The sequence below is a fragment of the Clostridium beijerinckii genome (assembly GCF_036699995.1).
Taxonomy (GTDB): Bacteria; Bacillota; Clostridia; order Clostridiales; family Clostridiaceae; genus Clostridium; species Clostridium helianthi.
The window spans coordinates 5,145,412-5,260,754 of the sequence record NZ_CP144906.1 but is presented as its reverse complement, the minus strand read 5'-3'; the positions used below and the strand labels follow the sequence as shown (position 1 = coordinate 5,260,754).

The 115,343-nt window shown below is 30.1% G+C and carries 83 protein-coding genes and 1 riboswitch (2 of these 84 only partly in view); of the genes, 73 read left to right on the top strand and 10 right to left on the bottom strand.

Features of this window, described 5'->3' with window-relative positions; translation table 11 throughout:
* The 28 genes from PZA12_RS23580 to PZA12_RS23445 form a co-directional block, all read left to right on the top strand.
* On the top strand, window positions 1-1,013 hold the 3' portion of the coding sequence (locus PZA12_RS23580; RefSeq protein ID WP_103698071.1) for an FtsW/RodA/SpoVE family cell cycle protein. The gene continues 208 nt to the left of window position 1, outside the view; only the last 1,013 of its 1,221 coding nucleotides appear in the window; the start codon falls outside the window, past its left edge; it ends in the stop codon at window positions 1,011-1,013.
* Window positions 1,014-1,016: 3 nt separating this feature from the next.
* Window positions 1,017-2,486, top strand: coding sequence for a peptidoglycan D,D-transpeptidase FtsI family protein (locus PZA12_RS23575; RefSeq protein ID WP_077837798.1), 1,470 nt, complete (start codon window positions 1,017-1,019; stop codon window positions 2,484-2,486).
* A 141-nt stretch (window positions 2,487-2,627) separates the two neighbouring features.
* The gene (gene uvrC / locus PZA12_RS23570; protein WP_077842491.1) at window positions 2,628-4,493 is read left to right on the top strand and encodes an excinuclease ABC subunit UvrC; all 1,866 of its coding nucleotides are present in this window, start codon (window positions 2,628-2,630) and stop codon (window positions 4,491-4,493) included.
* Between the two features lie 237 nt (window positions 4,494-4,730).
* The gene (murB, locus tag PZA12_RS23565; RefSeq protein WP_103698070.1) at window positions 4,731-5,645 is read left to right on the top strand and encodes a UDP-N-acetylmuramate dehydrogenase; all 915 of its coding nucleotides are present in this window, start codon (window positions 4,731-4,733) and stop codon (window positions 5,643-5,645) included.
* 226 nt (window positions 5,646-5,871) lie between these two features.
* Window positions 5,872-6,756: an RNase adapter RapZ gene (rapZ, locus tag PZA12_RS23560; protein ID WP_023975317.1), complete on the top strand. Its 885-nt coding sequence runs from the start codon at window positions 5,872-5,874 to the stop codon at window positions 6,754-6,756.
* Entirely contained in the window at window positions 6,753-8,105 is a 1,353-nt protein-coding gene (locus tag PZA12_RS23555) for a gluconeogenesis factor YvcK family protein (RefSeq protein WP_103698069.1), read from the top strand. The genes rapZ and PZA12_RS23555 overlap by 4 nt, the downstream gene beginning before the upstream one ends.
* A gap of 40 nt (window positions 8,106-8,145) precedes the next feature.
* Window positions 8,146-9,093 (top strand): DNA-binding protein WhiA, encoded by a 948-nt coding sequence (whiA, locus tag PZA12_RS23550; protein WP_017212227.1) that lies wholly within the window; start codon window positions 8,146-8,148, stop codon window positions 9,091-9,093.
* Between the two features lie 23 nt (window positions 9,094-9,116).
* Window positions 9,117-9,401: a Dabb family protein gene (locus PZA12_RS23545; RefSeq protein ID WP_077837794.1), complete on the top strand. Its 285-nt coding sequence runs from the start codon at window positions 9,117-9,119 to the stop codon at window positions 9,399-9,401.
* A gap of 102 nt (window positions 9,402-9,503) precedes the next feature.
* Entirely contained in the window at window positions 9,504-13,079 is a 3,576-nt protein-coding gene (locus PZA12_RS23540; protein ID WP_103698068.1) for a DNA polymerase III subunit alpha, read from the top strand.
* A 456-nt stretch (window positions 13,080-13,535) separates the two neighbouring features.
* Window positions 13,536-14,492 carry a 6-phosphofructokinase gene (gene pfkA / locus PZA12_RS23535; RefSeq protein WP_012061003.1) on the top strand — a complete coding sequence of 319 codons (957 nt, stop codon included), beginning with the start codon at window positions 13,536-13,538 and terminating at the stop codon, window positions 14,490-14,492.
* 144 nt (window positions 14,493-14,636) lie between these two features.
* A complete protein-coding gene (gene pyk / locus PZA12_RS23530) occupies window positions 14,637-16,058 on the top strand; it encodes a pyruvate kinase (protein ID WP_017212224.1) in 1,422 nt (473 codons plus the stop codon).
* Between the two features lie 899 nt (window positions 16,059-16,957).
* Window positions 16,958-18,322 (top strand): 23S rRNA (uracil(1939)-C(5))-methyltransferase RlmD, encoded by a 1,365-nt coding sequence (rlmD, locus tag PZA12_RS23525; protein ID WP_103698067.1) that lies wholly within the window; start codon window positions 16,958-16,960, stop codon window positions 18,320-18,322.
* Between the two features lie 383 nt (window positions 18,323-18,705).
* On the top strand, window positions 18,706-18,831 hold the full coding sequence (locus PZA12_RS23520) for a hypothetical protein (RefSeq protein WP_278286269.1): 126 nt from the start codon (window positions 18,706-18,708) through the stop codon (window positions 18,829-18,831).
* 225 nt (window positions 18,832-19,056) lie between these two features.
* Window positions 19,057-20,157, top strand: a complete 1,101-nt coding sequence (locus tag PZA12_RS23515) for a Gfo/Idh/MocA family protein (RefSeq protein ID WP_077867694.1) — start codon at window positions 19,057-19,059, stop codon at window positions 20,155-20,157.
* A gap of 34 nt (window positions 20,158-20,191) precedes the next feature.
* Window positions 20,192-21,163 (top strand): sugar phosphate isomerase/epimerase family protein, encoded by a 972-nt coding sequence (locus tag PZA12_RS23510; protein ID WP_023975986.1) that lies wholly within the window; start codon window positions 20,192-20,194, stop codon window positions 21,161-21,163.
* A 31-nt stretch (window positions 21,164-21,194) separates the two neighbouring features.
* The gene (locus PZA12_RS23505) at window positions 21,195-22,244 is read left to right on the top strand and encodes a Gfo/Idh/MocA family protein (RefSeq protein WP_023975985.1); all 1,050 of its coding nucleotides are present in this window, start codon (window positions 21,195-21,197) and stop codon (window positions 22,242-22,244) included.
* 46 nt (window positions 22,245-22,290) lie between these two features.
* Entirely contained in the window at window positions 22,291-23,142 is an 852-nt protein-coding gene (locus PZA12_RS23500; protein ID WP_023975984.1) for an AraC family transcriptional regulator, read from the top strand.
* A gap of 25 nt (window positions 23,143-23,167) precedes the next feature.
* Window positions 23,168-23,959, top strand: coding sequence for an aminoglycoside N(3)-acetyltransferase (locus tag PZA12_RS23495; protein ID WP_023975983.1), 792 nt, complete (start codon window positions 23,168-23,170; stop codon window positions 23,957-23,959).
* Between the two features lie 304 nt (window positions 23,960-24,263).
* Window positions 24,264-25,370, top strand: a complete 1,107-nt coding sequence (locus tag PZA12_RS23490; RefSeq protein WP_077842005.1) for a DUF362 domain-containing protein — start codon at window positions 24,264-24,266, stop codon at window positions 25,368-25,370.
* 321 nt (window positions 25,371-25,691) lie between these two features.
* Complete coding sequence (locus tag PZA12_RS23485; protein WP_077838580.1) at window positions 25,692-26,387, top strand: manganese catalase family protein; 696 nt, start codon at window positions 25,692-25,694, stop codon at window positions 26,385-26,387.
* A gap of 433 nt (window positions 26,388-26,820) precedes the next feature.
* The gene (locus PZA12_RS23480; protein WP_078114248.1) at window positions 26,821-28,263 is read left to right on the top strand and encodes a glycoside hydrolase family 1 protein; all 1,443 of its coding nucleotides are present in this window, start codon (window positions 26,821-26,823) and stop codon (window positions 28,261-28,263) included.
* Window positions 28,264-28,550: 287 nt separating this feature from the next.
* Window positions 28,551-30,275, top strand: coding sequence for a methyl-accepting chemotaxis protein (locus PZA12_RS23475; protein ID WP_103698066.1), 1,725 nt, complete (start codon window positions 28,551-28,553; stop codon window positions 30,273-30,275).
* Between the two features lie 575 nt (window positions 30,276-30,850).
* On the top strand, window positions 30,851-31,636 hold the full coding sequence (motA, locus tag PZA12_RS23470) for a flagellar motor stator protein MotA (protein ID WP_039773013.1): 786 nt from the start codon (window positions 30,851-30,853) through the stop codon (window positions 31,634-31,636).
* 17 nt (window positions 31,637-31,653) lie between these two features.
* Window positions 31,654-32,388: a flagellar motor protein MotB gene (locus tag PZA12_RS23465; RefSeq protein WP_039773011.1), complete on the top strand. Its 735-nt coding sequence runs from the start codon at window positions 31,654-31,656 to the stop codon at window positions 32,386-32,388.
* Between the two features lie 258 nt (window positions 32,389-32,646).
* A complete protein-coding gene (locus tag PZA12_RS23460) occupies window positions 32,647-34,716 on the top strand; it encodes a chemotaxis protein CheA (protein ID WP_103698065.1) in 2,070 nt (689 codons plus the stop codon).
* 52 nt (window positions 34,717-34,768) lie between these two features.
* Window positions 34,769-36,490: a methyl-accepting chemotaxis protein gene (locus tag PZA12_RS23455; protein ID WP_078114252.1), complete on the top strand. Its 1,722-nt coding sequence runs from the start codon at window positions 34,769-34,771 to the stop codon at window positions 36,488-36,490.
* A 15-nt stretch (window positions 36,491-36,505) separates the two neighbouring features.
* Window positions 36,506-37,321 carry a CheR family methyltransferase gene (locus PZA12_RS23450; protein WP_078114253.1) on the top strand — a complete coding sequence of 272 codons (816 nt, stop codon included), beginning with the start codon at window positions 36,506-36,508 and terminating at the stop codon, window positions 37,319-37,321.
* Window positions 37,322-37,363: 42 nt separating this feature from the next.
* Window positions 37,364-38,389: a protein-glutamate methylesterase/protein-glutamine glutaminase gene (locus PZA12_RS23445; RefSeq protein ID WP_103698064.1), complete on the top strand. Its 1,026-nt coding sequence runs from the start codon at window positions 37,364-37,366 to the stop codon at window positions 38,387-38,389.
* Window positions 38,390-38,400: 11 nt separating this feature from the next.
* On the opposite strand, the gene PZA12_RS23440 is transcribed toward PZA12_RS23445, so the two are convergent.
* Window positions 38,401-39,057 carry a response regulator gene (locus PZA12_RS23440; protein ID WP_103698063.1) on the bottom strand — a complete coding sequence of 219 codons (657 nt, stop codon included), beginning with the start codon at window positions 39,055-39,057 and terminating at the stop codon, window positions 38,401-38,403.
* 443 nt (window positions 39,058-39,500) lie between these two features.
* Here PZA12_RS23440 and PZA12_RS23435 point away from each other — a divergent pair, with 443 nt between their 5' ends.
* The 9 genes from PZA12_RS23435 to PZA12_RS23395 all read left to right on the top strand — a co-directional run bounded on the left by PZA12_RS23435 (window position 39,501) and on the right by PZA12_RS23395 (window position 48,131).
* Window positions 39,501-39,872, top strand: coding sequence for a response regulator (locus tag PZA12_RS23435; RefSeq protein ID WP_023975972.1), 372 nt, complete (start codon window positions 39,501-39,503; stop codon window positions 39,870-39,872).
* 98 nt (window positions 39,873-39,970) lie between these two features.
* Complete coding sequence (locus PZA12_RS23430) at window positions 39,971-42,595, top strand: methyl-accepting chemotaxis protein (protein WP_103698062.1); 2,625 nt, start codon at window positions 39,971-39,973, stop codon at window positions 42,593-42,595.
* Window positions 42,596-42,629: 34 nt separating this feature from the next.
* Window positions 42,630-43,127, top strand: a complete 498-nt coding sequence (locus tag PZA12_RS23425; RefSeq protein ID WP_103698061.1) for a chemotaxis protein CheW — start codon at window positions 42,630-42,632, stop codon at window positions 43,125-43,127.
* Window positions 43,128-43,142: 15 nt separating this feature from the next.
* Window positions 43,143-44,759 (top strand): methyl-accepting chemotaxis protein, encoded by a 1,617-nt coding sequence (locus tag PZA12_RS23420; protein WP_077842015.1) that lies wholly within the window; start codon window positions 43,143-43,145, stop codon window positions 44,757-44,759.
* A 29-nt stretch (window positions 44,760-44,788) separates the two neighbouring features.
* The gene (locus tag PZA12_RS23415; protein WP_103698060.1) at window positions 44,789-46,261 is read left to right on the top strand and encodes an ATP-binding response regulator; all 1,473 of its coding nucleotides are present in this window, start codon (window positions 44,789-44,791) and stop codon (window positions 46,259-46,261) included.
* A 26-nt stretch (window positions 46,262-46,287) separates the two neighbouring features.
* Complete coding sequence (locus tag PZA12_RS23410) at window positions 46,288-46,695, top strand: response regulator (RefSeq protein WP_023975967.1); 408 nt, start codon at window positions 46,288-46,290, stop codon at window positions 46,693-46,695.
* A 118-nt stretch (window positions 46,696-46,813) separates the two neighbouring features.
* Entirely contained in the window at window positions 46,814-47,227 is a 414-nt protein-coding gene (locus tag PZA12_RS23405; RefSeq protein WP_077842018.1) for a bacteriohemerythrin, read from the top strand.
* A gap of 27 nt (window positions 47,228-47,254) precedes the next feature.
* Window positions 47,255-47,482, top strand: a complete 228-nt coding sequence (locus tag PZA12_RS23400; RefSeq protein ID WP_077838595.1) for a hypothetical protein — start codon at window positions 47,255-47,257, stop codon at window positions 47,480-47,482.
* A gap of 91 nt (window positions 47,483-47,573) precedes the next feature.
* Window positions 47,574-48,131 (top strand): bacteriohemerythrin, encoded by a 558-nt coding sequence (locus PZA12_RS23395; protein ID WP_241394424.1) that lies wholly within the window; start codon window positions 47,574-47,576, stop codon window positions 48,129-48,131.
* A 126-nt stretch (window positions 48,132-48,257) separates the two neighbouring features.
* Here PZA12_RS23395 and PZA12_RS23390 read toward each other — a convergent pair whose 3' ends face one another.
* From PZA12_RS23390 to PZA12_RS23380, 3 genes are read right to left on the bottom strand one after another with little or no spacing between them, the layout of a single operon-like run.
* Complete coding sequence (locus PZA12_RS23390; RefSeq protein WP_103698059.1) at window positions 48,258-48,620, bottom strand: Hpt domain-containing protein; 363 nt, start codon at window positions 48,618-48,620, stop codon at window positions 48,258-48,260.
* A 43-nt stretch (window positions 48,621-48,663) separates the two neighbouring features.
* On the bottom strand, window positions 48,664-51,603 hold the full coding sequence (locus PZA12_RS23385; protein WP_103698058.1) for an ATP-binding protein: 2,940 nt from the start codon (window positions 51,601-51,603) through the stop codon (window positions 48,664-48,666).
* Between the two features lie 29 nt (window positions 51,604-51,632).
* Entirely contained in the window at window positions 51,633-52,022 is a 390-nt protein-coding gene (locus tag PZA12_RS23380) for a response regulator (RefSeq protein WP_077838597.1), read from the bottom strand.
* A gap of 547 nt (window positions 52,023-52,569) precedes the next feature.
* Between PZA12_RS23380 and PZA12_RS23375 the strand changes: the two genes are divergently transcribed.
* The 18 genes from PZA12_RS23375 (at window position 52,570) to PZA12_RS23290 (ending at window position 72,352) form a co-directional block, all read left to right on the top strand.
* On the top strand, window positions 52,570-52,914 hold the full coding sequence (locus tag PZA12_RS23375) for a phenylpyruvate tautomerase MIF-related protein (RefSeq protein ID WP_077842021.1): 345 nt from the start codon (window positions 52,570-52,572) through the stop codon (window positions 52,912-52,914).
* Between the two features lie 101 nt (window positions 52,915-53,015).
* Window positions 53,016-53,813 (top strand): carbon-nitrogen family hydrolase, encoded by a 798-nt coding sequence (locus PZA12_RS23370; protein WP_103698057.1) that lies wholly within the window; start codon window positions 53,016-53,018, stop codon window positions 53,811-53,813.
* 23 nt (window positions 53,814-53,836) lie between these two features.
* Window positions 53,837-54,865 (top strand): CPBP family intramembrane glutamic endopeptidase, encoded by a 1,029-nt coding sequence (locus PZA12_RS23365; RefSeq protein ID WP_242984818.1) that lies wholly within the window; start codon window positions 53,837-53,839, stop codon window positions 54,863-54,865.
* 50 nt (window positions 54,866-54,915) lie between these two features.
* Entirely contained in the window at window positions 54,916-56,103 is a 1,188-nt protein-coding gene (locus PZA12_RS23360; RefSeq protein WP_023977003.1) for an amidohydrolase, read from the top strand.
* A 300-nt stretch (window positions 56,104-56,403) separates the two neighbouring features.
* Window positions 56,404-58,167, top strand: a complete 1,764-nt coding sequence (locus PZA12_RS23355) for a sensor domain-containing diguanylate cyclase/phosphohydrolase (RefSeq protein ID WP_023977002.1) — start codon at window positions 56,404-56,406, stop codon at window positions 58,165-58,167.
* Window positions 58,168-58,352: 185 nt separating this feature from the next.
* Entirely contained in the window at window positions 58,353-59,078 is a 726-nt protein-coding gene (locus PZA12_RS23350; RefSeq protein ID WP_031276441.1) for a MurR/RpiR family transcriptional regulator, read from the top strand.
* A 240-nt stretch (window positions 59,079-59,318) separates the two neighbouring features.
* A complete protein-coding gene (locus PZA12_RS23345; protein ID WP_103698055.1) occupies window positions 59,319-60,914 on the top strand; it encodes a PTS transporter subunit EIIC in 1,596 nt (531 codons plus the stop codon).
* A gap of 21 nt (window positions 60,915-60,935) precedes the next feature.
* A complete protein-coding gene (locus PZA12_RS23340; protein ID WP_103698054.1) occupies window positions 60,936-62,264 on the top strand; it encodes a 6-phospho-alpha-glucosidase in 1,329 nt (442 codons plus the stop codon).
* A gap of 8 nt (window positions 62,265-62,272) precedes the next feature.
* On the top strand, window positions 62,273-62,758 hold the full coding sequence (locus tag PZA12_RS23335) for a PTS sugar transporter subunit IIA (protein WP_103698053.1): 486 nt from the start codon (window positions 62,273-62,275) through the stop codon (window positions 62,756-62,758).
* 267 nt (window positions 62,759-63,025) lie between these two features.
* Window positions 63,026-63,292: a metal-sensing transcriptional repressor gene (locus tag PZA12_RS23330; protein ID WP_012060955.1), complete on the top strand. Its 267-nt coding sequence runs from the start codon at window positions 63,026-63,028 to the stop codon at window positions 63,290-63,292.
* 153 nt (window positions 63,293-63,445) lie between these two features.
* The gene (locus PZA12_RS23325; RefSeq protein ID WP_103698052.1) at window positions 63,446-65,875 is read left to right on the top strand and encodes a heavy metal translocating P-type ATPase; all 2,430 of its coding nucleotides are present in this window, start codon (window positions 63,446-63,448) and stop codon (window positions 65,873-65,875) included.
* 149 nt (window positions 65,876-66,024) lie between these two features.
* The gene (locus tag PZA12_RS23320; protein ID WP_103698051.1) at window positions 66,025-66,231 is read left to right on the top strand and encodes a heavy-metal-associated domain-containing protein; all 207 of its coding nucleotides are present in this window, start codon (window positions 66,025-66,027) and stop codon (window positions 66,229-66,231) included.
* Between the two features lie 402 nt (window positions 66,232-66,633).
* The gene (locus PZA12_RS23315) at window positions 66,634-67,578 is read left to right on the top strand and encodes an IS110 family transposase (RefSeq protein ID WP_245160066.1); all 945 of its coding nucleotides are present in this window, start codon (window positions 66,634-66,636) and stop codon (window positions 67,576-67,578) included.
* Window positions 67,575-67,874 carry a hypothetical protein gene (locus tag PZA12_RS23310; RefSeq protein WP_103699435.1) on the top strand — a complete coding sequence of 100 codons (300 nt, stop codon included), beginning with the start codon at window positions 67,575-67,577 and terminating at the stop codon, window positions 67,872-67,874. Before PZA12_RS23315 ends, PZA12_RS23310 begins: the two co-directional genes overlap by 4 nt.
* Before the next feature lie 397 nt (window positions 67,875-68,271).
* Entirely contained in the window at window positions 68,272-69,105 is an 834-nt protein-coding gene (locus tag PZA12_RS23305) for a transporter substrate-binding domain-containing protein (RefSeq protein WP_077838608.1), read from the top strand.
* Between the two features lie 499 nt (window positions 69,106-69,604).
* Entirely contained in the window at window positions 69,605-70,573 is a 969-nt protein-coding gene (locus tag PZA12_RS23300; protein WP_103698788.1) for an SIS domain-containing protein, read from the top strand.
* On the top strand, window positions 70,567-71,442 hold the full coding sequence (locus PZA12_RS23295; RefSeq protein ID WP_338481396.1) for a fructoselysine 6-kinase: 876 nt from the start codon (window positions 70,567-70,569) through the stop codon (window positions 71,440-71,442). Before PZA12_RS23300 ends, PZA12_RS23295 begins: the two co-directional genes overlap by 7 nt.
* Before the next feature lie 178 nt (window positions 71,443-71,620).
* On the top strand, window positions 71,621-72,352 hold the full coding sequence (locus PZA12_RS23290; RefSeq protein WP_103698790.1) for a GntR family transcriptional regulator: 732 nt from the start codon (window positions 71,621-71,623) through the stop codon (window positions 72,350-72,352).
* Between the two features lie 538 nt (window positions 72,353-72,890).
* Here PZA12_RS23290 and PZA12_RS23285 read toward each other — a convergent pair.
* Window positions 72,891-74,102, bottom strand: a complete 1,212-nt coding sequence (locus PZA12_RS23285; RefSeq protein ID WP_103698791.1) for an alanyl-tRNA editing protein — start codon at window positions 74,100-74,102, stop codon at window positions 72,891-72,893.
* 300 nt (window positions 74,103-74,402) lie between these two features.
* On the opposite strand from PZA12_RS23285, the gene PZA12_RS23280 reads away from it, so the two are divergent.
* Window positions 74,403-74,924, top strand: coding sequence for a putative ABC transporter permease (locus tag PZA12_RS23280; protein WP_103698792.1), 522 nt, complete (start codon window positions 74,403-74,405; stop codon window positions 74,922-74,924).
* A gap of 105 nt (window positions 74,925-75,029) precedes the next feature.
* Here PZA12_RS23280 and PZA12_RS23275 read toward each other — a convergent pair whose 3' ends face one another.
* On the bottom strand, window positions 75,030-76,220 hold the full coding sequence (locus PZA12_RS23275; RefSeq protein ID WP_103698793.1) for a pyridoxal phosphate-dependent aminotransferase: 1,191 nt from the start codon (window positions 76,218-76,220) through the stop codon (window positions 75,030-75,032).
* 685 nt (window positions 76,221-76,905) lie between these two features.
* Between PZA12_RS23275 and PZA12_RS23270 the strand changes: the two genes are divergently transcribed.
* Window positions 76,906-78,168 (top strand): methyl-accepting chemotaxis protein, encoded by a 1,263-nt coding sequence (locus PZA12_RS23270; protein WP_103698794.1) that lies wholly within the window; start codon window positions 76,906-76,908, stop codon window positions 78,166-78,168.
* A 60-nt stretch (window positions 78,169-78,228) separates the two neighbouring features.
* Here PZA12_RS23270 and PZA12_RS23265 read toward each other — a convergent pair whose 3' ends face one another.
* Together PZA12_RS23265 and PZA12_RS23260 are read right to left on the bottom strand one after the other, a co-directional pair.
* Complete coding sequence (locus tag PZA12_RS23265; RefSeq protein WP_039770798.1) at window positions 78,229-79,155, bottom strand: DUF4097 family beta strand repeat-containing protein; 927 nt, start codon at window positions 79,153-79,155, stop codon at window positions 78,229-78,231.
* A complete protein-coding gene (locus PZA12_RS23260; protein WP_103698795.1) occupies window positions 79,152-80,147 on the bottom strand; it encodes an HAAS domain-containing protein in 996 nt (331 codons plus the stop codon). Before PZA12_RS23260 ends, PZA12_RS23265 begins: the two co-directional genes overlap by 4 nt.
* An 847-nt stretch (window positions 80,148-80,994) precedes the next feature.
* Here PZA12_RS23260 and PZA12_RS23255 point away from each other — a divergent pair.
* The 10 genes from PZA12_RS23255 to PZA12_RS23210 all read left to right on the top strand — a co-directional run bounded on the left by PZA12_RS23255 (window position 80,995) and on the right by PZA12_RS23210 (window position 94,009).
* On the top strand, window positions 80,995-81,669 hold the full coding sequence (locus PZA12_RS23255; protein ID WP_017212147.1) for a hydrolase: 675 nt from the start codon (window positions 80,995-80,997) through the stop codon (window positions 81,667-81,669).
* A 178-nt stretch (window positions 81,670-81,847) separates the two neighbouring features.
* Window positions 81,848-82,018: riboswitch (Lysine riboswitch) on the top strand.
* Between the two features lie 315 nt (window positions 82,019-82,333).
* Window positions 82,334-83,629, top strand: coding sequence for a diaminopimelate decarboxylase (gene lysA, locus PZA12_RS23250; RefSeq protein WP_103698796.1), 1,296 nt, complete (start codon window positions 82,334-82,336; stop codon window positions 83,627-83,629).
* A 265-nt stretch (window positions 83,630-83,894) separates the two neighbouring features.
* Window positions 83,895-84,479: a signal peptidase I gene (lepB, locus tag PZA12_RS23245; RefSeq protein WP_103698797.1), complete on the top strand. Its 585-nt coding sequence runs from the start codon at window positions 83,895-83,897 to the stop codon at window positions 84,477-84,479.
* 207 nt (window positions 84,480-84,686) lie between these two features.
* The gene (gene lepB, locus PZA12_RS23240) at window positions 84,687-85,229 is read left to right on the top strand and encodes a signal peptidase I (RefSeq protein WP_077867720.1); all 543 of its coding nucleotides are present in this window, start codon (window positions 84,687-84,689) and stop codon (window positions 85,227-85,229) included.
* A 207-nt stretch (window positions 85,230-85,436) separates the two neighbouring features.
* Complete coding sequence (locus tag PZA12_RS23235; RefSeq protein WP_065418510.1) at window positions 85,437-85,661, top strand: DUF3006 domain-containing protein; 225 nt, start codon at window positions 85,437-85,439, stop codon at window positions 85,659-85,661.
* A gap of 209 nt (window positions 85,662-85,870) precedes the next feature.
* A complete protein-coding gene (gene ftsH, locus PZA12_RS23230; protein ID WP_103698798.1) occupies window positions 85,871-88,003 on the top strand; it encodes an ATP-dependent zinc metalloprotease FtsH in 2,133 nt (710 codons plus the stop codon).
* Window positions 88,004-88,359: 356 nt separating this feature from the next.
* On the top strand, window positions 88,360-90,534 hold the full coding sequence (helD, locus tag PZA12_RS23225; protein ID WP_077853720.1) for an RNA polymerase recycling motor HelD: 2,175 nt from the start codon (window positions 88,360-88,362) through the stop codon (window positions 90,532-90,534).
* 538 nt (window positions 90,535-91,072) lie between these two features.
* Window positions 91,073-91,909 carry an ABC transporter substrate-binding protein gene (locus PZA12_RS23220; protein WP_103698799.1) on the top strand — a complete coding sequence of 279 codons (837 nt, stop codon included), beginning with the start codon at window positions 91,073-91,075 and terminating at the stop codon, window positions 91,907-91,909.
* Between the two features lie 731 nt (window positions 91,910-92,640).
* Window positions 92,641-93,300 carry an amino acid ABC transporter permease gene (locus PZA12_RS23215; RefSeq protein WP_077840295.1) on the top strand — a complete coding sequence of 220 codons (660 nt, stop codon included), beginning with the start codon at window positions 92,641-92,643 and terminating at the stop codon, window positions 93,298-93,300.
* Complete coding sequence (locus PZA12_RS23210; RefSeq protein ID WP_012060932.1) at window positions 93,287-94,009, top strand: amino acid ABC transporter ATP-binding protein; 723 nt, start codon at window positions 93,287-93,289, stop codon at window positions 94,007-94,009. The genes PZA12_RS23215 and PZA12_RS23210 overlap by 14 nt, the downstream gene beginning before the upstream one ends.
* A gap of 600 nt (window positions 94,010-94,609) precedes the next feature.
* Here PZA12_RS23210 and PZA12_RS23205 read toward each other — a convergent pair.
* Together PZA12_RS23205 and PZA12_RS23200 are read right to left on the bottom strand one after the other, a co-directional pair.
* Complete coding sequence (locus tag PZA12_RS23205) at window positions 94,610-95,416, bottom strand: DUF2628 domain-containing protein (protein ID WP_103698800.1); 807 nt, start codon at window positions 95,414-95,416, stop codon at window positions 94,610-94,612.
* A 252-nt stretch (window positions 95,417-95,668) separates the two neighbouring features.
* The gene (locus PZA12_RS23200) at window positions 95,669-96,844 is read right to left on the bottom strand and encodes a cation diffusion facilitator family transporter (protein ID WP_103698801.1); all 1,176 of its coding nucleotides are present in this window, start codon (window positions 96,842-96,844) and stop codon (window positions 95,669-95,671) included.
* Window positions 96,845-97,048: 204 nt separating this feature from the next.
* Here PZA12_RS23200 and dapA point away from each other — a divergent pair, with 204 nt between their 5' ends.
* From dapA to PZA12_RS23170, 6 genes are all read left to right on the top strand, one after another.
* Window positions 97,049-97,933, top strand: coding sequence for a 4-hydroxy-tetrahydrodipicolinate synthase (dapA, locus tag PZA12_RS23195; RefSeq protein WP_103698802.1), 885 nt, complete (start codon window positions 97,049-97,051; stop codon window positions 97,931-97,933).
* 414 nt (window positions 97,934-98,347) lie between these two features.
* Complete coding sequence (locus PZA12_RS23190) at window positions 98,348-99,418, top strand: phage replisome organizer N-terminal domain-containing protein (protein ID WP_206490861.1); 1,071 nt, start codon at window positions 98,348-98,350, stop codon at window positions 99,416-99,418.
* A gap of 148 nt (window positions 99,419-99,566) precedes the next feature.
* Window positions 99,567-100,853 (top strand): M18 family aminopeptidase, encoded by a 1,287-nt coding sequence (locus PZA12_RS23185; RefSeq protein WP_103698803.1) that lies wholly within the window; start codon window positions 99,567-99,569, stop codon window positions 100,851-100,853.
* 423 nt (window positions 100,854-101,276) lie between these two features.
* Window positions 101,277-110,558, top strand: coding sequence for a GH36-type glycosyl hydrolase domain-containing protein (locus PZA12_RS23180; RefSeq protein ID WP_103698804.1), 9,282 nt, complete (start codon window positions 101,277-101,279; stop codon window positions 110,556-110,558).
* Window positions 110,559-110,966: 408 nt separating this feature from the next.
* Complete coding sequence (locus PZA12_RS23175; protein ID WP_077868301.1) at window positions 110,967-112,964, top strand: methyl-accepting chemotaxis protein; 1,998 nt, start codon at window positions 110,967-110,969, stop codon at window positions 112,962-112,964.
* A 278-nt stretch (window positions 112,965-113,242) separates the two neighbouring features.
* Window positions 113,243-115,343: the 5' portion of a methyl-accepting chemotaxis protein gene (locus tag PZA12_RS23170; protein WP_103698805.1), read on the top strand. The gene runs 17 nt beyond the window's last position; 2,101 of the gene's 2,118 nt are visible here — the first part of the coding sequence; its start codon is at window positions 113,243-113,245; its stop codon lies off the right edge, out of view.

Below are 115,343 nucleotides of genomic sequence, written 5' to 3'. Positions count from 1 at the left end.
GTATATTGTCAGTAATAGGTATAGCTGTACTATATAGATTGGATACTGACATTGCTATTAAACAGTTAATGTATTTTGCAGCTGGAATAGTAATATTTATTGCTCTAGTAGTGATAATTCCAGATATAAGAGATTTTGTTAAGTACAAGAAGGTATATCTGATAGCAACTTTGATTATAATGCCTTTAGCATTGTTCGCGCATCAAGAGGTTTATGGTGCAACTAACTGGATTAGAATTGGTGGATTTAGCATTCAACCATCGGAATTTGGTAAGATAACATTTGCTATATACTTAGCGGCAGCTTTACATGATTATGAAGACAAAAATAATATAATAGAAGATTTTAAACAGCTTTGGCAACCTGCACTGGTTGTTTTATACTCATTAGGATGCTTGGTCGGGCAAAAGGATTTGGGATCTGCATTAATATTTTTTGGTATTTCATTAACAATGTTGTATGTTGCAACTGGAAAGAAAAAGTATGTAGTAATAACGTTTGTATTATTTGCGTTGGGATCTATCTTAGCATATAAGTTGTTTCCGCACGTACAGCAAAGAGTATTAATATGGAGGGATCCGTGGAAGTATAAAGATACCACGGGATATCAGATAGTTCAAGGATTATATTCGATTTCTTCTGGAGGAATGTTTGGAAGTGGACTTGGTCAAGGCTACCCAGGATTTATGCCAGTAAATACCTCAGACTTAATTTTTGCAGTAATTTGTGAGGAATTGGGAATGGTATTTGGGCTTGGAATCATGATAATATATTTCTTGTTTTTCTATAGGGGAATGAGAGCTTCGTTTAGAATCAAAGATAGATTTTCACAACTTAATGCCATAGGCCTTAGTGCTATGATAGCATGTCAGGTTCTAGTTATAATAGGAGGAGTGTTTGCGGTAATACCTTTGACAGGGATTACATTGCCTCTTATCAGTGCTGGAGGTTCCTCAATAATAACTATGTTTTTTGCACTAGCAATACTTCAAAAGATATCGGAGGAGGGCTAAAAATTGAAAAATGTTTCTAATAGTATAAAACAGGTAATGGTAGTTTTTTTGTTTTGCTTTGTAGCTCTTATCTCGTATATTGCATATTTTCAAGTTTTTTCGGCGCCTACTATAGCTGAAAGTGAAGGTAATCAAAGGCTTTGGGCAAGAAGAAATGAAGTTTTGAGGGGAACCATATATGATAGAAATAAAAATCCGCTTACAACAAGTGCAAGGGTAGATGCTTTAACACAAAAAAGAACTTATGTTAACGGAGATTTATATGTTCACGCTCTAGGATATGTAGATCCAAGATATGGATTGACAGGATTAGAGGCAAACTATGATAGTGAGTTAACCACATACAACAAACTTACTAACAATATTTTAAATCTAACTAAAGATTTTAGTATGGATAAGTTAAAATCAATGTTTAAGAATAGAAAAGAAGATGAGGTTAAAGTTGGGAATGGTGTTATAACTACATTAGATCCAACACTTCAAAAAATAGCATACGATGCACTTGGAAGTAATAAGGGTGCGGTGGTAGCCTTAAATCCAAAAACAGGAGAAGTATTAGCTATGGTTTCTAAGCCAACATATAATCCAAATGATTTGGAAGGCTCAATGAAAGCTTCTAATGAAGATAGCCCGTTTATAAATAGGGCAGTATCAGGAAAATATCCGCCAGGATCAACATTTAAAACAGTAACTCTTAGTAGCGCATTAGAAAATATGCCTGGAATTACAAATAGAACTTTTAATGATACAGGTAAAATAGTATTTAATGATAAACAATCATTAAGTAATGATAATGGAGAAGTTAATGGCGAAATAGATTTAAAAGATGCGTATAGATTATCAAGTAACTTTGTATTTGGTACATTGGCAATGGAATTAGGAAATGATAAGCTAAAAGCTACTGCAGAGAAGTTTGGTTTTAATAATACAGTAGAATCTGATGGATTTAAAATAGATCAGAGTCAATTTCCAAAGTTATCTAAAGCTGAAATTGGTAGCATAGCTCAATCTGGAATTGGCCAAAGTAGTATTTTAGCTACGCCTATGGAGATGGCTTTGGTTGCAAGTACAGTGGCTGATGATGGTAAGATGATGGAACCAAGACTAGTTAGTCAAGTAGTGGATAAGGATGGTAATGTAGTTAAGACAGTTGAACCCAAAGTGAATAAACAAGTCATAAGTTCAGCTAATGCTGCAATTATAAAAGACTATATGAAAAATTTAGTTGATTCAAGAATCGACTCTACTTGGAGTTACTTCCAAGGAACTGATGCAGCAGGTAAGACTGGTACAGCTGATTATAATCTTGCTAATGGAGAAAGCGCTAAACCTCATTCATGGTTTATTGGTCTTGCACCAGCAAGTAATCCTAAGATTGCAGTCGCTGTAATAGTTGAAAATGGAGGATACGGAGCGAGTGCAGCGGCACCGATAGCAGGAAAATTAATTAGGCAAGCAGTTATTGGAAATTAAAATTAAATATGGTAGATAAAAAGTGAATAGTTATTGGAGAACCGTTGAAATTTCTTAAAATTACTGAATTTGAAATAATAAAAGGATTTTCCTTAAACTCTTCACTTTTTTATATTTGAATTTATAGGAAGGAGTGTTGGAATGTTTGATTTTAAAGCCCAATTAAAAATTCTACCAAATGAACCAGGGGTTTATTTAATGAAAAACTCACTTGGAGAGATTATCTATGTGGGAAAAGCAAAAATATTGAAAAATAGAGTGCGCCAATACTTTCAAAATTCTAAAAATCATTCGGAAAAAGTAAAGGCAATGGTTAAAAATATTGCTGAGTTTGAATACATAGTTACAGATTCTGAAATGGAAGCTTTAATATTAGAATGCAATCTAATAAAAAAGTATAGCCCTAAATATAATATTTCACTAAAAGATGATAAATTTTATCCATTCATAAAAGTGACTACTAATGAAGATTTTCCTAGAGTTTTTATAACAAGAAATTATGCGAAGGATGGAAATAAATATTTTGGGCCGTATCCGAATGCAGGAGACGTACACGAAACAATAAATTTGATTAGAAGAATTTTTCCATTAAGAACTTGTAAAAAATCTATTATAGAAGGCGAAAAGCCGACAAGAGCATGCTTGAACTATCATATAAAAAAATGTAATGCACCCTGTGAAGGGCGTATTTCTAAAATTGAATACAAAAAAATGATAGATGAAATAATGGAAGTTTTAAGTGGGAAAGATAGGAGCCTTTTAAATAAGTTAAAAGAAGAAATGCAAGGTGCATCAGGAAATTTAGAATTTGAGAAAGCTGCATCCTTAAGAGATAAAATAATTGCTATAGAAAATATAGCAGAGAAACAAAAGGTGTTTAAATCTCAAGAGAATGATGAAGACTTTATTAATATCTATAAAGATGAGAAAGATTGCTGTATTCAAGTATTCTTTTTAAGGGATGGAAAAATAACTGGAAGAGAACATTTTATGATTGAAAATAGTTCCCATGAGGAAGATACAACAATAATTTCGCAATTTATAATTTCATTTTATGGAGGAACACCAAAAGTTCCAAAGAATATATACATTCCGGAAAGTGATGAAATTGAAGCGTTGGAAGAATTTTTAAGCATAAAGCGTGGCTCAAGGGTCTTCGTCAAGGTGCCAATAAAAGGCGAGAAAAAAGAGATGTTGGAGCTAGTTAAAAATAATGCGAAAGTCACTTTAGATCAATTTAAGGACAAGATTTTGAGAGATAAAGAGATAAATATGATTTCGTTAAAGGAAATTCAAGAATTATTAGAACTTGATACTATACCGCTTAGAATTGAAGCTTACGATATATCCAACATACAAGGGGTAGATTCTGTTGGGTCAATGATTGTATTTGAGAATGGTAAAGCTAAGAATAGTGATTATAGAAGATTTCGTATAAAAACTGTAAAAAGTGCTAATGATTATGATAGTATGAGAGAAATCTTAGAACGAAGATTCACTCATGGATTAAAAGAGATTAAAGAGATTCAAAATAAAGAAATTAAATTTTCTAGTGGAAAGTTTTCAAATTTTCCAGATTTGATTATGATGGATGGTGGAAAAGGTCAGGTAAATATAGCTCTTGAAGTATTAGATAAATTAGGAATAGATATACCTGTATGTGGGTTGGTTAAAGATGATTATCACGCAACTAGAGGGATTATTTATAATAATAATGAATTAATAATAAATAGAAATTCTAATTTGATGCAAATGATAAGAAGAATTCAGGATGAAGTTCATAGATTCGCGATAACTTACCACAGAAGCTTAAGGGATAAGAGAACACTACATTCAATATTAGATGATATACCTAATATTGGACAGAAGAGAAGAATGTCTCTTTTAATGAAGTTTGGAAGTATCGATAATATTAAAAAAGCTACATTAGACGAACTTCTTGAGGCAGAATCAATTGATACGAAAGCAGCTAATAGTATATTAGAGTATTTCAAAAATACAAAATAAGAGAAATTAGGTTGGGGTATCTCAACCTAATTTTTAGCCTTAGATTATTGTACCAATGCTGTATAATTAAAATACATTATGTTATTTTTTGAATATATATTAAAAACATGAACAAAATAAATAAATTATGCTATAATAGTACGGAATAAAAATTTACTTGTCTTAGATTAATATTTAAATTATTCTATATCATGTAAACAAAAAGCAGATTAATATAAATGTTTGAGGAGTTTTGGCATGAAGCACTATGGAGAATATAAGAATTTGTTCAGCAAATTATACGAAGAGTCACAAATTCAATTAGATGCGAAAATGAGTGAACATATATACTTTAAAGTTGGAGGACCAGTAGACATACTTCTAACTCCAAACAGTATACAACAGGTAAAAGAAACTATCACTATTTGTAAAGAAAATAATATACCATTTTATGTAATAGGAAATGGGTCTAATATCTTAGTTAAAGATGGTGGTATTAGAGGTGTTGTTATAAAGTTATGCGAGCTCAATAAAATAGAATGTATAGGTAACAAGATTATTGCAGAATGTGGAGCATTACTTAAAGATGTTTCGAAGGCAGCTACAGAAGGATCACTAGCAGGATTTCAATTTGCTTGTGGTATTCCGGGTAGCGTAGGTGGAGCTGTATTTATGAATGCAGGAGCTTATGACGGAGAAATTTCATTTGTTATTGAAAGTGCAGAAGTACTTGATGACAATCAAGAAATTAGAATAATTCATAAGTCAGAGTTGAATTTAGGATATAGACAGTCTGTAGTTATGCAAAAGGGATATATAGTATTACGCGCAACTTTTAATTTAGTTAATGGTGATAAAGAAAAAATTCAAGCTAGAGTTGATGAATTAACTAAAAGGAGAGAAGAAAGACAGCCGTTAGAGTATCCTTCAGCAGGTAGTACATTTAAAAGACCAGAGGGCTATTTCGCAGGAAAATTAATTGAGGATGCAGGATTAAAGGGATTTGCTATCGGTGGAGCGTGTGTTTCAGAGAAGCATGCTGGATTTGTTATTAATTATAAGAACGGAACAGCTAAGGATGTATTAGATGTAATATGTCATGTTAGAGATGAAGTGAAAAAACAATTTGGAGTAGATTTATATCCTGAAGTTAGAATTTGGGGTGAAGATTAAGCATTTTAGTGACTACATTAGTTTTGAAACTATGAATAAAAATAGAAGTTGAAGATGTTAAATATATCTATAAAATAAACACTAAATTATATAAAACTCAAGAGTTTAGAGACTTTTGGGTTTTTTATGATTTAATTATAATAGTATGATATAATTTTGATGTTAAGATAAATTAGAAGTAATAGTTGTGCCTAGAAAACGTCTTTGGCAAAAGGGAGTGTGTAGTATGAGATTTGTTATTGTTACAGGATTATCAGGAGCAGGAAAGACACAAGCAACAAGAACATTGGAGGATTTGGGATATTTTTGTGTTGATAACCTTCCACCAAAGTTAATCTCTAAGTTTGCAGAAGTATGCACGCAAAGTGGCGGAAATATTGAAAAAGTAGCATTAGTTATAGATATTAGAGGCGGAATTTTCTTTGATGATTTTTTTGAAGCCCTAAATTACTTAAAGAAAAATGAATTTAAATACGAAATATTATTTCTAGAAGCAACTGATGAAGTGCTTATTAAGAGATTTAAGGAGACAAGGAGAAGTCATCCATTATCTCCAGATGGAAGAGTTTTGACTGGGATTACTCAGGAAAGAGAAAAATTAAGAGAAGTTAAAAATATAGCTGATATTATCATTGATACATCTAAATACGAAATAAGGCATTTGAGAGAAAAAATAAACAAGAATTATGGAGATCATACTTATCCCGAAAAGCAATTATCAATTACTGTATTAAGCTTTGGGTTTAAATATGGAATACCAGTGGATTCAGATTTGGTTTTTGATGTTAGATTTATACCAAATCCATTTTATATACCTGAATTAAAGCAGTATTCTGGTAATGATGAACCAGTTAAAGATTATGTCTTAAAACAAGAGGAGACTGTGAATTTTATAGAAAAGTTAGTAGATATGCTAAAGTACTTAATACCTAATTATATAAAAGAAGGAAAGAGTCAATTAATTATATCTATAGGATGTACAGGTGGAAGACATCGTTCAGTTGCAATAGCAAATGAAGTTTATGAAAGATTAAATAAAGAAAACTATAATTCTAAAATAGAGCATAGAGATGTAGCTGAAGATCTTCATAAAGGAGAAAAGAAGCTATGAGGATAAAAGATTGGCTTAAGGCTGGAATTAAAGTGAAACGATGGCTAGCGTTCGGTATTTTCGGAATATTATTAATATCGTTTGGATTTACAGAACTAGTTAACCATAGGGTTTACAATTTATATTACCAAGTTTTTTATGTGTTCTTAAATATTACAGGAATATTTGTTTTATATATATCAATTACTGAAACGATGAAATCAATAATTGCATTAGTAAATAGAGGTTATATCAAAGTGTCCCTAGATAGTAGAAAAATTGAAAGCCTAATATATGAAAAAAGATTATTAGTAAAAGGGCCTAAGATAGTTGTAATTGGTGGAGGAACCGGTTTATCTACAATGCTTCGAGGGTTGAAGTACTATACATCAAATATAACTGCAATAGTTACGGTTGGAGATGATGGCGGCGGATCTGGAGATTTAAGAGAAGATTTGGGAATGTTACCTCCGGGAGATATAAGAAACTGTATTTTGGCATTAGCTGATACAGAGCCAATAATGGAGGATCTACTTCAGTATAGATTTGCTGATGGAAGATTAAAGAATCAAAGTTTTGGAAATTTATTCTTAGCAGCTATGGCTGGAATATCTGATAACTTTGAGGAAGCAGTTCAGAAAATGAGTTCTGTATTAGCTGTAACAGGTAAAGTTATACCTGTTACTTTGGATAATATGCAATTGGTTGCAAAATTACAAAATGGTAACATAGTAAAAGGTGAATCACAAATTCCCGAAGAGGCTATTGAACAAAGATCTAGAATAGAAGAATTGAAAATAGTTCCTGAGAATGCAAAAGCCCTTCCGGAGGCATTAGAAGCCATAAAGGAAGCAGATGCTATAGTTATGGGGCCGGGTAGCCTATATACAAGTATAACTTCTAATTTGCTTGTTAAAGATATTGCAAAAGAAGTTAGGAAGAGTAGTGCTATCAAAATATATATTTCAAATATAATGACTCAACCTGGAGAGACTACAGGTTTTAAAGTATCAGACCACTTAAAGGTTTTATTCAAATATGGTGGGAAAGATATTGTTGATTATGTAATTGCTAATACAGGAGAAATAACAGAGGAACTAAAAGAAAAATATCAAAAAGATGGTGCAGATCTTGTTAAATTAGATAGAGAAGATATTAATAGTCTAGGTGTAAAAATAGTCGGTGATGATTTAGTAAAAGTTAAAAATGGATTAGTTAAGCATGATTCAGATAAATTGGCAGAAATATTAGTAGATACAATAATGGAAAAGAAACTTTTATATGATAAGAAAAAGATAATAGAATATATGTATTTATCGCAACGTATTAAAGAAAGAGTCAGAGAAGAAAAAGGAAAAGTAATTGATTAATTAAACTATAAGAAAATTTATAGATAAGGAAGGAAACAGAATGTCATTTTCATCTAAAGTTAAAGGAGAGATATGCAGATATATAGATATTTCGAAGGAAGAGGCGTTAGCAGAAATATCGGCTATTATGAAGGTTAGTGGTACATTAGCTTTTAGTGGAAGTGGACTTAGTTTTAAAATGACCACAGAAAACCCAGCTAGTGCTAGATTAATTTTTACACTTTTAAAGGATCATTTTAATATACATTCGAAGTTAATGGTAAAAAAGAGTAACTCTTTAAAGAAGAATAATATCTATATGGTAGTAATTTCTGAAGAAATGGGTGTTAGAGGATTATTAAGCGATACTGGAATACTCAAAGAAATTGATGGAATAATGAGCTTGGACTATAGAATAGAGGAGTATATTTTTAAAGATGAAGATATAAAAAGAGCATATATAAGAGGAGCGTTTATCGGCGGAGGAAGCATAAGTAATCCAGAAAAAACTTATCATCTGGAATTTGTAACGCACAGTGAAGAATATGCAAAAGATTTATCGAATTTAATCAATACTTTCAGTTTAAATTCTAAGGTTATACAAAGAAAAAATAGTTTTATAGTATATATCAAAGAAGGAGAACAAATAGTAGATTTGCTTAATGTAATAGGAGCTCATTCATCGCTTTTAGAGATCGAAAATATAAGAATAATGAAGGAAATGAGAAATAATGTAAATAGACTTGTGAATTGTGAGACAGCAAATCTTTCTAAAACTGTAAATGCAGCAGTAAGACAGGTTGAAAGCATAAAACTTATCCAATCACAGATTGGGTTGCAAAGATTGCCAGATAATTTAAGAGAAATTGCAGAGCTTAGGTTGAATTATCCAGATGAATCACTGAAGGAATTAGGAGAAATGCTAGATCCTCCAGTAGGAAAATCGGGAATAAATCATAGATTAAGAAAAATAGAAAAGATAGCAGAGGAATTACGAACAAGCAAATAATAAAATTAAAGGGAGAGGATGTTATGTTTACACACATTGTATTATTTAAATTGAAAGAGCCAACAACAGAAAATTTAAAGTTTGTAGAAAAAACTTTATTATCTATGACTGGAATGATCAAGGAATTAAAGCAGTTAGAAGTAGGGGTAGACGTAATAAAAAGTGATAGAAGTTATGATGTTGGAATCATAACAAGGTTTGATAATAAGGAAGATTATTTATCGTATGACGTGAATGAATTTCATGTTGAAAAAGTTAAAAAGGTTATAGGGCCATATATGGAAGGCAGTAAAACTTTAGATTTCTAAATAACATATGGTTTAAGATTTATAGTTTGGTTAGAAAAATTCTAAATAAACTGTAAATTTTAAACTTTAAATTAACTGTAATTTAAAGAGGAGGTGAGGATAATGGAAGAAAAACAATTTTGTCATTTACATTTGCATACAGAATATAGTTTACTTGATGGATCAGGGAAAATAGGAAAGCTCATGAAGAAGGCAAAAGAATTAGGTATGAAGAGTATTGCTATTACTGATCATGGAGTTTTATATGGGCTTGTAGATTTCTATAAGGCAGCAAAGGAAAATGATATAAAACCTATTTTAGGATGTGAAGTTTATGTCGTACCAAAATCTAGACATATAAAGCAGCCAGACAAAGAAAATTCAACTTACCATTTGGTTTTATTAGTAAAGAATCAAATTGGATATGAAAATCTAATGAAAATAGTATCAGTTGCATCTATTGAAGGATTTTATTATAAGCCAAGAATAGATTATGAATATTTAAGAAAACATAGTGAAGGGTTAATTGCTTTGAGTGCTTGTTTAGGTGGTGAAGTACAATCTTACCATCTTAAAGGTAATTATGAAAAAGCAAAAGAGACAGCCTTAACATACAAAGAAATTTTTAACGGTGACTTTTATATTGAGTTACAAAATCATGGAATGGAAGAACAAAAGAGAGTAAATGAAGAAAATATAAAATTATCTAATGAAACTGGTATACCACTAGTTGCTACCAACGATGTTCACTACATAAGTAAGGAAGATTCTAAATCACATGATGTACTAATGTGTATACAAACAGCTAAAACCATTGATGATCCTCATAGAAGAAGATATCCTTCAGATCAGTTTTATTTAAAATCAGCAGATGAAATGTGGGATATGTTTTCCTATGTTCCTGAGGCTTTGGAGAACACCATTAAGATAGCCGATGAGTGTAGTTATGAATATAAGTTTCACGAATCTAAGCTTCCAAAATTTCCGCTAGAAGAAGGTCAAGATCCTTATGACTATCTTAGGGATACTTGCTATAAAGGTCTGATAGATAGATATAGTGTATTTGAAAATCTTAGAAATCAGAGTTTGAACTATAGTAAAATTGAAGAGGTTGTAGCAAATTATGAAGAAGCTAAAGAATATGTTGATAGATTAGAATATGAGCTTCAAGTAATAAAGCAAATGGGATATATTGATTACTTTTTGATTGTATGGGATTTTGTTAGATTTTCTTATGAAAGTGGAATACCTACAGGGCCAGGTAGAGGATCTGCAGCAGGTTCAATAGTTGCATATACGTTAGGAATTACAAAAATAGATCCGATTAAGTATAGTTTAATCTTTGAGCGTTTCTTAAATCCAGAGAGAGTATCAATGCCTGATATAGATAGTGATTTTTGCTATGAAAGAAGACAAGAAGTTATTGATTATGTAGTTGAGAAGTATGGAGCAAGTAATGTTTCTCAGATAATAACGTTTGGTACAATGGCAGCTAGACTATGTATACGGGATGTTGGAAGAGCTATGAATTATAGCTATGCAGAGGTTGATAGAATAGCTAAGATGATACCAACAATGCTTGGAATAACTATAGAGAAGGCATTAGACTTAAATCCAGAGCTTAAATTAGCCTATGATACAGATGAAAGAGTAAAGGCTTTAATAGATGTTTCAAAGGATTTAGAGGGACTTCCAAGGCATTCTTCTACTCATGCTGCTGGTGTTGTTATAGCATCAAAGCCATTAGTTGAATATGTTCCACTACAGAAGAATGAAGAAATGATAGTAACCCAATTTGGAATGACAACATTGGAAGAGCTTGGGCTGCTTAAGATGGATTTCTTAGGACTTAGAACATTGACGGTTATGAATGATGCTATAAATATGATTAGAGAAAATAGAAGGATAGATATTGATTTAGATAAAATAGACTTTGAAGATAAAGAAGTATATAAAATGATAGGGGAAGGCAAGACAGCCGGAGTATTCCAGCTTGAATCGCCAGGAATGACTTCATTCATGAAGGAATTAAAACCTGATTCATTAGAAGATATTATTGCGGGAATATCGCTCTATAGACCAGGACCTATGGCTGAAATTCCTAGATACATAGAAGGAAAGAAAAATCCAGAAAAAGTTACGTATTTAACTAAAGAATTAGAGCCTATATTAAGTGTTACGTATGGATGTTTAGTATATCAGGAGCAAGTAATGCAGGCTGTTAGAGATTTAGCTGGATACTCCATGGGACGTAGTGATATGGTTAGAAGAGCTATGTCAAAGAAAAAACATAAGGTTATGGAAGAAGAAAGAAAAAATTTCATTCATGGTATTGTTGAAAATGATGAAGTAATAGTACCAGGATGCGTGAGAAATGGAATTTCAGAGGAAATAGCTAATAAAATTTTCGATTCTATGATGGACTTTGCTTCGTATGCATTTAATAAATCCCATGCAGCGGCATATGCAGTTGTTGGATATCAAACAGCATATCTTATGAAGTACTATCCAGTAGAGATGATTGCAGCAATGCTTAATTCAATCATGGGAATCAGTGAAAAGGTAGCATACTATATCGGCATAGCAGAAGAACTTGGAATACAAGTTTTACCACCTAATATAAACGAAAGTTTTTCTAAATTCACTGTTAAAGAGAACAAGATTAGATTTGGATTAGCAGCTATAAAGAATGTTGGAACTAATGTTGTTGCAAGCATAGTGAAAGCAAGAGAAGAAAAGGGTAAATTTGAATCGTTGGTCGATTTTATAAATAAAATGGATCCATCATCAATAAATAAGCGTGCAGTTGAATGTTTAATAAAGGCTGGGGCTCTAGATGATTTTGATGTTTTTAGATCTAAGATGTTAGCTGTTCATGAAAAATTAATTGATAATATATCTAGTGATAAGAGAAGAAATATTGATGGGCAAATAAGCCTATTTGCAAGTGAAGAATTAAAAAATCCAGAAGTAAACTATCCTAATATTAAGGAATTTACTAAGCGTAATTTATTAGCTATGGAAAAGGAGATGACGGGACTTTATATTACTGGGCATCCTCTAGATGACTATGCTCAAAGTCTGAAAATGCAGACCACAAATGAGATTTCGAAAATATTTTTAGTACAGGAAACTTTAGATGATTCTCTAGAGAGCGATATGGGTGAAATTAATATGTTTAACAGGCAGGATGCATTACAAGATAATGATAGAGTAATCCTTGGAGGAATACTTGCTAATGTTAATCAGAAGGTAACAAGAAATAATTCTATAATGGCATTCCTAAAACTTGAAGACTTAACTGGAACGATTGAAGTAATAGTGTTCCCTAAAACTTTGGAGAAAGTAAAAGAATTATGCGTAACAGATAGTTTGGTAATAGTTAAAGGAAGATTAAGTTTGAAAGAAGATGAGCCACCAAAACTTATTTGTGAAAGTATAGAACCTTTAGAGAAGGTCAATACTTCAAAGGTATATTTAAGAGTTGATGATAAGGTGGCAGCTACTGTTCTAAGTAAAAAATTAAAAGAATTATTGATAAAGGAATATATTGGAGATACGCCTATTTATATATTTGAGAGCCAAGGAAAACAAAAGTTCAGGGTGCCAAGAGATAGATGGATTTCCCTAGATAGTGATGTTATGAATTTATTGAGACAAACTTTAGGAGATGAGAATGTTAAGGTATTAGATTCATAATTAGAAACGAGATGCGATTAAAAATTTAGTAAATATACAAATGAAAAATATTACAAAAATTAATATCACAAAAATTATATTATTTTATATAAATTTATCGATTATTGGTTATAATAGAGAAGACAAATTACGTTCATTGCTTTATAACACTAAAACTATTATAAAAATGCAGTTACTATCCTTGTTATAAATGAAGATAGCTTATATGAAAAAATATGATATTTAGCGGTGTATAGTCATAAATTCAGTAAAATAATTTTCAAATTATTTGTATTGTGAAATTTTTCATAAAATTTAGACATTTATTTTAGAATAATATCAGAAAATGGTTAAATATCATTGATAATTGGTTCAAATTTATGTACAATAATTCTTGATTAATAAATTATGGTTATATTATGTACACAAGGGTCATTTAAGGTCCCTTTGCGGTATTTTAAGGAGGAAATATATATTATGAAAAAGATAGCTGTGTTAACAAGTGGTGGAGATGCACCAGGCATGAATGCTGCAATTAGAGCAGTAGTAAGAACTGCGCTTCATAACGGAATTGAAGTTATGGGAGTACAAAGAGGTTATAGTGGACTTATCAATGGAGAATTATTCAGCATGGATAGAAATTCAGTATCTGATATAATCCAAAGAGGTGGAACAATTTTAAGGACTGCTAGATGTCCTGAATTCAAGAATGAAGAAGTAAGAAAAAAGGCTGCAAAAATATTACAAGCTTATGGTGTTGAAGCTCTAGTAGTTATAGGTGGAGACGGTTCATTTATGGGTGCAAAATTATTATCAAAGCTTGGAATTAAAACAATAGGTTTACCAGGAACAATTGATAATGACTTAGCTTACACAGACTTTACTTTAGGGTTTGATACAGCCTTAAATACCGTTGTAGATGCTATAAATAAAATTAGAGATACTTCAACTTCACATGAAAGAGTTTCAATTGTAGAAGTTATGGGTAGAGACTGCGGAGATTTATCTTTATATGCAGGTATCTGCGGAGGCGCAGAAGCAATTATAATTCCTGAAATGGAATTTGATAAAGATGCACTTTGTAGAACTATCTTAGAAGGTAAAAATAAAGGAAAAATGCATAATCTAATAATGCTTGCAGAAGGAATTGGAGGAGCATTTGAACTTGCAAAGTACGTTGAAGAAGTAACTGGAATTGAAACAAGAGCAACAATCTTAGGTCATATTCAAAGAGGAGGAAGTCCTACTGCTACAGATAGAGTTTTAGCTTCAAGAATGGGAGCAAAGGCTATAGAAGTATTATTAAAAGGTGGAACTTCAAGAGTAATAGGAATTAGAGATAATAAAATAATAGACCAAGATATAGATGAAGCTCTTGATATGGAAAGTAAATTTGATAAAGAACTTTATGATATTGCTCAAGTATTATCATAATAATTTAGCTTATAGTTTATTTATATAAATTTTATAAATAAGGTACAATCAAAAAATAATGAATCAACATGCTTGCTTATTTTGCATATTTGTAACATTATTTTATTTTATGTGCCTAATCGAAGAAAGAGGAGTGTTAGTTTAATGAGAAAAACTAAAATGATTTGTACTATTGGCCCTGCAAGTGAAGATATGGAAATATTAGAAAAGGTTGTTCTTTCAGGAATGAATGCTTCAAGACATAACTTTTCACATGGAGACCATGAAGAACACGGTGGAAGAATTAAGAAAGTTAAAGAACTATCAAAGAAGTTAAATAGAGAAATTGCAATAATTCTTGATACAAAAGGACCAGAAATAAGAACTGGTAAATTTGAACCAAAGAAAGTTGAATTAGCTAAGGGTTCTGAATTTACAGTATATGCTGGAGATATGGATGTAGTTGGTGATACTACTAAATGTTCAGTTACATATGCAGGACTAGCAAATGATGTTAAGCCAGGAAATACAATTTTAATAGATGATGGTTTAGTAGGATTAACTGTTAAATCTGTTGAAGGTAACGCTATTAAGTGTGAAGTTCAAAACACTGGATTCGTTGGAACTCATAAAGGAGTTAACGTACCAGGAGTATCAATCCAATTACCAGCTCTTACTGAAAAAGATAAATCAGATTTAATCTTCGGTTGTGAAGTTGGAGTTACTATGATAGCTGCTTCATTCATAAGAAAAGCATCTGATGTAAAGACTATCAGAGAAATACTTGATGCAAATGGTGGAGAAAGAATCCTTATCTGTTCAAAGATAGAAAACCAAGAAGGTGTTGATAACTTAGATGAAATCTTAGAAGCTTCAGACCTTATAATGGTAGCTAGAGGAGATCTTGGTGTTGAAATTCCAATAGAACAAGTTCCAGCAGTTCAAAAGATGATCATCAAAAAATGTAAAGCAGCTGGTAAACCAGTTGTAACTGCAACTCAAATGTTAGATTCTATGATGAGAAATCCAAGACCAACAAGAGCAGAAGTTTCAGACGTTGCTAATGCTATCTTAGATGGTACTGATGCAATCATGTTATCAGGAGAAAGTGCTAATGGAGATTATCCAGTAGAAGCTGTAGCTACAATGGCTAAGATTGCTGAAGAAACTGAAAAATCTTTAGAATATAAAGTAGCAGTTTCTCAAGCTAAAACACATATTCCAGCTATAGCAGGAGTTATTTCAAGAGCAGCTAGTAATGCAGCTAATGAATTAGAAGCAGCAGCAGTAATTACTTCAACTCAAACTGGTGCAACTGCTAAGAGAATTTCTCAATGTAGACCAGAATGCCCAATTATAGCTGTTACTCCAGATCCAATAGTTGCTAGACAATTAGCATTCTCATGGGGAGTATATCCAGTAGTTGCTGATAAAATGGAATCTACTGATGAAATGTTAGAAAGATCAGTTGAAATAGCTAAAAATAATGAATTTGTTAAATCAGGAGATATAGTTGTGTTAGCAGCTGGAGTTCCTGTAGACCAAGTTGGTGCAACAAATCTTTTAAAGATTAGCGAAGTAAAATAATATTTGAAACATAATTTTTTAATATATATAAAGGGACTTTGGTAAGAATCTTACCAAAGTCCTTTTTTATTCTTTAGGAATTTATATTCAAGTAAAATCTGTGGATAACATAAAAAAGGTTGATTAAATAGTTTTGGTATTTTAAAAAGAATAAAAAAAGAAATCTTATTCGTCTGCATAAAATGTTCTTATATGCAGCAGAGCTGCTATTTCTGATGTGCAGATTTTTCTCACATGCGTTCGAAAAGGCAGATGCGTGAAAAAAATCTACACATATGAAAAGAGTGCGAAGTACAATACGGAACTTAACCACAGTCGCCTGCGATTTTTTTACATGGAAGGTTTTAAATGCTCCTTAAGCATAAAATCCAATATATACATGCACTTAAGATGATAAATATGTAATCAAATTTTAAGAAATATATAAAGTTAACAAAAAATTAACATTTAAAGATAGGATATTTAATATATAATGTATATTATTGCTCTAAAAGAGAAATAATAATTTAATGATTATGGAATTAAATGGCAACTGATTCTGTATTAGCACCGCAAGGTGCTCTTTTTTTATTTTAGGAAAATTATATAATTTAATGGTACTAAGATGTTGATTAAATCTAGATATCATAATTATAATTACTTATTTATTACCCGATAAAATAAATTGTAGCATAAGTAAATTATTTGATTTTTATAGGAGATTATTGAAATGTCAAGTCTAAATATAATATCCATTAAGTGGAAATTTAATAGTTAAGAGTTTGTTCTTAATTGGATATAAGAATTTATAAATATCTTAAATAAATGAATAAGATATGATAAAATGTAGAAAGTATTTTTAAATATTGATTTGAAAATTATAGTTAAGAAATGATACTAACAATGAAGGATGTGTACATGTGTTAGAGAGAAATAAAGAGTATATTGTAAAAATAGATTCCTTGGGATATGAAGGTGAGGGTGTCGCAAAGATAGATGGATATCCAATATTTATACCAGGAGCTTTGATAGGGGAAACTGTAAAGATAGAAATAATCAAGAATAAAAAGAATTATTCTTATGGAAAGCTTATAGATATAGTAGAAAAATGTGACGAAAGAACTGTACCTGAATGTAATTATTATGAAAAATGCGGTGGTTGTACTCTAATGCATTCTAATTACGATTCGCAATTAAAATTCAAATACAATAGAGTTAAGGATTGCATAGAAAGAATTGGTGGATTATCGGGGGATATAGTTCAAAATACTGTAGGGATGAAATTTCCATACAGATATAGAAATAAAGGAATATATTCAATTGCATTGACAGACAATGAACTTTCAATGGGCTTTTTTAGTGAAAAAACACATGAAGTAGTTGATATGGATAAGTGTCTAATTCAAGATGAAGAAACTGATAAAATCATAAAAATAATAAGAAATTGGATGAAAAAGCATTCTATATTACCTGCTAGGAAAGATAATTTATTTTTTAGTGAAGGACTAATTAGAAATGTAATGGTGAGAAAGGGATTTAAAACCAATGAAATTATGGTTGTTCTGATTACCAACGATAAAGAAATTCCTAAGAAAGAAGAACTAATAGAGAATATTAGGTTAGAGGTTGAAAATTTAAAGGGAATAATTCAGAATATAAATACTAAAAATAATAGTTTAGTTCTCGGTGACAAGTGTATAACTTTGTGGGGACAGGATTATATCTCTGATTATATAGGTAAGTATAAATTTAATATTTCGCCATTATCTTTCTTTCAAATAAATCCTATTCAAACAGAAGCGCTTTATAATAAAGCTTTAGAATATGCAGATTTAAGTGGAAATGAGATTGTTTTTGATGCATATTGCGGTGCTGGTACAATAACATTATTCTTATCTCAGAAGGCAAGAAAAGTCTATGGAGTTGAAATGGTAGAACAGGCGATAGATAATGCGGTAGATAATGCAAAAATAAATGGAATAGACAACTCGGAATTTTATGTAGGAAAATCTGAAGAAGTGATTCCGGAGTTAATAAAAAATGGAATCAAACCAGACATAATAGTTGTGGATCCCCCAAGAAAGGGATGTGATATCAATTTGCTAAATGCTATAGGAGAAGCTAAGCCTAAAAGAGTAGTGTATGTATCATGTGACCCTAGCACTTTAGCAAGGGACTTAAAACATTTAGAAGGTTTGGGATTTAAAACAATAGAAGTGCAGCCTGTAGACATGTTTCCAAATACAAAGCATGTGGAAACTGTCGCTAAATTAATTAGGGAATAGCTTTAGTTGTGAGGATTTCATAAGATTATGTGGAAGCAATTCCACCCATTTGCCACCGATAATAAGTAGTCGGTGGCAATTAAAATAATAGTTTATTAATAAGCATTTCCTTTGTTATTAGTGCCCTTTAGAGAATATCTAAATATATCAACTGTATTATTTATTCATTGTAGCGAAAGTAGAGTTAAGAGTTGATTGGGTATTTAAGGTATAGCAGGGGGACAAGAGGATTTTAGTAGGATCAGGGTAAAGCCTAATTATCAATTAAGAGTTGCTGGATAAGAAAAAAATAAGATATAAGAGGAATAGAAAGACTTTATTTTAATAAAATAAGGTTTTTCTTTTTATGGTTTTTAAATAATGGATTAGGAGAAGGAAAAATTATGTTTGAATTGGTGGCGGAAAAAGGCTGGGGTGAGGAGGGAGGAAAGATTTTTTTTGAAATTAACAAGTCTATTAATAATTATAATATAGATAATGAATATTTTGTTTTAAATCTAAAGTGGTAAATTAATGTATCATAACATTCAAAGAATATGCGCAAAACAATATTTGAGAATAACTAAGCAATTAATGGCGAGTAAATAGACGAATTTAAGTATAGAATTATTTATGAAAGACAATGATACGTATCATTCATAAGAGTAATAAATTATGATAATTTACTATGAAAGGAAGTGAAAAACTGACTTCAAACTTTAAGGTTTAATAAGCTATGAAAGTCGGGAATTGTTATGGAGAATACATGCAATGAAAAGAAATTAAAGGTTGCTATTATAGGATGTGGAGGTATTGCAAACGGAAAGCATTTACCAGCAATAAAAAAGAATCAAAATATAGAAATAGAAGCATTTTGTGATTTGATAGAGGAAAAGGCTATAGAAGCAAAAGCTAAATATGGCAAAGAAGAAAGTAGGATTTATACTGACTACAAACTTCTTTTAGCAAAAGAAAAAGATATTAAGGCCGTTTACGTCTTAACTCCAAATAAATCACACAGCTATATATCTATTGAAGCAATGAAAGCTGATAAGCATGTTATGTGTGAAAAACCAATGGCTAAAACATACGCTGAAGCTAAGGCTATGCTTGAAGTAGCGCAAGAAACTGGCAAAATCCTAACTATAGGTTATCAAAATAGATACAGAGCAGATTCAAAATATTTAAAAGCTGCATGCGAAAATGGTGATTTAGGTGAGATCTATTATGCAAAAGGACATGCAATAAGACGTAGAGCTGTTCCAACTTGGGGAGTATTTTTAAATGAAGATGAACAAGGTGGAGGTCCATTAATCGATATAGGTACTCACGCTCTTGATTTAACACTTTGGATGATGGATAATTATGAACCAGAGTGTGTACTAGGATCTGTATACTACAAGTTAGGGGATCAAACATGTACAGGAAATGCTTGGGGCGATTGGGATAAAGAGATGTTTACAGTAGAGGATTCAGCTTTCGGATTTATTAAGATGAAAAATGGCGCTACAATAAATCTAGAATCAAGCTGGGCACTAAATAGTCTTGATGTTGATGAAGCTAAAACTTCTTTATGTGGTACAAAAGCTGGTGCTGATATGAAAGATGGTTTGAGGATAAATTCTGTTAAGTATAATAAACAATGTATAGAAAAGCCGGCACTAGATGCTACTGGGGTTGCTTTTTATGATGGAGAAGAAGATAATGCTCCTGATATAGAACAAAGTACGTTCTATAATGCAATCATTAATGGTGATGAATTAGTGGTTAGGCCTGAACAAGCTTTAATAGTTACTCAAATATTAGAAGCAATATATGAGTCTGCTAAAACTGGTAAGGCTGTATATTTTAAATAATTAATAATATTATATTTTATGGAGATGAATTTATATGAAATTAGGTGTGTTTAATCCAGTTTTACAAGATAGATCTTTTGAAGATGCTTGTTCTTTTTTGGCAAGTAAAGGTGTACAAACAATTGAAATCGGTTGCGGAGGTTATCCAGGGAAACACCATTGTGACCCAGCAATTTTATTAAAAGATGAAGAAAAGTTTGTCGAATTTAAATCTATTTTAGAAAGAAGCGGTTTAGAAATCAGTGGATTTAGTTGTCATGGCAATCCAATTCATCCAAATAAGGAAATAGCAAAAAGATTCGATGATGATTTGACTAATGCAATTTTAATGTGCGAAAAAATGGGAGTAAGAATATTAAACTGTTTCTCTGGCTGTCCTGGTGACAGTGAAACTTCCCAAAAACCAAATTGGGTTACTTGCCCATGGCCAGAGGATTTTATTGAAATATTAGATTATCAATGGAATAAAGTTTTAATTCCTTACTGGAAGGAAAAAGTGAAATTTGCAAAGGCTCATGGTGTAGATAAAATAGCCATTGAAATGCATCCTGGTTTTTGTGTATATAATCCTAAAAGTTTATTAAGATTGCGTGAAGCTGTAGGGCCAGAAATTGGTGCTAATTTTGATCCAAGTCACTTAATTTGGCAAGGAGTTAGTCCAGTGGCAGCAATTAGGGAGCTCGGAAAGCATAATGCTATTTTCCACTTTCATGCAAAGGATACAAAGATAGATGAAATAAATTGTCCAATAAACGGCGTGCTAGATGTAGGCCATTACGGTAAGGAAATTGAACGTTCTTGGATTTTTCGTTCTGTCGGCTATGGACATGATATTGGCTATTGGAAGGACATTGTTTCTGCATTGAGAATGGTTGGATATGATCATGCGTTGAGTATAGAACATGAGGATAGTTTGATGACAACAGAAGAAGGGTTGATAAAAGCAATAAATTGTTTAAAAGATGCAATTATTTTTGAAACTAAAGGTGATATGTTTTGGGCATAATTATAAAAATTTGATAGGGAGAAATAAAACAATGTGTAATGAGATGTTCAATTTAGCAATAGTTGGATTGGGAGGCATGGGAAATTGGCATCGTGAGCTAATTGAAGGAATTGATAATTTGACTGTTTGCGGTACTTATGATATTAAAGAAGATAGACAAGCATTTGCTAGAGAGCATGGAATAAATCCGTATAATTCTTTTAAAGAGCTTTTAGAAGATGAGAAAGTAGATATTGTTTTATGTGCAACACCAAATGATGTACACAAAGAGATAGTAATCAGTTCATTAAAAGCTGGCAAAAATGTAATTTGTGAAAAGCCAGCAGCAATGTCATCTTTAGAATTTAAGAAGATGGTAGATATAGCAGAAGAAATGGATAAAGTTTTGGTTGTTCATCAAAATAGACGTTGGGATGAGGATTTTTTAACTGTAAAAAAGATATATGATGAAGCTATCTTAGGAAATGTCTTTAGAATAGAGTCTAGAGTACATGGATCTCGTGGCATACCAGGTGATTGGAGACAAGAAGAAGAACATGGTGGTGGAATGCTTTTAGATTGGGGTGTTCACATTATTGACCAGGCATGCATGATGATTAATGAAAGGATAAAATCAGTATATGCTAGATTTACTCATGTTACCAATGAACTTGTGGATGATGGATTTACTGCTGAGTTAGAATTTGAAAGCGGATTAATTTACGTTGTAGAAGTTGGAACAAGTAATTTTATAAATTTACCGCGCTGGTATGTGTTAGGTCAAAATGGCACAGCTGTAATAGATGATTGGAATTTAAGAGGCAAAGTCGTTCGTATTACTGATAGCAGTAAAAATGATGCAATTCCTATTAGAACAGCTGCCGGATTAACAAAAACTATGGCGCCTAGGACAGAGGAAACAATTAAAGAAGAAGCACTTAAAATTGTTAATTCTGATGTTAAGGACTTTTATAGAAATGTTATGGGAGCTATAAGAGGAGAAGAAGAAATTCTTGTAAAGAATACAGAGGTAATGAGGGTTATTAAGCTTATGGAGAGTATTCGTGAATCAGTTATCAAGAAGAAAGTGATAGAGTTATAGAAATTAATCAAGAAGCTTAATTGTAATTATTTTGGAGGAGATATTTATGCATGGGAGTTTTGAAAAAACAGTATTAGAATCTGAATTTCCTTTTAGATTGTTTTTTAATGATGGATATTCTAATACACCACATCACTGGCATGAAGATATAGAAATTATTTATCTTGTGGAAGGTACACTAAAGGCATGTATTAATAGAGATACTTATAATTTAAAACAAGGGGACATACTTATAATTGGTGGTGGAGAAATACATTGTTTTTTTAAAGAAAAGAATTTCAGTAATAGAGCTGTAATACAATTTAGAACTTCCATATATGATAATTTTCTTTCAGGAACAAAAGATGCTAAAATAATAAAACCTATGTGGAATCAATCAATACATTTAACCATGGGGAATGAAATTCATGCACTAATGGAGAGGCACATAAATGAGATTATCAATGAATATAGTAAGGCTGAGGAAGGATATAAGTTAATAATAAAAGCTAGATTATATGATCTGGCAGGTATACTACTTAGATATATACCTAAGCAAGCATATTCATCTGAAGACCTAAGCCGTGAAAAGGAAAGATTAAAGAAAATGGATAGTGTATTTCAATATGTGGATAGTAATTATCAAGAGCATATTGATTTAGATGATATTTCAAAATCTATAGGTTTTAGTAAATATTACTTTACAAAGTTTTTCAAAGAAAATACTGGGGTAACATTTTTAGATTATCTAAATAATTATAGAATTAAAAAAGCAGAGTGGCGTATAATTGAGGAAGATGAAACTATTGCAGAGATAGCCTATAACTGTGGATTTAATAGCATTAAAACTTTTAATAGGCTATTTAAAAATATAGTAGGTTGCACGCCTATGAAATATAGAAGAGATAATAAAAATTAAATATTAAAGTTGAGAGGGAAAGGGTATGGGTGATAGAAAAATTGTAATTAAAAAAGATATAGTAAATGCGCTGCAACAACTTGGTATAAAAAGTGGACAAAATATTATAGTTCATACTTCAATGAAAAGCTTTGGATTTGTTTGTGGAGGCCCACAAATCATAATTGAAGCATTAATGGAGCTAGTTGGAAAAGATGGAACTATAATTATACCTACACAGACATGGAAAAACATGGATCCGGCATATGGTGTACATTGGGAGGAACCAATAGAATGGTGGGATATTATAAGAGATAATTGGCCGGCTTATGATAAGGATATTACTCCAACAAATTCAATGGGAGCAGTAGCAGAAATGTTTAGAAAGTGGCCAGGTGTTTTAAGAAGTGATCATCCTGTAAGGTCTTTTGCTGCATGGGGAAAAAATGCACAATATTTAATAAACAACCATGATTTAAGCGATATTTTTGGTGAAAGTTCTCCAATTGGGAAATTATATGATTTAGATGGATATGTATTACTATTGGGAACTGGATATGATAAAAATACATCTATTCATTTAGCAGATGAAAGAGCTGATTACCCATCAAAGCATATGGAGGAAAACAGTTGTGCAATGATGAAAGATGGTGAGCGTAAATGGGTTACGTATTCAACGTTATATGTTGATGGTGAAGATTTTATGGATATAGGAATTGATTTTGAGAAAAAGTATAGAGTTGAAAATACAAAAATAGGGAATGCGGATGTAAGATTCATGAGACAACGAGAAATTGTAGACTTCGCGGTTGAATGGATTGAAAAGAATAGAAAATAATTATATAAAGTAATATTATAATGAGCAAATTAAAAAATCACGATAATTAATAATCAAATGTCGTGATTTTTTTAATATAGAATAATACAAATTGCAATGTCTTATAGGTCTAATTAAATATTGCTTTTCTTTCAATATTATTTAATATCTAAAACAATTTCCTCAACTTTAACATTACTAGTTTTTAGAATATTACTTTTTAATTTTACCAGATTTTTTTATTATATGTATTGACTTAGAGTTAACTCTAAAATCTATAATTAAATTAGTACATTAGCTTATAAATAATTTGGAGGGATTTAAAATGGAAAAATCGAAAGTATATTTTACTAATATGCAAGCAACAGCTAAGGAAAATTTGCTACAGAAGTTAAAACGTTTAATTAAGAGTGCAGGAATTGATCAAATTGATTTTGAGAAGAAATATGCAGCAATTAAAATTCACTTTGGGGAGCCAGGAAATGTAGCATTTTTGCGTCCTAATTTTGCTAAAGTTGTGGTAGATACTATTAAGGAATTAGGAGGAAATCCATTTTTAACAGACTGCAATACTCTATATGTAGGAGGCAGAAAGAATGCTTTAGATCATTTAAATTCAGCATATGAAAATGGATATAGTCCGTTTTCAACAGGTTGCCATATATTAATTGGAGATGGTTTAAAAGGGACTGATGAAGCATTGGTTCCAGTTACTGGTGGGAAATATGTAAAAGAAGCTAAAATAGGACATGCGATTATGGATGCAGATATATTCATATCATTAAATCATTTTAAAGGACATGAGTTAACAGGTTTTGGAGGCGCTTTAAAAAATATAGGTATGGGATGCGGTTCGCGCGCAGGAAAAATGGAAATGCATAGTAGTGGAAAACCTAGTGTTTATGAAGATAAATGTGTTGGATGTGGTATGTGTGCTAAAAACTGTGCACATAGTGCAATAAGTTTAACAGATAAAAAAGCACTCATCGATCACAGCAAATGTGTTGGATGTGGTCGTTGCATAGGAATTTGTCCAATGGATGCTGTTATGCCAGCGTCAGATGAATCAAATGATATTTTAAATAAGAAAATAGCTGAATATTCATGGGCAGTATTAAATGGAAGACCAAATTTTCATATCAGCTTGGTAATTGATGTATCACCATATTGTGATTGTCATGCGGAAAATGATGTACCGATTGTTCCAGATGTAGGTATGTTTGCATCCTTTGATCCAGTAGCATTAGATGTAGCTTGTGCAGATGCAGTAAATAAGCAGCCAGTTATGAAAGGTAGCCTTCTTGAAAAGAGTGGTTGTAAGCATAATGATCACTTTACTGATGTTAGTCCAGAAACAGATTGGAAAGTTGCTATTGACTATGCTGTGGAATTAGGTTTAGGCAGTAAGGAATATGAGTTGATAACAATTTAGAGATAAACATATTTCTGAAATTTTAGAAATTATATTATTTAATTTTAGTAATCCACAAATAAAAAAATATAGATTTATACCTGCAGTGATGCAGGTATTTTTTTATAAATTAAAAAAAATATGCATCAAATCAAATAGAAAAGCGTTATATATTTTATAATTTAGTTTCTGTAATGTAATTTTATTAAAAGTGCTAACGTTCTAGAATACTAAATGTAAATTTATCACAGTTATGTATTTAGAGTTTTGAATAATAAGCATTGGATTATTAAATACTAACCTTGTAAATAATTTTAACTGAGATGAATGGAGGCAAGTACAATGTTTAAACACGAGAAACCATTACTTAGAGATGTAAAAGTAGAGAGGCCAAATCCACAATATGCTGTGTTGATGCAAGAACAGCTAGGTGGTGCAAATGGTGAGCTAAAGGCAGCACTTCAATACCTTTCACAAAGTTTTAGGGTAAAAGATCCTGAAATTCATGATTTATTTTTAGATATTGCAGCTGAAGAATTAAGTCATATGGAAATGGTAGCACAAACTATAAATTTACTAAATGGACATGAAGTTGATTATACTAAAACTCCTGGAGGAGAAATAGAGACTCACGTATTGACAGGTCTTGCGCCAGGACTTATTAATGCATCAGGACATCCTTGGACTGCAGATTATGTTAATGTTACAGGAGACATTGCAGCAGACTTATTATCTGATATAGCAGCTGAGCAAAGAGCAAAGGTTGTATATGAATATTTATATCGTCAAATTAATGATAAATACGTAAAAGAGACAATAGATTTTCTATTAAATAGAGAGGAAGCACATAATGCACTCTTTAGAGAAGCATTAAATAAGGTGCAAGATAGAGCATCAAATAAAGATTTTGGTGTAACAAAGGATTCTAGATTATACTTTGACTTATCAACGCCTGGAAGGTATTTTGACGATCCTGAACCAACACCTCCTAGTTTTAAAAACCCACGTGAAAATAGTAGGGAAACTTCTAGGTCTTAGCAAGTATAAAGAGATCCTATGCTGAAATTATGTATTATTAATTTGGCATAGGATTATTTTATCGCATTAGATTGAAGTAAATAGATTATATTACAAAAGCCATACGTGGTACTTTAAAAAATTAATATATATTGCGATTAAGCTTATAAATTATATTAATAACTGAGCTTGTAGATTACTAGAGACTTAAATGTAAATTTACTATCACAACATATATTAGGATAGACAGAATTTTATGAGTGGATATTAAATAATGCTATTGCTTAGTAAAAGATATTACATTTTAAAATAAAAGTTATAAATTATATGGACAAGTGTAATAAGTTTGTGGTAGTCTAGAGTTGTAAGTAGTCGTTAATAATAAGGATAGTATTTTGTTAAAAGAATTTTAATAAAGATGTAATATAAAGTTTGTTGGTAGGAGGATAAAAGAATGTATTTTAAAGAAAAACATGGTTTTCCGGATGATTTTTTATGGGGAAGTGCATCTGCTGCATATCAGGTAGAAGGGGCTGCAGAAGAGGATGGAAAAGGAAGAAGTAATTGGGATGAGTTTGTAAGAATCCCAGGAAAAACATTCAAAGGAACAAATGGTGATGTAGCTGTTGATCATTATCATCGATATAAAGAGGATATTGCATTAATGGCGGAAATGGGATTAAAAACATATAGATTCTCTATATCTTGGCCAAGAATTTATCCAAAAGGAAAAGGTGAAGTTAATGAGAAGGGATTAGAATTCTATGATAATGTGATAGATGAATGTCTAAAATATGGAATAGAGCCAATGGTTACAATATATCATTGGGATTTACCTATAGCTTTACAGGAAGAATATAATGGTTGGGAAAGTAGAAACATAATTGATGATTATGAGAATTATGCTATTACCTTGTTTAAACGATATAAAGATAAAGTAAAGTATTGGATAACATTAAACGAACAAAACATATTTACAAGTCTTGGATGGGTAATGGCAGTGCATCCACCAGGAAAGAAGAACGATTTAAAGATGTTCTATCAAGTAAATCACCATGCAAATTTAGCTCATGCAAAAGCAGTGCTTGCTTTTAGAAAAATAGTGCCAGATGGTAAGATAGGGGCAAGCTTTGCATTTTCACCTAGCTATGCAATAGACTGCAATCCGGTAAATAATATAGCAAAGGCAGATTACGATGATTTGCAATCATTTTGGTGGATGGATGTTTATGCATACGGAAGATATCCAAAAGCTGCATTGAAATATTTACAAGGTCAAGGGGTAGCGCCTGTATTTGAAGATGGAGATGCAGAACTCATGAAGGCCGCAGCTCAAGTAGATTTTATGGGAGTTAATTACTACCAAACAGCAGTTGTTGAGTATAACCCAATTGATGGCGTTGGAATGGCTGAAATGAATACAACAGGAAAAAAAGGATCGGCACAAATTAGTGGAACTCCTGGATTATTTAAAAATCCTCCAAACCCATATTTAAAAACTACAGACTGGGATTGGACAATAGATCCTATGGGGATAAGAATGTGCTGCAGAACTATTACAAGTAGATATGATTTACCAATAGTTATTTCTGAAAATGGATTAGGCGCATTTGATAAAAAGACTGAGGATAATAAAATTCACGATGACTATCGTATAGCGTACTTAAAGGCACATATAGAAGAATTAAAAGAAGCTATTAATGAGGGATCTGAAGTACTTGCATATTGTACATGGTCTATAACAGATTTATTAAGCTGGCTAAATGGGTATCAAAAAAGATATGGTTTTATTTACGTAGATCGTGAAGAAGAAGAAGGCGCTTCAATGAATCGTTATAAAAAGGATAGCTATTATTGGTATGAAAATGTCATAAAGACAAATGGAGAAGAATTATAAAATAGGTAAGTTTATAGATAAGCTTAAAGGAGTTGTTGATTTTATCAATAACTCCTTTAAACTTATCTATTTTAGTTTATAAATTAATGGTCAAAAATTAGCGGATTAATAACTGTATATAAGATTAGAAATACTAAATTTTTAAAATAGAATACAAAAATAGAAAGGAATTAGTAAAATTATGTGGAACTTAATAACTATATTTTATTTCAATAATAATATTATTGAAAAATAGAAGCGATTTGAAAATAAAAATAAGAAATTTGTTGTTAAAGGGAGGGGATTTATTGAAGAATTTAAAGATTAGAACAAAATTGATGTTAATGGTGATAATACCATTGATTGCGGTTATATTTTTGTCTATAGAAGGAATACTAAAAATCACAAATACTTATGGTACATTAACAGATACGTACTATGAAAAGTTATATAAGGTAAATAGCCTTATATTAAATGCAGATAGAGATATGTATCAGGCCCTTGTTGCTCAGAAGAATTTAAATGATACGAACATAAGTGAATTTGATAAGAATAAGAATATAAAAGATTTAAAAGATAACATAGGTCAGGCAAAAGATAGAACAAGCAGTGCTATAAATGTATTACTTCCAATTAAAGAGTCTTTACAAGATATTAAACATAAGGAAAGTAACAAAAATGTGTTTGAACTTTATGATGAATTTCAAAATAATTATCAAGGCTGGTTGGATAGTTTTGATGTAGATACAGGAGAGGTGAAAAATAAGGAACAGTTTAATAAAAAATTTGCAGAATCTAGGGAGGACATAAATCAGATAACAGATGTAATGGAAAACGCTGCTGTTGAAACGCAGGGTAACATGAAGGAATCCATAGATTTTACTAAAATTCAATTTATCCTGTTGGGAATTTTCTCTGTTTTAATAACTTTATTTGTTGGAATAACAGTATCAAGAGATTCATCAAAAGTGTTATTTAAAATAAAGAATTTAGCAACTAGACTTTCGAATTACGATTTTTCAGAGGATTTAGTTTTAAAGAGATATGATGAATATGGACAAACGGCAGATACTTTGAATAAGGCACAGCAAAATGTACGTGAACTTATAAGTGCAATAACTGAAAATATACATAATGTAAATTCGTCCAGTGAAAATTTGACTATATCTGTAAATGAAATAAGTAATAATTTAATTGAAGTAAATGAAGAAACAAAGAAAATAAATACGAGTGTTCAAGAAAATAGTGCAATTGCAGAGGAGATATCTGCATCTGTAAAAGAAGTAAACTTGACCGTTAATATATTATCTGAAAAGGCAATGGATGGAACAAGTAATGTCACAAATATAAAAGCACGGGCAAATACCGTAGAGAATAGTAGTAATAAGGCAATTCAATCTATAAGTAAAGTATATCGTGAGAAGGAAGAAAAGATTATTAAAGCTATTGAAGAAGGAAAGGTAGTGCATGAGATTGGGATTATGGCCAATGCTATTTCTGCAATAGCTGAGCAAATAAACTTGTTATCATTAAATGCTGCAATAGAAGCTGCGAGGGCAGGAGAACAAGGAAGAGGATTTGCTATAGTGGCAGAAGAAGTTAGAAAACTTGCAGATCAATCTTCAGAAGCAGTTGAAAATGTTAAAAAAGTTATTGGAAAAGTAGAAAAATCTTTCAATGACCTATCTTTAAGTAGTAATGAACTTTTACAGTTCATGGATGTGGATGTAAATAAACAGTTTGAGGAATTTTCGCATATAGGAAAGCAGTATTATAAGGATGCAGACTTCGTAAATTCCATGTCCTCCGAATTAGCAAGAATGTCTGAGGAAATTAATGAAGTAATAAGTCAAGTATCAGATGCGGTTCAACATATGGCCCAAATGTCTCAAAGATCTTCTGAGAGCACTAACAGCATAGAAAATAGTTCGAGTAATTCAATCTCTTCTATGAAGAATATTTCAGTTAATGCAAAAGAACAGCTTACTCTAGCAAAGAAATTAGAAGAGACCATAGAGAAATTTAAAATATAATTTCTAAGAATTTTAGTTATTAAATATGAAGAAATAGATGTACAATTCATATAAAAGATTTTAATTGCTTTAAGTGATTATTAACCGTAGATGAATTGTACATTAATTTATAATGGGGTAGTAATTAGTGTTTGATGAATTAGTAAAGTGCTCCAATACCTACTTTTTTGTTTAGTAAGGTTTGTAATTGTTTTATATTGAATAAAATTAGTATAGATTTTTAAATAATCCATGTATTAAAGCAGCATTTTTGTATTCATATAACAGAAAGCGAACTCTATTTCGACAATAAAGATAATGCTGATAAATAGATTTTAACTTAAATTTAGCATGTTTAACAAATTAAATGAATAATGGAAAATAAAGATGTGATAAGGTCAGAATATATAGAATTTATGTTATATAATATGTCAAAATATAGTTTTCGATTGTTCAAGATTATGGTATTATAGTTATAGGTTGTAGATTCCAAACGATTAAGAAAAACGACAAAAAATGTAATTATATGTTATATTGCTAATAAAAAGATAACATTTAATCATATGACGTGCGAAGAACAATAAAGGGGGACAAACATGGATATATTTTTAGTAATTGGTCTTATTGGAGGTTTAATAATTGTAGTTGCAGCCATGCTAGAAAAGGGAGCAAGTCTTCAAGTACTTATGAGTGCTGAAGCGATGCTGGTAATCATTGGTGGTACTGTAATAGCCTTGCTAAATTCTTTTCCAAAAGGAGAGTTTACTAAGCTTCCTAAGATTTTTGGTGTTCTTTTTAGTGCTAAGGGGCAAGAAGATCCAGCTGAAATTATAGCACAGCTTGTAGAGATGTCTCAGACAACTAGAAGAGATGGATTACTATCTCTTGAAAGTACTATACAAGGCTTAGAAAATAAGTTTATGAAAAAGGGATTAGAAATGGTGGTTGACGGTTTAGAACCAGATCTTATAAAAGAAGTTCTAGAAATAGAGATTGAGAGTATGGAAGATAGACACCGTCTTGGTGCTACAGCGTTTACAACAGCAGGTGGTACAGCGCCAACACTTGGAGTTTTAGGAGCTGTTATAGGATTAATAGGTGCTCTTGGAAATCTTAATGATATTGAAAAGCTTGGAGAAAGTATAAAATCAGCCTTTGTTGCAACTGTTTATGGTATCTTTACTGGATATTTAATATGGCATCCATTTGCAAATAGGTTAAAAAGAAAATCCCAAGAAGAAATAAAAAATATGAATATTATGCTTGAAGGAATTTTAGCTATTCAGGCAGGAAATAATCCAAAGAGTATTGAAAGAAAGCTAGTAGGAATGCTTGAGCCAAAACAAAGAATAAGATTTGAAGAAAATAATAATGATAACTAGTTAAAAGGAGAAAAGTGATGAGTAAGAAAAAGCAACATCATGAAGAGCATGTAGATGAAGCATGGCTTCTTCCATATTCAGACATGTTAACACTTCTACTAGCACTATTTATCGTTATGTTTGCCATGGGACAAACAGATAAGGCAAAACTTCAGTCAATGGCTAAAGAATTTAATATAATATTTGCTGGTGGATCTGGTGTTATGCATCAAGATGGTAACTCTGCAATTCCTATGGAGGAGTCTGGTATCAGTGATAATAAGGCTGAAGAAGATAAAATGACTGAAATTAAAAAGATGATAGAAGCGGAAATTAAAGAAGAGGGCTATTCTGATAAAGTTAAAGTTGATCTTAATAATGAGGGATTGGCAATTTCTATACAAGATGTTGTACTTTTTAATTCAGGTGAAGCAGATGTACTAAAAGATGTATCACCACTGCTTTTAAAAATTTCACATATGCTTTATGGTTTGGATAATGAAATCAAAGTTGCAGGATATACTGATAATGTGCCGATTAATAACGGGAAGTTTCGTTCAAATTGGGATTTAAGTGCTATGCGTGCTATAAATGTGTTAAATTATATGGTTAGTACAGGTGGTATTAATCAGGAGAAGATATCAATACAGGCTTATGGAGAGCATATGCCCAAAGCATCTAATGCAACAGAGGATGGAAGAGCTAAAAATAGACGAGTGGAAATTTTTGTGGTACGTAAATACCCAGTACCTACAGAGGAGAAATCAAATTAACTAGATAAGAGCTAAGAGATTAATAAGAAATTTTACATATAGCTAACTCAGAGCATTCAATCTATATAGATTGAATGCTCTTTTTATATAAAATTCAAGATATTTTGTGCAATTTGCATTTATGTGTAGTATAGTAGTGCATTTTGCATCAAAATCAATGACTTAAGTGACTTAAAAGATTGTAATAAAAAATTTAATATAGAATATAGAGAGATTAACGTTTTATATAAGAAATATGCAAAAAAGGAGGGAATTAAGATGTCGGAAAGCTTTATAAATGAATCTATGTTAGATATGTATATTTTTGAAACAACTCAGCTTATAGAACAATTAGAACAATTAGTTATTGATGGAGAAAAAGAAAATGGATTCTCAAATTCGATAGATGAAATATTTAGAATTATGCATACAGTCAAAGGATCATCAGCTATGATGCTTTTTAATAACATTTCTGGACTCTCTCATTCTGTTGAAGATTTGTTTTATTATCTTAGAGAAAATAATCCGGATGAAGTTGATAACAATATATTAAGCGATATTGTATTAGATTCAATTGATTTTATCAAAGGCGAAATTTCTAAAATTCAGCAAGGAAATACACCAGATGGAGATTGCGCAAATAAAATTACTAGCATAAAGGAGTTTTTAAATGAACTCAAAGGAATAGAAACAATTGATAGTGATACAGCTCCTAATGAGAATAAATTTGAGCAGCAAAAATTTTTTATAACCAGCGCAAAAAGTAAAAGGGACGCATCTAATCAAAAATACAAAGCTAAAATTCAATTTTCAGAAGATTGCGGAATGGAAAACATAAGGTGCTTTGGCATTCTTCACAAACTATCAGAAGTAGCTGAAATAATATGCAGTTCACCAGAAAATATAATAGATGATGATGAAAAAGCCTGTGAAGAAATTAGAAAGAATGGATTTAAAGTATGTTTTTCTTCAGATTTAAATTTAGAGGATGTAAAAACAATTCTAAATGAAACTGTTTTTTTAAGTGCACTTGATATTAGCTTTATGGGAGAAGACGACGATACTTTTTTAGATAATAAAGAAGTTATTGAAGAGGTTGCGATAGAAAAAGAATGTAGTAAGAAGGAAGAAGAAAAGAAAAATATAGCAGAGGAAAAGAAAGCTGAAAAAACATCTTCTAATCATGGATTTATAAGTCTAAGTGTGGCTAAGGCAGATAGGCTTATGGATCTTATTGGGGAGTTAGTAATTTCGGAATCAATGGTTACACAAAATCCAGATTTAATTGGGCTCGAAATAGATAATTTCCAAAAATCAGCAAGGCAACTTCGTAAAATTATAGCAGAAATGCAGGATACAGTAATGTCAATAAGGATGGTTCCACTTTCTGCAACTTTTCAAAAGATGAATAGAATTGTTAGAGATATGAGTAAGAAAATGGATAAGGAAGTCAAATTAACGATCATAGGAGAAGAAACAGAAGTAGATAAAAATATAATTGAACATATATCAGATCCTTTAATGCATTTAGTTCGTAATTCTATTGATCATGGAATAGAGACAGTAGAAGAAAGAATTGATAAAGGAAAACAGCAAGTAGGAAATCTGGTGTTAGAAGCTAAAAATGCAGGTAGTGATGTCTTAATTATAGTAAAAGATGATGGCAGGGGTCTAAATGAAGAAAAGATACTAGAAAAAGCAAGAAACAATGGATTACTTACTAAAGATGAAAGTGAAATGAGTAAAAAAGAAATATTTAGTCTAATATTTTTGCCGGGATTCTCAACTAAAGAGGCCGTATCAGAGTTTAGTGGCAGAGGAGTAGGGATGGATGTTGTAGTAAAAAATATTGAAAAGATAGGGGGAACGGTCAGTATAGATAGTGTGTTGGAATTTGGTACAAGTATCACTATTAAGATACCATTAACTCTTGCAATTATAGATGGAATGAATGTAAGAGTTGGAAATTCCAGATACACTCTTCCAACTAGCTCTATAAAAGAATTTTTTAGACCAAAAGAAAGCGATATTATAAAAGATCCAGATAATAATGAGATGATTATGGTTAGAGGTCAATGCTATCCTATACTTAGATTGAACGAGCATTTTTCTATAAGAACTGATACAGATAAATTGCCAGATGGGATTCTAATAATGATAGAGCAGGATGAAAAGTGGGTATGCATTTTAGTAGATGAGTTATTAGGACAACAGCAAGTAGTTGTTAAAGCGCTTCCGAACTATATAAAAAACATTAGAAATATTAAGGATTTGGCTGGATGTACTCTTTTGGGAGATGGGAATATAAGTTTAATAATCGATATGGACGGATTAATGACAACAGTATAAATAGTAAAATTTAAGTTTAATTTAAAATAAGTGGTTAATGGAGGTAAAGAATATGAGGTGGTTAAACAATATAAAGGTTGGAACAAAATTAATAATTGGATTTATTGTAGTGGCTTTATTAGCTGGAATAGTTGGTGGTATAGGAATTACAAAAATAAAAAAGATAGATCAAAACTATACTAACTTGTATACTAATTATGGAGCATCAATTGCGGATGTTGCTAATGTATCTATATCTTTTCAAAGACTTAAGATAAATTTGAATAATATTACAATGTATAGAGATGGAAGAGATATGAGTGATTATGCTAATAGAATAAAAAATTATGATGCAAAAATTCAGGAAAGTTTAAAAAAATTTGAAGGTTCACTTCAAAGCGATGAAGCAAAAGCCGAGTTTTCTAATCTTAATACACTTTTAGGCAAATATGATGAAATAAAGGATACGATTATAGAGTTATCTCTTTCAGGCAAGAAAGATGAAGCTCTTGCTTTAATGGGACAGGACTCAACACAAAAGCTATCTGATCAAATAAATAATTCTGTAGATAATTTATTTCAATTAAAGGAATCAGGGGGATTTAGTAGATCAAATGAATATTCAGCAGAGGTTAATAATGCTGTTGTGACTATGATTTTTGTAATAGTCGCAGCTATAATTATAGCCCTATCACTTGGCATTATGATTTCAAAAGCTATAAGTAACTCTATATCGAAGCTTATGACTGTAACAAGTGAAATCAGCAAAGGAAACTTAGATGTAGAGATTATTAATAATTCAAAAGATGAAATTGGTATATTATCAGAAGAAATGAAAAGAATGAAATATAGATTAAATGAAGTAATTGGTCAGATAGGCTTTGCAGCAGAACAAGTTACAGTTGGATCTAGACAAATAGCAGATTCAACTATAGCTTTATCACAAGGGGCTACAGAGCAAGCAAGTGCTGTTGAAGAATTAACAGCTTCTATCGAAGAAATATCTTCTCAAATATCAGTAAATGCTGAAAATGCTAAAAAGGCTAATATTATAACAGATAGTACTAAAACAAATGCAGGGAAAAGAAATAATGAAATGAAATTAATGCTTAAGGCAATGGATGAAATTAACGTTTCTTCTAATAATATATCAAGAATTATTAAGGTGATTGATGAAATTGCATTTCAAACTAATATACTTGCTTTAAATGCTGCTGTAGAAGCTGCTAGAGCAGGTCAATATGGAAAAGGATTTACTGTGGTAGCTGAAGAAGTTAGGAACTTAGCAGCAAGATCAGCAAAGGCAGCTAAAGAAACTACAGAAATAATAGAAGAATCAATTATTAAAATTCAAGATGGAACTAATATAGCAAATCAAACTGCAGATGCGCTCGAAAGTATTGTTAGTGATATAGAAGAGGTTGCAAAAATAATTAATGGTATATCAGATGCTTCTGAAGAACAAGCTACAGGAATTTCACAAATATCACAAGGAATAATACAGATATCACAAGTTGTACAAAGTAATTCAGCAACTTCAGAAGAAAGTGCAGCTGCAAGTGAGGAATTAGCAGGTCAGGCAGAAGTTTTAAAAGAACAAGTTCAAATGTTTAGATTAGCAAGTGATAGAAGCTCGATGTCTAATTTGAACAATGATTATATTAATCATAGCATTCATGGTAATCTTAATAAAGATACAAGAAATTTAATGGAAGAAAATGATAGATATTCAGAGAAAAAAACATCAAGCACTAAAAAGATAATACTTAGTGATAATGAATTTGGAAAATATTAAAGATAAGGTGATTATATGATTTCAATTACGGAAAAAGAATTTGCTCAATTATCTAGCTATATAAAGGAGAACTATGGGATTAATCTAAGGGAAGAGAAAAAAATGTTGGTAATTGGAAGGCTCCATAATGTGTTAGCAGAGCATAACATAGAAGATTTCTCTCAATATTATCAATATGTAGTTTCTGATAAGAGTGGAAAGGCAGTTAGTACGCTGCTCAATAAAATTACAACAAATCATACATATTTTATGCGTGAGAAAGCACATTTTGACTACTTGAGAGAAAAGGTACTTCCTTATTTGGTTAATTCAGTAAGGGACAAAGATTTAAGAATATGGTCAGCTGGGTGTTCTTCTGGCGAAGAGGCATATACTATTGCTATGATATTAAGCGAATTCTTTAAACAAGAAAAGTTATGGTGGGATAAAAAGATATTAGCGACAGATATATCCGAAAAGGTATTAAGTATTGCTAAAAATGGAATATATCATAAAGAACAAATCGGACCATTACCGGAGATGTGGAAGAAGATTTATTTAAAAAAATACGATGAGGAAAATTTCGTATTTTCGGAGAATATTAAAAATGAAATAATATATAGAAAATTTAATTTAATGGAAGAAGTATTTCCGTTTAAGAAAAAGTTCCATGTTATTTTTTGTAGAAATGTAATGATTTATTTTGATAATAGAACAAAGAATGAGCTAATCCGTAAATTTTATAACAGCATGGAGTACGGTGGATATCTTTTTATAGGGCATTCGGAATCACTAAGTGGTGATACAGCTGGATTTAAGTATATAATGCCATCTGTATATAGAAAGGAATAGGGTTATCTTAAGATAATTTAAAGGGCTAAGAAGGTGAAGTTAATGAGATCAATTAGAGTTTTAATAGTTGATGACAGTATAGTATTTAGGGAAGCAATATCAAGAGGAATATCGACGGCACCTAATATAGATGTTGTTGGAAAGGCGGTAGATCCCTATGATGCTAGAGATAAACTATTAGAATTAAATCCTGATGTTATGATTTGTGATGTACAAATGCCAAAATTAAATGGTGTAGAATTTATTAAAAGGCTTCTTCCTCAATATAAAATTCCAATAATAGTTGTAAGTTCTATAAGCGATGTAGTCTTCGATGCTATGGATGCAGGAGCAGTAGACTTTTTAAGTAAGCCTGATGCTAGAACTCCTAATGGATTTGAAATTTTTATTAATGAGTTGATAGTCAAAATTAGAGGAGCAGCAAATGTAAATCTATCTGCTAATTTAGGGCAGATTTCAAAGAGTGGTAGCAATGGGGGAATGGAAAAGAGCATAAATGCTAAAAATAAAGTGATTGCTATAGGAGCATCTACTGGAGGAACAGAAGCTATTTATAATCTATTAAAAAATCTTCCAAAAGATATTCCTGGGATAATTATAGTGCAACATATTCCTCCAGTGTTTTCTAAAATGTTTGCAGATAGATTAAATTTGCAAACACAATTTACTGTTAAAGAAGCTCAGACAGGAGATACTATTGAGCCAGGTAAAGTTTTAATAGCTCCAGGTGATAAGCATATGAAAATTAAGAAGGCTGCAGATAAGTATATTGTAGAAACTATTCAAGGTAATAAAGTTAATGGACATTGTCCATCTGTAGATGTACTTTTTGAATCAGTAGCTAAGGTAGCATCGAAAAATGCTATAGGAGTTATTCTGACAGGAATGGGGCATGATGGAGCAGTGGGGCTTATGTCAATGCGAAGAGCAGGGGCAAGAACTATAGGGCAGGATCAGAAATCCTCTGTTGTATATGGTATGCCAAAAGTTGCTTTTGAAATTGGAGCCGTTGAAAAGCAAGTGGCTATTTCAAATATACCTAGTGTCATTTGCGATATGTTAAAATAAAAATGGACTATTTATACTAGTCCATTTTTTACAGCATAAACTGCAAGTTGAGTACGATCTCTCAAACTAAGCTTTGAAATTATTTCTGTAATAATATTTTTAACAGTACCTTCAGCAATAAATAAAGATGATGCAATTTCTTTATTATCTTTTCCATCAACAATCATAGATACTATTTTTAGTTCTCTTTCAGTTAATGAGATATTTATACCATTAATATCAATAATTTTTTTCTTAGCTTTTTTATTTTCTTTACGCAGATTTAATATCATAGGACTTAAGATATCTTTAGTAATTATGCGAAGTCCTAGTGAGGTGCTTTTTATAGATAGTATAAGTTCCTCAGTACTTATATCTTTTAAGATATATCCGTCAGCACCATTACTTATAGCATCTGTGACATCAGATTTATCATTAGATGCAGTTAAAACTAGTACCTTAACTGATGGAAGTTCTGCTTTTATTAGTTTTGTAGCTTCCGTACCATTACATATAGGCATAGACAGATCCATTAAAACAACATCAGGCATATATTCTTTACATAGATCATAAGCTTCATTTCCATTAGTAGCGCAAGCTACAACTTTTATATCACTGTTATTTTCAATTATGTTTTTAAAACTTTCTCGTAAAAGTTTCTGGTCTTCTGCAATAATTACTCTTGTCATATACGAACCCTCTCTTTACCCAAATAAGCAATATATTAAATTTTCGTGAAAAATAGACAAATAATATTTATTAAATCTAATGAAAACACAGATTAACCGCTTGTAGATTCTAATATAAATTATAACATTTTACAAATACATGAACAATGTATAAAGCTAATCTTAATTAAACTAATAAAATTTTGTGTGTAAACTTTAATTAGTTTAATTTTTAAATTGCAATTGTAAAGATTAGGGGACTATTGATGGTGAAAATCCTTATAAATGTCATCTATATGAAGTAGATTTTAAATAAAAATGCAATCGGCATATTTATACAAATTAATTGTGCAATTTGCATGATACTACATGACTTGTGGTACTACAAACCAATTTTAAAAACATTTAAAATAAAATTAAAGGAAAAGTGGTATTTTTATAGCATTTCATGGGGGTGAAATTATATGAAAAGAGTTTTAGTAGTAGATGATGCGGAATTTATGAGACTCGCTTTAAAATCTATTTTACAAAATTGCGGATTTGAGATCATAGGTGAAGCTGATACTGGCATAAAGGCCGTAAAACTATATAATTTATTAAAACCAGATATTGTGACAATGGATTTGACCATGCCAGAACTTGGGGGAGTAGAGGCAATAAAGATCATTAAGTCAATAGATGAAAATGCAAAAATTATAGTAATTTCGTCATTATCGCATGAAATCCAAGTTAAGGAGGCTATGCTAGCAGGAGCTATATCTTTTATAGTAAAACCTTTCAGGGAGGACATTGTATCTAAACAACTATTAAATATTGAAAGAAATATTAGAAAATAAAACTTTAAGATAAGCATGAAATTGAAAGCATTAGGAAATTAACTTGAAATTTAAGATAACATCATAAGAGTAAATTTTGTTAGATGGGATGGATTAAGATGTTTGAGGTAAGTAATCTGAAAATAAAAAATAAAATTGGGTTAATATTTACAGGTATTATAGCTATGGAAATTGCTTTGTTTGCCGCATTTAATATTGGAGTGGGAAACATGGCAGATATAAAAGAAATGCGAATTAATATGATAATAATATTACTGTTTTCTATAATAATCACAGTAATCATGGGATTATTACTAATAAATTTCATATACAAACATATAAGAAAAATTAATAATATTGCAAGGAAAATTGCTAACGGAGAATTTGACGAAGATATACAGGTAGATTTTATTGATGAATTCGGGGATCTAGCTAATTCACTTAAACAGATACAAAAAAATATAAATAATTTGATCGATGATTCTAATTTAATTGAAGATTGCATTAAAAAAGGTAATTTTGATATAGCTTTAGATTTATCAAAATACTCAGGGGCATGGGGAAATGTACATAGGAAGAGTTTAGCAACAATGAATATGTTTATAAAGAATATTAGAGCAACTTCACATTACATAGAAAAGATAAGTAAAGGAGAATTCAATGAGAAATACACTAGGGAGGAAATAGGATCATTTAATGTAATAAAAACAAGTATTAATGAACTTATAGATAATCTCAATAATATAATGGAAAATATTCATTGGTTCAAAGAAAGCTTTAGATTAGGGAATACAAGAGATAAAATAGATGCTACAAAATTTCAAGGCTCTTATAAGGAAATGTTGGAATGTATTAATGATACTACATGGATATCGATAGAAGTATTTATTAAGTTATTTGCAGTGCTTAAATCATATTCAAAAGGAGACTTTACAGTTGAGCTTGAAAAATTCCCAGGAAGATATGGATTAGTAAATGAGCATATAGAAGACTTAAGGAATAATTTATTAAATATATCTAAGGAACAGATTAACATAGCCAATGAAATTAAATCAGGAAATTTAGCAAAAAGGATAGATTCATCCAAGTTTAATGGATCATGGGCTAAAATGATTGATGGAATTAATGATGTAATTGATGCGTTTGTTGAACCTATTAATATTACAGCTGATTACGTGAAAAGGATAAGTAATGGGGATGTACCAGAAAAGATTAAAAATGAATACCAAGGTGAATTTAATAAAATAAAGAACAATTTGAATACATTAATTGATACTTTAAATTTATTTGTTAAAGAAGTTAATTGGATGAATGATACATTTAAATTAGGTAATACAAGAGATAGAATAGATGTTTCAAAATTCGATGGGGTATATAGGCAAATGGCTCAAAGTGTTAATGATGGAATGTGGATATCTATAGATGTATTAATAAAAATATTTGCAGTATTAAAATCTTATTCAGAAGGAGATTTCTCAGTTGAGCTTGAAAAATTGCCTGGAAGATACGGAATTGCAAATGAAAGTCTGCATGGATTAAAATCTAATATTCTTAAAGTTGTTGATGAACAAATAATGGTTCTTTCAGCAGCGGCTGAAGGAAATTTAGATATTAGAGGTGAAAGTGAAAAATATACAGGAAGCTTTAAAGAACTCATAAGTATAATAAATAAAGCTGTTGATGCTTTTGCTAAGCCAATAGGAGAAATAAAAAGTGTTTTAGAAGAGATGTCAAAAGGTAATCTCAATGTTCGCATTGAGAATTCTTATAAAGGTGATTATGGAAATATAATGAATGCTTTAAATTTATCTGTACAAGAAATTAATCAAGTACTTACTGATATAAATATATCAGCAAATGAGGTGGCTTCGGCATCAATACAAGTCTCAAATGCAAGCCAAAACCTATCGCAAGCATCTGCGGAACAAGCAAGCGCTGTAGAGGAAGTAACTGCTTCGCTTTCAGAGATAGGAGAACAAACAAAATTAAATGCTATAAGTGCTAATGAAGCTAATGAGCTGGCTACAAAAGCAACAACGAATGCTATTAATGGAAATACAGAAATGAGTACTATGTTAAAGGCTATGAATGAGATTAATGAAGCATCTGAAAATATTTCTAAAATAATAAAAGTGATAGATGAAATAGCTTTCCAAACTAATATATTGGCTCTTAACGCAGCAGTAGAAGCCGCAAGAGCAGGACAGCATGGGAAGGGATTTGCGGTAGTTGCTGAAGAGGTTAGAAATCTTGCAGGTAGAAGTGCAAATGCGGCTAAAGAAACAACAGCTTTGATAGAAGGGTCAATAAGAAAAGTGAATTCTGGAACTCAAATAGCTAACAATACAGCAGAATCACTAAATTCAATAGTTAACGATATTAGTAGTACTTCTGAGATAGTAAGAAAAATAGCAGCATCTTCTAACGAACAGGCAACTGCAGTATCACAAATAAATGAAGCGATTGAACAAATATCGAGAGTTACTCAGATAAATTCTGCGACATCCGAAGAAACTGCCTCTTCGAGTGAAGAAATGTCTAGTCAGGCAGAAACTTTGAAACAAAGGGTTGCCCAATTCAATCTAAAAAAGAAAAGTTCAAATAAAATATTTTTAGACAGCATAGAAGAAAAGGAAGCATCAAGGCTAGAAAATGACATAGATGAGAGAAGAATTGGACTAGTATCTGACATAAGAAAAAAAATTAGTATTAATTTAGATGACACAGAGTTTGGAAAGTATTAGTATTGATTTCTAGTAGAAGAGAGGAAGTGTTAGCATGAATACAAATATAATTAATGATAATGCAGATATGGAAGAAGATACTCAGAAGGGAAAATACCTCACATTTATACTTGATGATGAATCTTATGGTATAGGAATAAATAATGTTACAGAGATTATTGGAATACAACCTATAACTTTGGTTCCAGAACTTCCAGATTATATAAGAGGAATCATTAATTTAAGAGGAAAGATAATTCCCGTAATGGATGTGAGACTAAGATTTAAGAAGGATTTTAGGGAGTATAATGACAGGACTTGTATAATCGTGATAGATATTAATGAATTATCAATAGGTCTTATTGTTGATAGTGTTTCAGAAGTTCTGATAATACCAGATCAAGACATTGTACCTCCACCTAATCTAAGCAAAGTTAGCAATAAGTATATAAAGGGAATAGGAAAAATAGATAATCAAGTTAAATTAATTTTAGATTGTAATAAGTTAATAAATGATGAGGAGGCTGAAACTCTAAATAACATTGAACAATAGAGGGAGGACATTATTATGAAATGGTTCAAAAATATGAAAATAGGTTTGAAAATACTTCTAGGATTTTTAGTTGCAGCTTTTATTGCAGGTATTACGGGTATTTATTGTATTTCAAATATAAATAAAATTAATGACCTAGATACTAAATTATATGATAAAATGACTCAGCCATTAGGAGATGTTATTGAGGTTTCTAATGATTTTAATAATATAAGAGCTAACACCAGAGACATTTTGCTTTCAGATAATACAGCGGAAATTCAGGATTATATTAGTCAAATTAAGGACAATAGCGATAAGTTTGATTATAGCTTAAATAAATTGTCAGAAACAACCTTAACTATTGAAGGGAAAAAAGCTATTGAGGATATAAAGGTTTCTAAATCAGAATATATGAATCTTATAAGTAAAATAACTCAACTAAAGAATCAAAATAAAAATCAAGAAGCAGTTAATAATTTATATTCAGAAGGAAAGCCAATTTTAGAAAAGTTGCAATTAAATTTAAAAACATATACAGATTTAAAGCTAAAGATAGCTAAAGAAACTTCGGACGGGAACAGTAAAACAGCAGATAAAACAACACTATTAACAACAATAATCTTAATTATAGGAGTAACTGTATCAATACTAACAGGAGTAGTTATCTCTTTATCCATAAGTAGACCAGTTAATAAGATAATAAGAATAGCAGATAAAATTGCAGATGGAGACTTTAATATAAGTGTTAATATAGAGAGCAAAGATGAGATCGGATTATTGGCTCTTTCGTTTAGGAGAATGGCTGAAAAATTAAATAATACTATCTGTAATATAAATTCAGCAACAGAACAAGTTTCAGCAGGGGCAAAACAAGTTTCTGATTCAAGTGTAGCACTTTCACAAGGAGCTATGGAACAAGCCAGTTCTATTGAAGAGTTAACGGCATCTATTGAAGAAATATCTGCTCAAACAAAAATGAATGCAGAGAACTCTACAAATGCCAATGAAATTGCCGTTAGTGCAAAAATGAATGCTGAAGATGGTTATGAGCAAATGAAAGCAATGAAAATAGCGGTAGAAGATATAAACAATGCTTCAACAAGTATATATAAGATTATAAAAGTTATTGATGAAATTGCATTTCAAACTAATATTTTGGCTTTAAATGCGGCGGTTGAAGCGGCAAGGGCTGGACAGCATGGAAAAGGTTTTGCAGTGGTTGCAGAGGAAGTTAGAAACCTGGCAGCAAGATCTGCAAAAGCTGCAAAGGAAACTGCAGAGATGATTGAGGGCGCTATTAGAAAGGCAGAAATGGGAACCAAGATAGCAAAACAGACGTCTGAAGCATTAAATAAAATTGTAGAGGACACTGTGAAAGTTGCTGAATTCATAAATCAAATAGCAGTAGCTTCAAATGAACAGGCAGAAGGAATAGCTCAAATTAATCAAGGAGTTATTCAGATATCAGCAGTAGTACAAACTAATTCAGCAACAGCAGAAGAAAGTGCATCCGCAAGTGAAGAGTTGGCTTCTCAAGCAGAGATGTTGAAAGATCAAGTTTCAAAATTTAAATTAAGGGAAACTAAAAGCTGTTTAGTAAATAATTCAATTAAAAACATAGATTTAGATATGATGTCAAAATATGAATGATTTAAAATTAGTTCCATGGAGTGAAGCCTATGATAAATGATATTAGAGTTTTGATAATAGAAGATTCAAAAGCCTCTTTGAATTTTGAGGTAGCACAACTTAAGAGAAGTGGTTTCAATGTAGACTATGAGCAAATAGAAAATGCAGAAGATTTAAGAAAGGCGTTAAATTGTAAGGAGTGGGACATAATTTTATCTGATCATGTAATGCCAAATTTTAATTCTATCGAAGCATTGAAAATATTAAATGAAACAAAGTTAGATATACCATTTATTATAGTATCAGGTGAAATTGGGGAGGAGACAGCTGTTGAAGCCATGCGTGCTGGATGCAAGGATTATATCATGAAGGATAAAATGGCACGTCTTGGAATGGTTGTAAAAAGAGAACTTAAGGATTTGCATGAAAGAGTTGAGAGAAAAAGAGTAGAGGAAGAGATGAAAAATCTTCTTATAAGTTCAAAGGAAGAAGCAGAAGCAGCAAATAAAGCAAAAAGCAATTTTCTTGCAAATATGAGTCATGAGATAAGGACGCCACTTAATGGTGTTATAGGGATGATTGAACTTACATTAATGAATAGTGAGTTAAAGGATGAATTGAGAGAAAATCTTCTAATTGCGAAAGATAGTGCTTATTCATTGATTAATATTGTGAATGCGATACTAAATTTTTCAAAATCAGAAGCAGGAAAAATGGAATTGAGGGAATCCAATTTCAATCTTAAAAATCTAATACATAACACACTTAAAATCTATTCATACGATGTAAGAAAAAAAGGAATTATCCTAGAATACAAAGATTCAGATGAAATTCCGGATTTATTGTACGGAGATTCTGAAAAATTACAACAAATACTTAATAATTTGATAAGCAATGCAATAAAATTCACAGATGAAGGAAGAATTTCATTAATAATTAAAAAGGAGCAAACAATAGGAGAAAAGATTATTTTAAGGTTTTTAGTTAAAGATACAGGAATAGGAATTAATGAGAAAGATAAGAATTTATTATTTAAAAGTTTTAGTCAATTAAATAATTCCTATTCCCGTGAATATAATGGAACCGGATTAGGACTTGCATTGTCAAAACAATTGGTTGAAATATTGGGGGGAGGGATTTGTGTTGAAAGCCATATGGGACTAGGAAGTACATTTAGTTTTACAGCAGCTTTCAGACTAGCAAAGAGAGGAAAAGTGAATATTAATTCACATGAATTACAAGAGAAAAGAAATTTCAAAAATGCGAATGAAATAAATAGAAGCACAGATCTAAATACAGAATTAAAAAGATTAGTTGAAAAAATGGACGAGGCAAATAGTGATCTAATTAAAATTGAAAAGATAGCAGAGATTATAAATAACTCTATAGTTATTTCTAAGTTTGATGAACTAGTAATGATGGGGTTTAAGTTGAAAGCAAATGCACGAAGGGGAAATGAGGAAAAAGTGAAAATAACTTTTGAGCAATTAAGAGAACGCATTATTAGTTTAATGAATATATAAAATTTGGGTTGAAAAGAGGTTGGTATATGAGAATTCTTATTGCGGAAGATGATTACGTAAATAGACGATTTTTATTTAAGTTTTTTTCACAATATGGTGATTGTGATATGGTAGTTAACGGAGAGGAAGCAGTCCAGGCATTTATGTTTTCAGTGGAGGAGAAAGATCCATATGATGTTATATGTCTTGACATAATGATGCCGAAGTTAGATGGGTTAAAGGCGCTGAAGATGATTAATTCAATTGAGAAAGAAAAACAAATAACCTATGAAAATTTGTCTAAAAAATTTGTGATTACGGCCTTAGATAATGCAAAAGATGTCCAAAATGCTTTTGAACTAGGCTGTGAAGTGTATGTAACTAAACCAATAAATACTGATAAATTAATTGAAGTTATGAAGAAATTAAATTTAGATATAGATGATAAGAAATAATTTAAATTATATAGATATCTGGTATAGGCAAGGGTGTTTTAAATTGTATTCGTATAGAAGATATCTTTATATAAAGAAAGAATCTTACTAAAAGTAATTTATGAGAGGGTGTTTTATTATGAATTTAAATTGGGACAATAATTTAGCAACGGGAATTGTAAATATTGATAATCAACACAAAGAATTATTTGATCGTATTAATAAATTATTGACTGCTATGAAAGAAGGTAAGGGTAAGGATGAGGTTATAGGAACTTTAAATTTCCTTGAAGATTATGTTATAAAGCATTTTACTGAAGAAGAAGAAATTCAAAAGAAAAATAATTATCCTAAATATAGCATTCAACATAAACAGCATGAAGAATTTAAAGAGGAACTTAAAGAATTGAGGAGGACATTTGAAACTACTGGAACATCTGCATTATTTGTGATAAAGGTACAAAATAGAATGTCAACTTGGTGGAAGAGCCATATACGAGATTTAGATAAGGATTTAGGAAACTTTTTAATAGAAAATTCTAAACAATACTAAGGTATTTTTGATAAGGGGGATACATATATGAGAAGTTGGGTTGTAAATTTAAATTTAAAGTTTGTAAATAAATATAATGTTCCATTCAATAGTTTTGTTATTAAGGCAGAAGAAAAGGAAGAATTTCTAGTAAAAATGGATAGGGTATTAATAAAGGTTATGGAGTTAGTCAAATTTGAAATTGATGATATATCACCATTTGATTATAAAGAATTACCAGAAGAAATTGTTAATGAATATATTTGTGTAGATTAATTATGCTAAAAATTTAAAATCTTAGGGTGAGGATTATATAGATAATGATATTTGGGTATAGAAGTATAAATTATGAGAGGGTGTATGAAATATGTATGAAGTATTGAAAAAGGATGAAAGAGGATTAATAAATAATAAAATAGCGTCATCAATGGTAAAGTTTACTCATGAAGATAATGATTCGGTTATTATGGATATTAGCAGAATCAATATTAGTGGTGAGGTACTTATGCATTTTATGAATTCAAATTGGGATGCTGTGTTATCCACTGGAGTTGATAACATTGATAGACAGCATCAAGAAATATTTAGATTAATTAATAATTTGGTAAGTGCCATGAATGAAGAAAAAAGCAAGGTAGAGATTATTAAGGCGTTGGATTCTCTTGAAGAACATGCAATTCGTCATATTAATGAAGAAGAAGCAATTCAAAAGGAAAATAACTATCCAGGATTAGAGATTCAGCAGATGCAGCATGAAGAATTCAAAGAGTGTTTAAGGGACATAAGAAGCTTCTTAGAAACTAGGGAAATATCAACATTATTTATTATACATATGCAACAAAAAATATTTAAATGGTGTAGAAAACATATGCTAAACGCAGATAAAGATTTAGGAGAATTTCTAATAAGTAGTCGCAGAAATTAGATGATAATTTAAAAAGATAGTACTAAGAATTAAAATAAAACCTATGAAATAGCCATTCTTAAAAGAGCTATTTCATAGGTTCAGTTTAAATAATAATTCTTTAGTACTGTCTTTTTTATTATATAGTTATATGAGTATAGACATCTCATAAAAGAAGCTTCTGATTTTTTTTAAGGCTATGGAGATGACAGTAAGTATATTACTTAAATGCGGTTGGATATTATTATAATTGCTATTTTTCAATAAATTATTAATTTGGGTAGTTTCCTCATAGACATCAGTTATTCTATAATTTCCGGAAAGACCCTTCAAGTTATGAATTATTTTTTGAATATTTTCTAAATCACTTTCCATCATGGAGGCCTTTAAATCTGATAATGCTATATTAAATTCATTAATCAATTCGGCATAAAGCTCAGATACCTGTTGAAGATTAAGTCCTAAATCATTTGAAAAACCAATTATGTCATAATCTTTGTCATAATTCATAAATTAGATAACGCCTCTTTCTTAAATATAGTATTATGTCTTATTAATCGATGTCTTCTTTGTTAATTTTAGCTAATATTATGCACACCTTTTCGATAAAGTTTGGAATATCAATTGGTTTAGTAATATAATCAGAAAATCCTAATGATAATCCTTTTTCTATATCTCTAGGCATTGCATGAGCACTAACAGCGATGATTGGGATGTCTTTGGTCTCCTTATGCATTTTGAGTCTTTTGAAGACTTCATAACCGTCTATCCCAGGTAAATTTATATCCAGTAATATAATATCTGGTTTATGGGAAACAGCTAAATCTAAACACAATTCACCAGAATTTGCTGAAAGTATTTTTAAATTACTAATTTGGTGTAGAGCACGTTCAACAAGCCGTAAATTAGCAGGATTATCTTCAGCATATAATATTGTGCGAAATTTATCGTTAGAGAAATAAGTTCTATTTTCAGATGCCATCATATTTTCAGAAGTTTGCAAAATAGATGATTCCATACAAGGAAGTTCAATCCAAAAGTGACTGCCAGCACCTTTTTCGCTAGTTACAAATATTTCACCATTCATTAATTCAGTTAGCTGTTTGGCAACTGCAAGTCCAATTCCAGTTCCTTCAATTGAATTATTGATTCTGTTTAGACGGTAAAATGGTTTGAAAATCAATTCTAAATCAGAATTAGATAAGCCAATGCCAGTGTCAATAACATGAAATCTATATTTATCATTAACCTTATCATGATAGAAGATTACTTGACCATCTTTTTTGTTATACTTAATTGCGTTAGATAGCAAATTAAGTAAAATTTGTTTTAGTCGTGTATGGTCTGCCGAAACAAATTCATCTGGATTATCTATAGGGTAATTAATAATTTTTATTTTATGTTTATCTGCAAATGGTTTTATTATGGAAATAGCCTCTTCTATTACATGTTTAATTGGAACAGATTCAATTGAAATGCTCAGTTTTCCTGATTCGATTTTAGCTAAATCCAGTATTTCGTTAATTAATTCTAGTAAATGATTGCCGGCTTTTGATATTTCCTTAACACTCTGACTCTGAGAAGGTGTTAATGGAGATTCAGGGTCTAATTCTAAGATTTGAGAAAATCCTAATATGGAATTTAATGGTGTTCTAAGCTCATGACTCATGCTAGATAAAAATTCAGATTTTGCTTTACTAGCTTTTTCAGCCTCTTCTTTTGCCGTAATAATAGAACGAGCCATTTTCTTTTGCTCTGTAATGTCACGAGTTAGAACTACTACTCTATCTTTATAGTTTAAGTGCGGAGAAATACATGCCTCAAACCATTTTAATCCATCCTTGGATTGAATATTAAAATCCATAGTAGTAGATTTTCTTGCTTTAATAACATAATCTATCTTTTCTTTAGCAACTTTAGCTGTATTTTCATCTAAAATATCGTAGATAGAGCTAAGATGCCCGTGCATATGTAGTTTATACAAATAAGTATGAACACTTGACCATAATTTAGTGATATATCCGTTTATATCTATCTCTGAGATTATGTCATTAATTGAATCAACAAGTGACCTGAAATCAACTTCTTTTTTTCTGAGTTCAGATTGGGTAACTAATAAATTTTTATTTGTTTCACCGATATGATGTCCCATTTCGATCAAATTTAATGCTATATCTTCTAATTCTGAGATCTTTAATAGTGGATCATCTATATCATATTTGCCACTACTAATCTCCTGAACAATATTATTAATATTTAACAAGGAATCAGAAACAATATAGCTCATATTTTTCACTTTCTTATAAGTGATTAAGAAAAGTAAAAAATATGATAAAATTAATCCTAATACTGTAATTATTCCGATTCTTAACAAATTGTTTTTTAGCATATCAGCATTAGAGTGTATATTTTTTGTTGGAACTACTATTAATAATTTTAAATCCGTATTAGGTATAGCGGACCAACATGCAATTCTAGGTTCTTCTTTAAGTGTAAAATTTGAAAATCCAGTTTCACTAGTTTGAATTTCATCCATTAATGTGGTCAAATCATTGTTGTTATACAAGTTATAATGATAATACCCGTTTCCGTATTTTAAAACGAGTTGATCTAAATTTAAATCATTTTTTCCTGCATCAGAAAGTGAAAGGATATTGCCATCCTTTCCAATCAATAGGTTATAACCATTCCAAGGAATATCAATTTCTAAAATCTTATCAACAATTGAATCCATATTTATATCAATGCTTACAACACCTTCCAAAAAATTGCCGTTATAAACAGGACATATAGCAGAACTTATAAAATTGTTGTTACTTGAATTAAAATCATGAGTCACCCATTTTACTTTTTGATCTGGATTATGGTTAGCATCAGCTTCATAATAAAATTTGCTAGAAGGTGATTGTAAAGAAGAATTATAGCTATTAAAAACATCAACGTATGGGTAAGTTATATTTAAGGAATCAAAGGTGTTAAAATATATGGAATTAACTAATGGACAAGAATTCTTAATATCTGCCATTAATTTTTGTTGTGTTAATACCTTGGCTATTTTATTTTCTTTATCATCTCTTGTAGCAGGTAGAAAATTATTATAAAAAATTGCTGCCTCATCAGCTGAATTATTCTCTTTAGTATAGTAAATATTATCATTTGAATATGATAACCTACTATATTCTTTAGGAGTTAAAGAAGTTGTAGTTGATAAAGCATGTCCTATTTGCAAACTGAAAAACATTGTAGAATTTGAAATAGACGATAAGTGCTGATCAATTAAGTTGACTTCTTGTTTAATAATTTTATTAAGTTCACTTTTTGATTGATCTTTGTAAAAGGCAACTGAACTTTTATGAGACCAGTAATTTGAGATGAAATATATACATGTAAAAATTATTTCAATAATTATTAATGGAATTAACGCATTACGAATATAGGACTGCCAAATCCATTTATAAAGAGAAATATTTTTATGAGTGTTTGTTTTATCCATAATATCACCTCATCCACTATGCCTAGTAATCATAAACGTTGTAAGGTGCTCGTGATTTTGGAAATTATATCATCATAATTAAATGGTTTAGTAATGAAATCAGCAGCACCTTTAGCCAACGCTTTATCATAGTATTCTTTATCGTTTTCAGCAGAGATCATAATTATAGATAGTTCACTATCATCTTTTATAAGATTTAGTTCATCTATAATTTGAAGTCCATCAACAAATGGCATCCTAAAGTCTAATAGTATCAAATTAGGTTTATATGTAGAATATAATCTTAAAATTTCTCTAGAATCGGTTAATGTTTTTATGTTCTTATAACCAGATATGTTAAGCATTCTTTCAAGTAGTAAAACATTAGCAATATTATCATCAACTATCAAAATTTTTGACATTGATTTATCGACATTCATAATTTAATCCCCTCTCAAAAAAACTTAAAAGTCAACACCTAAATACTTACAAAATTAATACCTACTATGAATAATATAACATATTTTAGAAAAAAGTTTAACCAAATTTTAGTTTTTTCTTATAATTATTTCATTAACAAATATTGAAATAGATATGAGATTAATAAATAAAGTTCAACACTAAAAAAATAAGAGAAGTGATGAATATATACAAAAGGAATAAATTACATATTTAAAATATATACATACTATATTTAGAAGATAAGACGTTAGAATATTTATAGTATTCCTAAGTTAATATAGTATCTTTATAAAACTTAAGAAAGGTGAATCAAACATAGTAGAAAGGTCGAGTACAAGATGTGATATAATTAAAACTAAATAATCAATTTTTAATGTGGTATTTATTGTAGTAATAGAAATGAATGTGATATTAGGAATTATGATATAAATTAAGTATGTACTTGCAAATAATAATCAAATATATAGAATTATGGTATAATTTAGTATATTTATATATGTATATGTAGAAAGGAGATAACAAGAGATGCCATTTATAGGATCAAAAGTTAGTGTGAAAATTTCAAAGGAAAAAGAGGAAATTATAAAGAAAAAATTAGGGGAAGCAATAAAATTGATTCCAGGAAAAAGTGAAACCTTTTTGATGGTAGGCTTCGAAGATGACTACTCATTATATTTCGGAGGAGAAAAATTAGAAAAGGGTGCATTTATAGAAGTAAAGATATTTGGAAAATCAAGTAAGGATGCATATGATGCTTTAACAGCAGAAATTTGTAACATATATGAAAAGGAATTAAACATACCTCAAGATAAGGTATATGTTAAGTATGAAGAAGTTGAAAATTGGGGATGGAATGGAAAGAATTTTTAACCACGGTTGATAATTAGATATAGACGACCTAAAGTAAAGGGTACTCTGATGTAACAATGCACATAGTATCCTTTATTTATAAATATTGAAGGAGGTACAACTTGATTATAGGAATTGCGCAGATGGATATAGTCTGGGAGAATATTAACAAAAACATGAAGAAAGCTGAAGAATTTATTGAAAAAGCTTCAAAAAATAAGGTTGATTTAATCTTATTTCCTGAGATGGCTTTAACGGGTTTTACTATGGATATAAGCAAGCTTGTATTATCTGAAGATGAAATAATAAAATGGATTGGAAAAAAGGCTAAGGATAATAATATAAATATAGGAATTGGTGTTGCGGTAAAAAGTGATAAAATGGGTAGTAATAAATATATTATTCTATCAAGAGAAGGGAAATGCTTAACTAAATATACGAAAATACATCCATTTTCCTACAGTGGTGAGGATGATAAATATCATAAAGGAGATAAGATACTCACATGTGAGATTGATGGATTTAAAATAGCTCCATTTATTTGCTATGATCTAAGGTTCCCAGAAATATTTCAAATAGCATCTAAAGAAGCGCAAATAATAACTATAGCGGCTAATTGGCCTAAAGAAAGAGAAAAACATTGGATAACTTTATTGAAGGCGCGGGCCATAGAAAACCAATGCTATATAATAGGGATAAATAGAGTAGGAATTGGAAATGATCTTCATTATAATGGAAAATCAATTTTTGTAAGTCCAGATGGTGATATACTTAATGAAATAAGTGAGAAAGAAACATTAATTATAAAAGAGTTAGAAATAGATATGATAAAAGCAGTTAAAGAAAAGTTTGATATAAAGAAGGATAGAAGAGAAGATTTATATGAGGCTATAAGTAATTGCAATTTTATTTTACACTAAAGTAATGAATGGTAGGTAAAGCTATGATAAATGATTTTCAAGAAGAAATTGAATATAGAAAGCTCGCATTAAAAAAGGATATTAAAAAAAGCGGCGAAAACTGTGCAAGGATACTTCTTGCGTTAGTATTGTCAACATATGGATTGGTGTTCATAATGACATTTTCTATAAAATTTATAGGACCAATGATAGGATTTAATGTGGTAACTAATCTAAAGGAAAATATGATATTAGGACTTTCAAGTGACGCATATAATTTTTTTGCTGGATATTTTACATGTATAGTTGGGGATCTTATAGCAATTCTAATAGCAATAAAAACTATAAAGGTGAAATTTAGGCAAGAAATATTTTCAAAGAATAAGTCAAATAAGATGTTTGTATTGTTAGGAGCAACTTCTTGTATAGGAGTAGGAATGATTTCAAGCATGGTATATATGATATACTCAACAATTTTTAAGATTTTAGGATTAAACATTCCACAGCCAGATTTTAGTTTCCCTAAACAAAACACTTTTTTAATATTATTTTTAATATATGTATGTTTAGTGGGACCAATTTTAGAAGAAATTATATTTAGGGGATTTATACTAAGAAGCATGCAGAAATATGGGAATCTAACTGCAATGATTGTTTCTTCAATTCTTTTTTCCATGTTTCATCTAAACCTAGTTCAATTCATAAATCCAATACTTATGGGAATTGTTTTAGCATTTATTGCAATTAAATCAAAATCTATTATACCGTCGATGATAGCTCATATATTTAATAATACGATAACTTTTGCTACAACAGGAATATCTTTATTAAAGATGCCTATATTGGAGTATACATTTGGAACTTTGTACTTTTTAGTTGGTGTAGCTGCATTATTGCTATTTATTAGTAAGTATAAAAGCGAATTTTTAGAAATAGTAAAAGAGGATACAAGAATATTAAAAACTCACCAGAAAGTAAGATATTCTTTTAGTGGAGCATGGTCGAGGGCTTATATAGTATTCTATATAATATTTATCGTTGTAACTATGGCAGCAACTAATTTAGCAAAGTAGCCTATTATAAAGGGCAAAATGTTATTTTATGAATTTAAAGGGGGATTAATATGACAAATAAAATATTGTTATCTATAATAGAGAATTTAAATGATGAGCTTATAGAAGTATATAGAAAACTACATGAGAATCCAGAATTGTCTAATGAGGAATATAAAACTACACAACTGATAAAAGATTTGCTAAAAAGAGCAGATATAGATATTCTTGATTTACCTTTGGATACAGGCCTTGTAGCACAGGTAAAAGGAAATCCTAATGGTCCTGTCGTCGCTATCAGATGTGATATAGATGCATTACCAATCAAAGAAGAGACAAGTCTCTGTTATAAGTCTAAAGTTGATGGTATGATGCATGCTTGTGGTCATGATTTTCATATGGCGGTGATTTTAGGTGCAGCATATTTAGTTAAAAAGCATCAAGGGTCATTAATAGGAACAGTAAAATTTATATTTCAGCCGGGTGAAGAAAGTGCGGATGGAGCTAAAAAAATTTTGGAGACAGGTGTTTTAGATGATGTGGATGCAATTTTTGGAATACACAATGTTTCAGATTCAGAAGTTGGAATAATGGGAATAAAAACTGGAGCAATGACAGCTGCTGTCGATAGGTTTGAAATAAATATTACAGGGATTGGTAGCCATGCTGCTAAGCCGGAAAAAGGAATAGATCCAATTATAATTGCCAGTAACATAGTTACATCACTTCAAACAATTATCAGTCGTAATATAGGTCCAACAGAAAAAGCGCTATTAAGTGTGACTCATATAGAAGGAGGAAATACTTGGAATGTAATTCCAGAATCAGCATATCTTGAGGGCACAGTAAGAACATTAGATGAGAATATACGTCAATTAATAGCTAAGAGAATGAATGAAATGGTATCAGGAATAGCACAATCTTTTGGTGGAAGTGCAGAGCTTATTTGGCATTCAGGTTCTCCGGCAACAAATAATACTGAAGAATGGGTAGAGTTTAGTACTAAAATTGGAAAACGAGCTGGATATGATGTTAGAAGAATATCTATGGGTCTAGAGGGTGAAGATTTTGCGTATTATCAAAGAAAAATACCAGGTGCATTTATAATTGTAGGAACAGGAAAATCTTATGCGCACCATCACCCGGAATATAAAGTTGATGAGAAGGCAATTTTAAATAGTTCGAAATATTTTGCACAACTAGCAGAAGGTGCTTTAAAAGAGATAATAGATAAGAAATATAAACATAAGATTAAGTAGATAAAGGTACTTAATTTAAATATTTATTTTGTAATATAGTAAAGAATTAAAAGTTTTAAAGCTACATTACTAGTGATTAAGTTTAATAAAGAAATTGAATTTCAATTTTTAAAATAAGTCCCTAACAAATGATTGCAATGATTGAAAGAAATTACAAAGTGTGATAAGTTGGTTGTAATTAGTAAAATTTGAGGAAATAGTTGCATAAATATTCCAAATAGTTTATTAGAGATTATTATGATGAATCATTTCTGAGAATTATTACGGCAGATTGGAATTCAAAGGAGGGAAAATGAGGAGATGGAGTACAAGCTATTTAAATCATTAGCAGATAATCTTCCACAGCCTATATGGATAAAAGACCTTGAATTGAGATTTATATATGTAAATAAAGAATACAAAGCTATATATAAAGATATAAATAAAGAATTTATTGGAAAAAATGATGCAGAGATATTTGATGGTGTTGTAAGAGAGGAATGTATTAAATATTGCAATCAAGTTATAAACTCCTTAAAGCCATTAACTGAAGAAGGGTACCTTGATGGAAAGCGCAGAAAAATTACTATAGTTCCGCTAATTGATGAGGGAAAAGTATTTGCTGTAGCTGGCATATATGCAAATTTAGATATTATAAAAGAAAAAGATAAGATTATAGAGAAACAAGAAAACATATTAAAAGTTGTAATGGATACACTTCCAGGAAGAGTATTTTTTAAAGATAAAGAAGGCAGATATGTATATGTAAATAAGCAATTTGATGAATTCTATAATAAGGATGGTATAGGAGAAGTAGTAGGAAAGACAAATATTGATATACATCCAACGGAAGAATTGGCTGCAAAATATTCAAGAGAAGATAATGAAGTAATAAAAAATAAAAGAAGTATAAAAGCTGAAACAATACTTTACTCAGGAGATGGAGAGGAAATATATACAGAAGCAGTAAAAGTACCTGTAATCGATAAGAATGGTGATGTTTCAGGTGTTGTAGGATTAGTATTAGATATAACTGAGAAAAAAGAAGCAGAGAAAAAATTAAGACAATTAAGCTTTACTGATATTTTAACAGGTTTATACAATAGAACATATTTTGAAGAAAAAGTGAAAGAGTTCCAAGGTGAAGAGTATCTTCCGGTAGGAGTAATAATGGGGGATGCCAATGGACTAAAATTAGTAAATGATACGCTAGGTCATGATCAAGGCGATGAACTTTTAAGATTAATAGCCCAAGCACTTAAAGATGTATGTGGTGAAAAACAGTTGATTTTCAGAACTGGTGGAGATGAATTCGTAATTTTAAGTAAAAATACAACTGAACAGGAATGTGAAATCATTATTAAAAATATATTTGATCGTTGCAAAATGTATAAGCACGATTTAATCAATGTGAGCATATCTTTAGGTGCATCAGTAGCGGATAGCTTGAATAAGAGTATATATCAAGCATTAAAAGAAGCAGATGATAAGGTATATAGGCAAAAGTTGCTACAAAAAACCAGTCTTAATAGTTCTATAATGTATTCTCTGCAAATGGGGTTAGAAGCCAAGAGTCTGGAAACTGAAGAACATACAGATAGAGTATTAGAAAATTCTATTGCGATAGGAGAAAAGTTATCGCTTCCAATGTCGGTAATGGATGAGCTAACAATAGTTGCTAAGCTTCATGATATAGGGAAAATAGGAATAAATGAAGAAATATTACTTAAGAAGGGTGAGTTAACAGAAGATGAGTTTGAAGTAGTGAAAACTCATACAGAAAAGGGATATAGGATAGTAAAAGCCTCAAATCAACTAGATAATGTAGCAAAAGGTGTTTTAGCTCATCATGAGAGATGGGATGGAAATGGCTATCCGCTTAAATTAGAGGGAGAGAAAATACCACTGGTATCTAGAATTGTTAGTGTCGCAGATTCGTATGATGCTATGACGAACAATGGCATTTATAAGAAATGTTTGAATAAAGAAGAAGCAATTGAAGAATTAAAAAGATGTTCAGGGAAGCAATTTGATCCAATTATAGTTAAGGCATTTATAGAATACTTAGAAGAAATTGAGGAATAATAAAATCTATTGGGAATTTATAATAAGAGAGAAGATATTCATGATGTGAGATATAAGTAACTTAATGAAAGCTGCAATTTTTGATTACAATCCCTACGTTAAGGGATTTTTTTATGTATTCATTAAGTAATAAAGATATAAGTATGATATCATATGAAGTAATTACATTATATTGGAGGTGTGATATGAAATTTGATATTTATAAAATAGCTGATAATTACAAGCTCTCAGAAACAGAGAGACAGGTTTTGCAATACATATTAACTAATATTGATTCTGTTTTAACTAAAGGTGTAAGAGATGTTGCAACAATTAATTATACATCGGCGGCAACAATAATAAAGCTATCAAAGAAGCTAGGTTATACAGGCTATGTCGATATGATATATCGACTAAACTTCATAGTAAAAAATCATCAAAACAATCAAGAACATACCTCTGATATTACTAGCTTCATATCAGAAATTGAAAATAAGAAAATAGAAGATTTCATTTCTATGATAATTAAACATAGAGAAGATATAATTTTCATAACAGCCACTGGATTCTCTGATTCGATTGCAGATTTCTTTTGGAGAAAGATGTTAGTGCTTGGGTTTAAATGCATTAAAACAAATTCTTATGGAGTATATGACAGCAATCAAATAGGAGGCGCCTTAGTTATTGGAATATCTAAAAGTGGAGAAACGGAAAGTATAACAAAAGTGATTGATTATGCATCAAAAAATCAATTGGATATTATAACTTTTACTGGTAAGCCAGAGAATCACATGGCTAAAAAGGCAACCTTAAATTTTATGATATTGGATGATAAAGAATTAGATGATAGAAATCTTACCGCGAACTATTTTTATGCTAGGGTAATGATTGTAATGGAATATTTGCTAGATAAGGTAATGAGTAATTTATAAAATATAGATATCCAAACTAGTCATACTCATGTGGAAACTTACCGAAATTATATATATAAAGCTATCTCAAGGTTAACTAATGAGATAGCTTTTTTGTGTGTAAAGGTAAACATGTTTACTTTTGAGTCAACATGTTGCTGAAACGTTTAAAACTATTAACAATATCTATTAATAATGATATCCTATTCTCACAGGTAATTACCCAAAGAAAATTATAAAATAGTGAAGGGGAATATTTAAATGAAAGATAAGATTTTAAATAGTATGCAGAAATTTGCCAAAGCTATGATTGGACCGGTCTTATTCTTACCTATTGTAGGTATGTTGATTGCATTAACAGCAGTTTTCACTAATACAACGTTTGTAAAAGAAGGCGGAGCAATTTGGGTAACAGGAAAATTCTTTAATGGAATGTTATCACCGATTATGGGGAACTTAAGCATTTTGTTTTGTGTCGGAATAGCGATGGGGATGTCAAAGAAGAAAAAAGCGGAAGCAGCATTCATTTCTATTATGTCATATATTCTATTTTTAGGTGCGAATAGTAAGTGGTTAGAGCTATCTGGAAAAATAATTAAAGGTGATACAGCATCAGCTTTATATGGAACTGGGCAGACAATTCAACTAGGATTTCATGTTACAGATATGGGAGTATTTCTAGGAATGATTCTAGGAGTGCTAGTAGCTATAGTTCATAACAAATATATAGAGAAAGAATTTAGTGGCGCTATGGCTCCGTATGGTAATAGTAAATTTGTATTAGTTATCATGATTCCTGTAGTAGCTATATTAAGTATTGGTACTACATATGTATGGCCTACAATAGCTGCTGGAATCACAGCTCTTACTGGATTTATGAGTTCAGCAGGGGCAGCTGGAGTGTTTGTTTATGGATTTTTAAATAGATTCTTAGTTCCAACAGGATTACATCATTTAATCTGGTCTCCATTCTTATATTCAGCAGTTGGTGATCAGATGATAATAAATGGCCAAAATGTAATTGGAGCAAAACCAGTTTTCTTAGCATTGCTTAATGATTCAACAATCTCTATTATGCCTGATTCAGCAAGATTTTTAACATATGGATTAGTTAAAACTTTTGGTGTAATTGGAGTTGCCTTAGCATTTTACTTCACTGCTAAAAAAGCAAAGCGTAGTAATTTAAAGGCACAATTAATACCATCAACTTTAACAGCAGTAATTGCAGGTATTACAGAACCATTAGAATTCACATTTATTTTCGCGGCACCATTATTATGGTTTGTTTATTCAGTGATTGATGGATTATTCCAAATGTTTGTATACCTATTAAATGTAAGAGTATGTGCAACTAATGGAATATTAGATTTTCTAGTAATAAACTTGCCAGCGGGTATAGGCAAAACTCATTGGCCTGTGTATATATTAGTAGGATTAGTTGAAATAGTTGTGATTTTTCTAGTATTCAAATTTATGATTGAGAAGATGAATTTAAGAACACCTGGAAGAGAAGAGAATGATACAGATGCTGTAATTGATTTAAATGAGAATGCAGCAAAAGTTAAGCAAGATATGAAATCAGCAAATAAAAATAATAATAAAGCTAATAACGATGATGAAAAAGCGTTAACAATAATTAGAGCATTAGGTGGAAAAGCAAATATAGTAACAGTAGAAAATTGTTTTTCAAGACTTAGAGTGGATGTTATAGATAACACCTTAATTGATGAAGAAGCTTTAAAAGGAACAGGCGCAGCAGGTGTTGTGAAAAAGGGAAACAATATACAAGTTGTATATGGCCTTTCAATTAATAAAATTAGAACAATAGTAGATGAAGCATTAGACAGAGCAGAATAAAATGAAGGAGGAATTATTAAAATGAAAGAATTTAAATTAGTAATAGTAGGCGGAGGAAGCACATATACACCAGGGATTGTAAAGAGTTTACTTTCAAAGAAAGAGGATTTTAAAATATCAGAATTAAGATTATATGATATAAATGCGGAACGTCAAAATAAAGTAGGAGTGATAGTAAAGAAAGTAGTAGAAATGTTTGATCCAGATGTAAAGCTTGTTCTTACAACTGATCCAGAAGAAGGATTTAAGGATGCAGATTTTGTTTTCGCTCAAATGCGTGTTGGGTTATATAAGATGAGAGAACAAGATGAAAAAATTCCACTAAAATATGATGTGGTTGGTCAAGAAACATGTGGTCCTGGAGGATTAGCATATGGATTAAGAACAATATATCCTATGGTTGAAATGATAGATTTTTGTGAAAAATATGCAAATAAAAATTATTGGATTGTTAATTATTCTAATCCAGCAGCTATTGTAGCAAAAGCTATGTATAAGCTAAGACCAAATGCAAGGATTTTAAATATATGTGATATGCCAGTTGCAATTATGAGAAATATGGCTAATATCTTAGATTGTGATAGACATGATATAGAAGCAGATTATTTTGGATTAAATCACTTTGGGTGGTTTACAAAAATTAGAGTTAGTGGTGAAGATAAAACTGAGGAGTTAAAAGCATATGTAAAGGAACATGGTTATATTCCTCCAGATTCAAGAAGTGAAGTAAGACATAATGATGCATCATGGCTTCATACATTTGATAATGCTAAACACATAATGCAAATGTTCCCTAAATATCTTCCAAATACGTATATGCAATATTATCTTTTAGGAGATAGAATTGTAAAAGAAGCAGATAAAAATCATACTAGAGCTAATGAAGTAATGGAAGGAAGAGAGAAGAAGATATTTGATGCTGTAGATCAATATAATGCTACAGGGCAAATTGATCTTACACAATTCTTTACTGGAGTGCATGGAGAATTTATTGTTGAAGTTGCTATGAGCTTAGCTTTTGATTTAAGAAAGAGACACTTAGTTATGGTAGAAAATAATGGGGCAATAAAAAACTTACCTGACGATGCTATGGTAGAAGTGCCTGCATATATAACTAAAGATGGGCCAGAACCAGTACGTGTAGGAGAAATCCCAACTTTCTATAAAGGAATAATTGAACAACAAGAAGCATCAGAAAAACTTGTAGTTGAAGCTGCTATTGAAGGATCATATGAAAAAGCACTTATGGCATTTACCATGAATAAAACAATTCCATCTGCATTTGTAGCAAAACAGATTTTAGATGATATGATTGAAGCTAATAAAGAATATTGGCCAGAATTGAAGTAGGATAGAGAATGTTTAAAAATATATTAAAAAGAAACAAAAATAAATTATTATATGCTTTTACAGATGGAGTTAGCGTAGATATAAGTGAAGTTAAAGATGAAGTGTTTTCTCAGAAAATGATGGGTGAAGGTATTGCTATTAAACCAAGTATTAATAAAATATTTTCACCATGTGATGGGACTATTGTTACAATAATGAAGGAAAGCAAGCATGCAATAGGAATAAGAACAGAGGATGGAATAGAAATTCTAATTCACGTGGGACTTGACACTGTAAATTTGAAAGGTGAAGGCTTTAACTTGCATTGTGAAGAAGAAAAATACGTGAAAAAAGGCGAGTTACTTTTAGAATTCGATAAAGAACTCCTAAAAGAAAAAGGAATAGAAGATATAACAATGCTTATTATTCCAAATTTAAATGATCATGAAATTCTAAATTTTCATATAGGAGAAATTATGAAAGTTAAAGAAAGCCCCATAATTGAATATAAATAGATATTTACAGAAATAAGCTTCATTTTATATGGAGCTTATTTTTTTAGCAAATTCTACGTTAAAGCCAGCATTTTATCTTATCACGGCATTAGGGGAATGTGAAGTTAAGTGCTTAGAATAAAAAAATGAGTATTCAAGGTGAGTATAAGAATAGATAGAAGAGCAAGATAACCGTAAGAATATATTAGAAATAATATTGACAAAATAATTTATTAATATATAATGAAATTAATAAGACCCCCCTACACAGGGGGAGGGGAGGAAGAAATGAGCGAAGAAAGAAAAAAAGCATTGCAATCTTTAAAAACAGCTAAGGGTCAAATAGAAGGAATAATAAAAATGATTGAAGATGATAGATATTGCATAGATGTTGCAAATCAATTGATGGCAGTTCAATCTTTAATAAAAAAAGCAGATTTAATGATTTTGCAAGGTCATTTACGCCATTGCGTAAAAGAAGCTTGTTATAACAACAATCCAGATGAGAAAATAGAAGAATTTAATAAAGTTCTAGAGAAGTTACTTTCAAAATAAAACTGATTATTAAGAGCTGATAATATTAAATAAAATATAAAAGCATTATTTAATTAGTTAAATATAGAGAACAAGTTGCAAATTGATTAGTAAAGTTAAAATGAACTTAATGTAAGTTTTAAAGTATATGCTAAATAAGTAAAGAGGTGAAGTATGAATAAAAAAGCATTTAAAATTGAAGGAATGACATGCTCAGCATGTGCAAATAGAGTTGAAAGATTTGTTAAAAAGTTAGAAGGCGTAAATAGTGCAAGTGTTAACTTTGCAGCAGAAACACTGAATGTAGAGTTTGATGAAAACAAACTTAATAATGAAAATATAGAAGCAACCGTAGTTAAAGCCGGTTACGGTGTTAAGAAGAATATGAAGACTTATACTTTTAAAGTTGAAGGAATGACATGTTCAGCGTGTGCAAGTAGAGTTGAGAGAGTTACTAAAAAGCTTAATGGAGTTCAAGATTCTGTTGTTAATTTAGCAACAGAAAAGTTGACTATAAATATAGATGAAGATGAAATTGGATATAGTGAAATTAAAACTGCCGTAGATAAAGCAGGGTATAAGCTAATTAAGGAAGAAGAGCAAGTTCAAGAAAAGAAAAAACTAGAGGCAAGTCAATTGTTATTAAGGAGATTTATTGCATCTCTAATATTTGCAATTCCGCTTTTAGTAATAACTATGGGACATATGTTAGGTATGCCTCTTCCATATATTATTGATTCTATGATGAATCCATTAAATTTTGCTGTGATTCAATTAGTATTAACAATACCTGTAATGATAGCTGGATATAAGTTTTATCTAATTGGTATAAAGAATTTATTTAAACTAAGTCCTAATATGGATTCGTTGATAGCTATAAGTACTTTAGCAGCTGTTTTATATGGAATATTTGGAATTTATAAAATACAAATAGGTGAAACTGAATATGCTATGCACTTATATTTTGAGTCAGCAGCAGTCATTTTAACTTTAATAACGCTTGGAAAATATCTGGAGGCAGTTTCAAAAGGAAGAACATCACAAGCTATTAAAGCACTAATGGGGTTAGCACCTAAAACTGCAACAATAATAAGAAATAATGCTGAAATTACAATACCTATAGAAGAAGTAATTGTTGGTGATATAGTATTAGTTAAACCAGGTGAAAAGGTACCTGTAGATGGGGAAATTATTGATGGTAGTACATCTATTGATGAATCAATGCTTACAGGAGAAAGTATTCCAGTAGAAAAGATAGTAGGAAGCAGCGTAATTGGAGCAAGTATCAATAAAACTGGATTTATAAAGTATAAAGCAACTAAGGTTGGAAAAGATACTGCTCTTGCGCAAATAGTTAGGTTAGTTGAAGAAGCACAAGGATCTAAAGCTCCAATAGCTAAACTTGCAGATGTTATATCAGCATATTTTGTGCCAATAGTTATAATGCTAGCAATAATAGCCTCAATAGGATGGTTAATTTCAGGAGAAACAACAATATTCTCTCTAACAATATTTATTGCAGTACTAGTTATAGCTTGTCCATGTGCATTAGGTCTTGCAACTCCAACTGCAATAATGGTTGGAACAGGTAAAGGTGCAGAGAATGGTGTGTTAATTAAAGGTGGAGAAGCATTAGAAACTACTCATAGTATAAAAACTATTGTATTTGATAAAACTGGGACTATAACAGAAGGAAAACCAGTAGTTACAGATATAATAACAAATGGAATTTCAGAAGATGAGATATTAATTTTAGCTGCAAGTAGTGAGAAAGGTTCAGAGCATCCGTTAGGAGAAGCAATTGTTAAAGAAGCAAATGACAAGAACTTGGAACTTAAAGAAATTCAACAATTCAATGCAATTCCAGGACATGGAATAGAAGTTAAGATAGAAGAAAAAAATATTTTACTTGGAAATAAAAAGTTAATGATAGAAAAAAATATTGATATTGCTATGTTAGCAGATGAAAGTGATAGATTAGCAGCTGAAGGTAAGACTCCTATGTATGTAGCAGTTGATAATACTTTAAGTGGAATAGTAGCTGTTGCAGATACTGTTAAGCCAAGTAGCAAAAAAGCTATAGAGGCTCTTCATAACATGGGAATAAAGGTAGCTATGATTACTGGAGATAACAAAAAAACTGCAGATGCAATAGCAAAACAAGTTGGAATTGATATAGTGCTAGCTGAAGTGTTGCCTGAAGACAAGGCTAATGAAGTCAAAAAGCTTCAAGGAGAGAACATGAAGGTAGCTATGGTTGGGGATGGAATAAATGACGCACCAGCATTAGCTCAATCTAATGTTGGAATTGCTATAGGATCAGGTACTGATGTCGCAATAGAATCAGCAGATATAGTTCTTATGAAAAGTGATTTGATGGATGTTATAACAGCAATAAAACTAAGTAAAGCAACCATTAAAAATATAAAACAAAATTTATTCTGGGCATTTGGATATAACGTACTAGGTATACCAGTTGCCATGGGAATACTTCATGTATTTGGAGGTCCATTATTAAATCCTATGATAGCAGCTGCAGCGATGAGCTTAAGTTCTGTTTCAGTACTTACAAATGCATTAAGGCTTAAAAATTTTAAAGCCTGATCAATAAGATATGATGATAAGCAAAAATAGCATATTAGGACATTTCTTAGGTAGTAGATAATTGTATCTAGATGCTTGAAGAAATTTATTTCAAATATCTATATTTTGATTTCTAAATTTTAATCATTAATAAACGGGAGGTAATAAATATGAAAAAGAAAATATTAATTGAAGGAATGAGTTGTGAACATTGTGTTGCTCACGTAAAGGAAGCACTAGAAAATTTGGATAAGGTAACTTCAGTTGAAGTTAGGCTTAAGGATAATTGTGCAATAGTTGAAACTGAAAATAGTAATGAAGAAATAAAAGAAGCTATTGAAGAAGAAGGCTATGATGTAGTTAAAATAGAAGAATAAAAGTACACAATATTCCTTTAATAAATTTGGGTAAATGCAAAGTTTCTGGATTTAAGGAATTAAAAGAATAAATTAAACAGTTCTTATAAATAGTTAACAATAATGATTTATTTTTCATGTTGTTAACTATTTTTTATTGTTTAGGAACCGCCCATGAAGGCAAAGCCTTCACAAAGTATAATGAAAATTAAGTGGTTTCTGTTAACAAATGGATAACCTTGTCAATAATATAGAAAGGTGAGGAAGTAAGCCGTTGTACTTTCTGGTAGCAAGAACTCCTTTTAGGAAACTGGCTACGGTAATTTTGAGCACAAAGTATTGTGTCTAGAGCACGTGTAGGAAATTTTTTTTTGATAAGTAATTACTGTTGAACTCACTGAATTTATTATGGAGAAGGTAGGAATGGAAGCAATAATTGAAAGGTGTGCAGGTATAGATGTGCACGAAAGAACAGTAGTAGTATGTGTTTTAAAGGGTGATTTAAAGAAAAAACCGGAAAAGGAAATAGAGACATTTAATACTACGACTACAGATTTGTTAAAACTTTTAGATTGGATTGAAGAAAGAGGCTGTACGCAAGTAGCAATGGAAAGCACAGGCGTATACTGGAAGCCTGTCTGGAATGTATTAGAATCAGGTGATTTTGAAATTATACTTGCAAATGCTAGACATATAAAGAATCTTCCAGGAAGAAAGACCGACGTGAAAGACGCAGAATGGATAGCTCAATTATTGAGAAGTGGATTAATTAATAAGAGTTTTGTACCAGATGCACATATAAGAGATCTTAGAGATATAACAAGATATAGGAAGAAAATACTATACGAACTTAATAGAGAGAAGAATAGGATTCATAAAATTCTAGAGGATTGTAATATAAAGATTTCAAGTTATATTTCAGATATATTTGGAGATACAGGACGAAAAATATTAAATAAAATCATTAATCAAGAAGAAATTAGAATGACAGACTTAATTGAGATATCAAATGGTAGAGGTAAAGCAAGTATAAGAAAGAAACTAGGAGAAATAAAAGAGGCTGTAAACGGAAAAATAAGAAACCATCATTTGACAATGATAAAATACAGCTATGATCACATTAGGTTTTTAGAAGAACAAGTAGTCCATATAGAAAAAGAAATAGGTGAATATATAGAGCCATATTTTGAAGAAGTAGAGATAATAGATACTATACCAGGTATAAACAAGAATGCAGCATCAGTAATAATAGCAGAGATTGGAACTGATATGAGTTATTTCCCAACAGATAAGCATCTAACATCATGGGCAGGCCTAAGTCCTGGAAATTGTGAAAGCGCAGGTAAAAAAAAAGAAGTAAAACAATGAATGGAGATAAAGCATTAAAAAGTGTAATGTGTGAATGTGCTTGGGCAGCAAGCATGAGTAAGGATACTAGATTATCAATATGCTATAAGCGATGGGTGAAAAGAATGGGAAAGAAAAAAGCCACAATAGCATTAGCAAGTTTAATGTTAAGAATATGCTATCAATTGTTAAAGGAAAGAAAAAACTATATAGAATATGGTACTATTTATTTAGATAAACTTAGAGAAAAAAGAGAAGAAAGTATGATAAAAATTCTAAAGTCAAAAGGCTATAATATAGAAAAAATCAATAAGTAAAAGAAACAAATAATTTAATATAAGGCTTGGACTAGCCTAAAATAGGCTAGTTTAGTTTCCTATTGTCAAATTTAGAGAAAGTGCTGTGAATTTAATTTTCGTAGGAAAGTATAGAATTTTTTGATTTTGAAAGTGAGTGATATCAATGGTTATAAGGATATTCGCCTGTAAAAAATGGTATCAAGAAAGAGCGTGGCGCAGCCACTTTTGTTCTTGATTTGAGTATCTGTTTAATGATTGTAGAAAAAGTAATAGGAATAAAAAATACTATTACTTATTAATACGTATTAAAACATCATTATAATGTATTGACATTTTTGCTTTATAGCAATATTATTCAATTAGTAGCAAAATACTAAAGAATAATACTTCGATAAAATTTAAAGGGGGACAATATATGAAAAAATTTTTATTAAAAAAATTAATAGTAGTTGTGGCAATTAGCAGTATAGCAGTTGGAATTATAGGATGTAGTAGTAACACTAATAGTTCTAGCAAAAATTCAGATGTTAAGTCATCATCATTAAGTGATATAAAATCAAAAGGCAAAATTGTAGTTGGAACGAGTGCCGATTACCCACCATATGAATTTCACAAAGAAATAGATGGTAAGGATCAAATTGTAGGTATTGATGTAAGTATTGCAAAAGAAGTTGCTAAAGATTTAGGTGTAGAGCTTGAAATTAAGGATATGGATTTTGATGGACTTCTTGTATCGCTTCAGGCAGGAAAATCCGATTTAGTATTTGCTGCAATGAATCCAACTGATGAAAGAAGAGAAAATGCTGATTTTTCAGATATATACAATAAAGAGAAAAATATATTTATAGTAAGAAAAGGTGAAGCGGATTCAATAAAATCAATGGATGATTTGAAAAATAAGAAAATTGGGGTTCAAAAGGGATCAGTTCAAGAAGGCTTAGTAAAAGATAACTTACCAAGTGCGGAAGTGAAAGGATTAGGAAAAGCTACTGACTTAGTACTTGATTTAAAGAACAAAAAGGTTGATGCAATATTACTTGATTCACCAGTGGCTAAATTTAATTGCGATAAAAACAATGATATAGAATTGACTTCTGTAACTATTGAGGCGCAAGAAGATGGAGCAGCGATAGCAATGAGAAAAGGTTCGACTGAATTGCAAACAGAAATCAACAAAACAATAAAAAGATTAAAGGATGAAGGAAAAATTGATGAATTTGTTGTAGAAGCAAATAAGTTAATGGATTAGGTCCGAATAAAGTTTGATTATTTACATAATTATTGGTGTAAGGAAATTATTGATACCTTACATCAATAATTTTATATTTTAAAGGGAGAAGCTTTTGTAATAGGTCAATCAGGTTCGAGAAAAAGTATCTATATAATAGGCTCAAATAATTGACGAATAATATTTCTAGCAAATTACACTGTTTAAGCAGAAAATATATACTTACTATTTAAGTTCAAAATAAGTTGCATAACATTATATAATACGTTATAATACGTATTTATAAGTTCGATTAAGAAAAATATTTATTCCAAGATTACTAGCAACGTTATTATGATACAGTTACGCAAGGTAAAAAGAGATAAATCGCTTATTAGTTACAGTAAGTAATGTACTTATTAAAAAAGTAAAAATGCTATATGCTTATACATTACTATTTGGGTTAATGATCGTAAGCATTTGACAATGTAAAAAATATAAATTCGTAGAATGAGATTATAAATATATAGGAGGAATAACAATGAATATTAGAGAAATCGTAGGGAAAATTAGATCAAGTAAGGAAGACGGAATAAAGGAAGTGTTCTTAGTAGCATGTGGTGGGTCTTTAGTAGATATGTATGCATCACAATATTTTTTACAAAGTGAAGCAAGAGAATTAAGGGCTTTATCATATACGAGCAATGAATTTGTACATGCGACACCAAAATCATTAGGAAAAAGTTCGGTAGTAATAGTATGCTCACATGGTGGAAATACGCCTGAAACGGTTGAAGCAGCTAAAGTAGCTAAAGAGAAAGGTGCAGCAACTATAACATTAACGCATAATAAGAATGCAGATTTAATTAAGTATGCGGATTATAATATCCTTTACGAATGGGGAAATGATACAAGCGTAGAAGATAATCCAATGGCAATAATTCTAAATATAGCAGTTGAAATATTAAATCAAACAGAAATTTATGAAGGGTATAATAAATTTATGGAAGGTTTAAAGATCGTAAATGATGTTGTAAAAAGGGGTCAAGGCTTAGTTGCAGAAAGAGCAAAGAGATATGCAGAAAAATATAAAGATGAGCCAATAACATATGTATTAGGAAGCGGGGCATCATATGGTCATGCTTATGGATTCTCAATATGTTCACTAATGGAAATGCAATGGATGAATGCATCAGCAGTTCACTCAGGGGAATATTTCCATGGACCATTTGAAGTAACTGATAAAGAAACATTATATTTATTATTAATGAATGAAGGTAGAACTAGAGAATTAGATGAAAGAGCACTTAAATTCTTAAATAAATATGGTGCAAAAGTTGAAGTTGTGGATTGTAAGGAACTTGGAATCAGTGTAATTGATAGTTCAGTAGTTGAATTTTTTAATCCTATAGTATTCTATAGCATTTTATGTGTGTATAGAGGAGAATTAGCAAAAATAAGAAACCATGATTTAGATACTAGAAGGTATATGGGAAAAGTTGAATATTAAAATATTTTAGCATAGGAGAAGATAATATGGTAAAAGTTATTGGGTTAGGAGATAACGTTGTAGATAAATATGAACATATTAGAACTATGTATCCAGGCGGAAATGCTTTAAACTTTGCTGCCTATGCAAAAAAAATAGGAGCAAGTTCAGCATTTTTAGGAGCATTTGGATCAGATGCTGAAGCAGAACATGTTCAAAATACAATTCATGAGATTGGATTAGATATTTCAAAGTGCAGACATTTTAATGGAGAAAATGGATGCGCAAGAGTAACTTTAGAAGATGGTGATAGAGTTTTTCTAGGAAGCAATGAAGGTGGAGTTTTAAGAGAAAATGGTTTGAATCTTACACAAGATGATTTAGATTATATTAAAACTTTTGACTTATTACATGCAGGTTTATACGGATATACGGAGCCAGAACTTGATAAAATAAGAGCATTAAGCATACCAATATCTTTTGATTTCTCTGATGATTTTACAATTGAAGAAGTTGAAAGAATTGCTCCTAAAGTAGATTTTAGCTTCTTCTCATGTAGTCATTTAAAGACTGATGAAATGCTTAATCTAATAATGAAAGCTCATAAGCTTGGAAGTGAAATAGTAGTAGTTACTATGGGAGAAAAGGGAGCATTGCTATATGATGGAACTAATTTCCATGCACAAGAGCCTCAGCTTGTTGAAGCTGTAGATACAATGGGAGCAGGAGATTCATTCATAACAGCATTCTTAGTAAATTACATAAGCAAAATTAAAGAAAATGAATTGGATAGGGAAACTATAATTAAAGAAAGTCTAAATGAGGGTGCTATATTTTCAGCTAAAACATGTCTAGTAGAAGGCTCATTTGGATATGGTAAAAAATATTAATTAAAGGTATAGTGGCTGTTGAATGGTGATTATTTAATGACTAATATTCAACAGCTGCTTTAAGATTACTTTAATAAATCAAAGAATTGATATTATCATAACAATAGATTAATTGAAGTTTCAAAAATGTTGTGATAGTATATAGTTAATATTATAGATGTTTAAAAGGAGTCTTTATATGCTAATACAAGATAATATTATTCCTTTATATCAACAATTAGCGGATATTATACGTAATTCAATAACGAGCGGAGAATTAAAATATGGAGATAAGATTCCAACAGAAGTTGAGTTAAGTGAAAAATATAATGTTAGTAGAATAACAGTACGTGCGGCTATAAATGAATTAGTTGAGTCAGGTTTTCTTATAAAAAAACAAGGAAAAGGAACATTTGTAAGTAAGCCAAAAGTTCAGAGGAAAATTGAATATTTATCTAGTTTTACTGCTGCCTGTGAGGCTAGTGGATTAAAAGTAACTAATGAAATCATTAAAAGAGAGGTAATGGAGCCCAAAATAGAAGATAAGAGAGATTTAGAACTAGATGATGATGATAAGTTAATATATATTCAAAGAGTTAGATTTGCAGGTGGAGATCCATTAATGCTAGAAAATAACTATTTTTCTTTTAAGAGGTTTAATTTTTTACTAACAGAAGATTTAAGTGGTTCACTATATGAATTATTAAGAGATAAATATGATATAAATCCATCTGATTCACCTAACTCAGGAAATGATTGCACCACAATAGAAATTGCAAAAGCCATGGATGAAGAGGCTGGGTTATTAATGGTGCAAAAGGGTGAACCCTTGTTTTATATAAAGACTGTTATTTATGATGATAAGAATAGACCGGTACATATAGGAAAACAGTATGTTATAGGCGAAAGATATAAATTCGTAATATCATAGTATATAAATTCTTAAATGTAAAATATTGAGAAGTACTATATACCTCAAGTTATATATAAAGACCGAAAGAAAGGTCATGCATTTGTTCCAGGTTGCTGGAGTATTTAGCTGTGAATTTCCAATAGCAAAAATTGCACCATTCCTGCATGCTCCCGAGGCAAGCTCGTGACAAGCAAAAATGGAACAACTTCTACTAAGGAAATATCTACAGCTAAATACTCAATGCAACACTTCCACAAAAGTATGACCTTTCTTTTTGGTATATACTACAATTAAAATTATATGTTTGGATTTTGGTTCGGTATCTAGGTGCGAAATAATTAGAAATCAATATGGTGGATTGTGATTCTTAGAGTAGAAGTTGTTCCAAATGTGCTTGTTCGAAGCTGTGCTTTGAGGCTAGCACTTTGGGTACAACTTATGCTCTTAGAACACTTAAGCAAAATCTTCAAAGAACCGAAACAAACGCATATTCCATTTCGAAGGTTTAGCAGTAAACTTAAAATTTCCTCATACTGTAAGTATTTTTATATTTCACCTAGTTCGCAACACCTATAATTTGAGATACTTTATTAAATGCATAGTCCATTGCGCTTTCTAAATTTGAATTGTTTTTCCCTGCTCCTTGAGCTTGGAAAGGACTCCCGCCGCCTTTTCCATCAATAAGAGATATAGCATCTTTTAAAAGTTCATTCATTTTGATATCTTTAATGTCTTTGGAACAAGCAAATAATAGATTTACTTTTTCATCAGATTTTACTGCCATTAGAGCTATTGTGCTCTCATTTTCGATAAGCTTAGAAGTAAGGTTATTCACATACTTTAGGTTTTCACCATCAAATATCTGTTTAATTACTTTAACATTATTTATCTTAGCTGCATTTTCAAGAATTTCCTTAACTTGATATTTAGCTAGTAAAATGTTAAGATTTTTATTTGTTTCATTGGCTTCGCGAAGACTTTGATTTAAGTTCTTTATACCATTTATAGCTTCATTTTCATTACAACTTAAATATCTACATATAGAAGTTTGAAATTCATCTTTCTTAAAAGAATCAGAAATGGCACGTTCGCCAGCTAGAAATTCTATTCTTGTTCCTTCTTTATGTTTCTCGAATTTTTTTATTTTAATAAGTCTTAGATCAAGAGTAGATGCAGGGTGAAGTCCGCAGCAAGCATTAATATCAAAATCTCCTATTTTTACGACTCTAATATCTTCTTCGGTATTTGGAAGAGCACGTCTAAGGGATAATTTTTTAAGTTCAGCTTTAGTTGGAACAAAAGATTCTACAGGTACGGCATCCCCTATAACTTTGTTAGCAAGTCTTTCTGCTTCTCTAACTTGTTCTTCAGTTAAAACACCATAAATATCGACTGTACTTATATCAGAACCTAGGTGAATAGCAAAAGTATTAGCGTTGAAAAGGTTGAAAAAAGATCCTGATAAAACATGTTGACCTAAATGCTGATGCATACCATCTTGTCTTCTATCCCAGTCAATTGAACATTTAACTTTATGTATTTTGAGTGGCTTCTTTTCAACCACGTGATAAACAATTTCCTCTTTTTCGTATACATCAATAACTCTTTGATCTTCTAGAGTTCCAATATCACAGCTTTGACCTCCACCGCCTGGGAAAAATGCTGTTTTATCCAATATAACATGAAATTTATTATCAATTTCTTTTATATCAATAATTTCAGCAGTAAATTCTTTAAGGTATCGATTATCATAATATAATTTTTCCATATGTAAATTAGCCTCCTAAAATATAATAATATCTAAGGCTCAGCTATAAATAATTTTTATAGTTTGTTTAACCTGAGTCTAAGAAAAGTTCAATAATACTATTATAGCAGATAGTTTATTAATATTGCATTTTTAAGAATTAAGAAATAGGTACAAAATTTCCTTAAAGATTATTATTACCCTATAGTAGAAGTTTTTTACGGGATAAAAGAGTTAAGCCCTACAAATAATAGTAATAACTTTAGGTGTACAAAAAGATATATGTCTTTTTTGCCTTGATATTTAGAAGAGGTGATTAATATGAATGTAGTATTTTATCTGGTATTTAATTTTATATTTTATTCATTTATAGGGTGGATATTAGAGGAAGGTTATAGCTTTTCAACTACAAAAAAATTTCAAGAAGATGGTTTTTTAATAGGACCACTTAAGCCTATGTATGGAACAGCAGTTACGTTTCTTATAATATGCAATGAATTGTTAGACATTTCTGGAATTCCATTAATATTATTATGTTTTTTGATACCAACGACAGTAGAGTATATAAGTGGATATATACTTAAACACTATTTTAACAAGGTATATTGGGATTACTCTGAATTTAGATATAATATTCATGGATTTGTCACTCTTAGATTCTCTATATATTGGATGGTGCTTAGTCTTATTGGCCTTTATTATTTGCAACCTAGCTTGTACGAGTTATATATGGAGAATATGAAGATTATTAATGTATCTGTAATTTTAGGAGCAGCTATATTATTAATAGATCTATACATAACTGTAAAGAAATTAGCATATGAGAAGCTTAGAATGATATAGTGATTTTCTTGGAAAGATAAAAGATAATAGAAATCATCCTTTTGTAAAAAATAGATATAAATATTATCTGAGAAATATTTATATCTACTTAAATTACAGACTATATTATTTTAAATTGTATAGAGAAGCTAACTTATCAAAAGCAGGCAAAGATTTTTTTATTTTCTCATATGAAGTGCAGTAAGCTAATCTTACATGCCCAGGGCATCCAAATGAAGATCCTGGAACAAGTAATAAATTAAATTGTTTTGCATCTTCGCAGAACTTTTTATCATCAGGAATTGGTGATTTTGGAAATAAGTAAAATGCACCTTGTGGTTTAACGCAAGTGAAACCAAGAGAAATTAAGTGATTATATAAAAGATCACGATTTTTCTTATAAATATTTACATCCACTTCAGCATCTAAGGATTTTGCAATTACTCTTTGGAATAAAGAAGGAGCATTTACAAAGCCTAAAATTCTAGTTGCAATATTTAGTGAAGCCATCATATCTGTAAAATCAGCCATAGATGAGTTAGCAACTACATAACCAATACGTTCACCAGGCAAAGATAAAGATTTACTATAAGAGTATCCAATAAAAGTATTATTATAATATTTTAAGATACAAGGGACTTCAATATCATCATAAACAATTTCTCTATATGGTTCATCAGAGATTAAATATATTGATGTATTAAATTCTTCTTGCTTATTATTAAGTAACGTTGCTAAGTCTTTTATTACTTTTTCTGAGTAAATAACACCAGTAGGATTGTTTGGATTGTTTATTATTAAAGCTTTTGTTCTAGAAGTAATAACTTCACTTAAAGCCTTTAAGTCAGGTTCAAAAGTTTCAGTATTTGTAGGACAAGTCACTAGCTTGCCATCAAAGTTTTTTACATAGTTCCCGTATTCCCCAAAGTAAGGAGAAAAAGTAATAACCTCGTCATCTGGATTTAATATAGATTTTAGAATTATATTTAATCCACCTGCAGCCCCACAAGTCATAACAATATTATCTTTAGAAAGTTCTAAGTTATGTTTTCTGTTTATAAAATCACTTATACTCGTTCTAACATCCTCATAGCCAGAATTATTCATATAACCATGTACTAAATTTGGCGTTTCTTCATTTAAAATTTCAAAGATAACTTCCTTTACTTTACTTGGAGGTTCAACATTTGGATTCCCTATACTATAATCAAAAACATTTTCTTCACCATATATTTCTGATAATCTTTTTCCTTCTTCAAACATAGCTCTTATAATGGAATTATTTGCAACAAGAGATTTCATTTTATTTGATATCATTTCTAGCCCCCCGATTTACATTTAAATTTTATTCTAATTTTTGAAAGTGCATTCAATTTGATTGATATATATAGTTTATCACATTTTGTAATAATAATTAATAACACAGTGATTTATTTAGGAATATATTACAATTAAATTTACATAATTTTAGTTTTAATTTGGAACTCAACTTGTAAGATTTATGTATATATGTTTCAAAAATAAACCTTCATCATAATTCTAAAAATATTACAAAAGTTTTACCCGAAATTGTGAATTGTGCAATGTGCATTGTGAATTTCAATATATAAAGTTATTTCTAAAATATAATATGTATCTTAGTGAACGCTTAGAAATTATATTATATGTTGCAATATTAATTTAAGTTTATTGAAACTTAAATTAACGTTAAACTTTAATCAATATGGTTGAAAATGAAAAAAGCGCATGATATGCTAATAGGTGTACAAAAAAGTAGAAATTTTACATTAATTATTGAAATATGGTAGAACGATTACAGTGTAGCATAGTTACTATAGATTAATATAAGATTATATTGATTAACCAGTAGTATTGACTATGTTCAGAGAATCTTTTGGGCATTAGGTAATTATAGTCGTTAAAAATCAAAGTATATATGATTTTAATAAAATTAAGTATAAGTATTAATTAGATGACAAAGTAGAAAGAAGGGGTGTTTTATATGAACGAAGACAAAAAAATTAGTTTATTACAGTCTGTTGGGGTAAAAATTTTCTCTGGATATTTCATAATGGTATTAGTTGGAATTGGGATAGGAATAGGCATAAAGACTAGCACAACGCTTACAGCTATAGCAGTAGGAATTGCCATTATATTAGGAGTTATATTTGTAGTTACTACATTAGGAAAAATAATTACACCACTACATAAAATAAAGCAGTTAGCAGAACGAATGAGCGAATATGATATTTCAACTAATATTACAATTACAAGAAAAGATGAATTTGGGTTTATAGGACAAGCTCTAAATAAAGCTCAAGATAATTTAAGGCATATGATAGAAGTATGTGCAGATAACGCAACAAATGTGTCTGCTTTAAGTGAAGAAGCATCTGCTGTTGTTCAAGAAATATCAAGTAGTTTGGAAAATATAAATCTAGAGTTTGAAAAAATCGATTCAAAAACACAAGATAATAGTAGCAATGTTGAAGAAGTATATGCATCAATTCAACAAGTAAATGCCAATATGGACGAATTAGAAGCACAAGCGGAAAAAGGTAATGATAATTCAAATGGTATAAAGGAAAGAGCTAAGGCTGTAGAAAAAAATAGCAAAAGAGCAATTGAAAATACAGCACTTGTATATAGCCAAAAGGAAGAACATATAAAGAAAGCAATAGAAGAATCAAAGGTAGTAGAAGAGATAAAAGTAATGGCGGACTCAATAGCTAGTATAGCAGAGCAAACTAATTTGTTAGCATTGAATGCAGCAATTGAGGCTGCTAGAGCGGGTGAATCAGGTAAGGGGTTTGCAGTTGTTGCGGAGGAAGTGAGAAAGCTTGCAGAGGAGTCAGCATCATCTGTAATTACTATACAAAATACTATAGAAAGAGTAGAAAAAGCATTTAATAATCTTTCAGAGAATAGTAAAGAAATAATTGGTTTTATTAAAACTAATGTAAAAGAAGATTTAGAAGGATACGGAAGTATCGCTTTACAATATACTAAAGATGGTGAGTTTGTAAGTGCAATGTCTAAAAAGATAGCCGAGATGTCTGAACATGTAAATGCATCAATTGAACAGGTTAGTGCAGCTATATCAAATACTGCAAAAAATTCTGAGGAGGTTTCCGGTAGTACATATAGCATACAACAGGGAATAGACGATACATCAACTGCTATGAAACAAGTAGTTGAAACAATAAGTAAGGAAGCTATTAAGGCAGAAGAACTAAGCAGTATTATTTCAAAGTTCAAACTATAGGATATATAATATAATGCACAATGAACAATTAGTATAAGATTGTCATTGTGCATTAAAATTTTACTTTATATTAAGATTTCCACTTTCAGTAGTAATATTTATAAGAGAACTTTCATCGCCGGAAGATAATTTATCGTTAGGAGAATTTAAGCTTCCAGATTTCGTTTCGTAGTTTATTTTATAGCCTGAGCCTTCTGGTATAGATAAGTGTATGGATCCAGAATGAGAGCTTAAAGACATATTGTTCAAGGAATTAATCATTCTCAAATTGATATCTCCAGATAAAGTATTTCCATTTATACTTCCTAAGTTACCATTTCCAATAATATCACCAGAAGAAGAAGATAGTTTGGTTTCAGTTGATGTTTCTATGTTATCAAAGGTTATATTTCCGTTGGAACTATTTAAGTCTAAATAATTTAAAAATGAATCTGAAAGAGCTATAGATCCACTAGTAGATGAAAGATTAAGTGTATTTAATGATAAGCTAGAAATATTTATATCGCCGCTGCTTGTGGTTATTTTTAAAGTGCTCTTATCTTTAAAATTATAAGGTATACTTACTGAAATACTTGCGTCACTTGGAGTATCATATCTAGCGTTAAAAGCTAATCTATTACCACTTTCAATTTCATACAAGTCATTAGAAATATTATTGTTGCTTTTGATTTGAACTTTTAAATCATCACCATCATAATCAACGACTTTAATATCTTGCGAGTTTAAGCTGAAGTCGATCTCGTTGACATTGTCATTTAGGACATAATCTTTAGACAGATATGAAGTATTAAAATCCAAGTTGAAATTGTTAAAATTCAAATTATGTTCAAAGGCACTGGGGCTTAGATGAAGTTCATCGGCGTAGTTAGAAAGTTTGTAGCCACTTTGAACTAGAGCAATGCATCCAGAAGTATAAAATGTAATGGATAGAAGTAATAGTATTAACATAAATATCTTCATATTAGAAGAAATGAATTTCTTTTTCATAGCGACGCCCCACCTTTAAACTTTAAGAACTTATATGTTTTAGCCAAAATTAATATGAGAAATTTGCAGAGATAGAAAAATATAATCATTAAAAGCAGTGATAATGAGATTGAACCGAAAGAAAATAGTACTATTACCGGGTATGGAAAATTCGAGACAAATGCCGGAATATTAGGTAGCGTAAAAAAGTTTGTAAAAGTTCCACCAATTAATACTCCAATACTAGCGATAAAAATACTTATTGCTATTCCCAAGAGTCCGATAAAGCAGCCAATAACACCAGTTATAACTGGAAAGAATATTACTAAAGATAAGATTACAATAAAAAATTTTAAGATAATATTTATATTGAAGTTAGAAATCTTATTTTTAGATTTATTATTAAAAATACTCATTATTTGACGCATATTAAAATTAAATTCTGAGATGAAGGAAATATGATTACTGCGTTTAAAGTTATTCTCATTATTGATATTATATTTTGATTCTTTTAATTCAGCACATTTATAATTGCTTTTTTGAATATCAAGTGATATATTTTCATTATGAAGGTCATAAAAACAATCATTTGAAGCATAAGAATTATTAGACTTAAAATCATTAAAGTTGGAATCAGTTTTTAAATCGTTCTTGTTTTCTGAATAGATATTACTGAACTTTTTATCAGTTTTAAAATTGTGACATGCATTGATATGTTTATTATCAGTGCTCATATCAGTGGCATCTATGTTAGAAATCTCGTCGCTAGTTTCAGTGCTCGCATTATTAGTTAAATTATCTAAGGTAATGGTAATATGCAAATGTTCATTTCTAAGTTTATTAACTATTAAATTAGGATCACCTAATTCCTTTGCTATATCGTCTTCTGTTCTTCCAATAGTTAATCTAGTTTTAAAGTAATTTTCATAATAAGAAATAATATCTTGCAGCTTTATTTCAGGAAAGTCTTTTAAACCATCCATTAAAATGTTGAAAAATTCATTTTGGGTCATTACAATAAATCTCCTTTTACCTAACTTCAGAATATATTTCCTGATTAAAAGTATATGATAGGAATGAAAAGATCACAAGATATTACTTTATACTTTAATGTTTTATTAAGGTGTTGTAACTTAGAAATTAACAAAGTATTAAGAAATTCTTAAGTATGCCCATAGTATTTTATTGGTAGTGCTATTATTATCCACATAAATATGATTAATTATAAAATCGAATTTTGTAATTATACGCGTCAACAAGAAGTTTTGTGAATAAACTTGTGGACAAACTTAAATGATATAAAATAAAACTAAGGCTTAGCCTTGTAAATATAAGGCTTGTTTATACTGTGGATAATAGTATAAAATCTGTGGATAACTTAATTGTCAAATATGATATTCAATTAGTTCTTTATGAATGTTTTAGAATTAATTATGGACTTGATTTCAATAAATATGGAGATAATTGATTATAGAGAGAGAAATTTGTAGAAAGTCTTTCCTAACAATTTTTCGTTGAGAAATTTAATGATATGTATTTATAAACAATATGCACATATTTGTGGATAAAAACTGTGGATATTGTGGATAAATAAAATTTAACTTTAAGAAATACGAGAAAGTAGTATAATATAAATAGTAATTAATGGAATTTAACATATTGTATGAAGATAAGTGATTTATTTTAAAAATATTATAATTATAAGTATATATGCGAAAGATAATTTTAATTTAGAAAATTTTTAATAGAGGTTTAATTTATAGGAAAGTATAACTATAAAGACAATAAAAGAAAAATGTATAACTAGAGAAATTTATTATAAAAATCTAACCGATAGTTAATGGGGAGGGGATAAAAATTATGACCAATAAAGATGTTAAATATATTCCTCAAATAAAGGGTACGCTTAGGAATCATGTAATTGAGGTTCCGGCAGTTATAAGAAATTGTGGTGGAATTAAAATTTTTGGGAAGAGAATAAAATCATTGCTATTTAGTACAGATGTAGCATTAATAAGAAATAGCAATGCTGATGCAATTATTGCGGTATATCCATTTACGCCACAGCCTGTAATAACACAGGCACTTGTTATGGCCGCTGATGTTCCGGTTTTTTGTGGCGTAGGCGGAGGAATAACACAAGGAAAAAGAGTTGTGAATTTAGCTATGGATGCAGAATTCAAAGGTGCTATGGGAGTTGTTGTAAATGCACCTACGAGTAATGAAATTGTTAATAAGATTAGGTCAACAATAGATATACCAGTAATAGTAACGGTCATTTCTGAAGATGAAGATATTGCTAAAAGGATTGAAGCTGGAGCTACAATACTTAATGTTTCAGGTGGAAGAAATACCGCTAATATAGTCAGAAATATCAGAAAGAGATTTCCAGAGTTTCCTATAATAGCAACTGGAGGACCAACTGAAGAGTCAATTAAAGAGACAATTCAAGCTGGAGCAAATGCTATAACTTTTACGCCACCAACATCAGCAAGTATTATGGGAGATCTTATGGATGAGTATAGGAAAGAATAAGAACTTAATAAGCTTGGGTTTTATACCATTAATTTAAAGTTAAAAAAGTATTGCTTTAAGTTTAATTTATGGTATCATATTTGTAACAGTTTAATAAAATGATATTGTGCAGATAATGATTTATAATGTCATTAATATTAAAATATTAATGAATTCTAATAATATAATATATAACATGACCTGGGGTAGAGGTGCTGCAATAAATAGTAGGTATGAGGAGTTGGCAAACGTTGATTTATACTAAAAGGTATTACAGCCGAAGAAAATAGATTATTATGCGATAATCTTTTTCTGGGTATTCATAGAATATGTGAATAACTGTCACGAAGAGTGTTGAGCTACAAGGTACTTTTTTCAGTTATAAATTAACAGTTTGAAAAGAATAATAATGATTTTGTTAGTATAGACGTTCAAATTCATTTATTAATCTTTTGCGAAGAATTGATAATTAATGAAAATATTGTGCATAAATTTAGCGTAAAGATCTACCACTCGTCACAGATATACTCTGTGGCGTTTGTTTTTTATTATAATTATTAGTTAATACAACAGCAATAATCCGGAGTTAATGCAAAAAACGGATATTTTTTATTGAAATTGGTGTTGTGATTTATTTTAATCAATGAAGCAATAGCTAATAAAATATAATTTGGGGGTTAATCAAATGAAGTTGTTTGGAACAATGAAAGTAGAAGACAATCAATTAATGATTGGAGGCATCAGTGCTAAAAATTTAGTGAGAGAATATGGGAGTCCGTTATATGTATTTGATGAAGATTTAATAAGAGAATACTGTAGGGATTATAGAAAATATTTCAAGTGCGAAGAGAATAATAATAGAGTAGCTTTTGCAGGAAAAGCATTTTTGACACTTCAAATGTGTAAATTATTGAAGGAAGAGAATATGTGTCTTGATGTTGTATCTGGGGGGGAATTATACACTGCATATAAGTCTGAATTTCCACTTGAAAAAGTTATGTTCCATGGAAATAATAAGACTCTATCTGAGATTGAACTTGGCGTAAGACTAGGTGTAGGTAATTTTGTAGTAGATAATTATTACGAAATAGACGCATTAAATGATATAGCTAAAGAATATAATAAGGTACAAAATGTTTATTTAAGAATAACACCAGGTATTGAAGCGCATACTCATGATTATATAAAGACTGGACAAATAGATTCAAAATTTGGCTTTGCTCCAGTTGGTACTGTAATAGAAGATGCTATTAAAAAAGCTATAAGTTTAGAGAATATAAATCTTGCAGGAATACATTGTCATATAGGTTCGCAAATATTTGACTTAGAGCCATATGAAGATGCTGTTGAAATAATGTTAGAACTTGTGAGAAATACAAAGGAAAACCTAGGTTACCTAATAAATGAAGTAGATTTTGGCGGAGGCTTTGGTATATACTATACTGAGGGAGACGAGCCAAGAAGTACTGAAGAATATTGCAGCACAATAATTAATAAAGTTGATGAAGTGTGTGGGAGAACAGGTCAAGAAAGGCCAATTCTTACAATAGAGCCAGGAAGAAGTATTGTAGCTAATGCAGGAACAACTTTATATACTGTAGGATCAGTCAAGGAAATTCCGAGTGTTAGAAAATATGTATCAGTAGACGGTGGAATGACTGATAATATAAGACCGGCTCTTTATAATGCAGAATATGAATGTATTCTTGCAAGTAGAGTTGAAGGAGATAGAGAAGAAACAGTTACAATATCAGGAAAGTGCTGTGAATCGGGAGATATATTATTAGAAAATATTAAAATTCCAGAAGTTAAAAGCGGAGATATTCTAGCAATAATGACTACAGGAGCATATGGTTATTCTATGTCAAGCAATTATAATAGAATACCAAAGCCAGCGGTTGTAATGGTTAAAGATAATAAAACAAGACTTATTTGCAAAAGAGAATCCTATGATGATCTATTAAAGAATGATGTTGAATAGATATAAGTATTTGAATATGTTTAAGTAAGAATTTAAATTATATAGATTTCCTAAAAGGATTATGCACTAATTTTTAAGATTGGTGCATATTTTTGTTATAAAATTAACATCTTATAAATATTTTAGATAGTAAAATATGTTATACTAATATAGCATATTAAAATATGCACATTAGAAAAAAGCGCGAAGCGCAACCAAGAATTTTTTAAGTGAAATGATTTATATAATTAAGGATTATGAAAAAATGGGGTATTAATGAAAAATTATGTGTAATATGGGACATGGAGGTAATATTGTGGCAGAAAATAACGAAGATGAAATTGTAGCAGATAAAAAAGAAAAAAAGAAGTCCATATTAAATGAATGGATAATTGATATTGCAGTTGTTCTTTGCATAGCGCTTCTTGTATGGAATTTTGTGGGATACGGTGTTTGGATTACAAGTGGATCTATGATTCCAACATTAGAAGTTAAAGATAGATTGATAGTAACTAGGGTGCATAATCCTAAAAATTTAAAAGAAGGAGATATTGTATTATTTAAAAATGACGAATTTAAGGGTGAGATTTTAATAAAAAGATTAATAGGACTTCCGGGAGATACAATAGAAATTAAAAATGGTGTTGTTTATAGAAACGGTCAGGAGCTCAAGGAAGACTATGTGAAAAATAACGAGATATATAATGGAGATTTCAAAGTACCAGACAATAAGTATTTCTTCTTAGGTGATAATAGAGCTAACTCAGATGATTCTAGGTATTGGAAAGATCCTTACGTTGATGAATCATATATAGAAGGAAAGGCTCAAATAAAGTATTATCCTATAAAAGATTTTGAGATATTAAAATAATATGAGTTAAATTTTTTACAAAGTGTGAATAATACTTAGTATGTGGTATAAGATAAACGAATCTTGCAAAAGGGAGAACATTTAATGAATGAAAATGATTATGTAATGGAATCAAAGGACATAGATTTAAATTGTTCTGATAACATCACTAATAGGTCAGATAACGATTTTCTAAAGAAAAAATTAGACAAAAAAAAGAATAAAGAATTGCTATCTAATAAAAATATTATAGGAAGTTTTTCGTTTGAAAGCACTTTCTTTAGAGAGTGGATAATTCCTATAATAGCAGCTATAGGAATGGCTTTTTTAATAAATAAATTTTTGATTTACACCGTATATATACCTAGTGAATCAATGGTTCCTACTTTAAATATTGGTGATAAATTAATAGTAACTAGAATTTATGACACTAGTAGGATTAATAGAGGAGATATAGCAGTATTCTATTCAAAGGAACTTGATGAGGTTCTTATAAAAAGAGTTATAGGTCTTCCGGGAGATCACATTGAAATACACAGCGGTACTGTTACTGTAAATGGATCAGATATTAAAGAAGATTATGTAAAAAATAATGAAAATTTTGATGGGGTTTTCGATGTGCCTGAAAATAAGTTTTTCTTTTTAGGAGATAATAGGAGCCGATCAAATGATGCAAGAAGATGGATTAATCCATATATAGATGCCTCAAATATAGAAGGAAGAGCTGTATTAAAATTCTATCCATTTAAAGATTTTGGAAGCTTAAATTAATAGTAAGACTTAAGAATATAATATGGTGCAAGATAGACTAGCAAGCTCACTTGTTATTTTTTAGTGATTACTAAGAGTTATTGGTGATATTTTCATAGATATACTGTATAATTTAGGTGATTAGAGGAAAACTTACTTGCGTTCGCTCTCTAAGTAAGCTATTCACTATTCTTGGAATTAATTTATACTGTGAAAAGAGGATGCTAAGTGAGTGAAAAGTATATAATAGATAGAGTAGAAGGAAATTATGTTATAATTGAAAAGGAAAATGGGGATATAGATAAAATATCTATTAGGAATGTTACAGGGGATTTTAAAGAAGGAGATATTTTAATTAATATAGATAATAAATATTTTAAAGTAGATAAAAAGTCCACAGAAATTCGCAAAAAACAAATAGATAATAAGATGAAAGATATGTGGGAAGAATGAGCTGATTTATGAATATTAATAAAATATAAATTTAAAATCAATTCAGATATAATTAAGTTTGATATTTAGCCTAACTTGTAACAAAGGTGAAAAGGTAAATGAAATGCTATATTGTCTGAAATTGTGTTACTTATATAGGAAATTGATGAATATAAAAGTAGTACAGTATTGGACATAATGATTAATAAATATAATGGGAAGGTGATTAGATGCAGAATAATAATAATGGTAATAAAAAGAATAACAAAAATAAGAATTCTTTTACTATAGCAATTACTTATTTTTTAATAGCTTTTGCATTTTTGATGGCGTTTAATTATGCAAGAGAAGAAGCTACAACAAAAGAGATTACTTATAACGAATTTCTAAGATTGCTTGATAATAAAGAGATCTCTAAAGTTACTATAACTACAGAAAACTTATTAATAACGCCAAGTGAAGATAATGAAGAGTACAAAGGAAAAACTTTGTATACAGCAAATGTAAAGGATGAAACATTAATAACTAAGCTTAATGCAGCTGGTATTGATTTTACAGGTAAAAATCCTAAAGAATCACCAATGATGAATATTCTCCTTACTTGGATATTGCCTATGGTTCTTATATTCTTCATGTGGAGATTTTTATTCTCTAAGATGGGCGGAGGCGGAGGCGGTGTCATGGGCATCGGTAAAAATAACGCTAAGGTCTACATGGAAAGTGAAATAAAAGTGACTTTTGATGATGTGGCAGGTCAGGAAGAAGCTAAAGAATCCTTAAAAGAAGTAATAGATTTCTTAAATGCGCCAGCTAAATATACTGAAATTGGAGCTAAATTACCTAAAGGTGTTTTACTTGTAGGACCTCCGGGAACAGGAAAGACTCTTATTGCAAAAGCAGTTGCAGGAGAAGCAAGAGTCCCATTTTTCTCGCTTTCAGGTTCAAGTTTTGTTGAAATGTTCGTTGGAGTTGGAGCATCAAGAGTAAGAGAATTATTCAAAGATGCAGTAGCTAAAGCTCCATGTATTATTTTTATAGATGAAATTGATGCAATTGGTAAGAGCAGAGATAATCAAATGCAAAGTAACGATGAAAGAGAACAAACTTTAAATCAATTACTTTCTGAAATGGATGGATTTGATTCATCTAAAGGTGTAGTTTTACTTGGAGCTACAAATAGACCAGAAATACTTGATAAGGCTCTTTTAAGACCAGGTAGATTTGATAGAAGAGTTATAGTTGATAGGCCAGACTTTAAAGGAAGAGAAGCTATACTTCATGTTCATGCAAAGAATGTAATGCTAGGACCTGATGTGGATTTAGCTGAAATAGCTAAGAGTACTCCAGGTGCTGTAGGGGCCGATCTTGCGAATATCATTAATGAAGGTGCTTTAAGAGCTGTAAGAAGAAGAAGAAAAACAGTTCTTCAAGAGGACTTAAGAGAAGCCGTTGAGGTTATAATTGCAGGTAAAGAAAAGAAAGATAGAATTCTATCACCTAAGGAAAGAGAAGTTGTTGCATTCCATGAAGTTGGGCATGCACTTGTTGCAGCGATGCTTAAAGGAGCAGATCCTGTACATAAAATAACAATAGTACCTAGAACTATGGGAGCATTAGGTTATACTATGCAATTACCAGAAGAAGAAAAATATTTGACATCTAGAGAAGAATTAATAAATCAAATTACTGTAATGCTTGGTGGTAGATCTGCTGAAGAGGAAGTATTTGATTTAGTTTCTACAGGAGCTTCAAATGATATAGAAAGAGCAACTCAACAAGCTAGAAGCATGGTTTCTATTTACGGAATGAGTGATAGATTTGATATGATGGCTCTAGAATCAGTGCAAAATAGATATTTAGATGGTAGAGCTGTTAGAAACTGTAGCGAAGAGACTTCGACTATTTTAGATGAAGAAACACTAAGAATAATAAAGCAGGCTCATGCAAATGCTAGACAAATTCTTAGAGATAATAGAGATTTATTAGATAAAATTTCAGAAGTACTTTTAGAGAAAGAAACAATATTTGGAGAAGAATTCTTTGATTTAGTCTATGAAAAATATCCTGAAATGAAGGAAGAAAAAGAAAAGGAAAAATCAGAGAACGAAAAGAGAGTAAAAGAGTTAGCAGAAAGAAGAGCTAAAAAGCATGCTTTAGATATTGTTATAGATGATAAGCCTGAAAATTCACAAAGAGATTTTCGAGATTTAGGTAGATCAGAATTAATAACAAGTAATCAAACATCTGTAATTATGGAAAGTGATGCTAAGGCAGAGGGCGCAGCTGAAAATATTAATGATGATAGATTTATATCTAAAGAAGAGGAATCTGATAAAAAGAATTCTGAAACTGATAATATTTAAAGAAACAAGTTGACATTAGTGGCAAGTTTCAAGTGATAAGTTAATGAAGAAAAGCCATCGGCTCTTCATAAAATAATATTTTAGAAATAGAGAACTATAAAAATGTAAATATAGTATTTAATGCACAGTGGAGGAATAAAACCTAAAAAGAGTTTTTAGCCATACATTGTGCATTTTATAGTTTAAATGTATAATTAACAATACAAAATTCATGGAATTTGTGTGAAAATATTGGCATAAGGGTATAATAATATTTCACAGGAAGAAATAAAAGATTAGTTATTGGTAGTTAATCGCCTTATATAATAATTCAAGGTGATGAATTAACTGCCTATTGATCTAAGGGGGTCACAATATTGAGCAAACAAGTAGATTTTATAAGAGAAGAGGAAAAGTTAAGTGAAATCTTAGAAATTCTAAATAAAGAAATTTTAAAGTATTTAGAAAAAAGAAAGAATGTCACAAACTATATCCTTGAGGCTAGAAAAAAATACGTTGAGGAATATAAAGATGATGAAGACCAGATTATAGATTATTTTGATCACGAAAATTATGTAAAGGAAGAAGCTTATAGAACAATTGACAAAAGGCTTATGGAATTTACAAAGCTTAAGGAAATACCTTATTTCGGAAAGGTTTCATTTAAAGAAGGAGAAGACATTCCAGAAGATATGTATGTGGGTAGATATGGATTGACGCTAGAAAATAGTTTTGAACCATTAATTGTTGATTGGAGAGCACCTATTGCATCACTTTTTTATAAAGGAACTCTTGGTAAATCAAGTTATAATCCACCTTCAGGAGAAGTAGAAGTAGACATATTATCGAGAAAGCAACTTGTAATTAAGAAAGGCCAGTTAAAGGGAGTATTTGATTCAGCAATAGATGTTAAAGATGAAATACTACAAATGGTTCTAACAGATAATTCATCAGATAAATTGAAAGATATAGTAATGACTATTCAAAAGGAACAAGATGAGATCATAAGAGAGGATAGAAATAAAATAGTCGTTGTAAATGGGGTTGCTGGTTCTGGAAAGACAACTATCGCACTTCATAGAATATCATACTTACTATACAATTTTAGAAAACAATTTGGAGATAAGGTACTAATCTTTGGACCTAATGATGTTTTTATGGATTATATAGCTCAAGTATTGCCTTCACTTGGAGAAAGTAATATTAAGCAAACAACCTTTGAAAATTTTGCGAAGAAAGAAATTAATTTAAAATATGAAAATATAAAGAGCTTCGGTAGCTATATTGAAGATGCTATGAATGGAAAAGAAGATACTTTAGAAGAATATAGATATAAGAGTTCCAAGGCATTTGTTGATTTATTAAATTCTAATTTAGAAATTTTAAATAAGGAATATTTTAAGATACAACCAATTCGATTTATGAAAGAAGAGATTGTTACAACTAAAGAGATAGAGGAGCTGTTTACAAATTATTATAAGGATATGCCTTTGTTTAGAAGAAGTGAGAAAATAAAAAGAATACTAATATCTAAAATAAAAGATAAGAGAGATGAAGAAGTTTATAAGATAAATGCTGAGTTTAAAGAAAAAATTAGCAGCTTATCAGAGAAGGAACTTGAAATAGAAAAAAATAATCTAGAATATTTAAAAAGAATTAAGATAAGAGAAATTGTAAGAGCGGTTATGAAATCTCGTGATGAACTAGATACTTGGATTAAGTACGAACCAGTAATAGATATTTATAAGAGAATTATTAATTTAGATAATGATAAAGACTATATTAATGAATTAGATAATCTTAATAAAGAAGCTTTAAATGAAAATAAAGAAAGACTAAGTTATATGGATTTATCTGGAATACTGTATTTAATGATTAAGTTAAAAGGGATAAAAGTAAAAAATGAGATAAAGCATATTGTAATTGATGAAGCACAAGATTATAGTTTCATTCAATTTGAAATAATTAAAGAAATGACAGGGTGTAAGAGCTATACAATTGTTGGTGATTCAAATCAGAGATTAATAACAACTAGCGAAGAACCTGCAATGCTTCACCTTGATGATGTATTTAAAGATCTTAATGTGGAAATTACAAAGTATGAGCTAAATAAGAGTTACAGATCAACTCAAGAGATAATGGAATATTCAAATAAATTCTTGGATAAAGATAAGATTGTTCCTTTGGTTAGAAAAGGAGAAGCTGTCATTGAAGAAGAAGTTTCTAATAATGAGGAATTTGTTGATACAATAATATCATTAATTGAAGATTATGAAGAAGAGGGATACGAGAATATTGCAGTAATTTTTAAGGATAAAAATGAATTGAATAAATTCTCTCATGTTATTAAAGAAAAGATAAATATTCAAAGTTTAGATAATGATGATATTATGTATAAGGGTGGAAAAGTACTTCTACCAGCTTATTTGGCAAAAGGATTAGAATTTGATGGAGTTATAATAGTAGAAAGTGAAGAGATCGAACCGTTAGTTAAATATATAATGTGTACCAGGGCGTTGCACAGGTTATCTGCAGTTAAGTATTTAATATAATTATATTATAAAAACCTAACTTTCAGGGCTTACTATCTTAAGCCATAAGGCTATATAAAGCAAATAATTTTATATAGAATGAGTTATTCTATCTGGAACTTATATACTAAACTAGATAGCAATTTTAAATAATAAGTAGGCGGCACCGATAATATGATATTTATGATGGTGCCGCTTTTATTATGTGAATAATTTTTCATAAAGTATGCAAAGTGAAAAATTATAATATAAATTTAATGAGAATAAAATTTCATAATTTTTTGTGAATTTTAAATTATGGAAATACTAAATAAAATTTTTTTATAATTTTAAAATGGTTAAAAAACGCTTAAAGCAAGCTTATAAGCCTTATAATACTAATAAATATAACTATTTCCAATACATAAAATACATATTTAAATATATAATAAGTAATGAGGATAAATTTAATTTTAATGAATAATAATTAAACTTTTTATCATATTTCTATTGAGTAAATATAAAAAAGTGTGTATAATTATGCTATCGTTAGTAGAGAAAAGTTTTGGAGGTATTAATAATGAAAGTTGGTATAGTAAAAAAATTAGTTGCTATTGCAGCAGCATCGGTTATTGCAATAGGTATGGTAGGCTGTGGAAACAGCACTAAAGGAAACAAAGAAAACACAAGCAGTAATGCTTCTGCATTACAGGCAATAAAATCAAAAGGTAAGCTTGTAATAGGAACAAGTGCAGATTATCCACCATATGAATTCCATAAAGAAATAGATGGAAAAGATCAAATAGTTGGATTTGATATTGAAATTGCAAAAGAAATGGCAAAAGATTTAGGAGTAGAACTTGAAATAAAAGATATGGCTTTTGATGGATTGCTAGTAGCACTTCAATCAGATAAAATAGATATGGTATTTGCAGGTATGACTCCAACAGACGAAAGAAAACAAAATGCAGATTTCTCAGACATATATTATAATGCAACACATAGATTTGTACTTAGATCAGGTGATGAATCTGGAATAACTAAAATTGAAGATTTAAAAGGAAAGAAAATCGGAGTACAAAAAGGCTCAATACAAGAAGGTATAGCAAAGGATAACTTCGATGCAGCAAATATTAAGTCATTGGACAAAGTTACTGATTTAATGTTAGATTTAAAGAACAATAAAGTTGATGCGGTTTTAGCTGAACAGCCAGTTGCAAAAATAAATGTTGAAAAGAACGAAGGTATCGCAATTGCAGATAAATTAGAGGTTACAGATCCAAACGGCGGATCCGCTGTAGCTATGAAAAAAGGTTCAACTGATTTATTAGAGCAAGTTAATAAGACAATAAAGAGATTAAAAGATGAAGATAAGATAAACCAATTTGTAGTAGATGTAAATAAATTAGTAGACTAATATTGTTTGACACTAAGAAATACTATAGAAAATAACGAGTTAGAGATGTAGTATATATTTTGTTATTGACAAGGTGAATTTAGATAATGCGATTTATTCCTTCATGAAAATTATTTAAAATCACTTTGTACCCCTTGTGGGTATGAGTTTAACTGAAATCAGGTGATAAAGAGAGTTTCATCTGAAAAGTGTTACCTTGTACTAAGTAATGAAAGTTTTAGCATATAGAAACTATGGGGTAATAGATACCAGTATAGTGGGATGCAAAATATATTTACATCATAGCTTGTTATTTTTTTGAGTATTAGATATATATGTTACAATTCACAATGTACATTTCACAATTCACAATTACGGTTAAAATTCTTGTAATATTTTTAGAATTATGATGAAGGATTATTTTTGCAATATATATATTTAAAATTATTTTTATATTGGAAATTAACAACAGTTGAAAATTATCGGATAATGTCTTATAATTAAAAATTAGTGATTATTTTATTATATGTGTATTATTAAGTGAAACTTGATTCAGATTGGGGGAGTCCTTAGCTGGATATTAGTTGAACTTATATAGGGTCGTGTCACTGTTATCTATCACTTAAGCAGGGAACCTAAATCTATGATTTAGTGTGAATCGCTTACTCATCTGACTTTAGGAAGAGGAGTTTCATATATTGTGAGAGTATTACAGTGGGTAGACATCAGATAAAGAACTAGGAGGGAAAATATTGAATTTTACATTTTTAGGAAAATACTCTGAATATTATTTAAAAGGTGCAGAAATTACTATTGTATTAGCATTTTTTGCAGTGCTATTTGGTACAATCTTAGGTCTTGCATTAACTCTTTTAAGGCGTTCAAAATTTAAACCAATAAGTTATATAGCAACAGCTTATGTAGAATTTGTAAGAGGTACTCCACTTCTAGTTCAAATCTATATAATCTATATAGGGTTACCTAAACTTATAGGAATAGATATGCCTGATATGACTGTTGGATCAATAGCTTTAGCATTAAACTCAGCAGCATATATATCTGAAATAATAAGAGCTGGAATCGAAGCAGTGGACAAAGGTCAAATGGAAGCAGCTAGAAGCTTAGGAATGAATCAAGGATTAGCAATGGTTCATGTTATAATCCCACAAGCATTTAAGAATATATTACCTGCTCTTGGAAATGAATTTATTTCTGTAATAAAAGAATCATCAATGGTTTCTGTTATAGGTGTTGCAGAACTTATGTACAATGCAAGTATTGTAAGAGGAAATACAGCTTTAGGATTAGAACCAATAATTGTAGCAGCAGTAGTTTACTTTGTTTTAACTTTCACTTTGACAAGATGTTTAGGTTATGTTGAAAGGAGGATGAAAGCAAGTGATATACGTTAAAGATTTACATAAAAGCTTTGGAAAAAATAAGGTGTTAAAAGGAATAGATGAGCATATCAGCAAAGGTGAAGTTGTAGTTGTAATTGGACCTTCTGGATCAGGAAAAAGTACATTTTTAAGATGTCTTAACTTATTGGAAACTCCTACATCTGGACAAATCACTTTTGAAGATAAGGATATAACATCAAAGGCAACTAATATAGATAAGATGAGAGAAAAAATGGGGATGGTATTCCAACAATTTAATTTATTTCCTCATAAAACAGTATGCGAAAATATATGCCTAGCTCCTATTAAAGTAAAAGGAATCTCTAAAGATGAAGCTAAAAATATAGCAGAAAACTTATTAAATAAGGTTGGTTTGATAGATAAAATAAATGCTTACCCATCATCATTATCAGGTGGACAAAAGCAAAGAATTGCAATAGCTAGAGCTTTAGCTATGCAGCCAGATGTTATGTTATTCGATGAACCAACATCTGCTTTAGACCCTGAAATGGTTGGAGAAGTTCTAAATGTTATGAAAGATCTTGCAAAGGAAGGTATGACAATGGTAGTTGTTACACACGAAATGGGATTTGCAAGAGAAGTTGGAGATAGAATATTGTTTATGGATGAAGGAAAAATATTAGAATCTGGAACTCCAGAGGAAGTATTTAAGAATCCTAAGAACCCACGTACAATAGACTTTTTATCTAAAGTTTTATAATTAACTATACAACAAGGCGTTCACCATAACAACTATTTTTATTAGTTATTATGGTGAACGCCTAAAATTTTAATATAGATAAACCAATTATAATCCATACTTATGCGTATAGCTCGCCGAAATGAATAATATACTTTTGTTCCAGTTTCCGGGTAATTCCGATGGGGGATTCTAAGGCTATAAAGTTGCACCCAAAGTGCTAGCCTCAAAGAACAAGCGCTCACAGGGAAAGTTCGAAGAACGAAATATAAAATGCCCACAGGGAAAGTTCTGCTTACCAAATGTAAAATTTGGAGCATCACTTTTTGATTCTCACTTTTTGAACTAGCTCATTTGGAACAACTTATAGCCAAAGAATCACATCCATCAAAATTACCAATGAAACATTCCACAAAAGTATATTACTCATTTCTAGTTGGAGGATATTTCATAGTCTAAGTATAGTTTATGATTGTATTATCTATATAGATACCTAATTAAGAGTTGGAATTCACCGAAACTATAAGAATTGTTACTTCGAAAAATTTATTAAAATTATCTGAAAATTATACGTATCAGGTTGTATTAACTTTAAAGTATTTAAACTTTTAGTTTAATAAGCTAAAAGTAGTACGAAGGAGAAGAAAATTTATGTGGTGTAATCCTAGTTGCAAGCAACATGCCAAGTGAAATTACTATAAACATGATATGGAGAGCTAATACAATTAATGGTACGGCTAAACTAACTCCGCCTTTTTTACGTAATTTATTTATATATTGAGTATTGCTGAGATTTTGGATATTGATAACATTCATTTTGAAGTTTTTAATCTTACGTTCACAATTATTAAGATAAATAAAATTTGCATATAAAGCTAATGTAATTCTTATGAGAAGTAGCAAAAATAAGTGTATTCCTTTTGGAAAAATTGCTGAAGATACTAAGGTTAAGATTATCAAAGCAGCTCCTGGAACATAAAGCTTTCTGTATAATAACCAATAGTAACCGAAGAAAAAACAGGGCCAGTTCCAAGATAAGAATTTATGTTTGTCGTTATATTTATTGAGGTGGTTAATATAGAAATTGCTATTATTTCCAATAAAAATAGCTAATTCGTCTCGAGAAATATTGTTGCTTTTGTTGTAAGGAATAGAATATATATTTTTAAATCTGTTTGCATTCTGATTATTATCATAGTTATTTCTATTGTGATGGACTTTGTTTTGATTAAAGTTATCATTAGATTTGGAGTTATTTTCAACATGATCTACTTTAATATCAGCATTAACTCTACTATCTAAGTTATTTTCAATATTATCTATATTAGTTTTTTCATTATTTTTAATGGTAGTACCGAAGTAAGAACATATAGGATTTATACATACATTATTTATTCCTAGTTCTTCTGAACAATGTGGACATTTCAAAATTATATCCTCCTTTTAATAGCACTTAATAATAAAAGAATATCACAAATTTATCCAATTAACAATGAGAAGGACAGCAAATAGGACAAGGCAAAAAGGAATAATAAATTGAAAAATTCAAATAGGGTTTTAACTTTATTTATGCTTATAATTTTAAGAATAAAAATATGTCCTAAATGGCCAACAGCTATAAAAAAGTGCAGCCGTTATTTCAAACTAGAAGTTTCTTGGTTTGAAATAACGGCTGTATTTCTATGTGTAGTGTTTGTCTATAGTAATGACACAGTTATAAGAAGGATGATATTTCTTTACTCCTTCAGATATTATATTTATAAGTTCAGTATCAGTTATAGAAAGTTTTTTTGATGGTTCAATAACAACGTCAAAAATTAAGTTCTTAATATCACCTTCACCGACTACTCTAAAATCATGTATTGACTCTATATAATCATATTTTTCAATTATGGATAAAATTTCATCATAAGCTTCTTTGACTTCGCCTTCAATAATGCAGATAGGATCGATGTGGATAACTAAGTAAATCTTAAGTGCTTTTGAAATTTCTCTTTCAGCTTTATCAATCACTTCGTGAATATCTACAACGTTAATATTTCCAGGAATTTCAGCATGAATGGATGCCATACATTTACCAGGGCCATAATTGTGAACTATTAAATCATGTGAGCCGAGGATGTTATCGTAAGACAAAACCATTCTTTCTATGGATTCAACAAGTTCTGGATCTGGCGCTTCCCCCAAAAGTGGATTTATAGTATCTTTAACTAAATTGAAACCGGCATAAACAATGAATAATGCAACAAACATTCCTATATATCCATCTATAGGAAAGGAAGTGAATTTTGAAGCTAAAAATGAAATAGCAACACAAGTGGTAGTAAATACATCGCCTAAGGCATCTGCAGAAGAAGCTTTTAATGCAGAGGAATTAATTTTTTCACCAACAAATTTATTAAATCTAGACAGCCAAATCTTAAAAAATATTGATACTATAAGTAAAATAAATGAAACTAATTCAAAAATAACTGGTGATGGATTAACTATTCTTTCAAATGAAGATTTTATAAATTGTAGACCAACTACCATTACCATGAACGCAACAATTAGCGCTGAAAGATATTCTATTCGTCCATGACCAAATGGGTGTTCTCTGTCAGCTGGCTTATTTGAAAGTTTAAAACCTAAAATAGTAATTAAAGAGGATGCTGCATCAGAAAGGTTATTAAAAGCATCAGCCATAATAGCTATACTAGAAACTATTAGTCCAACAGAAAGCTTTATTATAAATAAAATGATATTTACGATTATACCAATTATGCCTCCAAGCATACCATAAGAATTTCTCACTTTATCATCTTTAACATTAGAATTATCTTTAATAAATTTATTAACTATAAGTTCAAAAAGCATAATATACACTCCAATCATAAAAAATTACCAATAGACATTATATCTATTATATTAAATATTTTTAGTTAATCAAGTATTTTTTCAAGAAATTAAGCAATTCAACACTAATAAATATACAATCTATAATTTAAATATATTCTAAGTTTATAGTAGCACTTTACTGTGTTATAATTTATATAGAAAATATTCGAGGGGGCAATTTTTATGAAGGATATTATATTTACTGGTGCAGCAGTTGCAATTGTTACACCTTTTACAGAAGATGGAATTAATTTCTCTGAATTAAAAAAATTAATTGATTTTAATATAGAGAATGGTACAGATGCAATTGTAATTGCAGGAACTACAGGTGAGTCTTCAACTATGACTGATGAAGAACACAGAGAAGTTATTAGATTTACAGTAGAATATGTAAATAAGAGAGTACCAGTTATTGCGGGCACAGGATCTAACGATACAGTTTATGCTGTTCAACTATCAAAATACGCTGAAAGTGTTGGTGCAGATGCACTTTTATTAGTAACACCATATTACAATAAAACTACTCAAACTGGATTAATAAAACATTACAATTATATTGCGGATAGAGTTAATATCCCAATAATTCTATATAATGTACCATCAAGAACAGGAGTTAATATAACACCTGAAACATATGCAGAATTAGCTAAGCATCCACGTATAGTTGCAACAAAAGAAGCTAGTGGAGATCTTTCAGCGATTGCAAAGATAAAAGCGCTATGCAAAGATGAACTTAATATATATTCTGGAAATGATGATCAAATAGTTCCGATCTTATCACTTGGGGGAAAAGGCGTTATTTCAGTCTTTTCAAATATTATGCCAAAAGAGTCTCATGAAATTTGTAGTTTATATTTTGAAGGAAAAGTAGAAGAAAGCTGTAAGCTTCAAACAAAATATTTAGATCTTATTAATACGTTATTTATAGAAGTAAACCCAATCCCAGTAAAGACTGCATTAGGAATTATGGGATATAATGTAGGACCACTTAGAATGCCATTATTCCCAATGGAAGGCAAGAATCTAGAAAAATTACGTGAAGAACTTGCTAAAAATAATCTTATATAAGTTTTAGTATGTATTTTAAGTATAGATAAATAATATGTAATTTAGATTTATAAAATAATTCACATAAATAAGCAATACATTAATGAACGCTTGGATGTTATAAATTCTGGCGTTCATTTTCGTTTTTTGCAAAGAAATTATAAAAAGTTAAATCTATAGATAACTTCTGAAAACGTCAGAAATATATATTTTGCGAGGCAGATGCGTAGGAATTTTTTGGCTCACGATTACCTACCATTTTGCTGTGTCAAAGTATTTTATGTATTAGATCTAAATTAAAATTTAGATGTATTTTACTCATGGTATAAAATGATTTCTAGAAAAAATATAAAAAATTTAGAGAAATTATGTAACTGTTCATTTTTATACATATATTCCATATAGAAGATTAATTTAAATGGGAGTGTGTTAAAAATGAAAGAAAGAAAATCTGTTAAATTACGAGTTGATATGTATGATGATACTAAATCTAAAATAATAGATACAATGGATGAAAGGGACCTTGTTCAGTATATTTGGATTAGACTTATTGTTTTAGCTGGGAAGGTAAACTTAGAAGGAGAATTATTTTTGTCTAGAAATATTCCATACACAATGGAAACCCTTGCTATAGAATTTAATAGAGATATTGAACGAGTAAAATTAGCTATGAAAGTTTTAATTGATTTAGAAATGATTGAGTTTAGTGAAGATAAAATCTATAAAGTAAAAAACTTTGCTAAGCATCAAAATATTAAAATAAATAAGAATACTGAAATCAAGAATAATGTAGTAAAAGAAAATGATTCTAGTCACAAAAGAGATGAGTCTAAAATTAAAGATAGAGAAAATCTAATAGGTGTTGATTCAAAAAGTAGTGGATATAAAAGTATTGATCATATTGTTAGAAATAAAACTGCTAAAATCGAAGATAAGAGTATTATGATTGCTAATAAAGAGATAAATGAAAAAAATAATGATGATAATAATATTAACAATTATAATAAATATAATGAAAATTCTAATAGGATGGATTCTGAATTTGTGAATAAAGGTAATACAGAAAATGAAAGCTTTGCAAATAGTAATAAAAAGAATAGTAATAGTAATACTATAAGTGCTGAAAGAACTCAGAATAATGATACTATAAATGCTAGTACAGATTCTACTAATAATAAAGATAACAATGAAAACATAGAATGTATAGATAATACTAGAAATGCAGATGTGATAGCTAGTAATAATATTTGCACCAACAACAATGCTAATATGAATATCAGCTTAGAAACTCAAAAAGGTTCCTGCGAAAGTAATGTAACTAATGCAAAGTCAAGTATACCAATTTCTGTGCAGAAGAAGAACAATAAGAGCAAAAGAAAGTCTAGGAATAAAAATGATATTAACGAGATAAATTTAAGTGACGATGATGAAGAAATAGTTGAACTTTGTTCAGGAGATGTGACGCTTGGAAAAGATGAAAAAGTAGTTATGGCATTTACTATGTAGGTATTATCTAATATAAAATTTTCTAGATAATCACACATATAAAATATGCATTATTTTCTAAAAAGGTATATAATATTAAAAGTGAATTTAATATTGTTTAATGTTTTACGAGAAAAATTTAATTTATGTAGGGAGAGATAATAACTATATGAATAATGCGCAAGAATTATTAGATTTTATAAATAAGGGTAAGACGGCTTTTCAAAGTACTTATGAAATTAAAAATATCTTAGATAAGCAAGGTTATACAGAAATTAAAGAAGAAGATAAATGGGAGTTAAAAAAAGGTGGTAAACACTATATTATAAAAAATAACTCTGCATTAATTGCCTTTGAAATAGGAAATGGTGACATTGAAAAAGATGGGTTCAGATTAATAGGAGCACATACTGATTCACCTGGATTTAGAATAAAGCCAAATCCAGAAATGAAAGTTGAAGGACATTATGTTAAATTAAATACTGAAGTATATGGAGGTCCAATACTAAGTACTTGGTTTGATAGACCTTTAAGCATAGCAGGAAGAGTAACTTTAAAGGGAGAAAATCCATTCAGTCCAAGAGTTGAATTATTGGATGTAAATAAGCCAGTTTTAATTATTCCTAACTTAGCAATACATATGAATAGAAGCGTGAATGAAGGTTATGAATATAATAAGCAAAAAGATACTTTACCAATGCTTACAATAGTTGAAGATAAGTTAGAAAAGGATAACTATTTAATTAATTTAATAGCAGAAACTTTAAAGGTAGATTCTAGCGATATATTAGATTTCGATTTGTTTTTATATGAGTATGCAGAAGGTATGCTAATTGGATTAAATGATGAGTTTATATCATGTGGAAGACTAGATGATTTATGGATGGTATTTGCAGGATTAAAAGCTTTAATAAGCAGCAATGAAATTAAAGCAACGAAGGTATTAGTAGCTTTAGATAATGAGGAAATAGGAAGCTTGACATCTCAAGGTGCAAATTCATCAATTTTAGAAAATATTTTAGAGAGAATAACTTTAGGTCTTGAAAAAGATAGAGAAAGTTTCAAGAGAGCATTAAGCAATTCAATCATGATTTCAGCAGACTTAGCTCATGCAATACATCCAAACTATGTTGAAAAATGTGATCCTACAAATAAGCCTATGCTTGGAAAGGGACCTGTACTTAAAATTGCAGCAGGTGGAAGTTATTCAACTGATAGTTATGCAAGTGCTGTCTTCAAAGGAATCTGTGAAAAAGCTGAAGTTCCATGCCAAGTATTTGTAAATAGATCGGATTTAAGAGGGGGAACAACTATTGGACCTATTACTGCATCAAAATTAAATATACCAGTAATAGATATGGGTGCTCCACTATTAAGTATGCATTCAATAAGAGAATTAGCGACTGTAAAGGATAATGAATATACAATAAAAGCATTTACTGAGTTTTTCAAATAATAGATCTTAATAGTAATTAATAATGGGAAATGTCTAAGCATCTATTAAAGTGCAGATTTCTTAATAACCTGTTAATTTTAAAGCATCAGCTAATATCTAATGAACGTTAATAAATAGCCATTCTAAGGTTGTCTACATGGCAACTTTAGATGGCTATTTTTTTATAGATTATGAATATAAGAATACTTTTTATAATTTTGGTAAAAATATCTCCGTTGGGTAATTGTTATTAATGTTAGGTATATGAAAGAAAATAATAATCGATAATGCAAAATGTTGTATTTATCTTTAGATAAAAAGTATGATTTTCTCATAGTATGGTACTTTTGGGAAGTTGTGTTTATAAAGTATAAAGGCAAATAGACTATCATATTAACTTATTATTTTTTTGAATATACCAATAGTAAGAAGGGAGTTTTTTACTTGAGGAGAAATAATTCTTATGGAGTAAGAAAGAATGTTTTAAAAGAGTTAGCTGATGGATTTTCTTGCATCCATGAAAATTTTAGGTACTTTAGCAAATTATCTAAGAACGGATATAAAGTGCTTGGGGCATCTGAATGGCTTCTTGATAATATATACTTAATAGAAAAAGAGTACAAAGCGATAAAGATTGAGATGCCCATAGATTATTTTAAGAGACTATCTTCTATAGGTAATGTTAATTACAACAGAAATAAAGATAACCATGCAAATGAAGATAATGAAAATAAGGAACTTATTCCGCGCATTTTTGTAGTAGCAAAGGACTATATAAATAATGGAAATGAGATTGATTGTGATAAACTTATATCATATATAAACGGACTTCAAGGCGATATTGAAAACGGAAATTTTAATAATAAAGAGAAGATTTTCACTACAGGAGAATTGTGGGCATTCCCATTAATGCTTAAAATAGCTATAATAATAAATTTATCTAAGTATACTAATGAACTTGTTGATATTCAAAAAGAAATCATAAGAGGAAGAGATATAGCTGAAAAGATAATAGATGCAATTAACAACAATAAATTTGAAGAAAAAATGGGAAATATTAATGTTGGAAAAAATATTGGACCTTTATTTTTAAGAGAATTTTTTAGTGTATTAAGAGATAATTCTATAGAAGATCAAAGAATAAATGATCTTGTAGAATCTAAATGGAAAGTGAATTCTGATTTAGATAAAAATAATATTAGAAGTGATTTAAGAGAAGAAGTTTTAGAAAGAAATATTGGAGAATACATAACCTTTATTAGAAAAATTGAAGGAATAAGCTGGAGAAGATTCTTTGAAGAAACTTCTTTTGTTGAAAAAATACTTAAAAATGATCCGGCGAATATTTATAATAGCATGGATTTTGAATCTAAGGATTATTATAGGCATAAGCTCGAAAAGATGGCTAGAATATCAAACGCAGACGAAATTACTTTAGCTAGTAATATTTTAGAACTTGCAAGAAATAGTAAAAGTAATAAAGAAGAAAATTATAAATGCCATATTGGATATTACTTAATTGATGAGGGAATAAACGAGCTAAAGAAATATGGAAATAATATAAAAACAACTATATCTGCGAATACTTATGTAGCATGCAATATTTTTGGAACACTTTTGATAAGTTTTCTTATTTTATTAATAAGCAGTTTATTAGGAGTTAGATACACTTTAGTACAATACGTGATTTCGTTCCTTATAATATTAATTCCAGTTAACGAAATAATAATTGGACTTACGAATTATACTGTGGGTAAAGTTGTTGATATTAGATTAATCCCAAAATTAAATTTTAGTTCAGGAATTCCTAAAGAAAATAAAACTGTAGTTGTAATACCGGCTATAGTAAATTCTAAAGAGAAAGTTAAAGAACTTATGAAAAAATTAGAAGTAGCATATTGCGGAAATAAGGATAAGAATATTTATTTTGCTTTGCTAAGTGATTTTCATGATTTTGAGCATGAGACTGCTCAAGAAGATGTTGAGATAATTAAATCAGGAGTTCAATATGCTAGAGATTTAAATGAGAAATATTCCGATGACTTTAAAAACGACCAAGGAGTTAGTGAAAATAGATTCTTTTTCTTTAGTAGAAAGAGAATTTATAATAAAAAACAAAATGTATTCATGGGCAGAGAAAGAAAACGTGGAAAGTTACTGGAATTTATGGCTCTTATTAGAGGTGGTAAGAATCATACTTATAATGTTTTTAGCTCGGATATTCAAGAACTAAAACAAGTTAAGTATCTAATTACATTAGATGAAGATACTTTCATGCCTAGGGAAAGTGCTTTTAAACTTGTAGGGGCTATGAGCCATATTCTTAATATTCCTCATATAAAAGGCAATAGAGTCGCAAGAGGATATGGAATAATGCAGCCTAAGGTGAGCATTAGCCTAGAAGCTAAGAATCAAACTTATTTTTCAAAAGTATTTGGAGGAGAAGAAGGAGTTGATGGATATTCCGTTGCTTATTCTGACACTTATCAAGATTTATTTGGAGAAGGGTCCTTTACTGGTAAAGGAATAATATGTATAGATGAATTTTATAAAGTGTTAAGTAATTCTATAAAAGATGATACAGTCTTAAGTCATGATTTGCTTGAGGGTGGCATTGCAAGATGCGGATTATTAAGTGATGTGGAATTTATTGATGGATATCCAGCATTTTATGAATCTAGCTGCAAAAGATTGCATAGATGGGTTAGAGGTGACTGGCAGCTAATAGGATGGTTATTTTCAAATAAAATAAATTTATTATATAAGTGGAAGATATTTGATAATCTAAGAAGAAGTTTATTAGCACCTAATTTACTTCTTGCTCTTATATTATCTCTAACTGTGCTATTTGGAAGAAGTCAGGTTGCACTTCTTGCCTTCTTAGCTTTAATAACTCCATTAGTATTTGTAGTAACAGATTTTGTTGTAACACCTAAAAATAAATTAATGGGAGCATTTAAAACGCTAGAGCAGATAGTGCTGATAGTAAGTTTCATTCCTTATCAAGCTTTTTTGATGCTTGACGCTATAATAGTAACACTATATAGAGTGATGATTTCTAAGAAAAACCTTTTAGAATGGCAGTCAGCAGAACTTGTAGAAAAAAACTCAAGGAATAATTTTATTAATTATTTAAAGAGAATGTGGATCGCTCCTATAATGGGTCTCCTTGTACTATACTTATCATTTTATAGTTCATTAGGAGTAGTTACCTATAGTGTAGTGGTTGCTGCATTGTGGATAGTTAGTCCTTACCTCGCTTATAGCATAAGCATTAAACGTCAAGAGCACAAGAAGAATACTTTAAGGAATGAAGAAAAAACATACTTAAGAAAAATTTCTAGAAGAATATATGCTTATTATGAGGATTTTGTTAATGAAGAAAACAACTACCTAGCGCCAGATAACTATCAAGAGAAGCCGTTTAAGGGAGTTGCACATAGAACATCTCCAACTAATATAGGTATGGGAATTACTTCGAGCATTGCTGCATATGACCTAGGGTATATAACCATGGCAGAGTTTGTTGATAGAATAGAACTCGTATTAAATAGTATGAAAACTCTTCAAAAGGTGAATGGGCATTATCTAAATTGGTATGATACCAAAACAAAAGAACCTTTATGGCCTAGATATGTATCAACAGTTGATAGTGGAAATCTACTAGGTAATTTGTGGGTGCTAAAGAGGGCTATGGAAGAACTTAAGCATAATAAAGTTATAAGGGTAAAGGAAGTTACATCTTTAAATGATATTTATAAAATAATTGAAGATGAAGCTCCTAATCTGAAACTTAAATTTTCTTCCCATATCAACATTGGAGAATATATAAAGGTATTAAATGAAATTTTATTTAAAATTCAAGATTTAAAGGAAACAGATCAGATAATTAGCTTAAAGCAGAAACTTAAGTCAGAAAAAGATAATATGAATAATGAAAACAACTTAAGTGATGAAGAACAAAATAGTATAGGTGAATTAAAAATTGAGAGTGAAGAAGCAAGATACTGGATTGATAAGCTTATAGGTGAGGTTAGAAAAAAGATTAACTATTATAGCTTTATTTTTGAAGGTATAGAAAAGTTATATAGTAAGGAGTTTTTCGAAGGAGTACCAGATATTGTTGAATTAATCCACAGATGCGAGAATTATAGAAGAAAAAATGGGGATAGTTTCAGAGGCAAATTTAGAGAAAAGATAAATAATTTCAAAAATTATATAGATAAAATAGATAATATAATACAAGATATTGATAAAATAACAGAAGAAATGGATTTTACTTTTCTGTATGATAAAACTAGAGGACTATTCTCCATTGGATATAATGTAGAGGAAAATTCTCTTGGAAACTCCTATTATGATTTGCTTGCATCTGAGTCAAGAATAGCATCTTTTGTCGCGATAGCTAAAAATGATGTGCCTTATTCTCATTGGTTTAAGCTAGGACGTTCCATGACTAATGCATTCCATACTCATTCACTAGTATCTTGGAGTGGAACTATGTTTGAGTATTTTATGCCATCATTAATAATGAGGAATTATCCTAAGACTTTACTCAGTCAAACTTATAAGTCTGTCATAAAGGCACAAAAAAGCTTTGCTAAGCAAAAGAAAGCTCCTTGGGGAATATCAGAATCTGCATTTTATGAATTTGATGCAGCGGAAAATTATCAATACAAGGCATTTGGAGTACCTGGACTTGGTCTTAAAAGAGGACTTGAAGATGATCTTGTAATATCTCCATATTCAACATTAATGGCTATTTCTTTTGATAAAGATTCTGGAATTAAGAATCTTAAAGAACTTGAAAAGTTAGGAGCATTAGGAAGATATGGTTTCATAGAAGCTTTAGATTATACTAAAGCTAGGAAAGATAAGTACATAATGACACTTTCTAAAAGTGATCTTCTTGAGCAGAATATTTCAACAAATGGAAAAAATTATACACAAAATGTGGATAAGTATGAGGATTATGTGGATAACTACGAAAAAATAGTGGATAATACACAGGATAAAAATACAAGTTATATGAATGATAAGCATGTTGATAATGTGAATAATGTGGATAAGAATGATGAAATCAGTAGGATTCACATGAATAATGACGATGATAGTAATTATGATAACTCAAGTTATCCACAGAAGGTCAATAAAGTTGCAACTTATATGGTACACCATTTAGGAATGTCACTTATGGCTTTAGATAATATTCTATGCAATGATATTTTGATAAATAGATTTCATGATCTTCCTGAGATAAAATCTACAGAACTTTTACTAAAAGAGAAAATTCCACAAAATGTTGTCTTTGAAAGAAATGAGGATTTTTCTGTTAAGAATAGATATTTTGAGGGAGAGGTTTTAATTCCAAGAGTATTTGAAAAAGTAAATCAGGACAGTCCACAAGTATTACTATTAAGCAATGGTGAATATTCATCTATGTTAACAGTAAACGGAAATGGATATTCAAAAAAGAATGATACTATGCTCTATAGATGGAAGGGAAATTCTACAAGTGATGATAGTGGAATGTTCTTCTATATAAAGAACTTAAATTCAAATGAATATTGGAGTTCAACCTTTGAGCCTTGTAAGGATCCTGGAGATAAGTATTCAGTTGAGTTTAATCTAGATAAAGCGAAGTTTAGTAGAAAAGATGGCAACATTGAAACTTCGATGGAAGTTTCAATATCATCAGAAGAAAACTTTGAAGTTAGAAAATTAACTTTAAATAACAAAGGAGATAATGGAAGAAGTATTGAAATAACAAGTTACATGGAAGTGACTTTAGCTACATTCAGTGCTGACGTAGTTCACCCAACATTCTCTAATTTATTTGTTCAAACAGAATATGATGAAAAGGAAAGTGTTCTTATAGGAAGTAGAAGAGGTAGAGTTAAGAATGCAAAAATTCCATATATTTTCCATAAGGCGGTTGTTAATGGAGACTTAGAAGGAAGTATTTCATATGAAACTTCAAGAATAAACTTTATAGGAAGAAATAGAGAATTGAAGAATCCAAAAGCTATGGATAATGATAAAGCTTTAGATAATACTGTGGGAACAGTTTTAGATCCTATAATGAGTATAAGAACGAGAATTAGATTAGAGCCTAACTCCAAGAAGGAAATTTATTATATAACTGGAATATGTGAATCAAAGGAGCAAATACTTGAAATATGCAGAAATAACAATGACAACAGTAAACTAGAAAGAGTATTCAAAAATTATAGCATAAGTGCACAGCTTGAACTAAAGACTTTAGGAATAAGAAGTGCCATAGCTAATATATTCCAAAGCGCTGCAAGCTCAATTTTCTTTCTAACTAATACTAGAAAAAATAGAGAAGAATATATTAGGAATATTTCAAGACATCAAAAGGATTTATGGGCATATGGAATCTCAGGAGATTTACCTATTATAATGCTATCTATAGAAAATGAAGAAGACATAAATTTAGTATATACTATGGTAAAATTCCACAATTACTTAAGAATTAAGGGAGTTAAGCTAGATTTAATTATATATAATAATGAAGAAGTTTCTTATGATGAACCACTTCAAAAAAATATAATGGAAGTAATAAGGTCATCCAATGTAGGTAATTACCTTAATAAAGCAGGTGGAATATTTATTCACAATAAGGCAACCATGGATGTTGAAATCAAGAATTTACTAATAGGAATTTCTAGAATATATGTAGATAATAATAATCCGTTAAGTTCATATGCATATAATGAAAAGAATTTTAATAGATATATGGACTTAGATGATGAGGGATTAGATTCACGTATAGCTTTAAGAAATAATTCAAGGTTCAAGGATAAATATAAGAATGAAAATACTAACCAAGATACAGATGGCGAAAACATACCTTATGAAGTATATGATAATGATGAAGAAGTAATTAATATTCATGATTTAATAAAGAATATTAATGAGCCAGAAGATCAAGATGATATTGATGAATTAGAAATAGATAAGAAATCTAATCAAAGTAAGAAGGAAAGAGAGTTAGTTTATAATTCAGAAATTTCAAGTTTAGTTGATTTAGATTTGGATGTATCAAAAGATTCTAATAATTATGGTAAAAATGCGGATGAAGATCCTGATGTAAGAGATTTAGATTTCTTTAATGGTTATGGTGGATTTTGCAAGAAAGATAATAGTTATATAATAAAACTATCTAATTACAGAAATACGCCAGCACCGTGGATTAATGTTATTTCAAATGATGACTTCGGATTTCATATATCAGAAGTAGGATCAGGATATACTTGGTGTGGAAATTCTAGAGAAAATAAAATAACACCTTGGAGTAATGACTATATTAGAGATCCTATAGGAGAAGCATTATATATTAAAGATAATGACTCAGGTGAGTATTTTTCAATAACACCAAAACCTGTAAGAGATTCAGGTGATTACTTAATAAAACATAGCTTTGGATACTCTGAATACAGACATACAGCATATAATATAAAAGGAAAATTAGAAATTTTTGCTCCTAAAAATGAAAGATTAAAAATTCAGAGGGTTACGCTAGAAAACTTAAGTAATGAGGATAGAAGTATTTCACTATTCTACTATGCAAAACTTGTTTTGGGTGTTTATGAGTATGATAGTTCCAGATATATCTCAACATATATAGGTGGAGATGAATCAAAATATAAAGAAACAGTAGATATAGTAAATGGAAGCAGCATTAAAAATAGTAATGAAGATTTCACATTCAAAAATAAATTTATAGGTGCTCATAATCCATACAGTGAATACTTTGGAAAGTTAAATGCTTACTTAACCATTATAGGTGGGAAAGAATTGAGTTTCACTGGAGACAATAAAGAGTTTTTAGGTATTGGAGGAGAAACCTTTAGCCCTGAGGCTCTAAAACATAATAGGTTAAGTAATAGGTCTGGTGGGATCTATGACCCTTGTTTAGCAGCACAAACAAGCATTGTGTTAAGAAAAGGTGAGAAAAAGGAGCTGCTAATCCTATTTGGTCAAGATGAAAAAGAAAAAATAGATGAATTAATAAGTAAATACAAGATTTTTGGAAATGCAGAAAGTGAATTAGATAAAGTAAAACAATATTGGAGCAATTTCCTAGGAAATATACAAGTTAAGACACCAGATAAGTCATTAGATTATCTTTTGAATGGATGGCTTTTATATCAAACTTTAAGTTGTAGATATTTAAGTAGAAGTGCATTTTACCAAAGTGGTGGTGCTTATGGATTCAGAGATCAGCTTCAAGATTCTATGTCACTTGGCTTTGTAAGTCCAGAAATAACAAAGGCGCAAATACTAAGAAGTGCTTCAAGACAGTATGTAGAAGGTGATGTTCAACATTGGTGGCATCCTGTTGTTAATTCGGGAATAAGAACTAGATTTAGCGATGATTTATTATGGCTGCCTTATGTAACTGCTGAGTATATTAATTCAACAGGAGATTACGATATTTTAAATGCTACTGCTCCGTACTTAGAAGATGAACCTTTAAGAGAAGGTGAGGATGAAAGATATACGATAGTAAATCAATCATCAAAAGAAGGAACTATATATGAACATTGTTTAAAAGCTATAGAAAAAAGCTTGAAGTTTGGTATTCATAATATTCCTTTAATGGGTAGTGGAGACTGGAACGATGGAATGAGTACTGTTGGAAACGAAGGAAAAGGAGAAAGCGTATGGCTTGGCTGGTTCCTATATTCAATATTAGAAAGCTTTATTCAAATTGCAGATAAACAAAACGATAAGAAAACAAAAGAACATTTTGAAGAAAGAAGAGAGTTTATACGAGAAAACCTAGAGAAGAACGCTTGGGATGGCGGCTGGTATAGAAGAGCATACTTTGATGATGGTACACCTCTTGGCTCAAGAGAAAATCCAGAATGTAGAATTGACTCATTAGCTCAGAGTTGGGCAATTATATCAGGCGCAGGACAGAAGGAACGTAGCATTGAAGCAATGGAAGCCGTGGATAATAACCTTGTAAAGAAAGATAAGGGAATGATCCTATTGCTTGCACCACCATTTAGTAATTCTAAGTTAGAACCAGGTTATATAAAAGGATATGTGCCAGGTGTAAGAGAAAATGGAGGCCAATATACTCATGCTGCGGTTTGGGTTATACTTGCTTTAACTAAACTTGGGCTAGGTGATAAAGCAGTAAGCTACTTTAATATGATAAATCCTATAAATCATGCAAAGACAGAGTTAGAGTGTATGACATATAAAGTAGAACCTTATGTAATGGCAGCGGACGTGTATATAAAAGAGCCTCATGCAGGAAGAGGAGGCTGGAGTTGGTATACAGGAGCTTCAGGATGGATGTACAGAGTTGGCGTTGAAAATATCTTGGGACTTAGAAAGGTTCAAGACAAGGGATATGCTATAAATCCTTGTATACCAAAATCTTGGAACGAATTTGAAATAAAGATTACAAATGAAAGAGAAGATTACACTATAAAAGTATCTAGATTAAATCAAGAAAATATTAATGAAGTTAATAATAATCAAATGAATAACAGTAAAAATAAAGTTAACAATAGTGAAGTTATTAGAAATAAAAATGAGGAGATTAATTGTGAAAGTAGAATTAGCAAGCAAGGAAGGAATATAGTAAATACTAATAATATGAAGGTGATTATAAATGGTGAGAATATAAAGGATAATATCATTCCGAGAAATCGCGGAAAATTAGATGTGTTTGTGTATTTTTAGTACAATAAATTTTGAGCGGCATAAGATATGTGAAATTATCCTATGCTGCTTAATTTTATACATCTGAAGTTATTACTAATAATATACTGTTTGTTGATCTTATATTATACAGTAAATTTTATTATTTAGGAACTTTAATTCAATTAAGAGTTTTAGTTTATAGCAAATTTTAAATTATATTTCTAAGAGGTATATGATGAAGAATGTAGTTTTGTAGATAAGATGATCAAACTCCTCCTATTATCATTAAGTTTTAGTGAAAAACACGAATAATTCTTCGAAATATTATGATATAATTAATAATGTGTAAAAACTTATTGTTTTTGTAAAAAATAATAAGCTAAATATTTTAGTTTATATAAGGGTTTTATTATTTGTATTAATAAAAAGAGATGGAGGGTGAGAAAAATGTTATTCAAAAAATTAAATTTTCATAGTATTAGAATAAAACTAATTATTAGCTTAGTTTTAATTTGCTTTATTCCTCTCATTGTAGCGGGAGTTTTTTCTTATAACCAGTCAAAATCAATACTTAGCCAAAAATTAAATTTAACAAGCAAGCAAACGCTTTCTGAAGTGAATAGTGGACTAGATAATTATTTTGCTGGATTTACAGAAAGAGTAACAATGTTATCAAACAATTATAATTTAGTGAATGTTGATTATGGAAGTAATTTTGATTACATACCTGATTTATTGAAAAACTTAAAAGAAAGTAATAAGGATATTTTCGATACATATTACGGTACTGCTTCAGGTAAATTTGCAATATATCCAGACACAAAGATGCCAGAAGGTTATGATGCAACTAAAAGACCTTGGTATCAAGAAGCTATAAAAGCAAAAGGGAAGCCTGTAATAACTAAGCCTTATCAAGATGCCGCCACTGGAAAGACAGTTGTAGGAATTGTACAAGCAGTTGTGAAAGATAATCAAATTGTTGGCGTTGTTGGAATGGATTTAACATTGACTGCACTTTCAGAGCACATATCAGCAAAAAAGGTAGGTAATTCAGGAATATTATTTATTACAGATGCAGATGGTATAATGTTAGCACATCCTGATGAAAGTAGTATTGGAAAAGATGATGTTACAAAATTATCATATTGGAATGAAGCAAAAACAGGAGATAGCGGCTTTATTACGTATAATTACAATGGAACAGAAAAGTTTGGGGCATATACAACTAATAAAATAACAGGGTGGAAGTTAATCGCATCATTAGAACAAAGTGAATTGTCAAGCGACACAAAATCGATAATATTAACTACTTCTATAATAATATTAATAATGTTAATAATTTCAGTCATTGTATCGTTGATATTAAGTAAAGGAATTGCAACTAATATTAAAAAATTAAAAGAAGTATTTGCCAAGGCTTCAGATGGAGATTTATCAACATTTATAGAAATTAAATCAAAAGATGAAGTTGGTCAGCTTGCAAATGACTATAATTCTATGATAAAAAATATAGGTAAATTATTAGAAAGTGCAAAAGAAACTTCTAACATAGTGTTTGAGACTACAGCTAACCTTTCAAGTATGGCTGAAGAAACGACAGCGTCTATGTCACAGGTTTCGCTAGCTGTTTCAGAGATATCACAGGGAGCTGTAAATTTAGCTGAAAGCTCTCAAGATACTGCTACTGGTGTAGGAGAATTATCAAAAAAATTAGATAATATTGCAGATGCCACAAGGGATATGAATAAAGTATCAGAAGAAACGAAGGGGTTTAGCAAACAAGGAATAATTACTGTAAGTACATTAATAGATAAAAATAGTGAAACAATGGAAGCAACAGAAAAAGTATCAAATATATTCTCAGATATGAATGAAAGTGTAAAAATGATTATTTCAATGTCCGATACTATATCTGAAATAACAGAACAGACAAATTTACTAGCATTAAATGCATCTATTGAAGCTGCACGTGCAGGAGAAGCTGGTAAAGGATTTGCTGTAGTAGCTGAAGAAATAAGAAAACTTGCTGAAGAATCCCAAAATTCTACAGAACAGATTAAGTCAATAACAGGAGCAATCCAATCAAAGGCAGAAGTTGCAGCTAAAGCAATGGAAAACACTAAAAAAATTAATTCAGAGCAAAACGAAGCTGTAACAAAAACAGAGTCAATATTTAATGATATATTATTTTCGATCACAACTTTAACAGAAAAAGTTATTGATGTTAAACATTCAGTAGATGATATGCAAATTCAGAAGCAGATTTTTGTTAGTCAAATAGAAAATAGTTCTTCCATTTCTGAAGAAACAGCTTCATCAACAGAAGAAGTTACTGCATCAGCAGAAGAAGTAACAGCTACAATGGATAGATTTAGCCATCATACAGAAGAATTACAACATTTATCTGAAAAATTAAAAAAAGAAATTGATAAATTTAAAGTTTAGAGTCTAAAATTAGAAATTTAAAAGTCTAACCGAAAGCCTATATATTTTTGTTTCACAGAAATGTATGGGCTTTTCAGTTGAATAGTATAATTATCTTTGCAATTTACATTGATTAAATGTAATTATATGTTATAATTTATCAATAATGCATGAAAAATAAGCATAACTTGTAAAAGAATAAGTATATTTATTGTAATAAACATAATTTTTATAGTGTAAAAAATAATTCTAAAACTACTACTTATTTTATAAGAAATATTGATAAGGGGAGAAAATAAATGGGATTGATTAGAAAACAATATGAAAAGACAATGGACAAGCAAACAAATAATAAAGATAAAAATAGCTCTGTGAAAATAAAGAGCATAAAAAGCGAACTCCTAATCACAATGTTATCAATATCCGTTGTACTGACTCTTGGAATTATTTTATGTGTAAGCACTATTTTATCGAAATATTATGATAATGAAATAAATAGTAAGAATGAAATGTTATCTAAGCTTATATCAAAAAATGTTTCTTCTTTTATGGATACGGCATATAAAGTGACAGAAGATCTGGCATATAATTCAGAAGTAAGAGAAGGAAGTAAAGATACAAAGGAAAAAGTACTTAAAGAAACTAAAGACAGAAATCCATATTTTGAATTATTGTATATGCAGGATGAAAAAGGAATGCAGACTGGGAGATCATCAGGGGATCTTGCTGACAGATCAGACAGATGGTGGTTTGCGCAAGCAAAAAGTTCTTTATCATCATTTGTATCAAAGTCATATTATTCAGTTTCTTCTAAGAATCCAGTAACTTCAATATTTGTTCCTTTGGTTGAAGATAATAAGTTTGTTGGAGTAATGGGGTCTGATATTAATTTAGAAAAATTGCAGGAAGTAGTAAGTGAATATTCAGATGAAGCATCAGGAAGATATTCTTTCATAATAGATGGAGAGGGTGTTGTTGTTGCACATCCTAATACCGAAGTGATTGAAGAATTATATAATTATAAAAACCAAACTAGAACAACTGGAGTCAAAGAGGGAAATCCTAAGGAAGAACCGATAGAAGTGTCGGATGGGTTAAAAGAAATTATAGCTCAGTTGATGGCTGGGAATGATGGTAGCCTTAAGTATAAAGAAAATGGTCAAAATTACTATGCATCTTATACGAACATAAAATTAGATGGGAATTCATTTAATTGGTCAGTCATAACAGTTCAAAAGGAATCCAGTGCAAAAGCTATTATAAATAAAATAACAAAAATTTCATTAATTGCAGGCTTAATAATATTACTTGCAGCAGCTGCAGTAATCATGTATGTATCGAAAAGAATTTCAATGCCTATAATAGAAATATCAAACTTATTATCTATAGCATCAACTGGTGATTTTACAGTAAAATCTTCTACTAGAGCGAAAAATGAAATTAAATTATTAGGTGAAAGCTTCAATGAGATGATGAGTAAGGTTTCTGCTTTATTAATCAAAACAAAAGATTTGACTCATGATATGAAAGAGAGCTCTGCAATTTTAGCTGAAAAGTCTCAGGAAACAACTAATGTGGCAAGGGATATAAATATTACATCACAAGAAATAGCGCAAGGAGCATCTAATCAAGCTAGCGGAGCAGAAGAGAGTGCAAGGCTTGGAGAGGACATGAGGGGAGAATTTAATCAGTTAGAGGAAAAGACTAATCTAATGATTAATGAATCAATCAATTCATCTAAAGCAATTGCAAATGGAATTAACAAGGTTCAAGATTTAAAAGAAAAGGCACAAACAACAATTTCCATTGTAGAAAAAACTCAAGGAAATATAGAAAGCTTAAGTGATAAATCTAAGAATATAGAAAATATACTTGGAGTTTTAAAGGGGATCGCAGAGCAGACTCAGTTACTTGCACTAAATGCATCTATAGAAGCGGCAAGAGCAGGGGAAGCTGGCAAAGGTTTTGCAGTAGTTGCAACAGAGATTCAAAAATTATCACAAAATTCAGCAGTATCAACTAAAAATATAGCAGAGATAATTTTAAATATAAAGCAAGATATATTAAGCAGTGTAAGTGATATGAAAAAAGTAAAAGAAGTATCTATGGATCAATTCGTTTCAGTAAATGAAGTGAATGAAGCCTTTAATAATATTACACAGGCGACTGACACAATAACAACTGCAATAGATTATATGGGAAGCTTTGTTGAAGAAATGAATGACAAAAATGAACAAGTAGTTAATTCAATAAATAATATTGCGGCAATATCAGAAGAAACAGCAGCATGTTCACAGGAAGTAACGGCATCAATTCAAACTCAAACGGAAGCTATTTTAGAAGTATCACAAGAAGTGGAAAAACTGAAAGAAAAAGCTGAGCGTTTAGAAATGGAAGTTG

Excerpts from the sequence above, each read along its gene's own strand:
- PZA12_RS23445 (WP_103698064.1), top strand. The coding sequence starts at position 37,364 with ATGAGATCAATTAGAGTTTTAATAGTTGATGACAGTATAGTATTTAGG.
- PZA12_RS23260 (WP_103698795.1), bottom strand. The coding sequence starts at position 80,147 with ATGACCCAAAATGAATTTTTCAACATTTTAATGGATGGTTTAAAAGAC.
- PZA12_RS23405 (WP_077842018.1), top strand. The coding sequence starts at position 46,814 with ATGAATTTAAATTGGGACAATAATTTAGCAACGGGAATTGTAAATATT.
- PZA12_RS23540 (WP_103698068.1), top strand. The coding sequence starts at position 9,504 with ATGGAAGAAAAACAATTTTGTCATTTACATTTGCATACAGAATATAGT.
- PZA12_RS23435 (WP_023975972.1), top strand. The coding sequence starts at position 39,501 with ATGAAAAGAGTTTTAGTAGTAGATGATGCGGAATTTATGAGACTCGCT.
- PZA12_RS23310 (WP_103699435.1), top strand. The coding sequence starts at position 67,575 with ATGAATGGAGATAAAGCATTAAAAAGTGTAATGTGTGAATGTGCTTGG.
- murB (WP_103698070.1), top strand. The coding sequence starts at position 4,731 with ATGAAGCACTATGGAGAATATAAGAATTTGTTCAGCAAATTATACGAA.
- pyk (WP_017212224.1), top strand. The coding sequence starts at position 14,637 with ATGAGAAAAACTAAAATGATTTGTACTATTGGCCCTGCAAGTGAAGAT.
- PZA12_RS23305 (WP_077838608.1), top strand. The coding sequence starts at position 68,272 with ATGAAAAAATTTTTATTAAAAAAATTAATAGTAGTTGTGGCAATTAGC.
- PZA12_RS23315 (WP_245160066.1), top strand. The coding sequence starts at position 66,634 with ATGGAAGCAATAATTGAAAGGTGTGCAGGTATAGATGTGCACGAAAGA.
- PZA12_RS23465 (WP_039773011.1), top strand. The coding sequence starts at position 31,654 with ATGAGTAAGAAAAAGCAACATCATGAAGAGCATGTAGATGAAGCATGG.
- PZA12_RS23345 (WP_103698055.1), top strand. The coding sequence starts at position 59,319 with ATGAAAGATAAGATTTTAAATAGTATGCAGAAATTTGCCAAAGCTATG.
- ftsH (WP_103698798.1), top strand. The coding sequence starts at position 85,871 with ATGCAGAATAATAATAATGGTAATAAAAAGAATAACAAAAATAAGAAT.
- PZA12_RS23415 (WP_103698060.1), top strand. The coding sequence starts at position 44,789 with ATGATAAATGATATTAGAGTTTTGATAATAGAAGATTCAAAAGCCTCT.
- PZA12_RS23285 (WP_103698791.1), bottom strand. The coding sequence starts at position 74,102 with ATGGAAAAATTATATTATGATAATCGATACCTTAAAGAATTTACTGCT.
- PZA12_RS23395 (WP_241394424.1), top strand. The coding sequence starts at position 47,574 with ATGTATGAAGTATTGAAAAAGGATGAAAGAGGATTAATAAATAATAAA.
- PZA12_RS23510 (WP_023975986.1), top strand. The coding sequence starts at position 20,192 with ATGAAATTAGGTGTGTTTAATCCAGTTTTACAAGATAGATCTTTTGAA.
- lysA (WP_103698796.1), top strand. The coding sequence starts at position 82,334 with ATGAAGTTGTTTGGAACAATGAAAGTAGAAGACAATCAATTAATGATT.
- PZA12_RS23355 (WP_023977002.1), top strand. The coding sequence starts at position 56,404 with ATGGAGTACAAGCTATTTAAATCATTAGCAGATAATCTTCCACAGCCT.
- PZA12_RS23265 (WP_039770798.1), bottom strand. The coding sequence starts at position 79,155 with ATGAAAAAGAAATTCATTTCTTCTAATATGAAGATATTTATGTTAATA.
- PZA12_RS23410 (WP_023975967.1), top strand. The coding sequence starts at position 46,288 with ATGAGAATTCTTATTGCGGAAGATGATTACGTAAATAGACGATTTTTA.
- PZA12_RS23385 (WP_103698058.1), bottom strand. The coding sequence starts at position 51,603 with ATGGATAAAACAAACACTCATAAAAATATTTCTCTTTATAAATGGATT.
- PZA12_RS23485 (WP_077838580.1), top strand. The coding sequence starts at position 25,692 with ATGTTTAAACACGAGAAACCATTACTTAGAGATGTAAAAGTAGAGAGG.
- PZA12_RS23185 (WP_103698803.1), top strand. The coding sequence starts at position 99,567 with ATGAATAATGCGCAAGAATTATTAGATTTTATAAATAAGGGTAAGACG.
- PZA12_RS23375 (WP_077842021.1), top strand. The coding sequence starts at position 52,570 with ATGCCATTTATAGGATCAAAAGTTAGTGTGAAAATTTCAAAGGAAAAA.
- PZA12_RS23500 (WP_023975984.1), top strand. The coding sequence starts at position 22,291 with ATGCATGGGAGTTTTGAAAAAACAGTATTAGAATCTGAATTTCCTTTT.
- PZA12_RS23555 (WP_103698069.1), top strand. The coding sequence starts at position 6,753 with ATGAGGATAAAAGATTGGCTTAAGGCTGGAATTAAAGTGAAACGATGG.
- PZA12_RS23380 (WP_077838597.1), bottom strand. The coding sequence starts at position 52,022 with ATGAATGTCGATAAATCAATGTCAAAAATTTTGATAGTTGATGATAAT.
- uvrC (WP_077842491.1), top strand. The coding sequence starts at position 2,628 with ATGTTTGATTTTAAAGCCCAATTAAAAATTCTACCAAATGAACCAGGG.
- PZA12_RS23335 (WP_103698053.1), top strand. The coding sequence starts at position 62,273 with ATGTTTAAAAATATATTAAAAAGAAACAAAAATAAATTATTATATGCT.
- PZA12_RS23255 (WP_017212147.1), top strand. The coding sequence starts at position 80,995 with ATGACCAATAAAGATGTTAAATATATTCCTCAAATAAAGGGTACGCTT.
- whiA (WP_017212227.1), top strand. The coding sequence starts at position 8,146 with ATGTCATTTTCATCTAAAGTTAAAGGAGAGATATGCAGATATATAGAT.
- PZA12_RS23545 (WP_077837794.1), top strand. The coding sequence starts at position 9,117 with ATGTTTACACACATTGTATTATTTAAATTGAAAGAGCCAACAACAGAA.
- PZA12_RS23450 (WP_078114253.1), top strand. The coding sequence starts at position 36,506 with ATGATTTCAATTACGGAAAAAGAATTTGCTCAATTATCTAGCTATATA.
- PZA12_RS23365 (WP_242984818.1), top strand. The coding sequence starts at position 53,837 with ATGATAAATGATTTTCAAGAAGAAATTGAATATAGAAAGCTCGCATTA.
- PZA12_RS23270 (WP_103698794.1), top strand. The coding sequence starts at position 76,906 with ATGAACGAAGACAAAAAAATTAGTTTATTACAGTCTGTTGGGGTAAAA.
- PZA12_RS23175 (WP_077868301.1), top strand. The coding sequence starts at position 110,967 with ATGTTATTCAAAAAATTAAATTTTCATAGTATTAGAATAAAACTAATT.
- PZA12_RS23460 (WP_103698065.1), top strand. The coding sequence starts at position 32,647 with ATGTCGGAAAGCTTTATAAATGAATCTATGTTAGATATGTATATTTTT.
- PZA12_RS23280 (WP_103698792.1), top strand. The coding sequence starts at position 74,403 with ATGAATGTAGTATTTTATCTGGTATTTAATTTTATATTTTATTCATTT.
- PZA12_RS23220 (WP_103698799.1), top strand. The coding sequence starts at position 91,073 with ATGAAAGTTGGTATAGTAAAAAAATTAGTTGCTATTGCAGCAGCATCG.
- PZA12_RS23360 (WP_023977003.1), top strand. The coding sequence starts at position 54,916 with ATGACAAATAAAATATTGTTATCTATAATAGAGAATTTAAATGATGAG.
- PZA12_RS23390 (WP_103698059.1), bottom strand. The coding sequence starts at position 48,620 with ATGAATTATGACAAAGATTATGACATAATTGGTTTTTCAAATGATTTA.
- PZA12_RS23190 (WP_206490861.1), top strand. The coding sequence starts at position 98,348 with ATGAAAGAAAGAAAATCTGTTAAATTACGAGTTGATATGTATGATGAT.
- PZA12_RS23400 (WP_077838595.1), top strand. The coding sequence starts at position 47,255 with ATGAGAAGTTGGGTTGTAAATTTAAATTTAAAGTTTGTAAATAAATAT.
- lepB (WP_103698797.1), top strand. The coding sequence starts at position 83,895 with ATGTGTAATATGGGACATGGAGGTAATATTGTGGCAGAAAATAACGAA.
- rapZ (WP_023975317.1), top strand. The coding sequence starts at position 5,872 with ATGAGATTTGTTATTGTTACAGGATTATCAGGAGCAGGAAAGACACAA.
- PZA12_RS23455 (WP_078114252.1), top strand. The coding sequence starts at position 34,769 with ATGAGGTGGTTAAACAATATAAAGGTTGGAACAAAATTAATAATTGGA.
- PZA12_RS23200 (WP_103698801.1), bottom strand. The coding sequence starts at position 96,844 with ATGCTTTTTGAACTTATAGTTAATAAATTTATTAAAGATAATTCTAAT.
- PZA12_RS23425 (WP_103698061.1), top strand. The coding sequence starts at position 42,630 with ATGAATACAAATATAATTAATGATAATGCAGATATGGAAGAAGATACT.
- dapA (WP_103698802.1), top strand. The coding sequence starts at position 97,049 with ATGAAGGATATTATATTTACTGGTGCAGCAGTTGCAATTGTTACACCT.
- PZA12_RS23350 (WP_031276441.1), top strand. The coding sequence starts at position 58,353 with ATGAAATTTGATATTTATAAAATAGCTGATAATTACAAGCTCTCAGAA.
- motA (WP_039773013.1), top strand. The coding sequence starts at position 30,851 with ATGGATATATTTTTAGTAATTGGTCTTATTGGAGGTTTAATAATTGTA.
- PZA12_RS23420 (WP_077842015.1), top strand. The coding sequence starts at position 43,143 with ATGAAATGGTTCAAAAATATGAAAATAGGTTTGAAAATACTTCTAGGA.
- PZA12_RS23440 (WP_103698063.1), bottom strand. The coding sequence starts at position 39,057 with ATGACAAGAGTAATTATTGCAGAAGACCAGAAACTTTTACGAGAAAGT.
- PZA12_RS23505 (WP_023975985.1), top strand. The coding sequence starts at position 21,195 with ATGTGTAATGAGATGTTCAATTTAGCAATAGTTGGATTGGGAGGCATG.
- PZA12_RS23495 (WP_023975983.1), top strand. The coding sequence starts at position 23,168 with ATGGGTGATAGAAAAATTGTAATTAAAAAAGATATAGTAAATGCGCTG.
- PZA12_RS23320 (WP_103698051.1), top strand. The coding sequence starts at position 66,025 with ATGAAAAAGAAAATATTAATTGAAGGAATGAGTTGTGAACATTGTGTT.
- PZA12_RS23325 (WP_103698052.1), top strand. The coding sequence starts at position 63,446 with ATGAATAAAAAAGCATTTAAAATTGAAGGAATGACATGCTCAGCATGT.
- PZA12_RS23480 (WP_078114248.1), top strand. The coding sequence starts at position 26,821 with ATGTATTTTAAAGAAAAACATGGTTTTCCGGATGATTTTTTATGGGGA.
- PZA12_RS23300 (WP_103698788.1), top strand. The coding sequence starts at position 69,605 with ATGAATATTAGAGAAATCGTAGGGAAAATTAGATCAAGTAAGGAAGAC.
- PZA12_RS23290 (WP_103698790.1), top strand. The coding sequence starts at position 71,621 with ATGCTAATACAAGATAATATTATTCCTTTATATCAACAATTAGCGGAT.
- pfkA (WP_012061003.1), top strand. The coding sequence starts at position 13,536 with ATGAAAAAGATAGCTGTGTTAACAAGTGGTGGAGATGCACCAGGCATG.
- PZA12_RS23520 (WP_278286269.1), top strand. The coding sequence starts at position 18,706 with ATGTTTGAATTGGTGGCGGAAAAAGGCTGGGGTGAGGAGGGAGGAAAG.
- PZA12_RS23430 (WP_103698062.1), top strand. The coding sequence starts at position 39,971 with ATGTTTGAGGTAAGTAATCTGAAAATAAAAAATAAAATTGGGTTAATA.
- PZA12_RS23340 (WP_103698054.1), top strand. The coding sequence starts at position 60,936 with ATGAAAGAATTTAAATTAGTAATAGTAGGCGGAGGAAGCACATATACA.
- PZA12_RS23490 (WP_077842005.1), top strand. The coding sequence starts at position 24,264 with ATGGAAAAATCGAAAGTATATTTTACTAATATGCAAGCAACAGCTAAG.
- PZA12_RS23275 (WP_103698793.1), bottom strand. The coding sequence starts at position 76,220 with ATGATATCAAATAAAATGAAATCTCTTGTTGCAAATAATTCCATTATA.
- PZA12_RS23515 (WP_077867694.1), top strand. The coding sequence starts at position 19,057 with ATGGAGAATACATGCAATGAAAAGAAATTAAAGGTTGCTATTATAGGA.
- PZA12_RS23330 (WP_012060955.1), top strand. The coding sequence starts at position 63,026 with ATGAGCGAAGAAAGAAAAAAAGCATTGCAATCTTTAAAAACAGCTAAG.